The sequence below is a fragment of the Clostridium sp. AF28-12 genome (assembly GCF_003435225.1).
Classification (GTDB): Bacteria; Bacillota; Clostridia; order Lachnospirales; family Lachnospiraceae; genus Pilosibacter; species Pilosibacter fragilis.
Map to the genome: position 1 here is coordinate 1 of NZ_QWGJ01000006.1, position 115,343 is coordinate 115,343.

Annotated in this window: 96 protein-coding genes and 1 tRNA gene (1 of these 97 running past the window's edge); 78 read left to right on the plus strand and 19 right to left on the minus strand. The window is 49.5% G+C overall.

All coding sequences use genetic code 11. The features are described from left to right. Positions 1 to 272 precede the first annotated feature (272 nt). Entirely contained in the window at positions 273 to 764 is a 492-nt protein-coding gene (locus tag DWY93_RS06860; protein WP_117470740.1) for a DNA-deoxyinosine glycosylase, read from the minus strand. 207 nt (positions 765 to 971) lie between these two features. Between DWY93_RS06860 and ftsH the strand changes: the two genes are divergently transcribed. From ftsH to DWY93_RS06880, 4 genes are all read left to right on the plus strand, one after another. Then, positions 972 to 2,954 carry an ATP-dependent zinc metalloprotease FtsH gene (gene ftsH / locus DWY93_RS06865; protein ID WP_117470741.1) on the plus strand — a complete coding sequence of 661 codons (1,983 nt, stop codon included), beginning with the start codon at positions 972 to 974 and terminating at the stop codon, positions 2,952 to 2,954. 203 nt (positions 2,955 to 3,157) lie between these two features. After that, a complete protein-coding gene (locus DWY93_RS06870; protein WP_181968504.1) occupies positions 3,158 to 4,732 on the plus strand; it encodes a S8 family peptidase in 1,575 nt (524 codons plus the stop codon). Positions 4,733 to 4,782: 50 nt separating this feature from the next. Continuing rightward, a complete protein-coding gene (locus DWY93_RS06875) occupies positions 4,783 to 5,928 on the plus strand; it encodes an aldo/keto reductase (protein ID WP_117470800.1) in 1,146 nt (381 codons plus the stop codon). Positions 5,929 to 5,984: 56 nt separating this feature from the next. Then, positions 5,985 to 6,476 carry a YbaK/EbsC family protein gene (locus tag DWY93_RS06880; RefSeq protein ID WP_117470743.1) on the plus strand — a complete coding sequence of 164 codons (492 nt, stop codon included), beginning with the start codon at positions 5,985 to 5,987 and terminating at the stop codon, positions 6,474 to 6,476. Here DWY93_RS06880 and DWY93_RS06885 read toward each other — a convergent pair. Continuing rightward, positions 6,436 to 7,800: a sodium-dependent transporter gene (locus DWY93_RS06885; RefSeq protein WP_117470744.1), complete on the minus strand. Its 1,365-nt coding sequence runs from the start codon at positions 7,798 to 7,800 to the stop codon at positions 6,436 to 6,438. The two genes, DWY93_RS06880 and DWY93_RS06885, sit on opposite strands and share 41 nt — an antisense overlap. Before the next feature lie 341 nt (positions 7,801 to 8,141). On the opposite strand from DWY93_RS06885, the gene DWY93_RS06890 reads away from it, so the two are divergent. Next, positions 8,142 to 8,876 (plus strand): ATP-binding cassette domain-containing protein, encoded by a 735-nt coding sequence (locus DWY93_RS06890; RefSeq protein WP_117470745.1) that lies wholly within the window; start codon positions 8,142 to 8,144, stop codon positions 8,874 to 8,876. Next, positions 8,876 to 9,802, plus strand: coding sequence for a SufD family Fe-S cluster assembly protein (locus tag DWY93_RS06895; RefSeq protein ID WP_117470746.1), 927 nt, complete (start codon positions 8,876 to 8,878; stop codon positions 9,800 to 9,802). The genes DWY93_RS06890 and DWY93_RS06895 overlap by 1 nt, the downstream gene beginning before the upstream one ends. Positions 9,803 to 9,930: 128 nt before the next feature. Here DWY93_RS06895 and DWY93_RS06900 read toward each other — a convergent pair whose 3' ends face one another. Continuing rightward, positions 9,931 to 10,788 carry a YitT family protein gene (locus tag DWY93_RS06900; protein WP_117470747.1) on the minus strand — a complete coding sequence of 286 codons (858 nt, stop codon included), beginning with the start codon at positions 10,786 to 10,788 and terminating at the stop codon, positions 9,931 to 9,933. Positions 10,789 to 11,068: 280 nt separating this feature from the next. Between DWY93_RS06900 and DWY93_RS06905 the strand changes: the two genes are divergently transcribed. Both DWY93_RS06905 and DWY93_RS06910 read left to right on the plus strand, forming a co-directional pair. Next, a complete protein-coding gene (locus DWY93_RS06905) occupies positions 11,069 to 11,548 on the plus strand; it encodes a pyridoxamine 5'-phosphate oxidase family protein (RefSeq protein WP_015553643.1) in 480 nt (159 codons plus the stop codon). Position 11,549: 1 nt separating this feature from the next. After that, on the plus strand, positions 11,550 to 11,912 hold the full coding sequence (locus tag DWY93_RS06910) for a VOC family protein (RefSeq protein WP_117470748.1): 363 nt from the start codon (positions 11,550 to 11,552) through the stop codon (positions 11,910 to 11,912). On the opposite strand, the gene DWY93_RS06915 is transcribed toward DWY93_RS06910, so the two are convergent. The 3 genes from DWY93_RS06915 to DWY93_RS06925 all read right to left on the minus strand — a co-directional run bounded on the left by DWY93_RS06915 (position 11,867) and on the right by DWY93_RS06925 (position 14,723). After that, on the minus strand, positions 11,867 to 12,139 hold the full coding sequence (locus tag DWY93_RS06915; protein ID WP_117566762.1) for a hypothetical protein: 273 nt from the start codon (positions 12,137 to 12,139) through the stop codon (positions 11,867 to 11,869). The genes DWY93_RS06910 and DWY93_RS06915 overlap by 46 nt on opposite strands. A gap of 211 nt (positions 12,140 to 12,350) precedes the next feature. Beyond that, on the minus strand, positions 12,351 to 13,943 hold the full coding sequence (locus DWY93_RS06920) for an AAA family ATPase (protein ID WP_117470750.1): 1,593 nt from the start codon (positions 13,941 to 13,943) through the stop codon (positions 12,351 to 12,353). A 168-nt stretch (positions 13,944 to 14,111) separates the two neighbouring features. Then, on the minus strand, positions 14,112 to 14,723 hold the full coding sequence (locus tag DWY93_RS06925) for a 50S ribosomal protein L25 (protein WP_117470751.1): 612 nt from the start codon (positions 14,721 to 14,723) through the stop codon (positions 14,112 to 14,114). 564 nt (positions 14,724 to 15,287) lie between these two features. On the opposite strand from DWY93_RS06925, the gene murI reads away from it, so the two are divergent. The 5 genes from murI to DWY93_RS06950 all read left to right on the plus strand — a co-directional run bounded on the left by murI (position 15,288) and on the right by DWY93_RS06950 (position 18,500). Continuing rightward, positions 15,288 to 16,064, plus strand: coding sequence for a glutamate racemase (gene murI / locus DWY93_RS06930; protein WP_181968505.1), 777 nt, complete (start codon positions 15,288 to 15,290; stop codon positions 16,062 to 16,064). 36 nt (positions 16,065 to 16,100) lie between these two features. Further along, the gene (locus DWY93_RS06935; protein WP_015553638.1) at positions 16,101 to 16,694 is read left to right on the plus strand and encodes an NAD(P)H-dependent oxidoreductase; all 594 of its coding nucleotides are present in this window, start codon (positions 16,101 to 16,103) and stop codon (positions 16,692 to 16,694) included. Further along, complete coding sequence (locus tag DWY93_RS06940) at positions 16,687 to 16,896, plus strand: hypothetical protein (RefSeq protein ID WP_117470753.1); 210 nt, start codon at positions 16,687 to 16,689, stop codon at positions 16,894 to 16,896. Before DWY93_RS06935 ends, DWY93_RS06940 begins: the two co-directional genes overlap by 8 nt. Positions 16,897 to 17,172: 276 nt before the next feature. Next, entirely contained in the window at positions 17,173 to 17,733 is a 561-nt protein-coding gene (locus DWY93_RS06945) for an RNA polymerase sigma factor (RefSeq protein WP_117470754.1), read from the plus strand. Then, positions 17,715 to 18,500 carry a hypothetical protein gene (locus DWY93_RS06950; RefSeq protein ID WP_015553636.1) on the plus strand — a complete coding sequence of 262 codons (786 nt, stop codon included), beginning with the start codon at positions 17,715 to 17,717 and terminating at the stop codon, positions 18,498 to 18,500. Before DWY93_RS06945 ends, DWY93_RS06950 begins: the two co-directional genes overlap by 19 nt. Positions 18,501 to 18,701: 201 nt before the next feature. On the opposite strand, the gene aroE is transcribed toward DWY93_RS06950, so the two are convergent. Next, on the minus strand, positions 18,702 to 19,691 hold the full coding sequence (gene aroE, locus DWY93_RS06955) for a shikimate dehydrogenase (RefSeq protein ID WP_117470755.1): 990 nt from the start codon (positions 19,689 to 19,691) through the stop codon (positions 18,702 to 18,704). A gap of 254 nt (positions 19,692 to 19,945) precedes the next feature. Here aroE and DWY93_RS06960 point away from each other — a divergent pair, with 254 nt between their 5' ends. Continuing rightward, complete coding sequence (locus DWY93_RS06960) at positions 19,946 to 20,464, plus strand: shikimate kinase (protein WP_117470756.1); 519 nt, start codon at positions 19,946 to 19,948, stop codon at positions 20,462 to 20,464. A 552-nt stretch (positions 20,465 to 21,016) separates the two neighbouring features. On the opposite strand, the gene DWY93_RS06965 is transcribed toward DWY93_RS06960, so the two are convergent. Further along, entirely contained in the window at positions 21,017 to 23,959 is a 2,943-nt protein-coding gene (locus tag DWY93_RS06965) for a TetM/TetW/TetO/TetS family tetracycline resistance ribosomal protection protein (RefSeq protein ID WP_117470757.1), read from the minus strand. A gap of 390 nt (positions 23,960 to 24,349) precedes the next feature. Here DWY93_RS06965 and rimP point away from each other — a divergent pair, with 390 nt between their 5' ends. The 18 genes from rimP (at position 24,350) to DWY93_RS07055 (ending at position 44,231) form a co-directional block, all read left to right on the plus strand. Further along, positions 24,350 to 24,817 carry a ribosome maturation factor RimP gene (gene rimP / locus DWY93_RS06970; RefSeq protein ID WP_021904666.1) on the plus strand — a complete coding sequence of 156 codons (468 nt, stop codon included), beginning with the start codon at positions 24,350 to 24,352 and terminating at the stop codon, positions 24,815 to 24,817. A 15-nt stretch (positions 24,818 to 24,832) separates the two neighbouring features. Then, positions 24,833 to 25,999, plus strand: coding sequence for a transcription termination factor NusA (nusA, locus tag DWY93_RS06975; protein WP_021904667.1), 1,167 nt, complete (start codon positions 24,833 to 24,835; stop codon positions 25,997 to 25,999). A 71-nt stretch (positions 26,000 to 26,070) separates the two neighbouring features. Continuing rightward, a complete protein-coding gene (locus DWY93_RS06980; protein ID WP_117470801.1) occupies positions 26,071 to 26,301 on the plus strand; it encodes a YlxR family protein in 231 nt (76 codons plus the stop codon). Then, positions 26,288 to 26,599, plus strand: a complete 312-nt coding sequence (locus tag DWY93_RS06985) for a ribosomal L7Ae/L30e/S12e/Gadd45 family protein (protein WP_117470758.1) — start codon at positions 26,288 to 26,290, stop codon at positions 26,597 to 26,599. The genes DWY93_RS06980 and DWY93_RS06985 overlap by 14 nt, the downstream gene beginning before the upstream one ends. A gap of 88 nt (positions 26,600 to 26,687) precedes the next feature. Continuing rightward, positions 26,688 to 29,513 carry a translation initiation factor IF-2 gene (gene infB, locus DWY93_RS06990; protein ID WP_242990556.1) on the plus strand — a complete coding sequence of 942 codons (2,826 nt, stop codon included), beginning with the start codon at positions 26,688 to 26,690 and terminating at the stop codon, positions 29,511 to 29,513. Between the two features lie 83 nt (positions 29,514 to 29,596). Further along, positions 29,597 to 29,992, plus strand: coding sequence for a 30S ribosome-binding factor RbfA (gene rbfA, locus DWY93_RS06995; protein ID WP_117470760.1), 396 nt, complete (start codon positions 29,597 to 29,599; stop codon positions 29,990 to 29,992). A 145-nt stretch (positions 29,993 to 30,137) separates the two neighbouring features. Next, the gene (locus tag DWY93_RS07000; RefSeq protein ID WP_181968321.1) at positions 30,138 to 31,100 is read left to right on the plus strand and encodes a bifunctional oligoribonuclease/PAP phosphatase NrnA; all 963 of its coding nucleotides are present in this window, start codon (positions 30,138 to 30,140) and stop codon (positions 31,098 to 31,100) included. Positions 31,101 to 31,118: 18 nt separating this feature from the next. Further along, on the plus strand, positions 31,119 to 32,021 hold the full coding sequence (gene truB, locus DWY93_RS07005; RefSeq protein WP_117470761.1) for a tRNA pseudouridine(55) synthase TruB: 903 nt from the start codon (positions 31,119 to 31,121) through the stop codon (positions 32,019 to 32,021). A 1-nt stretch (position 32,022) separates the two neighbouring features. Further along, the gene (locus DWY93_RS07010) at positions 32,023 to 32,952 is read left to right on the plus strand and encodes a bifunctional riboflavin kinase/FAD synthetase (protein WP_117470762.1); all 930 of its coding nucleotides are present in this window, start codon (positions 32,023 to 32,025) and stop codon (positions 32,950 to 32,952) included. 145 nt (positions 32,953 to 33,097) lie between these two features. Beyond that, on the plus strand, positions 33,098 to 34,849 hold the full coding sequence (locus DWY93_RS07015) for a L,D-transpeptidase family protein (RefSeq protein ID WP_181968506.1): 1,752 nt from the start codon (positions 33,098 to 33,100) through the stop codon (positions 34,847 to 34,849). Positions 34,850 to 35,240: 391 nt separating this feature from the next. Continuing rightward, positions 35,241 to 35,507, plus strand: a complete 267-nt coding sequence (gene rpsO / locus DWY93_RS07020; RefSeq protein WP_015553623.1) for a 30S ribosomal protein S15 — start codon at positions 35,241 to 35,243, stop codon at positions 35,505 to 35,507. 203 nt (positions 35,508 to 35,710) lie between these two features. Then, positions 35,711 to 37,930, plus strand: coding sequence for a polyribonucleotide nucleotidyltransferase (locus tag DWY93_RS07025; RefSeq protein WP_117470764.1), 2,220 nt, complete (start codon positions 35,711 to 35,713; stop codon positions 37,928 to 37,930). 149 nt (positions 37,931 to 38,079) lie between these two features. After that, positions 38,080 to 38,358, plus strand: a complete 279-nt coding sequence (locus DWY93_RS07030; RefSeq protein ID WP_015553621.1) for a type II toxin-antitoxin system HicB family antitoxin — start codon at positions 38,080 to 38,082, stop codon at positions 38,356 to 38,358. 145 nt (positions 38,359 to 38,503) lie between these two features. Continuing rightward, positions 38,504 to 38,947 (plus strand): protease complex subunit PrcB family protein, encoded by a 444-nt coding sequence (locus DWY93_RS07035; RefSeq protein WP_015553620.1) that lies wholly within the window; start codon positions 38,504 to 38,506, stop codon positions 38,945 to 38,947. A 291-nt stretch (positions 38,948 to 39,238) separates the two neighbouring features. Continuing rightward, on the plus strand, positions 39,239 to 39,910 hold the full coding sequence (cysE, locus tag DWY93_RS07040) for a serine O-acetyltransferase (protein ID WP_181967987.1): 672 nt from the start codon (positions 39,239 to 39,241) through the stop codon (positions 39,908 to 39,910). 318 nt (positions 39,911 to 40,228) lie between these two features. Continuing rightward, positions 40,229 to 41,785, plus strand: a complete 1,557-nt coding sequence (locus DWY93_RS07045) for an SPOCS domain-containing protein (protein ID WP_117470765.1) — start codon at positions 40,229 to 40,231, stop codon at positions 41,783 to 41,785. A 442-nt stretch (positions 41,786 to 42,227) separates the two neighbouring features. Then, positions 42,228 to 42,491, plus strand: a complete 264-nt coding sequence (locus DWY93_RS07050) for a GIY-YIG nuclease family protein (RefSeq protein WP_015553617.1) — start codon at positions 42,228 to 42,230, stop codon at positions 42,489 to 42,491. A gap of 153 nt (positions 42,492 to 42,644) precedes the next feature. After that, complete coding sequence (locus DWY93_RS07055; RefSeq protein ID WP_117470766.1) at positions 42,645 to 44,231, plus strand: serine hydrolase; 1,587 nt, start codon at positions 42,645 to 42,647, stop codon at positions 44,229 to 44,231. A 68-nt stretch (positions 44,232 to 44,299) separates the two neighbouring features. Here DWY93_RS07055 and DWY93_RS07060 read toward each other — a convergent pair whose 3' ends face one another. Continuing rightward, complete coding sequence (locus DWY93_RS07060; protein WP_117470767.1) at positions 44,300 to 44,956, minus strand: hemolysin III family protein; 657 nt, start codon at positions 44,954 to 44,956, stop codon at positions 44,300 to 44,302. A gap of 276 nt (positions 44,957 to 45,232) precedes the next feature. On the opposite strand from DWY93_RS07060, the gene DWY93_RS07065 reads away from it, so the two are divergent. From DWY93_RS07065 to DWY93_RS07145, 17 genes are all read left to right on the plus strand, one after another. Further along, the gene (locus DWY93_RS07065; protein ID WP_117470768.1) at positions 45,233 to 46,033 is read left to right on the plus strand and encodes an RluA family pseudouridine synthase; all 801 of its coding nucleotides are present in this window, start codon (positions 45,233 to 45,235) and stop codon (positions 46,031 to 46,033) included. Positions 46,034 to 46,244: 211 nt separating this feature from the next. After that, a complete protein-coding gene (locus DWY93_RS07070; RefSeq protein WP_117470769.1) occupies positions 46,245 to 46,769 on the plus strand; it encodes a hypothetical protein in 525 nt (174 codons plus the stop codon). Positions 46,770 to 46,772: 3 nt separating this feature from the next. Then, on the plus strand, positions 46,773 to 48,368 hold the full coding sequence (locus tag DWY93_RS07075; protein WP_117470770.1) for a type I restriction-modification system subunit M: 1,596 nt from the start codon (positions 46,773 to 46,775) through the stop codon (positions 48,366 to 48,368). A gap of 2 nt (positions 48,369 to 48,370) precedes the next feature. Next, positions 48,371 to 49,588, plus strand: a complete 1,218-nt coding sequence (locus tag DWY93_RS07080; protein WP_117470771.1) for a restriction endonuclease subunit S — start codon at positions 48,371 to 48,373, stop codon at positions 49,586 to 49,588. Positions 49,589 to 49,590: 2 nt separating this feature from the next. Next, the gene (locus DWY93_RS07085) at positions 49,591 to 52,539 is read left to right on the plus strand and encodes an HsdR family type I site-specific deoxyribonuclease (protein WP_117470772.1); all 2,949 of its coding nucleotides are present in this window, start codon (positions 49,591 to 49,593) and stop codon (positions 52,537 to 52,539) included. 89 nt (positions 52,540 to 52,628) lie between these two features. After that, entirely contained in the window at positions 52,629 to 53,777 is a 1,149-nt protein-coding gene (locus tag DWY93_RS07090; RefSeq protein ID WP_181968507.1) for an AI-2E family transporter, read from the plus strand. Between the two features lie 79 nt (positions 53,778 to 53,856). After that, the gene (locus tag DWY93_RS07095; RefSeq protein WP_117470774.1) at positions 53,857 to 54,357 is read left to right on the plus strand and encodes an N-acetyltransferase; all 501 of its coding nucleotides are present in this window, start codon (positions 53,857 to 53,859) and stop codon (positions 54,355 to 54,357) included. Positions 54,358 to 54,642: 285 nt separating this feature from the next. Then, positions 54,643 to 55,191, plus strand: a complete 549-nt coding sequence (locus tag DWY93_RS07100) for a biotin transporter BioY (RefSeq protein ID WP_117470804.1) — start codon at positions 54,643 to 54,645, stop codon at positions 55,189 to 55,191. Positions 55,192 to 55,194: 3 nt separating this feature from the next. Beyond that, positions 55,195 to 55,890, plus strand: a complete 696-nt coding sequence (gene bioD, locus DWY93_RS07105; RefSeq protein ID WP_117470775.1) for a dethiobiotin synthase — start codon at positions 55,195 to 55,197, stop codon at positions 55,888 to 55,890. 124 nt (positions 55,891 to 56,014) lie between these two features. Continuing rightward, positions 56,015 to 57,214 carry an adenosylmethionine--8-amino-7-oxononanoate transaminase gene (bioA, locus tag DWY93_RS07110; RefSeq protein ID WP_117470805.1) on the plus strand — a complete coding sequence of 400 codons (1,200 nt, stop codon included), beginning with the start codon at positions 56,015 to 56,017 and terminating at the stop codon, positions 57,212 to 57,214. Between the two features lie 210 nt (positions 57,215 to 57,424). Next, positions 57,425 to 59,416 carry an excinuclease ABC subunit UvrB gene (gene uvrB, locus DWY93_RS07115; RefSeq protein ID WP_117472078.1) on the plus strand — a complete coding sequence of 664 codons (1,992 nt, stop codon included), beginning with the start codon at positions 57,425 to 57,427 and terminating at the stop codon, positions 59,414 to 59,416. A gap of 140 nt (positions 59,417 to 59,556) precedes the next feature. Beyond that, positions 59,557 to 59,787, plus strand: coding sequence for a FeoA family protein (locus DWY93_RS07120; protein WP_117470777.1), 231 nt, complete (start codon positions 59,557 to 59,559; stop codon positions 59,785 to 59,787). Further along, entirely contained in the window at positions 59,784 to 61,781 is a 1,998-nt protein-coding gene (feoB, locus tag DWY93_RS07125; protein ID WP_117472080.1) for a ferrous iron transport protein B, read from the plus strand. The genes DWY93_RS07120 and feoB overlap by 4 nt, the downstream gene beginning before the upstream one ends. Positions 61,782 to 61,904: 123 nt before the next feature. Then, positions 61,905 to 62,681: a threonine/serine exporter family protein gene (locus DWY93_RS07130; RefSeq protein ID WP_117470779.1), complete on the plus strand. Its 777-nt coding sequence runs from the start codon at positions 61,905 to 61,907 to the stop codon at positions 62,679 to 62,681. Next, positions 62,678 to 63,124, plus strand: coding sequence for a threonine/serine exporter family protein (locus DWY93_RS07135; protein WP_117470780.1), 447 nt, complete (start codon positions 62,678 to 62,680; stop codon positions 63,122 to 63,124). The genes DWY93_RS07130 and DWY93_RS07135 overlap by 4 nt, the downstream gene beginning before the upstream one ends. 168 nt (positions 63,125 to 63,292) lie before the next feature. Further along, positions 63,293 to 63,676, plus strand: coding sequence for an IS200/IS605 family transposase (gene tnpA, locus DWY93_RS07140; protein WP_117472082.1), 384 nt, complete (start codon positions 63,293 to 63,295; stop codon positions 63,674 to 63,676). Positions 63,677 to 63,685: 9 nt separating this feature from the next. Further along, positions 63,686 to 65,011, plus strand: a complete 1,326-nt coding sequence (locus DWY93_RS07145; protein WP_117472084.1) for an IS200/IS605 family accessory protein TnpB-related protein — start codon at positions 63,686 to 63,688, stop codon at positions 65,009 to 65,011. 219 nt (positions 65,012 to 65,230) lie between these two features. On the opposite strand, the gene DWY93_RS07150 is transcribed toward DWY93_RS07145, so the two are convergent. Next, the gene (locus DWY93_RS07150; protein WP_117472086.1) at positions 65,231 to 66,178 is read right to left on the minus strand and encodes a DUF5688 family protein; all 948 of its coding nucleotides are present in this window, start codon (positions 66,176 to 66,178) and stop codon (positions 65,231 to 65,233) included. 353 nt (positions 66,179 to 66,531) lie between these two features. On the opposite strand from DWY93_RS07150, the gene DWY93_RS07155 reads away from it, so the two are divergent. Then, complete coding sequence (locus DWY93_RS07155) at positions 66,532 to 66,870, plus strand: cupin domain-containing protein (RefSeq protein ID WP_117472088.1); 339 nt, start codon at positions 66,532 to 66,534, stop codon at positions 66,868 to 66,870. A gap of 195 nt (positions 66,871 to 67,065) precedes the next feature. Here DWY93_RS07155 and queA read toward each other — a convergent pair whose 3' ends face one another. Continuing rightward, positions 67,066 to 68,091 (minus strand): tRNA preQ1(34) S-adenosylmethionine ribosyltransferase-isomerase QueA, encoded by a 1,026-nt coding sequence (gene queA, locus DWY93_RS07160; protein WP_117472090.1) that lies wholly within the window; start codon positions 68,089 to 68,091, stop codon positions 67,066 to 67,068. Between the two features lie 237 nt (positions 68,092 to 68,328). Here queA and DWY93_RS07165 point away from each other — a divergent pair. The 4 genes from DWY93_RS07165 (at position 68,329) to metA (ending at position 72,440) form a co-directional block, all read left to right on the plus strand. Beyond that, positions 68,329 to 68,400, plus strand: a tRNA-Arg gene (locus DWY93_RS07165). A gap of 170 nt (positions 68,401 to 68,570) precedes the next feature. Beyond that, positions 68,571 to 69,584 (plus strand): pseudouridine synthase, encoded by a 1,014-nt coding sequence (locus tag DWY93_RS07170; RefSeq protein WP_207658692.1) that lies wholly within the window; start codon positions 68,571 to 68,573, stop codon positions 69,582 to 69,584. Beyond that, positions 69,560 to 71,530 (plus strand): NAD-dependent DNA ligase LigA, encoded by a 1,971-nt coding sequence (gene ligA / locus DWY93_RS07175; protein ID WP_117472092.1) that lies wholly within the window; start codon positions 69,560 to 69,562, stop codon positions 71,528 to 71,530. Before DWY93_RS07170 ends, ligA begins: the two co-directional genes overlap by 25 nt. Next, entirely contained in the window at positions 71,520 to 72,440 is a 921-nt protein-coding gene (gene metA / locus DWY93_RS07180) for a homoserine O-succinyltransferase (RefSeq protein WP_117470784.1), read from the plus strand. Before ligA ends, metA begins: the two co-directional genes overlap by 11 nt. 136 nt (positions 72,441 to 72,576) lie before the next feature. Here the strand turns inward: metA and DWY93_RS07185 are convergent, their stop codons facing one another. The 3 genes from DWY93_RS07185 to DWY93_RS07195 are packed head-to-tail and all read right to left on the minus strand — an operon-like array spanning position 72,577 to position 75,988. After that, positions 72,577 to 73,773 (minus strand): M20 family metallopeptidase, encoded by a 1,197-nt coding sequence (locus DWY93_RS07185; protein ID WP_117470785.1) that lies wholly within the window; start codon positions 73,771 to 73,773, stop codon positions 72,577 to 72,579. 27 nt (positions 73,774 to 73,800) lie between these two features. After that, positions 73,801 to 74,958, minus strand: a complete 1,158-nt coding sequence (locus DWY93_RS07190) for an amidohydrolase family protein (RefSeq protein WP_015553596.1) — start codon at positions 74,956 to 74,958, stop codon at positions 73,801 to 73,803. After that, positions 74,936 to 75,988 carry an amidohydrolase family protein gene (locus tag DWY93_RS07195; RefSeq protein WP_181968508.1) on the minus strand — a complete coding sequence of 351 codons (1,053 nt, stop codon included), beginning with the start codon at positions 75,986 to 75,988 and terminating at the stop codon, positions 74,936 to 74,938. The genes DWY93_RS07190 and DWY93_RS07195 overlap by 23 nt, the downstream gene beginning before the upstream one ends. A gap of 887 nt (positions 75,989 to 76,875) precedes the next feature. On the opposite strand from DWY93_RS07195, the gene DWY93_RS07205 reads away from it, so the two are divergent. The 5 genes from DWY93_RS07205 (at position 76,876) to DWY93_RS07225 (ending at position 82,941) form a co-directional block, all read left to right on the plus strand. Further along, positions 76,876 to 78,672, plus strand: coding sequence for an ABC transporter substrate-binding protein (locus DWY93_RS07205; protein ID WP_117470788.1), 1,797 nt, complete (start codon positions 76,876 to 76,878; stop codon positions 78,670 to 78,672). A 151-nt stretch (positions 78,673 to 78,823) separates the two neighbouring features. Beyond that, positions 78,824 to 79,774, plus strand: coding sequence for an ABC transporter permease (locus DWY93_RS07210; RefSeq protein WP_117470807.1), 951 nt, complete (start codon positions 78,824 to 78,826; stop codon positions 79,772 to 79,774). Continuing rightward, complete coding sequence (locus tag DWY93_RS07215; RefSeq protein WP_117470789.1) at positions 79,774 to 80,922, plus strand: ABC transporter permease; 1,149 nt, start codon at positions 79,774 to 79,776, stop codon at positions 80,920 to 80,922. Before DWY93_RS07210 ends, DWY93_RS07215 begins: the two co-directional genes overlap by 1 nt. 17 nt (positions 80,923 to 80,939) lie before the next feature. Further along, positions 80,940 to 81,977, plus strand: a complete 1,038-nt coding sequence (locus DWY93_RS07220) for an ABC transporter ATP-binding protein (RefSeq protein ID WP_117470790.1) — start codon at positions 80,940 to 80,942, stop codon at positions 81,975 to 81,977. Further along, on the plus strand, positions 81,970 to 82,941 hold the full coding sequence (locus tag DWY93_RS07225; protein ID WP_015553589.1) for an oligopeptide/dipeptide ABC transporter ATP-binding protein: 972 nt from the start codon (positions 81,970 to 81,972) through the stop codon (positions 82,939 to 82,941). The genes DWY93_RS07220 and DWY93_RS07225 overlap by 8 nt, the downstream gene beginning before the upstream one ends. A 79-nt stretch (positions 82,942 to 83,020) precedes the next feature. Here DWY93_RS07225 and DWY93_RS07230 read toward each other — a convergent pair whose 3' ends face one another. Further along, positions 83,021 to 84,034: an asparaginase gene (locus tag DWY93_RS07230; RefSeq protein WP_117470791.1), complete on the minus strand. Its 1,014-nt coding sequence runs from the start codon at positions 84,032 to 84,034 to the stop codon at positions 83,021 to 83,023. Positions 84,035 to 84,158: 124 nt separating this feature from the next. On the opposite strand from DWY93_RS07230, the gene DWY93_RS07235 reads away from it, so the two are divergent. The 12 genes from DWY93_RS07235 to DWY93_RS07290 all read left to right on the plus strand — a co-directional run bounded on the left by DWY93_RS07235 (position 84,159) and on the right by DWY93_RS07290 (position 98,195). Then, positions 84,159 to 84,338: a DUF4250 domain-containing protein gene (locus DWY93_RS07235; RefSeq protein ID WP_117470809.1), complete on the plus strand. Its 180-nt coding sequence runs from the start codon at positions 84,159 to 84,161 to the stop codon at positions 84,336 to 84,338. A 113-nt stretch (positions 84,339 to 84,451) separates the two neighbouring features. Further along, on the plus strand, positions 84,452 to 84,997 hold the full coding sequence (locus DWY93_RS07240; protein ID WP_117470792.1) for a hypothetical protein: 546 nt from the start codon (positions 84,452 to 84,454) through the stop codon (positions 84,995 to 84,997). Positions 84,998 to 85,194: 197 nt separating this feature from the next. Continuing rightward, complete coding sequence (locus DWY93_RS07245) at positions 85,195 to 85,938, plus strand: lysophospholipid acyltransferase family protein (protein WP_015553585.1); 744 nt, start codon at positions 85,195 to 85,197, stop codon at positions 85,936 to 85,938. A gap of 129 nt (positions 85,939 to 86,067) precedes the next feature. Beyond that, positions 86,068 to 87,204 (plus strand): prephenate dehydratase, encoded by a 1,137-nt coding sequence (pheA, locus tag DWY93_RS07250; protein ID WP_117470810.1) that lies wholly within the window; start codon positions 86,068 to 86,070, stop codon positions 87,202 to 87,204. Positions 87,205 to 87,324: 120 nt separating this feature from the next. Continuing rightward, positions 87,325 to 88,890 (plus strand): exopolyphosphatase, encoded by a 1,566-nt coding sequence (locus tag DWY93_RS07255; protein WP_015553583.1) that lies wholly within the window; start codon positions 87,325 to 87,327, stop codon positions 88,888 to 88,890. 46 nt (positions 88,891 to 88,936) lie between these two features. Next, the gene (locus DWY93_RS07260) at positions 88,937 to 91,141 is read left to right on the plus strand and encodes an RNA degradosome polyphosphate kinase (RefSeq protein ID WP_117470793.1); all 2,205 of its coding nucleotides are present in this window, start codon (positions 88,937 to 88,939) and stop codon (positions 91,139 to 91,141) included. 252 nt (positions 91,142 to 91,393) lie between these two features. After that, positions 91,394 to 93,400 carry a molecular chaperone HtpG gene (gene htpG / locus DWY93_RS07265; protein ID WP_117470794.1) on the plus strand — a complete coding sequence of 669 codons (2,007 nt, stop codon included), beginning with the start codon at positions 91,394 to 91,396 and terminating at the stop codon, positions 93,398 to 93,400. Beyond that, positions 93,390 to 94,355, plus strand: a complete 966-nt coding sequence (locus DWY93_RS07270; protein ID WP_117470795.1) for a CPBP family intramembrane glutamic endopeptidase — start codon at positions 93,390 to 93,392, stop codon at positions 94,353 to 94,355. The genes htpG and DWY93_RS07270 overlap by 11 nt, the downstream gene beginning before the upstream one ends. 237 nt (positions 94,356 to 94,592) lie before the next feature. Further along, positions 94,593 to 95,108: a deoxyuridine 5'-triphosphate nucleotidohydrolase gene (locus DWY93_RS07275; protein ID WP_021904848.1), complete on the plus strand. Its 516-nt coding sequence runs from the start codon at positions 94,593 to 94,595 to the stop codon at positions 95,106 to 95,108. 231 nt (positions 95,109 to 95,339) lie between these two features. Beyond that, on the plus strand, positions 95,340 to 96,026 hold the full coding sequence (locus tag DWY93_RS07280) for a tetratricopeptide repeat protein (RefSeq protein ID WP_165859948.1): 687 nt from the start codon (positions 95,340 to 95,342) through the stop codon (positions 96,024 to 96,026). Positions 96,027 to 96,034: 8 nt separating this feature from the next. Further along, complete coding sequence (hflX, locus tag DWY93_RS07285) at positions 96,035 to 97,288, plus strand: GTPase HflX (protein ID WP_117472094.1); 1,254 nt, start codon at positions 96,035 to 96,037, stop codon at positions 97,286 to 97,288. Positions 97,289 to 97,325: 37 nt separating this feature from the next. Further along, the gene (locus tag DWY93_RS07290; RefSeq protein ID WP_021904845.1) at positions 97,326 to 98,195 is read left to right on the plus strand and encodes a YitT family protein; all 870 of its coding nucleotides are present in this window, start codon (positions 97,326 to 97,328) and stop codon (positions 98,193 to 98,195) included. A gap of 233 nt (positions 98,196 to 98,428) precedes the next feature. Here the strand turns inward: DWY93_RS07290 and DWY93_RS07295 are convergent, their stop codons facing one another. Further along, the gene (locus DWY93_RS07295; RefSeq protein WP_117472096.1) at positions 98,429 to 99,379 is read right to left on the minus strand and encodes a transporter substrate-binding domain-containing protein; all 951 of its coding nucleotides are present in this window, start codon (positions 99,377 to 99,379) and stop codon (positions 98,429 to 98,431) included. A gap of 342 nt (positions 99,380 to 99,721) precedes the next feature. After that, positions 99,722 to 100,198, minus strand: a complete 477-nt coding sequence (locus tag DWY93_RS07300; RefSeq protein ID WP_117472142.1) for a hypothetical protein — start codon at positions 100,196 to 100,198, stop codon at positions 99,722 to 99,724. Between the two features lie 287 nt (positions 100,199 to 100,485). Between DWY93_RS07300 and addB the strand changes: the two genes are divergently transcribed. Together addB and addA are read left to right on the plus strand one after the other, a co-directional pair. Beyond that, positions 100,486 to 104,034, plus strand: a complete 3,549-nt coding sequence (addB, locus tag DWY93_RS07305; protein ID WP_117472098.1) for a helicase-exonuclease AddAB subunit AddB — start codon at positions 100,486 to 100,488, stop codon at positions 104,032 to 104,034. Beyond that, positions 104,034 to 107,705, plus strand: coding sequence for a helicase-exonuclease AddAB subunit AddA (gene addA / locus DWY93_RS07310; protein WP_117472100.1), 3,672 nt, complete (start codon positions 104,034 to 104,036; stop codon positions 107,703 to 107,705). The genes addB and addA overlap by 1 nt, the downstream gene beginning before the upstream one ends. A gap of 212 nt (positions 107,706 to 107,917) precedes the next feature. Here the strand turns inward: addA and DWY93_RS07315 are convergent, their stop codons facing one another. Continuing rightward, entirely contained in the window at positions 107,918 to 108,538 is a 621-nt protein-coding gene (locus DWY93_RS07315; RefSeq protein WP_117470727.1) for a hypothetical protein, read from the minus strand. A 204-nt stretch (positions 108,539 to 108,742) separates the two neighbouring features. Between DWY93_RS07315 and DWY93_RS07320 the strand changes: the two genes are divergently transcribed. The 5 genes from DWY93_RS07320 to DWY93_RS07340 all read left to right on the plus strand — a co-directional run bounded on the left by DWY93_RS07320 (position 108,743) and on the right by DWY93_RS07340 (position 114,660). Next, on the plus strand, positions 108,743 to 109,669 hold the full coding sequence (locus tag DWY93_RS07320) for an MBL fold metallo-hydrolase (RefSeq protein WP_117472102.1): 927 nt from the start codon (positions 108,743 to 108,745) through the stop codon (positions 109,667 to 109,669). Between the two features lie 127 nt (positions 109,670 to 109,796). Next, entirely contained in the window at positions 109,797 to 110,315 is a 519-nt protein-coding gene (locus tag DWY93_RS07325) for a dihydrofolate reductase (RefSeq protein WP_117472104.1), read from the plus strand. Positions 110,316 to 110,784: 469 nt separating this feature from the next. Next, positions 110,785 to 111,669 (plus strand): sulfide/dihydroorotate dehydrogenase-like FAD/NAD-binding protein, encoded by an 885-nt coding sequence (locus DWY93_RS07330; RefSeq protein WP_015553565.1) that lies wholly within the window; start codon positions 110,785 to 110,787, stop codon positions 111,667 to 111,669. A 22-nt stretch (positions 111,670 to 111,691) separates the two neighbouring features. Beyond that, entirely contained in the window at positions 111,692 to 113,086 is a 1,395-nt protein-coding gene (gene gltA / locus DWY93_RS07335; protein WP_117470725.1) for an NADPH-dependent glutamate synthase, read from the plus strand. Positions 113,087 to 113,268: 182 nt separating this feature from the next. After that, entirely contained in the window at positions 113,269 to 114,660 is a 1,392-nt protein-coding gene (locus tag DWY93_RS07340) for an MATE family efflux transporter (protein WP_117470724.1), read from the plus strand. Between the two features lie 101 nt (positions 114,661 to 114,761). Here DWY93_RS07340 and DWY93_RS07345 read toward each other — a convergent pair whose 3' ends face one another. Further along, positions 114,762 to 115,343, minus strand: the 3' portion of a protein-coding gene (locus tag DWY93_RS07345) for a GGGtGRT protein (protein ID WP_117470723.1). The gene runs 438 nt beyond the window's last position; only the last 582 of its 1,020 coding nucleotides appear in the window; its start codon lies off the right edge, out of view; it ends in the stop codon at positions 114,762 to 114,764.

Here is a 115,343-nt window from a genome sequence, read left to right on the forward strand (position 1 = left end):
TTAAACGTTTTATTTGAAATAGCACAATAGGTTAAATTATAAAAATGTCTCAAAACAGGAGAATTTAGTAATCTACCTGTGTTTTACATAACAATGACAAAGCGCTTGGGGTAGTTAAAATTAATAGTAACTGTTCAGTAGGTCTGCGCACTTGCTGCGCTGACCGTAAGAAAACATAGGCTGGAGGGCAAAAATCCCATCAGCGAAGCTGATCTGGAATGGATTTTTGCGTGTAACTATGAAGGTACTGAATAGTTACAATTAATATCTATCTATTTAAGATAATCAGTAATAATACCCCAGGCGCCCTCCAATTTCTCCAGCGTCCACGCCGCATTCGCCGGACTTGTGGATGGCAGGGAGACTGCCGGGATGCCGGTTGCGGATTCCTGATATTTTCTGTAGTAATTCCAGGATGTCTTTCCGTTGCAGAAGATCGCCCGGATGTCGGCTGTGGACAGGATCCGGGAGAGATCGTTGGGCACGACATCGTGGATGGAGCTGTCGCTGGAACCTTCGATGGAGCAGGATGCGATCACATCCCAGAGGGCAATATGATGGGAGAGGAGAAATTCCTTTTTCTCATCAATACTGCCCGGAACCGGAACCGCGAGAATTCCGGCCAGGGTCTTCCAGAAACGGTTCTGCGGGTGGTGATAGAAAAAATGTCCTTCCCTGGATTTGACGGACGGGAAGGAACCGAGGATCAGAATCCTGGAGGCGCTGTCAAAAACAGGCGGAATCGGGTGTGTGACGGTATTCATGATAAATATCCTTTCAGATATATTTTAAATGATAAAATTGCTATCCATGTTGTATTGTAGCGTTTCTGATATTTTTTGTAAACATAGAAATTTCATACTTTTTTTATTGCCTTATGGGGAAACTCAACTTATAATGATTAGGTATCACAAAATCATGGGTCAATATACCCAAATGTGATATATGCGCAAAAGAAGTGGAGAAAATCAATGGACAATAACAATCAGAACAGAAATGGCGGAAAGCGGCCAAGCGGACAGAATATCGGGGTGCTCGCCCTGATCCTAGTGATCACGCTGATCGCTGTGACCGTTATGAACAACATGGTCCGCAAAAACCAGACCCAGGAACTCGGGTATGAGGAATTTGTGGAATACTTAAAAGAGGGAGAGATCGATACGGCGAAGATCTCCAACAACAGGATCTACTTAACGCCAAAGACTTCTTCCACGAAGCTTTCCCGCTTCATCCAGTATTATACGGTAAGAATCCCGGATGTTGATCTTGCAGAGCGTCTTTTAGATGCCAACGGGGTCCATGTGGTGGCGGAAGATACGAGTACGAGCGCGAGTATTTTAAACTTTCTGATGGGATGGGTACTCCCGTCGGCGCTCATGATCGGACTTCTCTATATGATGTACAGCCGGATGGGCGGCGGAGGAATGATGGGCGTTGGAAAGAGCAACGCCAAGGTCTACGTCCAGAAGGAGACGGGAGTCACGTTTGCTGACGTAGCGGGCGAGGACGAGGCGAAGGAATCCCTTGTGGAGATCGTCGATTTCCTGCACAATCCGCAGAAATATTCAAAGATCGGTGCAAAACTGCCGAAAGGAGCGCTCCTTGTGGGACCTCCAGGAACAGGTAAGACTCTGCTTGCGAAGGCGGTAGCCGGTGAGGCACATGTTCCGTTCTATTCCCTTTCCGGTTCTGATTTCGTGGAGATGTTTGTCGGCGTGGGTGCGTCTCGTGTCCGAGACCTCTTCAAGCAGGCACAGCAGTCCGCACCGTGTATCATTTTTATTGATGAGATCGATGCCATCGGACGCAGCCGTGACAGCCGGATGGGCGGAAATGATGAGAGAGAGCAGACCTTAAACCAGCTGCTTTCCGAGATGGATGGATTTGATTCCTCTAAGGGACTTCTCGTCCTGGGCGCGACGAACCGTCCGGAGATCCTGGATCCGGCACTTTTGAGACCGGGACGTTTTGACAGACGTGTGATTGTTGACAAGCCGGACCTGAAGGGCCGTGTCAATATCTTAAAGGTACATTCCAAGGATGTGCGCCTGGATGAGACTGTCGACTTCGAGGAGATCGCCCTTGCGACTTCCGGTGCTGTGGGCGCGGATCTCGCGAACATGATGAACGAGGCGGCTATCAACGCAGTCAAGAACGGACGCCAGGCTGTCTCCCAGAAAGACCTCTTTGAGGCTGTGGAGCTTGTTCTCGTCGGAAAAGAGAAGAAAGACCGGATCTTAAGCAAAGAGGAGCGCCGGATCGTCTCCTACCATGAGGTTGGACACGCGCTTGTCACCGCGCTTCAGAAGGATGCTGAACCGGTCCAGAAGATCACGATCGTTCCGCGTACCATGGGAGCGTTAGGATATGTCATGCAGGTTCCGGAAGAGGAAAAATATTTAAATACGAAAAAAGAACTTGAGGCAATGCTTGTGGTTTCCCTTGCCGGACGTGCGGCTGAGGAACTCGTGTTTGACACGGTGACGACAGGTGCTGCGAACGATATCGAGCAGGCGACAAGGATCGCGAGAGCGATGGTCACCCAGTATGGTATGTCTGAGAAGTTCGGTCTTATGGGGCTTGCGACCCAGGAGAACCAGTATCTGACAGGACGCACCGTCTTAAACTGCGGTGACGCTACGGCGGCTGAGATCGATACGGAAGTCATGAAAATGTTAAAGAACGCCTATGCTGAGGCGAAGCGTCTTCTCTCCGAGAACCGCGAAGCGATGGATCAGATCGCCGCGTTCCTGATCGAGAAAGAGACGATCACAGGCAAGGAGTTCATGAAGATCTTCCGCCAGGTGAAGGGAATCCCGGAGCCGGAGGAAGGAAAGAAAGAAGAGAAGAGCCGTATGGGAGGCGAGTTCGCGGAGGACGCGGCGAGCCAGCCGGTACAGGCTGCTGAGGCTTTGGAGGCCCCGACGGAGCAGAATCCGGAGCAGCAGAACTAAATATGGATAAATGTGGGCAGGGTGACAAAAAGTGTCATCCTGCCCATTTTTCTATATCAGCAAATTAAAAGAAATAATTCATGAAAAAGACAAGAATAGCTGGTAAAATAAAATACAGATTTGAACACAGCTCAGAAGACAGCAGAAACGAATTGCGAATGTCCGCTTTGCAGGGCTGGAAATGGAGAGAAAAGAGAATTTTTATGGATCAGAATGATTATGGAAAGAGAAAAGCGGTCTGCAGACATGCGGCGGGATTTATGGCGGCGGTGATGCTCGCGGCAGTGGGACAGCCGTCTATGGCGTATGCGTCTGAAAAACTTCAGACGAATGACCCGTCCGCGTCAGAGCAGTGGGCGTTCTTCAACGATGGATCGTTCACATCGGAAGAGGTTACGAAGTATCCGGTCTACTCGGATCCGTTCGGTCAGCCATCGGAGAATGCGGAGCTTCTTGGAACTCTCGTGGAGGTAAAGAAGAGACAGGCGGTTTCCGGCGTGGATATCAACCTGAAACAGGCATGGGAGACATATGGGAACGGAAGCCATGATACCATCGTCGCAATGATCGATACGGGAATTGATGCTTCTCATGAAGATCTGAAGGACACTTTATGGGTCAATACCGATGAGATTCCGGGAAACGGCATCGACGATGACGGAAACGGCTACGTGGATGATTGTTATGGGTGGAATTTCTACAATAATAACAATCAGATCTTCACCGGGAATGAGGACAGCCACGGAACCCACGGGGCCGGGACGATCAGTGCCGGGACAGGAAACGGGATCGGAATCTCGGGAATCGTTCCGGGAACCCGGGTTCGGGTGATGGCGTTAAAGGCTCTTGGGGGAAATGACGGCGGCGGAAGTACGGCGGCTGTCATCAAAGCGATCAAATATGCGGAGGATAACGGTGCGGTGATCTGCAACCTGAGCCTGACGTCGACGACAGATGATAAGGCGTTATATGAGGCGATGAAGAATTCCGGTATGCTGTTTGTAGTGGCGGCGGGAAACGGAAATCCGAAGACAGGAAAAGGCGTTGATACGGACGTGATCCCGTTTTATCCGGCGGCGTATGACCTGGACAATATTATTTCCGTCGCGAATCTAAGCTTTGATGGGGCACTGTCCGCAAGCTCCAACTATGGAAAAACGACTGTGGATCTTGCGGCGCCGGGAAGTTATATCTTAAGTACGACCCCTGGAAACACCTATGGATACATGAGCGGAACGTCCATGGCGGCACCGATGGTGTCCGGGGCGGCGGCAATGATCTATTCGTATTTTGACGGGATCGGGGTTGCGGATGTGAAGGAGATCCTGATGTCCACGGTGACACCGATGGAGAGTCTCAAGGACGTGACGGTGTCCGGCGGTATGCTGAATGTGGGCGCAGCCCTTTCCTATGATATCAGCAGTCTATCGAGAAAGGGATTTCAGATCGGTGGAACGAGACCGGAGAACGGGACGGCTCCATATCTGGAAATGCAGACCTCGAACCGGAATGGCGGAATGTATCTGACGGTCCGCGTCCTCGATATTGACGGGGATCTTGATAAGCTCTTCTATGCAAAGGGCGAGCATACAGCCGGGGAGTTTGCGAACGGGACTGTGGAAGGAACGGCGTTTACGGTGAATGAGAAGGATATGGCGGCGTTCCAGATCACGGAAAAAGGAACGTATACGTTCTATGCTGTGGATAAGAATGGAAATGGAGCGGTGAAGATCGCAAAATTCGTGTCGGAGAGCGACGGACCGGGGGCATTTCAGTAGGATCCTGATGGGAGAAATGCCGGAGGCAACAGATGATCGGAGGAGAACACATGAAGACAAGACGATTGGGAAAAACAGGGCTCATGGTGAGTGAGATCGGATTTGGCGGGGAATGGCTGGAACGGCATACGGAAACTGAGGGCATTGAGCTGATCCGGTATGCGTCAGAGAAAGGGATCAATATGCTGGACTGCTGGATGGCGGATCCGAAATCGAGAAATATCATCGGCGAGGGAATGAAAGAGAACCGGGATCAGTGGTTCATTCAGGGACATATCGGGTCTACCTGGAAGGACGGACAGTATTTCCGCACGCGGGAGATGAAATATGTGCGTCCGGCCTTTGAGGACCTTTTAAAGAGACTACAGACCGACTATATCGATCTCGGAATGATCCACTATGTGGATTCTGAGGAAGAGTGGGAGAAGATCCAGCACTCTGATTATCTGGATTATGTGATGGAGCTGAAAGAAAAAGGCGTGATCCGGCACATCGGCATGAGCTCCCACAATCCGAAGGTAGCTATGAAGGCGGTTGAGTCCGGATATATAGAGATGATCCTTTTCAGTATCAACCCGGCGTTTGATATGCTGCCGGCGAGTGAGGATATCGATACGATGTTTGCGGAGGAGTTTGACGCGGGACTTGAGGGGATCGATCTGGACCGGGCGATGCTCTATAAGGCCTGTGAGGAGAACGATGTGGGGATCACGGTCATGAAGGGATTCGCGGGCGGAAGACTTTTCGATGCGAAGAGATCTCCGTTCGGTGTCTGTCTTACCCCGGTCCAGTGTATTCACTATGCGCTGACGAGACCGGCTGTCTGCTCCATCATGTGTGGATATGACACAAAGGAGCAGGTAGATGCGGCAGTGGGATATGAGACTGCCTCAGAGACGGAGAAAGACTATGCGTCTGTGATCGCGAATGCGCCGTTCCATTCCTACCGGGGCGAATGTACATACTGCGGACATTGCAAGCCGTGTGCCGCAAATCTGGATATTGCTATGATCAACAAGTTTTATGATCTGGCAACCATGCAGCCGAAGATCCCGGCGACAGTGCAGTCTCACTATGAGCTTCTGGAACATAAGGCGTCGGAGTGCATCGGATGTCATTTGTGCGAAGCACGGTGCCCGTTTGGAGTTCCGATCGCGGAGAGGATGGAGAAGACTGCGAAGTTATTTGGATGCTGATATTGCGGAGATCGAAAATCCAGTCAGCGAATTATCAACAAAGGAGAAATAGGATCATGTCACTTGAAAAAGCAAAAGCAGATCTGGAACAGAAGGGATTTCTGGATCATGTGATTGAGCTGAAAGAATCAACGGCCACAGTGGCAGAGGCTGCGGAGGCACTGGATGTGAAGCCGGGAATGATTGCGAAGACCATGTCCTTTTTACAGGGTGAAAAAGCCGTCCTGATCCTGACGGAAGGGACGGCAAAAGTCGATAACCACAAATATAAAGATACATTTCATGTAAAGGCGAAGATGATCCCGTTTGATCAGGTAGAAGCGCGGATCGGCCATGCGCCGGGTGGCGTGTGCCCCTTTGGGATCAACGAGGGGATCGAGGTCTATCTGGATGACAGCCTGAAGCAGTTCACAACGGTGTACCCGGCTGCGGGAAATGACCACAGTGCGGTAAAACTTACGATCCCGGAGCTCGAGCGGGCTGCAGGCGCAAAAGGATGGGTGGATGTTACATCGAGATCCACCCAAACGCGTTCGCCACAGAACTGATCAGAATGATCGCCGCAAAGATCGGGCAGAGATACTGGATCATAAACTGGAAGATCACTTTTCTGCGGAACGGATGGCCGCCGTCTGTGACCTCCTGTTCGATCTTTGCAACTCCGATGACTTTCGATACGAGAAGGCAGGTTGCGATCGCCGCGATCGGCATCATAACAGAGTTTGTCAGGAAATCGAAGAAGTCAAGGAACTGCATTCCGATCACGGTCACACCGGCCAGTGGACCATAGCCAAGACAGGAGAGCGTTCCGAGCAGGAGCATAATGACAGCCATAAATACCGTCGCTTTTTTCCGGCTCCAGTGCAGCTCATCCTCAAAAGTGGAGACGGCACTCTCGGTCAGGGCGATGGAACTTGTGACAGCCGCGAACAGGACCAGGACAAAAAACAGGATGCCGACTGCGGCTCCGAGTCCCATGCTTGCGAACACCTTCGGGATCGTGATGAACATCAGCGCAGGACCGGCCTGCAGGGTATCCGGGTCACCGCCGGAGAAGGCGAAGACGGCCGGGATGATCATGAGACCGGCCATGATCGCGATCGCGGTATCGAAGATCTCAACATTCTGGGTGGAATCTTCGATCGAAGTATCTTTTTTCATGTAGGAACCGAAGGTGATAAGGATTCCCATGGCGATGGACAGGGAGTAGAACATCTGTCCCATAGCGGATACCACCGTCATCCATGAGAAGTTCTCAAGGTTTGGTACCAGCAGATATTTCACACCACTCATAGCCCCCGGTCTCGATACGGAATAGCCCGCGATGAGCAGGGAAAGGACCACGAGGATCGGCATCATAAACTTCGATACACGCTCGATCCCGTTGCGTACACCTGCGTAAATGATAACAACTGTAAACAGGGTGAAGAGAATAAAGCAGATCTCCGTGGAACGACCGTTGGAAATAAACGCGGAGAAATATTCGTCTGTGGCAAGGGCCTGTCCATGTCCAAGAAGGTATTCAGCCAGATATTTGATGACCCAGCCGCCGATCACAGAATAGTACGGGACGATCAGGATCGGGATCACAGCATTGATCCAGCCGCCGAAGGACAGCCATTTTGATTTTCCAAAGGATTCATAGGCACCCACCGGACTCTTTTTTGTCATGCGGCCGAGAGCAGTTTCCGCCACGATCATTGTGTAGCCAAAGGTCAGTGCCAGAATGATATAGACGAGTAGAAAGATTCCCCCGCCATACTTTGCTGCGAGATAGGGGAAACGCCAGATGTTTCCAAGTCCTACGGACGCGCCCGCCGCCGACAGGACGAAACCGAGCTTTCCGGAGAACGAACTTCGTTTACGATTCATAATTAATTTCTCCTCATGTTTTTATCACAAATACATTTGTGCGTGTAAGGGATAGTCTATCATAGAATATGAAAAAAGGCAATTTGAACTGTCGGGGAGACTAAAATTGGAATAGAACCGATGGAAGGTATAATCAGAACGCAGAAGAATGTATAAAAAAAGGAACAACCGGAGAATCTTATAATTTGATGGCGAAATTATCGGTTTTGCGTTATAATACACTTATTCCTACCAGATAAATACAGTTTATATTTGGATACAGACGCAGGAATGGTGTCGATGTACATGGGCTTTTATCCGACAGGGTCTGAGCCCATTGATAGATACAGAGAGGTGAAATTGTGTTAAAAGCGGAAAATTTGATTCTCCATGTGGAGGATAACGGGGCGAAAAAATGTCTTCTGGATCATATTTCTTTCCAGGTGGACGATGGGGAGATGCTGGTGATTACGGGACCAAACGGCGGTGGAAAGTCCACACTGGCGAAGGTCCTGATCGGAATCGAGAAGGCGGAGAGCGGAAAGATCTTTTTAAACGGGGAAGATATCACGGATTACGATATCAACCACCGGGCTAACGCCGGGATCGGCTATGCATTCCAGCAGCCACCGAGATTTAAGGGAATGACGGTGCAGAGACTTCTTGCGCTGGCAGCAGGAAGAGAGCTGGAAGATCAGGAGTGCTGCAGGCTTTTGTCTGACGTGGGACTCTGCGCTGAGGAATATTTAGGCCGTCAGATCGACGGAACGCTTTCCGGAGGCGAGATGAAGCGGATCGAGATCGCGACGGTTCTTGCGAAGGAACATACCTTATGTATTTTTGATGAGCCGGAAGCAGGGATCGATCTCTGGAGCTTCTCGATGTTGATCCGGAAGTTTGAGGAGATCCATAAGGAGAAAAAACAGAGTCTGATCGTCATCTCCCATCAGGAGAAGATCATCAGCATGGCAGACCGGATCATGGTGATCGATGACGGGAAGATCAAGGCGGAAGGACGGAAGGAAGATGTCCTGCCGTGTTTAGAAGGTCTTGATAAATGTCATGCATGTGCAGGAAATGCGGGGGTGAGAGCGTAATGGTAGAGCTGGATCATGTAGTAGAAGAGGTACTGAAGGTCATCAATGACAACGGATTTTCCCAGAAGGGCGCTTTCAATCTGCGCCAGAACGGAACGTCCATCTGCCACGGTGACAGTGAGCATATTAAGATCAAGAAGAAGACGGACAAGCCGGGGATCGATATCTATATTGATGGCGATACAAAGGGCGAGAAAGTTTACATCCCGGTGGTCGTCAGCGTTTCCGGCATGACAGACCTTGTATACAATGATTTCTATATCGCGGACGGCGCGGACGTTACGATCGTTGCGGGCTGCGGGATCCACAACAGCGGATGCAATGAGAGCAGACATGACGGGATCCACACCTTTCATGTTGGAAAGAACGCGAACGTCTGTTATCAGGAAAAGCATTATGGAGAGGGAAATGGAACCGGCGGCCGTGTGCTGAATCCGGTGACGAATATCTATGTGGGAGAAAATTCCGTATTTACGCTGGATACGGCACAGATCAAGGGCGTTGACTCCACAGTCCGCGAGACACTTGTGGAGATGGATAAAAACTCCAGATTGTATGTGACGGAGCGCCTCATGACTGAGGGAGACCAGACGGCGGAGTCCAACATCGAGGTACGTTTAAACGGTGAGGACAGCTCAGCCCAGATCATCTCAAGATCTGTCGGAAAAGGCAATTCCGTCCAGACCTTCCACCCGAAGGCGGTCGGAAACAACAAATGTCAGGCCCATATCCAGTGTGACTCCATCATCATGGATCACGCCGAGATCGGATCCATTCCGGAGATCCGCGCGCGCGATTTAAATGCTGCGATCATCCATGAGGCGGCCATCGGAAGGATCAACGATGAGCAGTTATTAAAGCTCCGGACACTTGGACTTACCGAGGAAGAGGCGGAGAACGTCATTATTGAGAATTTCCTGAACTAAAATCAGAATTTTGTATAATATTAAGAAAAGCAGGTCTGCAGGTAACATGACATGTTGCCGCTGCAGATCTGCTTTTTTGATGTCATACACTTGAAAAAGCTGCCGCTGCCTGACGGCTTTTTCAAGTGTTAGAAGTACGTCCGTCTCTTCGGCGTATTCCAGCTTCCCACCACGCGCTTCACGTTGGAGATCGTTACGAAGGCGTTGGGGTCCTTTGCCTGGACGTAGTCCATAAACTGACCATATTCCTTTTTGGTGAGGATCGCAAGGATCTCTTCCTTCTGCGTGTCGCTGTAGCCGCCGGTTGCGGTGTAGACGGTGATTCCGCGCTGGAGTGTTTCGATGACGTAGCGCTTGAAATCATCGTTGTGCTCGGAGATCACGCAGACGCGGATCTTTCCGGTGAACTCGTCGATAAAGTAGTCCAGGACGAGGCCGCTGAAGTAGGTGGACAGGGCGCCGATGATCACGGTCTGGAGGTCGTAGGCGAAATAGGAGCTTGCGACGGTCACCATTCCGGCGATAATGATGGACTTTCCGAGATCCATGTGGAGGTACTTGTTCATGATCTTCGCGATAATGTCGAGACCGCCGGACGCGGCGTTGGCGTTAAAGAGGACTGCCTGTCCGTAGCAGATCACGACGATCATTCCCACCACGTCCAGGGCGATATTTCCTGTGGGAGAACCCGGATTTGGGAACAGGATCTCGAACACAAAGAGAAGCGCCGGCAGCAGGACGGAGATAAAGATGATCTTTGTCCCGAAGGTCTTATCCACGAAGAGGAATGCCAGGATGATGCAGATGATGTTTAAGAGCAGCGTCATGGCGGACAGGGACAGCGGGACAAAGTTTACGAGAACCACGGCGAGTCCTGAGATACTTCCGCTGATGATATGGTTCGGGTTCATGAAGAAATAGACTCCCACGGCGATGATGAAGGTGCCGAAGAAGATCGTGGAGAAATATTTTAGTTTTTCAAACATGGTGAGATTCCCTTTTTCGTATTAGTATTTGCGTGTCAATCATATGTGAAAAATGTACAGTTGTCAAACGTGCACGTTACAGTGTGAGCGCTTGTATGCGGCAAAGTGAAAAACAGATATTGATAAAATATGAAGGATGACCGGGGATGGAAAACGCGTTGGAGAAGGAAGAGGATGACGAATCCAATCGTGTGAGATATAATGGATCTGGAAGAATTTGCCGGTGTTTGGAGAAGGAAAAGATGAGGTTGGTAATATTATGAATCAGGAGTGTAGAATTATGTTTAGAGAGATTCGAAAAAAGAGAAATAAGATCGAGGATAGCGCGGCGGAGGAACTTCTGCAAAACAGCAGGAGAGGTGTTCTTGCGGTGAATGGGGATGATGGATATCCGTATGCGATCCCGCTCAATTATTTTTATGACAGGGAGAACCGGAAAATCTATTTTCATGGTGCGCGCGCGGGGCATAAGGTCGATGCACTGCGGGTATGTGATAAGGTATGTTTTACGGTTTATGGAAATGAGACGATCAGGGAGGAAGACTGGGCACCGTTTATGCAGAGTACGGTTGTGTTCGGGAGATGTCATTTGATGGAAAATGGCAGTGAGAAAGCAATGGAAATGTTAAAACGGTTTGCGATGAAATATTATCCGAATGAACAGCTGGCTGATGAGGAGATCGCGCAGGCGGGAAGGGCTGTGCAGATGTTTGAAATCGAGATCGAGCATTTGAGCGGCAAGGAGGTGCAGGAGAAGTAGAATGAGATTGAGGAATATTTTGATCGTTGTCAAGGATATTGAGAGATCGAAAAAGTTTTATCATGATCTGTTTGGACTTGATATAGTACTTGATAATGACGGAAATATAATCCTGACGGAAGGGCTTGTGCTGCAGGAGGAGAAGATATGGAAGGATTTTTTAGGGAAAACTATTATTCCGGAAAGCAATTCGTGTGAGCTTTATTTTGAGGAACAGAACATAGAGAGATTTGTTGAAAAATTGGAGCGGTTATATCCCAATATCCAGTATGTGAACCGCCTTATGACACATAGTTGGGGACAGAAGGTGGTCCGGTTTTATGATTTGGATGGCAATTTGATCGAAGTTGGGACGCCGATGTGATTTTGTGCGTCAAAGTACAGAACGTATGTGTAGAATAAATAGCTGAGGCAGAGTCCCGCCAGCACGGAGGTTGCGATGCCGCTGCCAATGATGCCCGCCTCATGGGGACGCTTTTCACCGATTTTCTGCCCCACAAGGACCGTGATGCCCATGGCGATTTTCGTGATCACCGTCATGACGCTCTGAATGATCTGGCTGCCTTCCGTGAAATCATTTGTCTTTTTCATAGTATTTTCCACCTGAAATTTCCAGTTATATAAAAAAGCCGGATAAAATACCGAACGATCCTTCGGCATCTTATCCAGCTTTGTAAATGCGTTTACAAGCCCTCCGATGAGCTGTAAGACAGTATAGCAGGGAAATACAGAATTGTCAACTCAGCGACTTTTCTGATCTTTTAAGCTGAAAGATATTGCTGATGTTCACGTGATACTATATTTATTTCTGCATAGTCTCGATCATGCATTCGTGTTTCTTCGTTGTTTTGTTATAATTAATTCCAACAAGTAATATACTACCATGATAATCTTTCAATGCATTTCCATACTGTTTTTCTCTGATCTGGTCTAAAGCTCCAGATGCGCTTTTATCCCATTTAAGTTCGATCACTACCGCAGGCTTATCTAAATGCAGTTTTCTCGGAATCAGACATATATCAGCAAAACCCTTACCTGTAGGCAGTTCACGGATTATCGTATAATATTCACGTGCAAAGTAAAATGCAAGATTTATGGTACAGCTCAGAGAATTTTCATCGTTGTACTGAAGAATCGAAATTTCATCGTGAGCCTTGTCAACTCCTGCCGCAACTGCGTCGGCGTCCATGGCCCACAATGATTCTAAAAGTTTACGGGATGATTCTACGGAGTCGATCACGCCATGCCAGTTCATGGTGCTGATTGCATTCACATATTCCTGTGAGACTTCTTTATTAGGAATGGCAACGGTACCATCTACGCTGTTGTATGTCAGGTAGCCGAGATGGATCAGTAATGTCAAGACATCATCTTTAGTGGCAAATGTGGTCATATCATTGCTGAAAGTTCCTATATTGATTTGTACTGCTTCACCTGCAAGCATTCTGACCACAGAGTCCTGCAGTCCGTCCATATCCATCTGAATGTAAATTTTTAAGGCTTCATATGTTTCCGTCTGATTCCAATAAGTTCCCAACTTGTGTCGCAGCATGGCTTCCACAACCGATTTAGGACTGTAAATAGAGTAATGTTCATCACCATTCTGGCGATGTGCGATCAGATGATATCCATCATACCATGTTTTCGCTTCCTCGAAATTCATATCGTATGTATCGCAGAGTCTGGATACTTCTTGTTCAGTGAAGCCGAAATACCCGGCCAGATCGCCTGGATCGGTCATGGAATATTCTGTAAACATATTTAATGCGGAATGGGAGCCATATTTTTTAATGGGTAATATGCCGGTCATGTAGGCCAATGCCACATAATCCTTATCCTTCAGCCATGCGCGCAAAAAATCTAAATATTTTTTCTGAGCCTCTTTATTCTGCTTGTACTCCCGGAACAGGCAGTCCCACTCATCGATCAGGATCACAAAAGGACATTTGGTATAACGGAATACGTCTTTCATGACCTGAATCAGATTCTTTTCATCACGAAACTGTATTTCGTGAAATGTCTCCTTAAAATCCAAAATCAGATAATTTTTAAGCATCTCCAGCATTTCTTCCATTGTTTCAGACATACTTAAAAATTCCTGCATATTGATTTTGATCACATCATATTGGTTCAGATTTTCCCTATACGATCTGTCTTTACTGATAGCAAGATTTTGAAATAATTCCGTTGTATCCTCGCTCCGGTCATAATATGCGGCGAGCATATTAGCGGCCATTGATTTTCCGAATCTTCTTGGACGGCTTACACAGATATATTTCTGCTCGGTACAAAGCGCTTCATTGGTTCTGGCGATCAGTTCGCTTTTGTCGACATAAATTTTAGAGCGGAGACTACCGCGGAATGAAAGATTCCCCGGATTCAGATAACTTCCCATGCAAATTCCTCCCATCAGAAAAAGCGTCTTTGATTGTTTTTATTATACTTGATTCCAGCGGGAAGTACAAGGAGTGTTCATTTCCTACGGATGTAAAAATGGCGGCGTCGCTCACCATTGAAGCGATACCGCCATTTTTATATCCATTTCTATATATGGACGCGGAGATTATTTGGTCTCTTTTTCCTCAGCAGCAGCTGCAGCAGGTGCAGTTGTAACTTCAGTTTCCGGAACAACGTTGTGAACCGGGATGACGGAGAGCACAACAGCCTCCGGATCAGTCTTTAAGTCGATGTCTTTGTTCTTTGCGATGTCAAGATCCTTGACATGTACGATGTCACCAACCTTGAGGCCTGCAGCATCCAGTGTTGTCTTCTCGACAAGTGCGGACGGGAATGCTCTGTAAGCAACTTCGCTTAAGTCTTCCTGAAGAACGCCGCCGACAACAGCCTCACGGTTCAGGATTACGATCTCAGCAGTAGAAGTAACCTTTTCATCGCTTACAAGTGCCTGAAAATCAATCTCATCGATCTTTCTTGTCATTGCATTGTAGTCAATTTCCTTGATCAGGACATCATATACCTGCCCCTCAATGTCGAGATTGATCTGGCCGCCTTTATGTTCGGTCTTTAAAAGACGTTCAGCATCTGCAGCGTTCATCTTTACCGGAATGGAGCCTTCGATGGCATGTCCGAAAACATTACCTGTAACAAATCCTTCACGTCTTAATCTCTTTGCCTTTACATCCATGCTTCTTTTTTCAGCTTTTAAAGTAGTCATTTATCTTTTCCTCCAAAAATCTGATTCCCGGCAAACGAACCAGTATTCGTTCTGCCGGATTCGCTTAGCAGCCCTCAGCTTTAGTGTATAAAGGGGTTTTGTTAAGTTTGTGACTAATAACTGTTCAATAGGTCTGCGCATTTACTGCGCTGACCGTAACATAATTTTGACCAGCAGGCAAAAATCCCATTGCCGCAGGCAATTCGGAATGGATTTTTGCGTAACTGTGAAGGTACTGAACAGTTACCGCTTCTTTCTTGTTACAGCGTAAGTATAGCAGTGTTTTGAGAAACAGATTAACCAAAAATGAAAAAAATAAAGGCCTAAATTTTAAAAAATGCACAAAAACAGAGCGGAGAAAGTCTGTGGATGTTCAAAACGGGGAAAGTGTGATAAGATATAAGAGATCATCACAAAGAATAATTCGATGAAATAACTGGTGTTGTGCAGGAAAGAGATGTGCGGTCATGGAAATGAAACATGACAGCCTGAGAACACGAGGATTCATATAATATGCTGCATGAGATCCGGCAGATTTCTGCAGCAGTCAATGAGGTGAACATTATGAATACAGACAATCGACCGATCGGTGTTTTGGATTCCGGACTCGGCGGGATCAGTGTTTTGAGAGAATTAGTGAAACTGATGCCGGGGGAGGATTTCTTATATTACGGGGACTCCGCAAATGCCCCTTACGGCATACGTACCCCGGAGGAGGTCATTGACCTCACAAAAAAGGATGTGGATTTTTTGCTGGAACGCGGGGCGAAAGCCATAGTTGTGGCCTGCAACACGGCAACCAGTGTGGCGATCCGGGAATTGAGAGAGGAGTATGAGAAGAAGGATATTCCGGTGATCGGAATCGAACCGGCGCTGAAGCCGGCGGTGCTTGCGAAAGAGCACTCAAAGGTTGTCGTTATGGCGACTCCTATGACACTCTCCCAGACAAAATTTAATTCCATGCTGCATGTCTACGAGGACGAGGCGAATATCATCAAGATGCCGTGCCCGGGACTTGTGGAGTATATCGAGGGCGGAATGTTAGAGGGACCTGTTCTGGACGAGTATCTGGAAAAACAGTTCGAGCCTTACGAGAAATCAGAGATCGACGCGGTGGTACTCGGTTGCACACATTACCCGTTAGTAAAAGATGAGATCCAGAAACATCTGCCCGGCGTGGCGATCTATGACGGTGGATTCGGAACCGCGAAGCAGACGAGAAAGCGCCTGACTGAGTGTGGACTGTTATCAGGGAAAGAGTCCGGAGGTGAGGTGAAGATCTTTAACAGTAAGAATACGGAGGATGTTCTGGAGCTTTCGAGAAGACTGTTGAATTTATAGATACATGTAATATCAAAAATATCTGGAGAGAAAGGTATGAAAAAATTATTGTACATTGACGCCTGCGTGAACCGCGATATTTCAAGAACGGAGAGACTTGCGCAGGCTTTATTAAAGGAAATGAACAAGAACGGGGAATATGAGGTCGAGACCCTGTGCCTGGAGGATGAAGATCTGAAGCTTTTTACCGGAAAAGAGAGTGCAGGACGGGAACAGCTCACGAGGGCCGGAATTTATGAGGGACCGCTGTTTGACTATGCAAAGCAGTTTGCGTCCGCAGACCGGATCCTTGTGGCGGCCCCGTACTGGGATTTTACTTTCCCGGCGAGAATGAAATGTTATCTGGAGCAGATCTGTGTGACAGGGCTGACCTTTACCTTTTCTTCCAAGGGAATCCCGGGTGGGCTGTGCCATGCCGACAGTCTCCATTATGTGACCACCAGCGGTGGCTCCATCGGGGATCTGAATCTCGGATATGAGTATGTCGAGAAACTCTGCAAGGTATATTACGGAATCAATAAGACTGTGTGCTATACCGCAGAGGGGCTTGACATCGAGGGCAATTCCGTGGAAGAGATCATGAAGGCGGCAGAGGAGGAGGCAGTCCGGACATACCGGAACTTTGCGTGATTTCCTCAGGTTCATCTCCTTTTTTACAATAAGATATATCGCGATCGACTTAAGCGGCGGGAAGAAAAAGCTTCCGATCCGCAGCATTACCGTTGTCCCGAAGAATCATATCGACCTCGCGCGGGAGGGCATGAAGGAGTATCTTCACAGCCATGGATATGAGGTGGATGTGGAGCTTTCTAGGATCAAGTTAAGGTATTAGTACGAAAAATCATATTAAGGCATCAATCGAAACAGGACAGATCATCTGCGTGGATGCGGGTGGCTGTCCTGTTTTTTGCGGCTCTATGAAAATGGCTGACGGTAGACGCGATGGAAGTCAGTGTAGATAGAAAAACAAAAATAAATATGTCTGGTGGAAAAATAAGTTATATATTTGGAAGAATAAAGAAGAAAAGAAATTTCCGATAAAAATGAACTTTCCCCCAATTGCCTGTCTCTATAAGACAGATGCATCAAAAAAGAGAGGAGGCAGGACATGGATGAAGAGAATATCGTGAGACGCATGATCAACGGGGACATGGATGCCTTCGGGGAGCTGATGGAGAAGTATGAGAGGCCGGCGCTCAGGGCGGCCTGGCTGATCTCCGGGAACGCGGCGGACAGCGAGGACATTGTCCAGGAGACATTCACCGCCTGCTATTTAAACAGAAAGAAGCTCCGGGATCCGGCAGCCTTTAAGACATGGTTTTACAGGATACTCACAAGGTCCGCGTGGAAGATCAGCAGAAAGTCACGGAAAGAACAGCCGGAGGAGGAACCTGCATCCGGGCAGGCGGACACCGGAAGGTCCGTCCTAGAAAACTGCATTATGAAGGAAGAGGAGCGGATCCTCCACGAGGCGGTGGAAAAGCTGCCGCCGAAGCAGAAGACCGTGTTGATCCTATACTATTACAATGATATGCCGATCCGCGAGATCGCAAGGGTCTGCGGAGTGTTTGAGGGAACGGTGAAATCCAGGCTGTTCCACGCGAAGGAACAGTTGAAGCAAATCCTCACACAGGAGGAAGGAGGAAAAACATGGACGATCCTATCTTAGAAAAGAGACTGAAAAACATGTTTGAGAGCCGCGCAGGCGAACTTCCGGACGAATCGGTGCGGAAGGCGCGGATCCGGAGAAATGTATATGAGAAGATAGAAAGAGAGGGAAATTATATGAAGAAAGGTTTTATGAAAAAAGCGGTAGCAGCAGTTGCAGCGATCTGTGTATTTGGAAGCATGACGGCGTTCGCGATTGGAAAGATCGCGGGAATCACATCCCGCACCGATATAAGAGATGAAGTCCACACCTATGAACAGGCGCTGGAGCTTCAGAAGGAGAATGGACCGATGGTAGATTTCCCGGAGAAATTCTCCAACGGGTACGCGTTTAAGGCTGCTGTGCCGGTAAACTATGAGACGGAAGATAAAGATGGAAATAAACTGGGAAACGGAACACAGCTTTCCGTCACATACGGAAAAGACGGCATGGAGGATGTCACGTTTTCCGCGGAAGTCGGCATGGATGGAGAACTCACCCCGGCAGAGGTGAGGACATGCGAGGATGGTACAGAACTCTGTTTCTACAAGCTGACCAACAAGTTCGTTCCGGCAGATTATGAGCTCACCGAGGAGGACAAAAAGGCCCAGGAAGACGGCAATTTTAACCTGGCTTACGGCAGCGATAAGGTCGAAGTTATGACTTCCTACACGGTAGAGTGGAACATGGACGGACAGGGCTACAGCCTCTTCAAGTTTGGTGAGGATCTCGGCGCTGAGGAGATGTTTGGAATGGCGGAAGAGATTATTGCGGGACAGAGTAAGTAGAAGATAAAACAACTGGCAGTTCATAAGATAGATGATGAAAGCCTGAAATAAAAGATTTGATTAAGGAAAACGATCTGTTTGTGGTATTGATGGTTTGCACAGACAGATCGTTTTCCTTTTTTGATGCCATGCATCCAGAGAAAACTGTCGGTGGCAGGTTCTGGAGGTCATGTGTAAATAGAAACTTTAAAAGTAGAGTATTTATTTTTCGTCAGTGATTAACTCATGTGAAATACCGTTTCCGGCGTTTAAAGCAGCAATGACACGGCGTAAGTGATCTAAGTTGCTTTTTGAATAAAAAGGATCGGAGAAAAATTCCTTCTTGATCTTCTCCACTGGCATCTCCTTTCCAGTCCAGAGACGGAAGGCCTCGGCACCCTGGTAGAGGAGCATATAGGATCCGTTGAAGAACGGGTTGCCCTGATTTTTAGCCATGGTGAGGAGCTTTGTCTCACGCGGATTGTAGATGATATCGGAGACGATGAGGTCTTTCGGAAAAGTCAGATTTTCCGGGACCGGGCAGGTATCCTCGTGGGGAGCCATGCCGACGGAGGTCCCGTTTGTGAGGATAGCGCTGTCCGCAAGTTCTTTCTTTAAGAGATTCGCGTCGGAGAAGTCACAGATCTTGATCCTGCAGTCAGTGATCTCAGTGAGCTCCTCGACGGTATGTACCAGGCGGTCGTAGAAGCGGCTGGTGGGTCTCATGAAGACGGAGATCTCTTTTAAGCCGTCGAGGGCAGCCTGTACCAGAATTGCGGTGGCAGCGCCTCCTGCGCCCAGAAGTGTCATTTTTTTGCCGATGATATCGTAACCGGCATCTTTTACGGACTGCATGTAACCGATGCCGTCGGTGTTATGGCCGACGAGACGTCCATCTTCGTTTACGACCGTGTTGACAGCACCGATGATCCGGGCAGCGGTGGAGAGTTCGTCGCAGAGGGAGACCATGAGATTTTTATCCGGCATGGTCAGGTTGAAGCCGCGGGCACCGAGAACCTTTAAACCGGCAACTGCGGTGGGAAGTGTCTCCTCATTGACATCAAATGCGAGGTAGCGGTAGTCGAGCCCAAGAGCCTCAAAGGATGCGTTGTGCATCATCGGGGAGACGCTGTGGGCGCAGGGGCTGCCGAGCAGACAGATAAGACCGGTGTGTCCGGTGATCGGTGAAGCTGCGGATGTGGTGTTTTCCATTTTATGTGTACCTCCGGGGAGTGATTTTTCTCGCTTTATTATAACAGTGCAGGAAAGAAAATGCAAAAGAAAATTTATGATTTTAAAGTGTGAAAATATGAAAACAAAAGTTCCACGGGCTTTGATTGCAGAGCAGATTAAAATCTGGTATACTTGCACTAAATGACGCATGAAAGTGGAAAAGTGTTTTGGGTGTGGGAGAAAACAGTTAGAGATTTTGAGAGACTATTAGTACGAAAAGGAGAATTTAGATTATGGCGGGATTGAAGGAACATATTTTTCTGATCGGATTTATGGGCTGCGGGAAGAGTACGAACGCGGAGTGCCTGGCGGAGATGACCGGGGCGAGGCAGGTGGAGATGGATCAGATGATCGTGGAGAATGAGGAAATGGCGATCGCGGATATTTTTAAGGAGAAGGGGGAAGCGTATTTCCGGGAGTTGGAGACAGATCTGATCAAAAGCTTTGCGGGAGTGGAGCCGGCGGTGATCTCCTGTGGGGGAGGTGCTGTTTTGAAGGAGGAGAATGTGCGGCTTATGAAGGAGTCTGGGAAGATCGTGCTTCTCACGGCAGAGCCGGGGACGATCTACGAGCGTGTGAAGGACAGTACGGAGAGACCGGTACTGAATGGGAATATGAATGTTGGGTATATTGAAGAGCTGATGGAGAAGCGCAGGCCGAAGTATGAGGCGGCGGCTGATGTGAAGGTTGCTACGGATGGGAAGACGGCAGAAGAAATCTGCGGGGAGATCCTTGAGGTTTGTGGGAAATAGATTGGCTAGAGGTACGCGCCGGTGAGTCTTCGGGCGCGAACGCAGGGGTTCGGGAGCGGTTCCTCTAAGCTTGCAGAAGAATGCTAAGGGCGGAGAACAGTCGGCACAACTCGCTGACGCTCAGACTAGTGCCGCCTGTCCTCCAACGCATTCTCCTGCGAGCCAAGAGGAAGCCAGGCTCCCTGCACAAAGCGTCCGTGCCCGAAGACTCACCGGCGCTGTGCGTTGGCGGTTTGGAAGATTGCGTATCAGCGCGGTGTGTTGACAGGAGCGAGGAGAAGTTATGTGCTTGAGTCTGAAGGTTTAAAATCGCGCTCTATTTCGAAAATTTCGAAAATTCGCTGGATTGCGTGTTGGTGGTTCAAGGGAGAGAGATTGAGGGCAGGTCGGAAAATGTAGAGAATGGCTGGAAATAGGACGGAAAAAGTGTGAGAAATGTCTGAAATGGGGTCAGAAAAAGGCACTGACGTGCCAAAGATGCGCACTCGCGCGAAGATGTAGACTGTCGCAAGCGACCGCGCGAGGCGCGAGAATGTGCCAAGGCACATTCTTTTATGGCATTTCAGGATTTTTTCCCAGTCGTACTGCCTCTAAATACTTCTGTGTCTCCGCGTCTGCATGCGCGAACAGATAATTTTTTGCATTGCCGGTGTGCTTTCCCTTTTCCTCAGAGATCAGCTTTCCGACACGTTCGATCTCCTCACGGAAATCCCTCGCGGACCAGAGGATACAGCCCTGACTTCGGATAATGAGCTGGATCACGCCGTCGGAGGTAGCGACTGTGGTGCGGTATCGTCTGCCGATGCGGATCGCGACTTTTTCGATGTACTGGTCGGCGGTCTCCGCCTCTTTTGTATACACGACGTTGATGTTGTGGTATTTCTGGACTTTCTCCACACCGCCGGGGACCTTGTAGGCGTCGAAGACGACGATGACGCAGATCTTGCGGAATCCCTGGTAGTTGCTTAGGATGTCCATGAGCTTGTAGCGGGCGGCGTCGATGCTGACTGCCGCCAGGTCGCTCAGCTCCTCCCAGGCAAAGATGATGTTGTAGCCGTCAACGAGAAGATACTCGTCCTCTGGCGCCTCTTTTTCCTTCACCGGCTTCACCGGGCTGGCGTTCTTTGCGCGGATCACGGTGCGGGAGTCGTAGTCGGAGGCAAGCTTCCGCTTCGGCTCGCCGTATGTACGGGTGAAGATGGCCTGGAGTTCCTTGTCGTCATAGAAGGAAAGGGAAGAACCTCCATTTCCGCGGCTGTCGGAGGAAGAACCGGCGGTGCCATTCGCAGAAGCTCCAGAGTCGATACCGTTACCAGAAGCGGCAGAGCCGCTCGAACCAGGTCCAGCTCCAGAGCCAGAATTTTTACTGCAAGGAAAACCAGAGCCAGCAGCGCTGCCGCCAGCTGCGCCACTCGGAACTTTCCCCGCGGCTACATCCGCCGCCATCGCCGCCAGCCGTTCATTCGCTTCCTTAAGCTCCCGTTCCTGCTGTTCCTTCGCAAGCTGCTTTGCCAGCGGACTCTCCACATGCATATACTGCTTCACCTCACTCCACGGCACCACGAAGCCTGCCCCGTGGGAGCAGAAGACGGATCCGGCAGGATCCTGAAGGTCGGAATCGAAATCGTAGCCGGAGGCCGAGATCACCTCCTCGGCGTTGTGGCACGGTTCGTAGCCGGAAAGACTCAAGGTCAGCCGCCCACGGCCTTTTGTGTAGGAGATCACATCGCGCTGATAATTTCTCATGGTGGAAACCGGAGCGGTTCCCGTAAGAAGAGCCATAGCACCATCCTGTTCCGGTGCAGAAAAATCACCTTGCATCCGGTCAAGATCCGCCATAGCACGCCCAAGGTTTTCCGATGGGACTTCCAGACGGAACGCATAGTACGGCTCTAAGAGCACACACCCCGCCTCGCAGAGTCCCTGACGGACAGCACGGTAGGTTGCCTGACGGAAATCGCCGCCCTCCGTGTGCTTCTGATGGGCACGTCCGGCGATCAGAGTGATCTTCATATCGGTGATCTCGGAACCGGTGAGGATTCCCCGGAAACGCTTTTCTTCCAGATGTGTCAGGATCAGCCTCTGCCAGTTCCGATCCAGCATATCCTCGTTGCAGTCTGCGTCAAAGACAAGTCCGCTTCCCGGTTCGCCTGGCTCCATCAAAAGATGGACTTCCGCGTAGTGGCGCAGCGGTTCGAAATGTCCGACGCCCTCAACGGTCTTAGCAATCGTTTCCTTATATACAATATTTCCTTCCCCAAAACCGATCTCCACACCGAAACGTTCCTGTACCTGACTTTTTAGGATCTCCATCTGCACATCGCCCATGACCTGGGCCTGAATCTCGCCCAGTGCCTCGTTCCAGACGATATGGAGCTGCGGATCTTCCTCCTCGAGCATGCGCATGTTTTTGAGCATGGTGTGGGAGTCTGTCCCAAATGGCAGCAGGATCCGGTAGGTGAGGACCGGCTCTAAAAGCGGAAGAGCACTCTCGGAGGCAGTTCCGAAGACCTGTCCAGGCCTCGTGTCGGAGATTCCGGTGACGGCCACCACCATGCCAGGTTCCGCTTCCTTCAATGCCTCAAACTTTGAGCCGGAGTAGAGCCGGATCTGGTTGATCTTCTCCTCAGAATCAGGGGACAGCGAATCGCGGATCTTCAAACTTCCGCCCGTGACCTTCAGATGCGTCATCCGGACGCCTGCCCCATCGCGGGAGATCTTGAACACCTTCGCGCCGAAGTCCTTCGTGTAGTCCGGACATGACGCAAACTCCCCGAGGGCGGTCAGAAATTCCCGGACGCCGGAAAGTTTTAACGCAGAGCCGAAAAAGCACGGGAAGAGTTTCCGGTCATGGATGACTTTCCGCACATCGTCTGTCTTTAAAGTACCGTCTGCGAGGTAAGCTTCCAGAAGCGCTTCATCGCAGGTGGCGATCTCCTCAGCTGCCTCTTCTGGATCTCTGCAGACCGCCGAAAACGGTTCAGCAGAGACTGAAAATGTCAACACATCCTCATTCCCGATCACCCCGCTGAAGTCCACGACTCCATGATCCAGCCGCTCCTTCAGCGATGCCAGCACCGCATCTCGATCCGTCCCTTTCTGATCCATCTTATTCACAAAGATAAACACCGGGATCCGGTATCGTCTTAAGAGTCTCCAGAGCGTCTCCGTATGTCCCTGCACCCCATCAGCCCCGCTGACGATGAGCACCGCGTAGTCCAGCACCTGCAGTGTCCGCTCCATCTCCGCCGAAAAGTCCACATGACCCGGCGTGTCGAGGAGCGTCACGGAAGCATCGCCTAACGGAAAGACCGCCTGTTTCGAAAAGATCGTGATGCCGCGGGCGCGCTCCAGTGCAAACGTATCGAGAAACGCGTCCCGGTTGTCTACGCGCCCCATTTTCTTTAATTTTCCTGTCTCATATAAAATTGCCTCGGACATGGTCGTCTTTCCAGCGTCGACATGCGCGAGGATACCGATAACAAATCGTTTCATATACAATAAGGTCTGCTTTCTGTAATATAGATATAATAAGTGACCTGCCGCCTGAAAGAAAATAAAAGGCGGCAGCGTAAACATAGTATATCAGAAAACAGAATCCCATGCAACGAGGCACCGGCACAGGATTCACCAGGATCAGCATGATTTGCGTAAATGGACAGGTCTGTCGGGCTGGTCACTGCCCCAAAATCATAGAAAACACCCGGAAAACTGCACAGAAATCCCGCAAACAGGCACTTTTCCCAGCAAACCCCTTGATTTTTCAGATGTTCTATGCTATGATTTTGATGATAACATAAGTAACCGGTCAAAAGAGTGGACGAAAAAGTCCACTCTTTCGTTTTGCATAACCGGAATATTCCGGCAGAAAGGCGGTGGAAACCCATGGCAAGAAGAGATGAATATGAATCCAGGGTCGAGAAATTTTTAATTCCGATCATGGAAGAGAATAATTTTGAACTGGTGGACGTGGAGTACGTGAAGGAAGCGGGTACCTGGTACCTGAGAGCCTATATCGACAAAGAGGGCGGCTTTACAGTGGATGACTGTGAGATGGTATCGAGACGCTTAAGCGACTGGCTCGATAAAGAAGACTTTATCGATGACAGCTATATCCTGGAAGTAAGCTCCCCGGGACTTGGCAGACCGTTAAAGAAAGAGAAGGACTTTAAGAGAAGTCTCGGCGAAGCAGTCGATATCAAGCTGTACCGCGCCATCGAGAGACAGAAAGATTTCTCCGGAATTCTCACGGCATATGACGCGGACACCGTAACGATCCGCTACGAGGACGGTTCCGAGAGCACATTTAATAGAAAAGACATTGCCTTAATCCGTCTGGCATTCGATTTTTAATAAGGAGGATAAAAAATGAACAAGGAACTGATGGAATCGATGAATATACTCGAAAAAGAGTACAACATCAGTAAGGACACATTGCTGGAGGCAATTGAGAATTCACTTCTCACAGCCTGCAAGAACCATTTCGGCAAAGCTGACAATGTGAAAGTCATCATTGATCCGGATGGCTGCGACTATTCTGTATATATGGAAAAAGAGGTCGTTGAGACTGTGGAGGACCCGATCACACAGATCAGCCTCGCCGACGCAAGAATGATCGCTCCGAGACATGTCCTTGGTGATATCGTCCAGATCCCCATTGATTCCCATGATTTCGGCAGAATCGCGACGCAGAACGCGAAGAACGTGATCTTACAGAAGATCCGCGAGGAGAGCCGTAAGTCCCAGTTGAGCGAGTGGCAGTGCAAGGAGAAAGAGGTCGTTACGGGTATTGTCCAGCGTTATATCGGCCGCAATGTCAGCGTAGATCTCGGAAAGATCGATGCGATCCTTCCGGAAGCTGAGCAGGTAAAGGGCGAAGTATTCCAGAGAACTGAGCGCATCAAGGTTTATATCCTGGAAGTTAAGGACAGCCCGAAGGGACCGAGAATCTCCGTATCCAGAACGCATCCGGACCTCGTAAGACGTCTGTTTGAGGCTGAGATCGCAGAGGTCCGCGACGGTACCGTTGAGATTCGCGCCATCGCCCGTGAGGCAGGTTCCAGAACAAAGATCGCTGTAAGCTCCACAGACCCGAACGTTGATCCGGTAGGTGCATGTGTAGGTTTAAACGGCGCGAGAGTCAACGCGATTGTCAACGAGCTCCGCGGTGAGAAGATCGATATCATCAATTGGGACGACAACCCGGCGTTCTTAATTGAAAACGCGTTGAGTCCGGCGAAGGTCATCTCCGTCGTTGCGGATGAGGACGAGAAAGAGGCACAGGTCATCGTTCCGGACTACCAGTTATCCTTAGCGATCGGTAAAGAAGGACAGAATGCAAGACTTGCCGCAAGACTTACCACCTACAAGATCGATATCAAGAGTGAGACACAGGCGAGAGAGCTTGGCCTCTTCGACGATATGGATTTCGGCGAGGAAGGCTTTGAGGGCGAGTACGAGAAAGATGTAGAGCCGGCAGAGGACGAAGCTCCGGCAGAGGAAACTTCCGAAGCACAGGCTGAGACAGAAGAATAGGAGAGAAGGGAACGACCACAGTGAGTACAGTAAAGAAGGTTCCGCAGAGACAGTGCATTGGCTGCGGTGAAATGAAAAACAAGCGGGAGCTGATCCGTGTCTTAAAAGGTACTGACGACGTGATTTCCATTGACGCGACCGGAAGAAAAAACGGACGCGGCGCATATATCTGCCCATCCATGGCATGCTTTGAAAAGGCAGTGAAGAGCCGGGGACTGGAACGCTCCTTTAAAATGGCAATTCCAAAAGAGGTTTACGAAAGTCTGAAAAAGGAGATGGAACAGATCGATGAACAGAAATAAGGTCCTGGGCCTGCTGGGCCTGGCGGAGAAAGCCGGCAAGGTAAGAAGTGGCGAGTTCTCCACAGAGAAGGCGGTAAAGTCCGGAAAAGCCGGACTGGTGGTCGTATCGGAAGAATCTTCGGACAACACAAAGAAAATGTTCCGGAACATGTGTACTTACTATAAGGTCCCGTACTTTGAGTTCGGAAGCAAGGAAGAGCTCGGACACATCCTGGGAAAGCAGATGAGAGCGTCCCTGGCCGTGATCGACGAGAATTTTTCCAATGCGTTGTTGAAGCATTTTACTGCAAAAGCGTAGTCCTGCGGACATGAGGAGCGCATGCCTGCATGCGGCGGGTCATGTACATTGGCGATGGTTTGCAGGGACTATTTTGGAGGTGGCGAGCGTGAGTGAGTTTGAAAAGGATTTAAGAAAGAAAAAAGAGGGAACAGATACATTGAATCAGAATCAGGAGAATTCCACAAAGCCGGCAGTTCCGGCTGAAGGAGAAAATAATGCGCCGGCAGCACCGGCAAAGAAGCGTATTGCGGCAGTTTACCGTCCGCAGAACAGCACACAGAAACGTCCGGCAGGAAACCGCCAGCAGGGCGGTCAGAGACCGGCAAGACAGAACAACGGTTCCGGCATGCAGGTGAGACCGACGACAAACAGCGTGCCGGCAGAACCGGCAAAGGCAGCTGAGACTTCAGCAGCACCGGCACCGGAGAAAAAGGCGGAGACAGTTAAGACAGAGGCACCGGCACAGGATCTTCGTGAGAATGTCCGTCCGCTTCCGAACCAGAGCCGTCCGGAAGGACGCCAGGGCTTCCAGTCCAGAGAGAGCCGTCCGTTCCCGGGACGCGACGGAAACCGTGAGAGCGGAAGAGATAACCGCCAGGGCGGCTATCAGGGCAGCAGAGATAATAATCGTCAGGGCGGCTACCAGGGTAACAGAGACGGAAACCGCCAGGGTGGCTATCAGGGCAACAGAGACGGAAACCGCCAGGGCGGCTATCAGGGCAACAGAGACGGAAACCGCCAGGGTGGCTACCAGGGCAACCGCGATAACAACCGTCAGGGCGGCTACCAGGGCAACAGAGACGGAAACCGCCAAGGTGGTTATCAGGGTAACAGAGATAACAATCGCCAGGGCGGCTACCAGGGCAACAGAGACGGAAACCGCCAGGGTGGCTACCAGGGCAACCGTGACAACAATCGTCAGGGCGGTTACCAGGGCAGAAACGACAACCGTCAGGGCGGAAACAGAAGCGGCATGGGCATTCCGAAGCCGTCCTTCGATACACCGCTTGCACAGAAGCAGCAGAACACAAAGCAGAGCAAGAACGCTTACAAGAAAGAGCATGACGCAAAGAAAGACCGCGATATCGAGATGAAAGGCAAGGCAGGAAAGGGCCAGAAGGGCGTAAAAGCTCCGGTTATGCCGCCGCAGCCGAAGAAGGAGGAGGCGAAGGTCGAGGAGATCAAGACCATCGTAATCCCGGAGGTTATCACGATCAAAGAACTCGCGGACAAGATGAAATTACAGCCGTCCGCAATCGTTAAGAAGCTCTTCTTACAGGGCACCATCGTTACGATCAACCAGGAGATCGACTTCGAGAAAGCCGAAGAGATCGCTATGGAGTATGATGTTCTCTGCGAGAAGGAGAAGAAGGTCAACGTCATCGAGGAACTCTTAAAAGAGGAAGAAGAGGACGAGAAGGACATGGTTCCGAGACCGCCGGTCATCTGCGTAATGGGTCATGTTGACCACGGTAAAACTTCCCTTCTCGACGCGATCCGCCAGACAAACGTAACCTCCAGAGAGGCAGGCGGTATCACACAGCACATCGGTGCCTATGTTGTTGAATACAACGGACAGAAGATCACATTCCTCGATACACCGGGTCATGAGGCGTTCACGGCAATGCGTATGCGTGGTGCCCAGGCAACAGATATCGCGATCCTCGTTGTCGCAGCGGACGACGGTGTTATGCCGCAGACTGTTGAGGCCATCAACCACGCGAAGGCAGCAGGCGTTGAGATCATCGTTGCTGTCAACAAGATCGATAAGCCGAGCGCAAACGTAGAGAGAGTAAAACAGGAGTTATCCGAGTATGAGCTGATTCCTGAGGACTGGGGCGGAAGCACCGTATTCGTACCGGTTTCCGCACATACAAAAGAGGGAATCCCGGAACTTCTCGAGATGATCCTCTTAACAGCAGAGGTAAAAGAGTTAAAGGCAAACCCGAACCGCCGCGCGAGAGGTCTCGTGATCGAGGCGCAGCTTGATAAGGGAAGAGGACCGGTGGCAACGGTACTTGTACAGAAAGGTACCTTAAAGGTCGGTGACGCTATCGCCGCTGGCTGCTGCTACGGTAAAGTCCGCGCCATGATGGACGATAAGGGCAACCGTGTCAAAGAGGCTGGCCCGTCCACTCCGGTTGAGATCCTCGGTCTCAACGATGTTCCGAACGCAGGTGAGGTATTCATCGCGCACCAGAACGAGAAAGAGGCAAGAAGCTTCGCAGAGACATTCATCGCAGAGAGCAAGAATAAGCTTATCGAAGATACAAAGGCAAAACTCTCCTTAGACGACCTGTTCTCCCAGATCAAGGCCGGAAATGTCAAGGAGCTTCCGATCATCGTAAAAGCCGATGTACAGGGTTCTGTAGAGGCTGTAAAACAGAGTCTCGTAAAGCTTTCCAACGAGGAAGTTGTTGTCAAAGTCATCCACGGCGGCGTTGGCGCGATCAACGAGTCCGACGTTACACTTGCATCCGCTTCCAATGCGATCATTATCGGTTTCAACGTTCGTCCGGACGCACAGGCGAAGTCCATCGCGGACCGCGAGAAAGTCGACATGCGTCTGTACCGCGTCATCTACCAGGCGATCGAGGATGTAGAGGCTGCCATGAAGGGTATGCTGGATCCGGTATACGAGGAGCAGGTAACCGGTCATGCAGTTGTCCGCCAGACGTTCAAGGCATCCGGAGTCGGCACCATCGCTGGTTCCTATGTGCTTGACGGTAAGATCACCCGCGGAAGCAAAGCCCGCATCACGAGAGACGGAGAGCAGATCTTCGAGGGACCGCTTGCATCCTTAAAGCGTTTCAAGGACGACGTGAAGGAAGTCAACGCAGGCTACGAGTGCGGTCTTGTATTCGAGGGCTTCAACGATCTTCAGGAAGACGATATGATCGAAGTTTATATCATGGTAGAGGTGCCGAGATAGTTGTCTGTCAGGTCTGTGCATAGCCGCGGAGAGTTTCGTTTCGCGGCTATGTCCGGGATAGTCGTAAAAAAAGAGGTAATATCATGAGAAAAAACAGTGTAAAAAATATCCGGATCAACGGCGAAGTCCAGAAAGCTCTGAGCGAAATCATCCGCTCCGAGCTCAAGGACCCGCGTGTTCATCCGATGACAAGCGTGGTCCAGGTCTCGGTCACACCGGACCTTAAGATCTGTAAGGCCTACATCAGCGTCCTTGCGGACGAGGAGCAGGAGAAAGATACGATCCGCGGCTTAAAGAGTGCGGAGGGCTTTATCAGAACCCAGCTGGCAAAAAAAGTAAATCTTCGGAACACCCCGCAGATCTTCTTCGTGCTGGACCAGTCTATCGAGTACGGCGTCCGCATGTCCAAGCTCATCGATGAGGTGACAAAGGATATGCCGGAGGAGCAGGAAGACGACGGAACTGAGAGCGAAAATTAAACGAAGGAACCGGTCTGCGTGGAAAATACGCGGACAGGAGCGTACTGAAATCATATAGAGGAATCCGGTCGGACACGCGTAACGCGGATTCTGCCGGATTTTTCTGTTTTTTATATTACAATACACATTAAGGGAGGCGGAACTTTTGGGAATTCTTGATGAGATGCTGGAAGGAAAGAAGAGCATTGTGATCCTGGGCCATGTAAATCCTGACGGGGACTGTATCGGTTCCTGTCTGGGACTCTATAATTATCTGAAGGAAAATTATGAGGGGCTTGAGGTCTCGGTGTATCTGGAGAAAATGGGAGTGAAATTTTCCTTTCTTTCCGGTTTTGAGGATGTACACACAGAATACGACGACACAAAAACATTTGACCTTTGCATCACATCGGATGCCAGCGACGTTCCACGCCTGGGCGTCTTCGCCCCGTACCGGGAGACAGCAAAAGATACATTCTGCGTTGACCACCACATCACGAACAAGGGAATGTGCAGGGTCAACGTGATCGAGAGCTGGGCAAGCTCCGCAAGTGAGGTGGTGTTCCGCCTTCTCGATAAGGGAAAGATCAGCAAAGCGGTCGCAGAGTGCCTGTATACGGGAATTGCTCATGACACCGGTATCTTCAAGTTCTCAAACACATCGAGACAGACCATGGAGATCGCCGGGTTTTTAATGGAAAAGGGCATCGATTTCCCAAAGATCATCGACGACAGCTTTTTTGCGAAGACATATGGTCAGGCGAAGATTCACGGCCGGGCTGTTCTCGAAAGTGTCCGGATTCTGGATAACCGTTGTGTATACACGGTTGTCACGACGGATGAGTTAAGGGAATATGGCTGCACCGTAAAGGCCACGGACGGAATCGTGGACCAGCTTCGGATCATTGAAGGCATCGAGATCGCGTTTCTGCTCTACCAGACGGGAAATCCTGACGAGTACAAGGTGAGCCTCAGAACGAACTCCGCAGTGGATGTGAGCCGGATCGCCCTGAGCTTCGGCGGCGGCGGACATGTGAAGGCCGCAGGCTGCACGATGACGGGGGAGCCGCAGGAGATCGTGGAGAAGATCAGCGGAAAGATCCGCGAGCAGTGGGAAGAGCTCAAGTAACGAACACCGGAGGAAAGAATGTACGACGGAATTATTAACGTATATAAAGAAAAAGGATTCACCTCCCACGATGTGGTGGCGAAAATGCGGGGGATCCTGGGTCAGAGAAAGATCGGTCATACGGGGACTCTCGATCCGGCGGCGGAAGGCGTTCTTCCGGTGTGCGCCGGAAAAGGCACAAAGCTCTGCGATATGCTGACTGACCACGACAAGACATACAGGGCTGTTCTTCTTCTGGGAACCGAGACGGACACGGAGGACACGACGGGTACGGTGCTGGAGACGAAAGAAACATCGGGCCTCACTGAAAAAGAAGTGCAGGACGCGGTCCTCTCCTTTATCGGGGATTACGCCCAGATTCCGCCGATGTACTCGGCACTCAAGGTCGATGGAAAGAAGCTCTATGAGCTTGCGAGAGAGGGGAAAAACGTGGAGCGGAAGGCGCGCCCGGTTAAGATCTTCGATATCAAGATCGAGAAGATGGAGCTCCCGGAAGTTACGATGACCGTGTCCTGTTCAAAGGGAACTTATATCCGAACCTTGTGCCATGATATCGGCGCGAAGCTCTCCGTCGGCGGCTGTATGAAGGAGCTGCTTCGGACAAAGGTGGGCCGGTTTGAACTCTCGGAGAGCCTGACACTGGACGAGCTTCAGAAGTTAAAAGAGGAAGACCGGTTGGCGGAGGTCGTACTTCCGGTGGAGGAAGTTTTCAAGGAGCTTCCGGAGATCCGCTCGGATACGGAGGAGCTCGATAAGCTCTTAAAGAACGGAAATCCGTTCCGCAGCCGCGCGGTAAAAGATATAAGGGGCGGGGACATGTTCCGGGTTTATCATTCGGATGGAACCTTTATCGGGGTGTTTAGGTACGACGAAGGGAAACACATGTACTATCCGGAAAAAATCTTTCTGGGAGGAAATTGACATGCAGTACATCGCGGAAACCAGAGAGTTTCAGATCAAAGAGAAGACAGTCGTCAGCATCGGTAAATTCGACGGTCTCCACAGGGGACACCAGAAGCTGATGCATGAGATGTTAAAATGGAAGGAACAAGGCTTTAAGATCGCCGTGTTCACCTTCGCGACGCCTCCGGGAACCCTGGTAAAGGGAAAGATGCAGACCATGATCATGACGAACCCGGAGCGTGAGATGCTTTTGGAGAAAGCCGGTGTTGACTACATCGTAGAATACCCGTTTGATGAGGAAGTATGCCATATGGCACCGGAGAAGTTCGTCTCCGACATCCTGGTGGGACACATGAACGCCGGGGTCATCGTTTCCGGTCCGGACTGCCACTTTGGATACAAGGCAGCCGGGGACTGCGCGATGCTGGAGCGCCTGTCGTCTGAGTACGGATACCGCTATTTTGTTGTTGACAAGGAGCGGGACGAGGAAGGAAAGATCATCAGCAGCACCTACATCCGTGAGATGCTGGCGGACGGAAATATCATAAAGGCAAACAAGCTTTTGGGGTATTATTACTTTGTCACCGGAACGGTGCAGCATGGAAACGCCATCGGACACACAAAATTATATCCGACGGCGAACCTGATCCCGCCGGCGGTGAAACACCTGCCGAAGTTCGGCGTCTATGTGACGAGGGTGACCGTGGACGGAAAAACTTACGGCGGACTGACAAATGTGGGGGCAAAGCCTACGATCTCCGGGGAAAATCCGGTGGGAGTGGAGACTTATCTCTATAATTTTGCGGGAGATCTCTACGGAAAAGAGATGAAAGTGGAGCTTCTCGACTTTGTGAGACCGGAGATGAAGTTTGAGTCTATCGGCGCGCTGAAGGCACAGCTGGACCATGATATCAAGGAGTGCCAGAGACGGTATCTGGAGTTTGCGTAAATATTCATAAATTTCAGAAAAGTATCATAAAAAAGAACATCATCCGTTTCCCGCAAAAGGATGGGAGACGGGCGTATCTAAAAAGAGAAGGTAACTGTCTGGAAAAGCTTTGCCCATGCAGTGCGGATCTGACGGACAGTTATACATGGAGAAGGAAGAATTGGAGTTAGAAAATAAGCCGGAAGGCGTGGGAAAAGAAAAGCAGGCGCCGGAACAGAAGCCGGCGATGACATATGCGGAATTTAAGGCCCAGAAAGGGAGAAAACGGGGGAAAAACCGTGGGACCGGAATGAATAAGGACCTGGCGGTAAAGATCGCGGCTGTGTGCGGCGGCGTGGTCGTTCTCGTTGGTGCCGTTGGCGGCGGCCTCTACTGGCATGAATCCTCAAAATACAAGACATGTTTTCTGCCCGGAACCATCGTTGACGGCATGGATGTGACGGGAAAGACGGCATCGGAAGTGGAAGACGCCATCATGGAGCAGTTAAAGGGATATACGCTGACCATCAATGGGCGCGAGGATCTCTCTGAGTCCATCACCGGGGAGAGTGTGGGACTTTACGCGGAGTTTGATGATACGTTAGATAAGGCCATCGCCTCCCAGAAGCCGATGGACTGGGGAAAATACCGGTTTGGAAAAGCGGTGAATGAGGTAAATACGGATGCCCTGCTCCGCTACAGCGACGATATGCTGAATGAGGCATTAGAAGGTCTCTCCTGCATGGACGAGGAAAATATGAGAGAGCCGGAGGACGCGAAGATCTCTGATTATGATTCCGCAACAGGCTCTTACTCGATCATAAAAGAGGATGAGGGAACGGAGCTCCAGGAGGACAAGGTGAAAGAGGCGGTCGCCACTGCGATCATGTCCCTGGCGGAGAGCGTGGACCTCGAGGAGCAGGGATGTTATCTGGCTCCTTCGGTGACCTCCGAGGACGAGGCACTTAAGACGGCCTGCGAGACCATGAACAAGTATGTGGGGGCGAAGATCACATATAAGTTTGGAGATAAAGCGGAGACGCTGAACGGAAATGAGATCCATAACTGGCTCACGGTCAACGGGACGAGCGTCAGTGTCAGCGAGTCGAAGGCGGCGGAGTATGTCAAGAACCTGGCATCCACCTGTAACACCGCGTATAAGCCGAAGACATTGAAGACATCCTACGGAAAGACGGTGACCATTACCACCGGAAATTACGGATGGAAGATCGACCAGGCGAAGGAGACGGCAGCTCTCGTGAGCCTCATCAAAAATGGGGAGCAGACATCCAGAGAGCCGGAATATTCCCAGAAGGCCGCGAGCCATTCGGGAAATGATTATGGAAATACATACGTGGAAATCAACCTGACGGCGCAGCATCTTTACTTCTATGCGAATGGAAAGCTTCTTGTGGAGTCGGATTTCGTGTCCGGAAATGCTGCGAAGGGCTGGAGTACCCCGGCGGGTGCTTATTCCATCACGTATAAGCAGAGAAATGCGACCCTGAAAGGCCAGGGATACGCGACTCCTGTTTCCTACTGGATGCCGTTTAACGGCGGAATCGGTCTGCATGACGCGAATTGGAGAAAGACATTTGGCGGAACGATCTACAAGAATGGCGGATCCCACGGCTGCGTCAACCTGCCGCCGGCAGTGGCGAAGACCATCTACGAGAACATCTCCGCGGGAGATCCAGTCCTGTGCTACCATTTAGACGGCACGGAGAGCTCCAGGACCAGCGGAACGAAGAAGGACGGAACGGCGGAGACAACGGCAGCTACGACGGCAGTGCCGACAGCCGCGGCACCTGAGACGACACCTGCAGTTACGGCGGGCGGGGACAACGAGAGCTTCGGACCGGGATTCGTGCAGGAGACGGAAGGCATGACAGAGCAGGAAGTCGGACCTGGATTTTAAAATCGGTTTAAAAGAAAAGCAGTTCAATTCCGTGACGTTTAAACACGATTTGAACTGCTTTTTTGAACTGGAAGATTCTGGGTTACAGTTCAGCCATGCGCTGGTTTGAATGAGAAAGTGTGTTGCAAGCTTGCTTGCATAAGCACTTTTTCATCCAAATCAGCATATGGTGGAACCACCAAGCTTCTTGTTTTCATGAATATGAAAACAAGAAGATGTAATGGCTGAACTGTAACGATTCTGGGGCTTTTTATGAAAAAACATATTTACTTTTAAAGACAGGTATGCTATACTGTCAGAGTATGTGAAAGCGCCGACACTCGGTCAGCGGATAACTCCAACCGGGACCTGGTGATCGGTAAGTTTAAAGAATTTTAAGGAGGAAATCACAATGATTTCAAAGGAAAAGAAAGCAGCTATTATCGCTGAGTACGGCAGAAAACCGGGCGACACAGGTTCACCGGAAGTTCAGATCGCAATTCTTACAGAGAGAATCGCAGAGCTCACAGAGCATTTAAAAGTTAACCCGAAAGATCATCACTCCAGACGTGGTCTTCTTATGATGGTAGGTCAGAGACGTGGTCTTCTTGCATACCTTAAGAAATCTGATCTTGAAGGATACCGTGCTCTTATTGAGAAGTTAGGCATCAGAAAGTAATAGCAGACTTATGGGTGGAGCGCATGATTTCGTGTACTCCACCTTTGTTGTAATTGACAGACGGAAGAAACTTCCGAGACCGCTAAAGTAGGCATGAGTGATCCGGAGCTTACGGGTTCGCGTGTTAACCAATGCGTGGATCATGTTTAGTTTAGTAGTTTCGGCTTCTTCTGTCGCAACATTTAAGAAAAGGAGACGAAGCCATGTTTAAGAGTTTTTCCATGGAACTTGCAGGACGTACCCTTACCGTTGAGGTAGGCCGTGTTGCAAAGCAGGCAAATGGTGCAGCATTCATGCACTACGGCGATACAGTTGTTCTTTCTACCGCAACTGCATCTGACAAGCCGAGAGACGGGATCGATTTCTTCCCGTTAAGCGTAGAATATGAAGAAAAATTATACTCCGTAGGAAAAATCCCGGGCGGATTCACAAAGAGAGAGGGAAAGGCATCCGAGAACGCGACCCTTACTTCCCGTGTGATCGACCGTCCGATGCGTCCATTATTCCCGAAGGACTACAGAAACGACGTAACACTTGACAACATTGTTATGTCCGTTGACCCGGAGTGCAGCCCGGAGCTCACAGCTATGCTCGGTTCCGCGATTGCTACATGCATTTCCGATATTCCGTTCGACGGTCCGTGTGCAATGACCCAGGTAGGTCTTATTGACGGCGAGTTCATTATCAACCCGACCGCTGCTCAGAAGAAAGTTTCTGACCTTGCTCTTACCGTTGCGTCCACAAGAGAGAAAGTTATCATGATTGAGGCCGGCGCGAAGGAAGTTCCGGAGCAGACCATGATCAACGCGATCTTCAAGGCACACGAAGTAAACCAGGAGATCATTAAATTCATCGACCGCATCGTTGCTGAGTGCGGTAAAGAAAAGCACACTTACGAGAGCTGCGCAATTCCGGATGAGCTGTTTGCTGCGATCAAAGAGATCGTTCCGCCAGCTGAGATGGAAGAGGCAGTATTCACAGACGAGAAGCAGAAACGTGAGGAGAACATCCGCCAGATCACAGAGCGTCTCGAAGAGGCATTTGCTGAAAACGAAGAGTGGCTTCCGCTTATCGGACAGGCTGTTTACCAGTATCAGAAGAAGACCGTAAGAAAGATGATCTTAAAAGACCACAAGCGCCCGGATGGCCGCCGCATCGACGAGATCCGTCCGTTAGCTGCTGAGATCGATATCCTTCCGCGCGTACATGGTTCCGGTATGTTCACCCGCGGACAGACCCAGATCTTAAACGCCTGCACACTTGCACCGCTTTCCGAGGCACAGCGTCTTGACGGTCTTGATGAGAATGAGACAACAAAGAGATATATGCACCACTACAACTTCCCGTCCTTCTCCGTAGGTGAGACAAAGCCGTCCAGAGGACCGGGACGCCGTGAAATCGGTCATGGCGCTCTTGCTGAGCGTGCCCTTGTACCGGTACTTCCGAGCGAGGAAGAGTTCCCGTACGCGATCCGTACTGTATCTGAGACAATGGAGTCCAACGGTTCCACATCCCAGGCCAGCATCTGTGCATCTACCCTGTCCCTTATGGCAGCAGGTGTTCCGATCAAGACTATGGTAGCCGGTATCTCCTGCGGTCTTGTAACAGGCGAGACAGACGACGATTACATCGTTCTTACCGATATCCAGGGTCTTGAGGACTTCTTCGGAGACATGGACTTCAAGGTAGGCGGTACTCACGAAGGTATCACTGCGATCCAGATGGATATCAAGATCCACGGTTTAACACGCCCGATCATCGAGGAGGCGATCAGACGCTGCCGTGAAGCAAGACTTTACATCATGGATAACATTATGGCTCCGGTTATCAGCGAGCCGAGAAAGACTCTGTCCAAGTACGCTCCGAAGATCACGCAGATCACCATCGATCCGGCTAAGATTGGCGATGTAGTCGGCAAGCAGGGTAAAGTGATCAATAAGATCATCGAGGAGACAGGCGTTAAGATCGACATCACAGACGACGGTGCTGTAAATGTATGCGGTACTGATCAGGAGATGATCGATAAGGCCATCGCTACTATCAGGAACATCGTGACAGATGTCGAGCCGGGTATGATCTACACAGGTAAGGTTGTCCGCATCATGGAATTCGGCGCATTCGTTGAGCTTGCTCCGAACAAGGATGGCATGGTTCATATTTCCAAGCTCTCCGACAAGCGCGTAGCAAAAGTTGAAGATGTCGTAAACATCGGCGATGAGGTTACCGTCAGAGTCGTTGAGGTAGACCGCATGGGCAGAATCAACCTGACCATGAGACCGGAAGATATGACAGCAGACCTTGAGAAGTTAACACGTCCGGAAAGACGCGAGAGAAGCGACCGCCCGGAGAGACGCGATGACAGAAGAGGCGGACGCCACGACGACAGACGCGAGCGTTCTGAGAAGAAGGACGATAACGAGTAAGACATGTCAGAGTCCGGTTATGTGCCAGTTTTGGTTACTGCATGACTGAACGGTGCTGCTTACGATAAATACATGGGCCGCAGCCTGCAGCGTTTGCTTTGCAGCCTGCGGCTCATGTTGATTAAAAAAAGATCGGAGAGGAGAAAACTATGACATTTACATATCCTGCCGTATTTACAGAGAAAGAAGATGGAACCGGTTATCACGCATTCTTTCCGGATCTGGAGATGTGTGAGGCGGACGGTGCCGATTTAGAGGACGCTATCGAAAACGCCAGAGATGCAGCCCAGAACTGGATCAGCGTAGAGCTGGAAGAATTCGAGGGCGACCTGCCTTTCGCGACTCATGTAGACGATATTGAGCTTGCAGAGAATCAGGTTGCGAAGCAGATCATGGTAAAGATCAAGTTTTTACCGGACAGCGACTGATGGGATTTTTGCTTTCCAGCTTAAGTTTTCTTACGGTCAGCGCAGCAAGTGGGCAGATCTGCTGAACAGTTACGAATAAGAAACTCATATAAATGGGATCCCCGGAATAGGATTGTAACAAAATCCATGATGGGGATCTTATTTTATGTTCAGACGTTTGCCAAGGCGCGCGAGAAAGGTGCTTACGGTGCTGGGAGTCCTGATGGTGATCTTGGGCGGGATTGCGGCATTTACCGGATGTCAGTCTGGAAATTCTGAGGAGAAGCAGGGAGAAGACCTGGAATTTACAGTCACCGGGGAGGCGGATATCCCGGCGGCATTAAAGGAGCTGATCGACAAAAAGCGGGAAAAACCATTCAAGCTTACATACGCGGACGGGCTGGAAATGTATATCGTCATCGGTGAGGGTCCGCAGAAAGGCGGCGGCTACAGCGTGGCGGTGAAGGAACTCTATGAGACGGATAATTCCATCGTGATCCGCACGGAACTTACGGGACCGGAGGCTGGTGAGGCGAGGGGGACAGAGAACTCGTATCCGGTGCTGATCGTGAAGACAGAATATCGGGATAAGCCGGTGGTATTTCAGTAAAGCCTGACTGTCGTGTTTTGCTTACAAATGCGTTTTCTTATATTGTGTAATCATAAATTACTTTATATAGGTAAGACAGACTCGATATTTTGCACTGATGTATTGAGTTAACGCTTTACTTTGATAATCATTTCTGCTAGAATACATGTAATCAGCCATAAATGTCCTGACGGCAGATGTGGAACGTGACCGATTGACCGAAATGATCTGATGTGAAGAAATTCGGACACACAATATGGGCAGAATACGTATGATAGACAGAGAAAATATGTCTTAAAAGATTACAACGGGATGGCAGAGGAGAGGAAAAACATGTTGTTGAAAGATATCTGGCTTGATGTAAAGGCGGTTCAGGAGAGAGATCCGGCGGCGAGAAGCGCGCTGGAGGTCCTGCTTTTATACCAGGGAGTCCATGCCCTGATCTGGCACCGGATCGCTCACTGGTTCTGGACCCACAATATGCGGTTCCTCGGCCGTCTGATCTCCCAGATCGCCAGATTTTTCACTCTGATCGAGATCCATCCGGGCGCGGTCCTGGGACATGGGATCCTCATCGATCACGGCTGCGGCATCGTCATCGGCGAGACCACGGTGGTGGGGGATAACTGCACGATCTACCAGGGCGTGACGTTGGGCGGTGTCGGAACAAAGAAGGGAAAACGCCATCCGACCATCGGAAACAATGTCCTCATCGGAGCCGGAGCGAAGATCCTCGGCGCCTTCGAGGTGGGTGACAACTGCCAGATCGCGGCGAACGCGGTCCTCTTAAAGCCCCTGGAGGAGAACAGCACCGCAGCCGGAATCCCCGCGAGACAGGTCAAAAAGGACGGCGTGCCGGTGAAAGACCCGTCAAAGAAGATCAACACGGAACACATCTGCAAGATGCAGGAGACCATCGACGAGCTGGAGCGCCGGGTGAAAGAGCTGGAGAAGGAGCTGGAAAAGGCGAAGGAGGAGCTGTAGCAGAATAGATCTAAGCAGCAGTACAACCGGAGGATCTTTAAGCAGACCTGCGGATGTGCTGCATTGAGCGAAAAGAAGCCCAGGCTGCCAGACTGAAAGTAACAACGGGCGTAACTGTTCAGTAGGTCTGCGCACTTGCTGCGCTGACCGTAAGAAAACATAGGCTGGAGGGCAAAAATCCCATCAGCGAAGCTGATCTGGAATGGATTTTTGCGTGTAACTATGAAGGTACTGAATAGTTACCAACGGGCATAAAATAATAACTGCCATCATACAATTTCCTAAAGCATGGCTTTGGAAAGGTATGGTGGCGTTTTTATGATGGAACTTTTGAAGAAACATATCCACATGAACCGTCGCAGGGGGAACGTCACGTCCCAGATGACCCTGGATGACGATTTCAATGTGCCGGATTCTATGGATGATGTGGAAGAACTGATCATGGAGAACGGGGAGGTAAAAATCGAGTCGGTGAAGAACCCCGGCGAGAAGGCGGAGATCAGTGGAAAACTGGAATTCCGGATCCTGTACCGGCGGCCCGGCGGAGAACTCACAGCTCTTGCCGGCAGCATCCCGTTTACGGAGACCGTACATATGCCGGGGCTTGCGGAGAATGACTATGTGCAGGCGGGCTGGGAGCTGGATGACCTGAATGTGAGTCTCATCAACTCGAGAAAACTGAATGTCAAGGCGTTAGTGACCCTGGAACTCAAGGCGGACGAGATCCGGGACATGGAGACGGCGTCGGACGTGAAATTCGACGGTGAGGTGGAGGTATTGAAGAAGACGCTGACCGTGGCTGCCATCGCCGTTCGGCGGCGGGACACGTTCCGGGTGCGGGAAGTCCTTACGATCCCTGGAAACGACCCGGACGCGGAGACGCTTTTGTGGCAGGATATGCGGCTTCAGGATGTGGAGACGAAGCCCCTCGACGGGAAGATCCATATCAGCGGTGATCTTCTGGTATTTGCAGTCTACTCTGCGGGCGGCGGGCAGATGCCGGTGCAGTGTTTCGAGGAGACTGTGCCGTTTTCCGGGGATGTGGAGCTCACAGAATCTGCGGAGGACATGATCCCGTTTATCACGGTGAAGTTAGTGCACCGGGATATGGAACTGCAGCCGGATTCCGACGGGGAGATGCGGGAGATATCCGTGGACGCGGTCATGGAACTGGACATCAGGCTCTACGAGGAAGAGCAGGTGGAGCTTCTCGGGGACCTCTATGCCCTGGACCGGGAGGCGGTTCCGGAGACAGGGACGGTGTGCTTTGATACGCTGGCAGTGCGGAACCAGGTGAAGACGAAGATCCAGGAGAAGGTCCAGCTCACCGGAAGGCAGCGGATCCTGCAGGTATGCCACAGCGACGGGGACGTGAAGATCGATGAGGTCCAGATCAAGGAGGACGGAATCCACATGGACGGGGTCCTGGAGATCCGGCTTTTATACCTGACGGCGGATGACCAGGCACCTGTGGGGGCAGCGTCGGAAGTGCTGCCGTTCCATCTGATGGCAGCCGCGGATGGTCTGACGCAGGATGTGGTATATGAGATTGAACCGGGAATCTCCGGGCTTACAGCTGTCATGGCAGGCGGGGACGCCGTGGAGGTGAAGGCTCAGATCACGGCGGATGTGCTGGTGTTAAAGCCTGTCTGCGAGCAGACGGTCCTGAGCGTGGCGGAGGAACCTTTGGATACGGAGCGGCTCAAAAAAATTCCGGGGATCATCGGATATGTGGTGAAGCCGGGGGACAGTCTCTGGAAGATCGCCAGGATGTTCCACACAAGCGTAGAACGGATCATGGAGCTAAACCACCTGTCAGACAGCACGATCCGGCCGGGCGACAGGCTGATTTTAGTGAAAACGGTGCAGGGATAGAGCTGGTTCCGCGTGTGACTGTTGTCCGGTGCTGCTTTTTATTGAAAAAACAAGTGCAAAATGCGGCAATGTGTGATTTTCCCCGAATGTCTGGTTGCAATTCGGGGAAAATTTTATATAATGGTATGAGTGGGATTTTCTGCTCGCAGCAAAATGACATTGGTCAGGAGCGACAGAATGTTATGGAATATGCCAGAATCGGAAACAGAAGAATGCTCCTGTAACGTTCTGAAAACTGCGGCATAAAATAACAGTACCACAGAAAATCACATCTAAGGCATCCCGATGCTTTCATATAGATTCCGCGGGCTCAGGCTTTCGGAGAACGGTGATGGATTCCATGGTCCCATTGCCGTTTACATAACATGTAAAGTGTCAGAGAGCAGGGAATGTCGGGGCAGGATACAGGCGGGTGCCGGTATCGCCGTGAAATGGAGAAAACATGAACTATACATATCTTCTGGAATGTTCGGACGGGACACTCTACTGCGGCTGGACGAATGACCTGGAAAAAAGGGTGAAGGCGCACAATTCCGGGCGCGGGGCGAAGTACACGAAGTCCAGACGGCCGGTGCGGCTTGTGTGGTATGAGACTTTCGAGACGAAGGAAGAGGCGATGAGCCGGGAAGTGAAGGTAAAACAGCTTTCCCGGAATCAGAAGGATGAACTGGTGGCCCATGGGCCGGTTGAAAGGCCGATTTCCTGAAAAGCCCCGTAAGCGTGCGGCAGAGCATTGTTTATTGCGCTGGCCGCAGGAAAACATCACATATAAGGCAGAAATGCATCGATTTTTGAAATGGATTTTTGCTAGTATCTGTGAGAAAACCGAACAGATACGGAATACAGGGAGAAAATATTTATGATTTGTACTTTTAAAAAGAAACTGGCAAAGGTGCTCTGCGGCGTGCTCGTGTTTACCCAGCTGGGAACGATGCAGGCTTTCGCGAGACCCGACTGGCCATCCGACACGGGAATCGAGGCGGAGGCGGGAGCTGTCATGGACGTGGACACCGGAACGATGCTTTTCGGACAGAACAGCCATGTGGAATACTATCCGGCGAGTATCACAAAGATCCTCACAGCCCTCGTGGTCCTGGAACATGCGGACCTCACTGACACGGTCACTTACTCGGACAAGGCCATGAACTCCGTGGAGGTGGACAGCGGAAATAAGCTGAGTCTCGTGGCGGGAGACACTATGACCGTTGAGGACTGCCTCTACGCGCTGCTTCTTGCATCCGTCAACCAGGCGGCAAACGCCCTGGCGGAACACGTGGCAGGCAGTATTCCGGACTTTGTTGACATGATGAACGCGAAGATCTCGGAGCTTGGATGCACGGAGAGCCATTTCGCGAACCCATCGGGCCTCAACAACGATGACCAAGTGGTTACAGCGTTTGATATGACGAAGATCGCGGCTGCGGCCTACAGTAACCCGAAGCTTCTGGAGATCAGTTCCGCGAAGTCATGGAAGGTGGGACCGACGACGAACAACCCGGACGGGGCCAGTGTGCGGAATGAGCACCGTCTCGTGATCACGGAGGACACTTCCAGCGAGTATTACTGCCCGGAGGCAGTGGCAGGAAAGACCGGATATCTCTTAAAAGCAGGAAACACGCTTGTTACATACGGTGAGAAGGACGGAAGACGTGTTGTATCCGTCATCTTAAAGGGAAGTCCGAGACAGTATTTCATTGATGGAAAATCGTTGCTGCAGTTTGGCCTGAACCGGTTCCAGAATGTGGATATCGCGGAGAATGAGACGAGATATGTCACAGGAGAGGACCAGGTGGATGTAAACGGGACAAGCTATGCGCCGTCCGACCTGGCGATCCAGACAGGAAAGAAGATCACACTTCCGAAGGACGCCACATTCGCGGACGCGGAATTAAGTCTCGGCGCAGTTCCGGACGGAGCGCCGGAGGGAACGGTCGGAGTGCTCAACTACATTTACAATGAGAGAAAGATCGGCTCCGCGTACCTGATGACGAAGGCGGGGGCGGAAGCACTTGCGGCTGCTGAGGCAGCAGGAGGGGCCGAGACCACTGCAGCGGAAGAAACGTCCGAGGAGAGCACAGACGCTGCGGATCCGTCAGCAGATGACGAGAGCACTGAGGCTGAGACGGAGACCATGGGCGAGGCAGATGTGACCACGGCGGCAGGTGACGCGGACAACGCATCGAATCAGGCGGGCAGCAATGATGTGAAGACCGGATTCCCTGCGAAGATCCTCCTGATCGTGATCGGAATCCTCGCGGCAGCAGCCCTGATCGGCGGTGGTATCTGGTTCATGATCCAGAACAACAGGAAAGAGGCGGAAGCAGAAGCACTTCGCCGCGAAAAGAGAAGACAGCGTCTCGTTGCCGAAGGCGGTGACGCGGAGGCCGAGTTCAACAGACTGCTTGAAGAGAAGCGGAAGAGGGACGAGGAGAGACGGAAGAGATAGAAGAGAGAAAGCGGCTGGATCAATTGTGATCAGGCCGCTTTTCTGATATACTGGAAATGAAGTTGGTTTTACGCGGCAGCCACATATCCGTACATCATCATGTAATGGCAGAAGCTTCCGCCCATGACGAAGAGATGGAAGATCTCGTGGGAGCCGAAATTTTTATGCTTCGAGTTGAAGATCGGCAGTTTCAGCGCGTAGATCACACCGCCGATGGTATAGATGATGCCGCCGGCGAGAAGCCATGTGAAAGCGGCAGGTGTGAGAGCGGCAACGATCTGGCGGATCGCCATGATGCATACCCAGCCCATCGCGATGTAGATCACGGAGGAGAACCACTTCGGGCAGTTGATCCAGAGGGCATTGATGATGATGCCTACGATGGCGATGCCCCAGACAAGGGACAGCATCCGGTAGCCGGACTTATTTCCGAGGACGATCAGGCACACCGGTGTGTAGGTTCCGGCGATCAGGATGAAGATCATCATGTGGTCGATTTTCCGAAGGATCTTATTGACATGCTCAGAAATGTCGAAGGTGTGGTAGACCGTGCTTGCGGCGTAGAGCAGGATCATGCTGACGATGAAGACGCTCAGGGCCTTTAGGTGCATGGTTCCGGGGACGGATGCGGCCTTGATTAAAAGCGGCGTCGCGGCAACCATTGCGGTCAGCATTGCGATAAAGTGAGTCAGCGCGCTTCCGGGATCTTTTATTTTCAGTTCCATAATCATTCCTCCAATCATGCGGGATAGCCTGTGTTGAACAGGGAAAATATTGGAAATCAGAATGTGCGTGACTGTATGAAATGAATTAGTCCGATATGGATCTGCGATAATAGGTTGTGGCGGACAAATTTCAGATCATTGCAGCAAATGAACGCAGGGTCTGGTTTCAAAGTTAAAGTGAATATTTAAAATACGACATGTAGTTTTAAAAACTACTTATCACGTTTGAATATACTATACCACTTACGATAAAAATATGCAAGGGGAAATATTTTGATGTTAAAAGTATTATATGAGGACGACGAGATCCTGGTGGTCATAAAGCCTGCGGGCGTGGAATCCCAGGCTGCGAAGCGGTTCGCACCGGATATGGTCAGCGAGGTGAAAAAACACCTGGTTGTCAACAAATCATGCACACCGGGGAAGGAACCTTATGTGGGAGTTATCCACAGACTGGACAAGCCTGTGTCCGGCGTGATGGTGTACGCGAAAACGAAACGGGCGGCAGCGGCTTTAAGTGAGCAGGTTCAGAGCCATAAGATGAAAAAAATCTACACAGCAGTTGTCCACGGAAGACCTTTGGATGCGGTGGATAACTATGTGGATTATCTGGTGAAAACACTGGACGGGAATTATTCACAGGTTGTGGATAAGGGGATAACCGGCGCAAAAAAGGCGGAGCTGTCCTATGAAGTATTAAAGACGATCGACGGGAAAATAGCCGGAATGCCGGAAACGGAGCTGAGCCTGGTGAGAATTTCGCTGAAGACTGGACGCCATCACCAGATCCGTGTACAGATGGCGCATCATGGGACGCCGTTGTATGGGGATATGAAATATGGAGTGCCTGTGAGAACTGCCAAACTTGATAAGAAAGAGAATGCAGACCAGGGAACCATGAAGGCAGCAGAAAATAGAAATATGCCGGGTATCAGAACAGCAGGAAATATGGGAAGTGGAAGAGAGTCGATCGCACTCTGCGCTTCATCGCTGACTTTTTTTCATCCGGTGACGAAGAAAAAAATGACGTTTGAGATAGAACCGGTCGGAGGGGCATTTCAGTTGTTTCAAGTTTGATCCTGGTTGGGCTGTTTTCGGCTGCAGGTTGTGACATTGGCAACTGTGGAAATGAGAACAAGGGAGGCCTTGTTCTAGAAATACAGTAGTGCAAAAGAGTCATGCTTTATATGACTCTTTTTGTAATTTAACTAAATTACATATTGACAAAACCCAAAAGAAATACTATTATATAATTGTAATTTAGCTAAAGTACAAAGGAAGGAGCGAGATGAAACATTTAAGACTAGAAGAATTGGTTCAATTTGCTTTGGGAAAAAATGTGACACGCTTAAAAAATTCGGGAAATGCGATTTATACTCCGGAAGATTTTGAGAAGGATTTGCACAGTATAAATCAGAGCAAAGAAGCTTCGGAGTGCATTATAAGCATGATTAAATCAAAGGCGGCTCCGGTATCAAAAGAAACAGAAAATTTGTGTATCACGTCTAATTTCTTAAAATGTTCATTTGATTCAGACACCCTGGATCCGTGGTACTTTTGCTACCAGTTTAATGAAGGACGAGAGATTGAAGAACAGGTTGTAAGGTATTATCAAGGTAATACCTTGAGTGTAAAAAAACTTACAATTCAGAGTATCGGGGGATTGACCATGCCGCTTCTGGGAATTGAGCAACAACACATTGTTGGAGAACTTTATCGAAAAGCAATTATTCAACGGGATTTAATTATACAGCAGGCAGAAAATGTAATGGATATGACGTTAGCAATGATTAGAAAATATGAGGAGAATTAAAGTATGACAACAAGTAAGGATTTACTGCAGGTTTTATGGAACGGTGCGGATGTGCTTCGCGGAAAAATGGATGCAAATGAATATAAAACATATCTTTTAGGATTGGTATTTTACAAGTATCTGTCAGATTCCTACCTGTCGAAAGCGTATGATCTGTTAATGGATGAAGTGCCGGAAAAACTGGAAGAGGCGCAGAGGGCATATGAAGAAGCATTTTCCAGTGATGATGCAGGAGATTTACTGGCGGAGTTGAAGGAATCGTTGCATTATACATTGGAACCGACAATGACGTTTACCCATATTTTAAGTGATGTAAAGAATAATTGTTTCAAGAGAGAAAAATTACAGACCGCTTTTAACCGCGTACAGGAGTCTGATCCGCTGTTTGAGGGATTATTTGCAGATGTAGATTTGTATTCTAACCGCCTTGGAACTGGAGATCAGAAACAGAGTGCAACGATAGCAGACTTGCTTCGTGTTCTGGAGGGCGCAGATCTGATCCATACGGAAGGAGATGTTCTTGGAAATGCATATGAATATCTGATCGGTCAGTTTGCTTCTGAAACAGGAAAGAAGGCGGGGGAATTTTACACTCCACATGGACCGGCGCAAATTCTTTGTCGTATTGCTATGATGGGACAGGAAGAGAAAAAAGGCCTGCAGGTATATGACCCATGTATGGGATCCGCCTCTTTAATGTTAAGTTGCAGAAACTACTCAAAGGAACCGGATTATATAAAGTATTACGGTCAGGAATTAATGCCATCTACGTATAATCTGGCTAGAATGAATATGTTTCTTCATGGAGTACATCCGGAAAATCAGCATTTGAGAAATGGAGACACACTGGATGCAGACTGGCCGACAGATGAAGAAACAGAATTTGATGTGGTAACCATGAATCCGCCGTATTCTGCAAATTGGTCTGCAGCGGAGGGATTTAAACAGGATGAACGTTTTATGGATTATGGCGGTAATCTGGCACCGAAGTCAAAAGCAGATTATGCGTTCTTACTGCATGGATTTTATCATTTAAAACAGAGCGGAACGATGGCAATCGTACTGCCGCATGGGGTATTGTTCAGGGGCGGAGCAGAAGGCAGAATTCGTGAAATTTTATTAAAGAACGGATCCATTTATGCAGTTATTGGTCTACCGTCCAATATGTTTTATAATACATCTATTCCGACCTGTATTATTGTGTTAAAAAAGCACAGGGATGGACGGGATGTGCTTTTCATTGATGCTTCGAATCTTTTTGTAAAAGAAAAGAAACAGAATGTTATGACAGAAGAACACATTGGACATGTACTGGAGCTGTATAAAAATCGTAAACCGGTAGAAAAAGAAGCGTATCTGGCTTCTTATGAGGATATTGAAAAGAATGACTTTAATTTGAATATTCCGCGCTATGTAGATACAACAGAAGAAGAGCCGGAAATCAGTTTAAAAGATCTAACCGTAAAGATCCAGGATACAGATAGAGCAATTAAAGATGGAAACAAAGAATTACTGGAAATGATGAAAAACCTGACTTTTAAAACTTCGGAAACCAAGGAAGACGTTGAAGCATTTATTCGTGTGTTTGAGGAGATGTAGACATGGGAAATACACCAAATATCCGGTTTAAGGGATATACAGACGATTGGGAACAACGCAAGCTGGGGGCGGTTGTCGAAGATTATGTCAAAAAAACGACGGTCGAAGATCAATATCCTGTTTTAACTTCATCTCAGCAAAAAGGAATCGTATTACAAGACGATTATTTTTCAGGAGATCGAGTAAGTCAAAACGGAAACGTAGGATATTTTATAATTCCGCGGGGATATTTTGCTTTTCGAAGTAGAAGTGATAATGATGTATTTGTATTTAACCGTAATGATGTTGCGGATATGGGGATAATAAGCTATTTTTACCCAGTATTTAAACCAAAGGGGGTAGATTCAGATTTCCTGCTACGCAGATTAAATTATGGTTTGGAAGATCAAATTAAAATAAATTCTGAGGGAACTGGACAGCATGTTTTGTCATTGAAAAAGTTTAAAAATATGGTTGGATTATTTCCATCATATGAAGAGCAGAAAAAAGTTGGCTCTTATTTTTCGAAAATAGACAACCTCATCAGCCGTCATCAGCAAGAGTATGATAATATGGCAGCATTAAAGAAGTATATGCTGCAAAAAATGTTTCCAGCGAACGGGGAAAAGGTTCCAGAAATTCGATTTGAAGGATTTACTGATCTTTGGGAACAGCGTAAGTTGGATGATTGGGGAACTTTTTATTATGGGAGAAGCTGCCCAAAGTGGTCAGTAACAGAAGATGCAACCATTCCGTGTATAAGGTATGGGGAACTTTATACAAAATTTGGAGCAAAAATAGATAAAGTTTATTCATACACAAATATGCCACCTGATAACCTTAGATTTAGTAAAGGTACAGAAGTATTGATTCCACGAGTAGGTGAGGATCCGATGGACTATAATCACTGTACATGGCTTTCTATGCCGAATGTAGCGATTGGTGAAATGATTTCAGTCTTTAATACCGACAACAATCCATTGTTCACGGCCACGATGTTTAATGCTACTTTGCGGAATGAATTTGCGATGAGGGTTGAGGGTGGAAGTGTAACTAATCTTTATTTTGAAAAATTGAAAAATATAGAAGTTTCGTTCCCGTCCAAAGATGAGCAAGTAAAGATAGCGACATATTTTGAAAATCTCGACCACATCATCACCCTTCATCAGCGTAAGCGTGATGAACTCTTAGAACTTAAAAAGTACATGCTGCAAAACATGTTTCCAAAGAAAGAAGGTTGAGTATGCCGGAATTAGAATCCATTATTGAGCGTAGGTTGATTGATCAACTCTGCCGGGAAGAATCCCAATGGACGTATCGCCCGGACATTAAGACGGAGGATCAGCTTTGGGAGAATTTTAAGTATATCCTGGAACAGAACAATAAAGCTAAGCTGGATAATACACCGCTTAGTGAGTCGGAATTTGCCAAGATTAAGAATGACGTTTCCCATGCATCATTTTACGATGCAGGGAAATGGCTGGTTGGAGAAAATGGACAGGTCTATATACATATTCAGAGAGGGAACGAATCTATCCACCTGCAGGTGATGAACAATGAGCATATTGCGGGCGGAACCAGTGTTTATGAGGTGATTAACCAGTATCAGGTCTTCTCGTCAGAAGGGCAGGTTGACAGCCGAAATCGTAGATTTGATGTGACACTTCTTATAAATGGAATTCCAATGATCCATATTGAGTTGAAAAATAAAGAGCATTCTTATATGGATGGATATCGTCAGATCAAAAAATATATAGCGGAAGGAAAGTTCCGTGGTTTATTTTCTAATGTACAGATGTTTGTTGTCAGCAATGCAGTAGATACAAAATATTTCGCTGCGGCAAGAGACATAGAGCTGAATAAGAAATTCATCACAGGTTGGATCGATAAAGAGAATCAGCCAGTTTGTGATTACATTGAATTTTGCAAAGCTGTTTTACGGATTCCGCAGGCGCATGAGATGGTAACAAAATATACGATTCTGGATAATGAGAAAAAGAAACTTCTGATTTTACGACCGTATCAGATTCATGCGATCTGCGCTATGCGTGAGGCATCGAAGCAGGGAAAGTCGGGCTATATTTGGCATACGACGGGGTCTGGAAAGACGATGACTTCCTATAAGGCCACCAGAAATCTATTAATGGATATTCCATCCATTGAAAAGACAATTTTTTTGATTGACCGAAAAGATCTGGACACCCAGACAACCATGGAATTCCAGTCTTATGCTGTTCAGGATACCATTGACGTAGATGATACGGAGCATGTTGGAAAGTTGATTGAGCGTTTAACGGACGGTAAGCGCCATATGATTGTAACAACCAGACAGAAACTGCAGATTATGATCGACCGCCGGTTGAAAGAAGATGACAAGAACTATCAGAAAATCCGGAATCTGCGGGTTGCCTTTGTTGTGGACGAATGTCACCGCGCAGTCACTCCGGAAACGAAGCGTTTGATTGAGCGCTTTTTCAGCCATTCTTTATGGTATGGATTTACCGGAACACCTATATTCGATGAGAATAAATATGAATTGAAGGGAGATCTGCCTCAGACAACAGAGGAAATGTATGGAGAGTGTCTGCATAGTTATACCATTAAAGAGGCGATCCATGACTCCGCAGTGCTTGGTTTTATGGTAGAAACAATGGGGGCGAAAAGTGAAGTAGATCCGGCTGCATATGAATCAGAAACACACATGAGAAAAGTGCTGGATGTTATTTTGAATCGTTCCGAGGTTAAATTTGGACTGCAGAATGGCAAGGGAAAAACTTATGAAGCGTTTCTCACGGTAGATTCGATTGAGAGAGCGCAGAAATATTATAAAATGATTTGTGATATCAAAGCAGGAAAGGATGAACTTAAGATTTCTGATGAAATTACAAAGGCTTATCCGGATTTTCCAAAAGTTGCGATCACGTATTCGATATCAGAAAATGATGAGAAATCCCACGTAAACCAGGTGGAAATGGAACAGTCTCTGGATGATTATTATCGGATGTTTGGGACAAGTTATAAACTGCAGATGATCCAGGCATATAATAAAAACTTGAATGAGCGATTAGCCAGAAAAGAAAAACGATATTTAAATCGGGATCAGCAGTTGGACCTTGTAATTGTGGTGGATCGTCTCCTGACTGGCTTTGATGCTCCATGCTTATCTACTCTGTTCATTGATCGTCCGCCTATGAAATATCAGAATCTTATCCAGGCATTCTCAAGGACCAATCGGTTACTGGATGACAAGAAAATGTATGGTCAGGTTGTTACGTTCCAGGAGCCGGAAGCATTTAAAAACGCAATCAATGCAGCGCTGACACTTTATTCCAAAGGTGGATATAGCACTGCTGTATCTGAAGACTGGGATAAAGTAAAGCAGGAGTTTTCAATATCTGTGCAGGCGATTCACGCGCTGGCAAAGACACCGAAAGACATTGCTGCGTTATCCAGAAAACAGAAAAGATCATTTATTCATATGTTCCGGTCTTTAGATCATGACTTTGCACATTTAAAGGCATTTTCAAACTACGAAGAATCCATATTAAAGGAGTATGATTTTTCGGAACAGGAATATGAAAACTATGCAGCTATGTATAAGAATGTGATGGAAGAGTTTCGAAATGAAAAAGATACTCCAGATGGAGAAGAGCCAGTTATGGATGATTATGATCTGATTGCTTATCATAAGCTGCAGGTGGATTTTGAGTATATTCTTGAATTATTGCAGGGTTTTATTGAGTCATTGGATCCTAAACAGGATAATTACAAAGAATCGAATTTCAAGGAAGATTTGAAAACTATTCGGGAATTGATCGAGGAGTTCGCTAAGACAAATCAAAAGCTCAGCGATCTGCTAGGTACGATCGTAGATGAAATTGAAGCTGATAAGAGCAAATATATTGGTCAGGATATTTCTATGATTGTTAATCAGATGAGGCAGGAAGCTATTGAACGTGAAGTGGAAACTTTTTCCAGAAAATGGTTTTTAGATCCAGAAGAAGTAAAATATGAGGTATTCAATTTCCGGGACGGTGAATTGGCAAATGAAACAAATATGAAAGAAAAGGCAGACTATGCAGCATATAAGAGCCAAACAGAAGCACCTATGTCAAAATTTAAATTCCGAAAGAGCCTGATAGAAGAGTTTAAAAATGAGCTGATGAATAATGTACAGCCCTTATTGAATTAGGTGAATATCTTTAGATTCAAAGGTCGAGGATTGTAAATGATCATGTTCTGCTAAGAACCATGGAAAAAACAGATTATGGAATCGTCCCGATGAGCGCATATCGCGGGAATTTCCGCCCATACTATGAGCAGTACAAAGGAAGTACAAATCAGAAAACGGGTGATTCCATGGTAAGTCCTGAGAAAAAACTGAAGAAATTTCTACTGATTCTGGGAATCACGGGTGCGGTATACGGAGCGTTCCGTTATTTGTTACCCCTCGTGATTCCCTTTTTATGTGCATATGGGACGGCTCTGTTTCTGCGCCCGTCGGTCCGGTTCCTCTCGAACCGCATTGCGGTGCCGTTTCGGGGGGAGATGCACCATCTGCCGGTGTCGCTTGTCGGCGGGATCGAACTTCTGGTGATGTCATGCCTTGTTTTCGGACTCTTCTACGCGGGCGGCAGCATGGCGGTGAGCCAGACGGGGCTTTTTATCCGGAGATTTCCGGACTGGCTTTCCGCCCTTGATCTGCGGCTTACGGATACCTGCCGCCTCCTGGAGCAGAAGATGGGGCTCAAGGCGGACGCGCTGGTGGAGCTTGCGGGGAGAGCAGTGAAAGAGGTCCGGCAGATGTTTAAGAACTCCACGATGCCAGTGCTCATGGACCGCTCCGTGTCTGCGCTCCGCGTGGCAGTCGCCGGGATCGTCCTTTTCTTTATCTATTTTGTCGCAGTACTCCTGACACTGCAGGAGATGGATGACATCAGGGAAAAGCGGAGCAGGTCCGCATTCCGGCGGGAATTTCTCGTAGTGGGAGAGCGGATCGCATCCGTGGTGAGCGCGTGGTTGAAGACCCAGGCGTTTATTCTGTTCCTAACAAGTGCCGTGTGTATCTTCGGACTGGCAGTGATCGGAAATCCCTATTCGTTTTTGTTTGGCTGCGGGATCGGGATCCTGGACGCACTGCCGGTATTGGGGGCCGGGACTGTGCTGATTCCGTGGGGAGTCGCGCTGCTGTTTCAGAAGGCGTGGAAAAAGGCTGCGGTGATCTTCGGCATCTATGTGGTCTGCTACTTTCTGCGTCAGATCTCAGAGGCGAGACTGATGGGGAAGCAGGTGGGGCTTTCGCCGCTGGGATCGCTGGTATCCATGTATGTGGGACTTAAATTGTTTGGATTGTCGGGGCTGATCCTGGGACCGGTGGGAGTGCTGCTGATCGGGGATCTGGTGCGGATGTATGAGGAACAGGGGAGCTGAAAAGACAGATTGTCTTGTGAAAAACACTATGATACAATGGGAACAGCAATCAGTTTACCCGTAAAAGAGGAGAACATCTATGACAGAAGATAACTTTACAGTAAGAAAAGCATCCCCAGCCGATCTCCCACGGATCCACGGGATCTACGCCGCTGCCCGCCAGTTCATGCGTGACCATGGGAACTTCAGCCAGTGGGACGGCGAGGACGCCCCGGAGCATCTGCTCCCGGGGGACATCGAGGCAGGAAATTTATATGTTCTGGAAGAAAACGGCGTGATCCATGCCGCCTTCGCCTTCATCATCGGCGCTGACCCATGCTACGCTGTGATCGAGCAGGGCGCCTGGAAGGTAGACACCCCGTACGCTGCCGTCCACCGCGTCGCAAGCGATGGTACGGTCCACAACATCCTGGGCCGGATCATGGACTTCGCCAAGTCGAAGATATCCCACATCCGGATCGACACCCACGAAAACAACAAGGTCATGCAGAGAGCGCTTGAAAAACAGGGATTTGAGAGATGCGGAATTATCTATGTCCCGGACGGAACGCCGCGGATCGCGTTTGAGTGGGGCAGGTAATCATGATGCAGAGGAAAGACACCGAATAGACCATTTGGTTTTGGAGGTGTCTTTTTTGTACAAACAATTGTTAACTATACAAGCACAATAGGTTGACAATGCGAAAATTCTATGTTATGCTCCTACAAGTCCATCTTTGCAATACCACCCGGGTTCTGAAGACGGCAGCCGCTGTTTCAGAAGGTATGGAAAGAACGGAAGAGTGATGCGCATATACAGGAAAAGGGAAATGCTTCAGATTTCTTGAGCAACCAGAAAATTCAGGAGGAAATAATTTTGAAACATATGAAAACGAAAGACCTTGTGCTGTGTGCAATGTTTGTGGCATTGATCGCGGTAGGGGCATTTATCAAAGTTCCTGTTCCGGTAGTTCCGTTTACACTTCAGTTTTTGTTTACGATGCTGGCGGGGCTGCTGCTGGGCCCTGTGAACGGGGCGCTGGCGGTCGTGGTCTATATTGTGCTGGGACTTGTGGGACTTCCAATCTTCACCCAGGGCGGCGGACCGGGCTATATCTTTCAGCCGAGCTTCGGCTACATCATCGGATTCGCTGTAGCAGCCTATGTGACAGGACAGATCGCGAATGAGAAGAGCCGTCCTGGTTACAGACGCCTGCTGGCGGCAGATTTCATCGGACTCTTTATCGTGTATGCATTTGGAATGGTTTACTATTATGTGATCAGCAATTTCGTCATAAATACGCCGATCGGTCTTTGGCCGTTGTTTTTATACTGCTTTTTACTGGCGGTTCCGGGAGATATTGCACTGTGCATTCTGGCGGCAGTCATCGGAAAACGGATGATCCCAATGATCAAAGAAGGGAGACTGGGATAGGGAATGAGCAGAAATATTTTTATTACAGGAACGGGAACGGATGTTGGAAAAACGTATGTGACGGGATTGATCGTGAAAAAACTTCGGGAGAGCGGCGCGGACGCGGCCTACTATAAGGCTGCTATGAGCGGCAATGAGAGACGGCCGGATGGCAGCCTGATCCCGGGGGACGCGCTCCAGGTAAAAAACATGTCCGGAATCCGCCAGTCCCTTGAGGAAATGTGTCCATATGTCTACGAGACAGCTGTCTCCCCGCACCTGGCATCAAGGATCGAGGGAAATCCGGTCCGGATGGAGACTGTGCTGGCGGGCTTTCAGAAGGTCTGTGAGGAGTACGAGTATGTGACGATGGAGGGAAGCGGCGGAATCCTCTGCCCGCTCTGCTTTGACGAGGCGGATATCCGCCTGCCGGAGGTAGTCAAAGCCTGCGGTCTTGGGTGTCTGATGATCGCGGACGCGGGACTCGGCACGATCAACGGTGTGGCGCTGACCGCGTACTACCTCAAAGAGCAGGGAATCCCGTTGAAGGGGATCATTTTCAATCACTATAAGCAGGGAGATGTGCTCCATGAGGACAACTGGAAAATGTGCGAGTATTATACAGGAGTTCCTGTGGTTGCCTGTGTGGCGGACGGTGACACGGAGCTTTCCATGGACGCGGAGGATTTGAAAGCGCTGTATGAGACTGCGGAAAAATGACCGTGAATATGCCGAGATTATATAGGAAGCGATAAGTGCTGACGTACTCCCGGGAATCCCACCCGCAGCAGCGGGGCAGGAAAGGGACCGGGGAGTCCATGTTAAGATGAAGGAGAAGAAAACGATGATCTGGTATCCATATGAACAGTTAAAAACAATGAAGGCGCCCTACGAGATCGTGGACGCGAACGGGGTATATCTCTATACGAAAGATCAGAAGATGATCGATTCGGTTTCATCCTGGTGGAGCGTGATCCACGGATATAAGCACCCGGTGATCAACCAGGCGATCATCTCCCAGGTGGAGAAGTTTTCCCATGTCATGCTGGGCGGGCTGACCCACGAACCGGCGAGAAAGCTGTCAGAGAAACTGGCGTCCTGGCTGCCGGGGGATCTGGATTACTGCTTCTTTTCCGATTCCGGCAGTGTGGCGGTGGAAGTGGCGTTAAAAATGGCGCTGCAGTATTATATGAACCGGGGAGATGAGAAGCGGACCATGATCCTGGCCCTGGAGCATGCCTACCACGGCGACACCTTTAAGACGATGGAAGCGGGAGACGATGAGGATTACCATTTCGTGCTGAAAGCTTACGGGGCAAGCCCGTATGTGGTCCACATTCCGACGGAGATCACGGCCCTGGAAGAGGCCTTTGAAAAGTATCATGACAGACTGAACTGTGTGCTGGTGGAACCGCTTTTACAGGGGGCGGGCGGCATGCGGATGTATGACGTTTCCTTCTTAAAGAAGGCGAGAGAGCTTTGTGACCAGTACGGTGTTCTTCTGGTCTTCGATGAGGTGGCGACTGGATTTGGCCGGACCGGCAATCGTTTCGTGGCGGATCTGGTCCTCCCGGATATTCTGGTTCTCGGAAAGGCACTGACAGGCGGATATATCGGTCATGCTGCCACCGTGGCAAACCGGAAAGTATTTGAGGGCTTCTACGATGATGTTCCGGAACATGCCCTGATGCATGGACCGACATTCATGGGAAATGCGCTGGCGTGCAGCGCGGCCCTGGCATCGATCGAACTGTTCGAGACCCAGAACTACATGGAAAAGATCAAAAGGATCGAAGCTGTGACCCGCCGTGAGATGAAGGGCTTCACAGACCCCAGGATCCGCGAAGTCCGGATCATGGGCGGCTGCGTCTGCGTCGAAGTCTACGATCCGGCCGTATTAAAAGGATATCAGGAGTATGCCTACAAGAGAGGTGTGTTCAGCCGTCCGTTCTTAAACTACCTCTACGCAATGGTGCCGTATGTGATCCAGGAGGACGAGCTGGTGCAGGTGCTTCAGTGTATGAAGGATTGGTTTGCGAGATAGGAATGCGGACAGCAAATACAGTACAGAACAAACATTCGGTTTGTTCTGTACTTTTTTTAGCTTGAATGCTATACTGGACAGGTAATATACTAAGAATGAAACGATTCCGTACATTCATAGCCTGAGGCAGAGAGACATTCCAGATCGGCTTCGCCGTTGGGATCTTTGCACTGCTTCTAATAATATCATGGATAGGTCAGGAGAAATCATATGGATCATTTTGAATTAGTATCAGAATACCAGCCCACCGGAGATCAGCCGCAGGCGATCGAGCAGCTGGTGAAGGGATTTAAAGAGGGGAATCAGTTTGAGACGCTGCTTGGCGTGACCGGATCCGGTAAGACGTTTACGATGGCGAATGTGATCCAGCAGCTCAATAAGCCGACGCTGGTGATCGCTCACAATAAGACGCTGGCGGCGCAGCTTTATTCGGAGATGAAAGAGTTTTTCCCGAACAATGCGGTGGAGTACTTTGTCTCCTATTATGATTACTATCAGCCGGAGGCGTATGTGCCGTCTACGGATACCTATATTGAGAAGGATTCCGCGATCAACGATGAGATCGATAAGCTGCGCCACTCTGCGACGGCGGCACTGTCGGAGCGGAATGATGTGATTATCGTGGCCTCCGTGTCCTGTATTTACGGCTTAGGAAGCCCGATCGATTATAAGAACATGGTGATCTCCCTGCGCCCGGGAATGGAGAAGGACAGGGATGAGGTGATCCATAAGCTGATCGACATCCAGTATACGAGAAATGAGATGGATTTCAAGCGCGGAAGCTTCCGGGTAAGAGGTGATGTGCTGGAAGTATTTCCGGCTTATTCTGGAAGCGAGGCGTACCGGATCGAGTTCTTCGGGGACGAGGTGGACAGGATCATGGAGATCGAGGCGCTGACCGGAGAGGTGAAAGCGCAGCTGGAACATGTGGCGATCTTCCCGGCGTCCCACTATGTTGTACCGAAAGAAAAGATGATGCGGGCAACGGAAAATATCCTTGCGGAAATGAAAGAACAGGTAACCTTTTTTAAGAGTGAGGACAAGCTTCTGGAGGCACAGAGAATCGCGGAACGGACAAATTTTGATGTGGAGATGATGAGAGAGACAGGCTTCTGTTCGGGAATCGAGAACTATTCCCGTCATCTTGTGGGATCTGCACCGGGACAGCCTCCGTGTACGCTGCTCGACTATTTCCCTGATGATTTCCTGATTATCGTGGACGAGTCCCATATCACGCTTCCGCAGGTCCGCGGCATGTATTTCGGTGACCGGTCGAGAAAGAAGACACTGGTGGATTATGGATTCCGCCTGCCGTCTGCCCTGGATAACCGCCCATTGAATTTTGAGGAGTTTGAGACCCATATCAATCAGATGATGTTCGTGTCCGCAACCCCGTCCACTTACGAGGCGGACCATGAACTTCTCCGCGCGGAGCAGATCATCCGTCCGACAGGACTTCTTGATCCGGAGATCTCCGTGCGACCAGTGGAGGGACAGATCGATGATCTTGTGGGCGAGATCAATAAAGAAGTAGAAAAACACAACAAGGTCCTGATCACAACGCTTACAAAGCGTATGGCGGAAGACCTTACGGATTATATCAGGGAAGCCGGGATCCGCGTAAAATATCTGCACTCGGATATCGACACATTGGAGCGCGCCGAGATCATCCGCGATATGCGTCTGGATGTCTTTGATGTTCTTGTGGGAATCAACCTCCTCAGAGAGGGACTCGATATCCCGGAGATCACACTTGTGGCGATCCTGGATGCAGATAAGGAAGGATTCCTCCGTTCGGAGACATCCTTGATCCAGACGATCGGACGTGCCGCGCGAAACGCCGAAGGCCATGTGATCATGTATGCGGATTCCATTACCGATTCCATGCGGGCCGCCATCGACGAGACGAACCGCCGACGTGAGATCCAGCAGAAGTACAATGAGGAGCACGGAATCACTCCGCAGACCATAAAGAAAGCGGTCCGTGATCTGATCGCAATCTCCAGGGCTGCCAGTGCCGGCGAAGAAGAGTTCAGGAAAGATCCGGAATCCATGGACGCAAGGGAACTGGAGAAGCTTGCAAAGGAACTCACAAAGAAGATGCGCCAGGCGGCAGCAGAACTGAATTTCGAAGAGGCCGCAAAGCTGCGTGACCGGATGAAGGAAGTGAAGCAGATGCTGCTGGAGCTGGAGAAAAATTAAGATAATTGGTAACTTCTGCCCGTACCAGGCGGACGAATGTGCCAGGATACACTTATTGACAATTATTCTCAACAAGAATACAATATTTCCAGATGACAGAGTCGGTTCTGTCAATTATGATAGTGAAGGATGGACACAGGATGAAACTATATGAAGGAAATATTGGCGCGACGTATCTGGTCAAGTCAGTCCATGTGGATGAGGCAATTAACCGGCGTTTAGAGGCGCTGGGGGTAAATGAGAATACGCCTCTTCTTGTGATGAATAAGAAAAACAGCGGAACCATGATCATCAAAGTCCGTGGAACCCGCCTTGCACTGGGAAGAAGAATTACCGGTGGAATTGAGGTAAAAGAGGAGGCGGCATCATGAGCACGGGGGAGAGACCAATTACTGTCTGCTTTGTAGGAAATCCGAACTGTGGAAAGACTACGCTGTTCAATGCATTTACGGGAGCAAAATTAAAGGTCGCAAACTGGCCCGGCGTTACAGTCGAGCGGATGGAAGGAGAGACGAGCTATAAAGGGCGGAAGATCCGTGTGATCGATACGCCGGGAATCTACAGCCTTACTTCATATACGATGGAGGAACTCGTCACAAGAAGGTGCATTGAGGAAGATGGCGTGGACGTAATTGTCAACGTTGTAGACGCATCATCGCTGGAGCGGAACCTTTATCTGACGATGCAGCTTTTAGAATTAAAGAAACCAGTTATTCTGGCTCTCAATATGATGGATATCATTGAAGAGCGTGGGATGGAGATCGACCTTCACAGACTTCCTGAGATGCTTGGCGGGATCCCTGTGGTTCCGGTCTCCGCGAGAAAGCGCACAGGACTTGACGTGCTGATGCACGCTGTGGTACATCATTATGAGGAAGGTCCCCAGGGCGTGATCGTCCGCTATGACAGGGAGATCGAGGACCGGATCCAGCGGGTAGAAGACCTTCTGCGGAAGAAGTATCCGGATCTCACAAATCTGCGCTGGCATGCGATCAAGATGCTCGAATATGACAAGGAAGTCCTGAAGGACCATCCGGTCGAACTGGAACAGATCGTGCCGAGAAGCTTCGAAAAAGAGATTATCAATGAAAAATACGATTACGTGGAATCAGTAATCAAGGAATGTCTGTTTAATAAAGAAGAAAAATCACATATGACAGATCAGGTGGATAAGATCCTGACTCATCCGATCCTGGGAATTCCAGCGTTCTTTGGAATTATGGCATTAGTCTTTTTCCTGACATTCACAGTCGGGGATTTTCTGAAAGGATACTTTGAGCAGGGACTGGAACTGCTGTCGCGCGGTGTTTTGTCCGGGCTTCATTCAGCGGGAGCTTCCGACTGGGTGATTTCCCTGGTCGTTGATGGTGCGTTGGCAGGAGTTGGAGGAATCCTGACATTTCTTCCAAACATCTTTATCCTTTTCCTTGCGCTTGCGTTCCTGGAGGACAGCGGATACATGGCAAGAGTCGCCTATGTCATGAATGAGACAATGGGGCTGGTCGGACTTTCCGGCCGTGCGTTTCTGCCGATGCTGCTGGGATTTGGCTGTACAGTTCCCGCGGTCATGGCGACCAGGGCGCTGGAGAATCAGAGAGACCGCTTGAAGACGATCCTTATCACACCGTTTATGTCCTGCTCAGCGAGACTTACGATCTATGTTTTGCTGGCGGATATGTTCTTCCCGAAATCGGCAATGTTAGTGGCATATTCCCTTTATCTGGTGGGGGTTGCCATGGCGATCCTCATCGCGCTTATTGTACATAGAATGACAGACGATAAAACTGAGAATGCTCTTCTGATCGAACTTCCGGAATATAAGATTCCGAATCTCAGAACTGTGGCGATCTATGTCTGGGAAAAAATTAAAGATTACCTGACAAAGGCGGGGACAACGATCTTCCTGGCATCGATCATCCTGTGGTTTGTCATGAATGTGGGACCGGCGGGATTTATTTCTGATGTGGCGGACAGCTTTGCGGCAAAATTCGGACAGATCCTTGTGCCGGTACTAAAGCCGGTTGGTCTTGGAAGCTGGCAGATTGCGGTAGCATTGATCTCCGGAATCTCCGCAAAGGAGGTCGTTGTCTCGAGTATGTCTGTTCTTTATGGGATCGGCAATATCAATTCGGCAGCTGGAATGGCGGAACTCTTAGGAATCCTTGGGGGAACAGGATTCACAGCAGTGAACGCTTATGCGCTCATGGTATTCTGCCTTCTCTATACACCGTGTATTGCGACGATCGCAACGATCAAGAGGGAAACACAGTCCTGGAGATGGACATTGGGGATGGTCATGTTCCAGCTTGTGCTTGCCTGGTCGGCGGCATTTCTTGTATTCCAGATCGGAAGCCGCCTGTTCTGATCAAAAAAATCTTGAAACTATAACTGCTGCCATGCCTGGCAGAAGATTTACAATAGTGGATCTTGCAGCAAATGGGTTATATAGCGGTTATAAAAATAAAAGGGGTTAAAAAAGGGGTAATAAATGAACGAAAAAACACTGCTGGAAGCTGTGGTGCTGGCGGGTGAGCTCATGCTTGTCAGCGGAGCGGAGATCTACAGGGTGGAAGACACCATGAATCATATGCTGAAACGATCGGAGTACGAACAGACGGAAACGATCGTATATGGAACGGGAATCTTTGTCACGCTGAGCGATCCAAATAAGGAACCGCTGACCCGCGTCAAGCGTGTTGCGGCCAGATGCACCAGCATCAACCGGATCTGCCTGGTAAACGATGTATCGCGCCATTTCTGTGAGGGAAAGATCACGGTGGAGGAGGCGCTAAGACAACTGCAGGAGATCCAGGCACCAACGACGGTCCAGTATGACTGGCTGACTCAGGGACTGGGATATGTTGGTGTTTCGGCGTTCTTTGCGCCTATGTTCGGCGGCTCCCTAGGAGACTTTCTGGCGGCAGCGGTAGTTGGTGTCTGTCTTGCAGTAGCCGTATGGATTGGAAAAACCTTGAAATTCAACGATTTCTGCTTTAACGCGTTTGGAGCGTTTGTGCTTGCGTTTTCAGCCATGACGATCTGCCACTCTTATCCGGGACTGAATTCAGATACGATCATCGTCAGCGCTGTCATGCCGCTTGTCCCGGGAGTAACGTTTACAACGGCGATCCGTGATACCTTAAACGGGGACTACGCAGCCGGATCCGCCAGAATTCTGGAAGCGATCGTTGTGGGACTTGCAGTTGCGTTTGGAGTTGGTGCGGGACTTCTTGTAGCCCGCAGCATGGAAGGAGGACTCTTATGATCATACAGGTATTCAGCGCGTTCTGGGCGGTCGCGATGTTCTCCATTCTGACGGAGACTCCGAAAAAGTTCCTTCCGTACGCGGCTTTTTCCGGCGGATTTGCCTGGTGGGCATATTTAATAATCAATAATCTGACTCATTCAACACTCCAGGCCGCATTCTTTTCGATCCTCGCGGTAGCGTTTCTGAGTCATATTCTTGCCAGGATCATGAAAGCACCGGTGACGGTATTCCTCATCGCAGGAATCCTTCCGTCTGTGCCTGGAGCAGGAATCTACCGTACAGTATATTACCTGATCCAGGGAGACCAGACACTTTCAACCCGTTACTTGATCTCGACGCTTCACACGGCAGGCGCGATCGCCCTGGCGATCTTTATCACAGATTCTGTTGTCAACCTTGTGCATCTTTATCATGAAGGAAGTCATGCGAGACGAAATTGAAAAACACGCACCGCATTCTCGTTACTTCAGTGATGAGTTAGGTGCGCTATTTATTTACAATAATATCGAACGTATGTTTACATGCTGAGTAACATATGGTATAATATCCATATGGAAAAAGATATATTTACTATTAAAGAAAATACTCTTTCGTAGGGTAGAGGATATGTGTACTCGCTTCAATATCATCTGGTCTGGTGCACGAAATACCGGAAGAAAGTTCTGGCCAATGGTGTAGATCAGGATTGCAAAGAAATGTTGCAGGAAATCGCGCAAAAATATCAATTTCGGATCCTTGCGATGGAAGTAATGCCGGACCATATCCACCTGTTACTGGATTGTAAACCGCAGTTCTTTATTTCGGATATGATCAAGATCATGAAAGGAAATCTTGCGAGACAGTTGTTTCTTGCACATCCGGAACTGAAAAGGGAACTGTGGGGCGGACATCTCTGGAACCCATCTTACTGCGCTGTGACCGTCAGTGACCGAAGCCGGGAACAGATCATGGCTTATATCGAAGGACAGAAAGAAAAAGAGAACAGAAAGTAGAGGAAACCTATGCAGGTCGTATCCAGCTATGGCGCGGAAATTAAAAATAAGAATATCCCGATCCGCCATACGCTGGCGCTTTACCGGGAGGCGGTCCGCTGTCTGACGGAGATATATGAGACCGTATGGACAGAGTTATCCATGATCGATCAGATAAAACGGAGATTTAACGAGGCGGAACATCTGGTACATGAAACAAAGAAGAATCATGCAAGATTTGACTTCGATGCCCGTTTTCCGAAAATGCCGTCATATCTGAGAAGAGCGGCGATCCAGCATGCGCTCAGGAGTGTTTCCTCGTACCATACAAGGCTGGAACAGTGGAAAAATGGAGCGATTTCCGGAAAACCGAAGCTTGTATATGAAAACCATGCGATGCCGGTATTTTATCAGGATGTCATGTACAAACCAGGAGAAGAGAGTGAAGACGCGGCCTGCCTGAAACTTTATGATGGTCATGACTGGAAATGGTTCCGCGCAGGTCTGCTTCATACGGATATGGAGTACCTGCGTAGGCACTGGTCCGGAAAAAAGTCTTCTGCTCCGGTTTTGGAAAAACGACGTCAGAAATATTTTCTCCGCTTTTCTTATACGGAAGAAGTTACATTATCAAAAACATCTGTAAAGGATCAGATCATCTGCAGTGTGGATCTCGGGATCAATACGGATGCAGTCTGCAGTATCATGCGGTCAGACGGAACTGTCCTGAACCGGAAATTTATCAATTTCCACAGTGAAAAAGACCGGCTGTCCCATGTACTCGGAAGGATCCGGAGATTCCAGAAGGAACACGGTTCCAGGCAGATCGGAAGCCGATGGGCGTATGCGAAACGTCTGAATACGGAACTTGCCAGAAAGACTGCCCGGTCGATCGCAGAATATGCCCGTGAGAATCATGCGGATGTGATCGTGTTTGAGTATCTGGAAATGAAGGGAAAGATTTCAGGAAAGAAACGACAGAAACTGCATCTTTGGAAAAAACGGGAGATCCAGACTATGTGTGAACACAAAGCACACCGGTATGGGATCCGTGTGTCCCGTGTCTGCGCATGGAATACCAGCCGTCTGGCGTATGATGGAAGCGGACCGGTCAGCCGAGATCCGAAGAACCACAGCCTGTGTGTTTTCCAATCTGGAAAACAGTATAACTGTGATCTGTCAGCATCCTACAATATCGGAGCGAGATACTGGATTCGGGAAATCATAAAAACCTTACCGGAAACGGAAAGGTCTTCACTGGAGGCAAAAGTACCTGCGGTGAAGCGCAGAACCTCATGCGTTTATGCTGACCTGCTCATCCTTCAGAATGAGTATGGATGTTCGAAAGCTGCATAAACACAGGCAGATATCCGGAGGACTACCTGTTATGTGGAACCCAGCCGTACCCGGCATGGAGGATGCGCATATCTGCGCAGTTCTAAGTTTCAGGCGTATCCGCCGGTATCCGGTCTTGCCGTTTAAAACGGCTGAGAAGCATGTGGCTTTAGTCATGTGAGGTTCACTGGCTGGTTGACGGCGGTAGAATGTGTGCTGTGCAGCAACGTTTGCCTGCACTTAAACACATGTAGCCGAGTCTGCGGAAGAACCACAAGGAGATTCCGTAAAGATCTGCAGCTTATCCGTTTCCCTGCGATACAGATACATGTTATCAGAGAGAAAGTCTTCCGGCTGGATCGATTCGCGGTTGACATTTTTGATCGTATTGCAGAAGACATGATAGTCATGTTCCGTAAAATTTTCTGAATCAGCGAGGATCAGAACCTCGTGGATACTGGATGGAAGGATGAGAAGATCACTTCCAAACTCGTCCGCGAGGTCTTTTAATTTATCAGGATAGAGGACGCAGGCGGCGCCGTTGTGCGCAGCATCGTTCGTGAGGACATAGAGCGTCGGAACAGGGCAGTCTTCGGACACAAAGTCGGCAGCTCCGGGGAAATATTCCTTGATCACCGTTTCAAGGCGGCGGAAACTTGCAGAAAAAATCCGAGGTGTATTTTCTTTTGCGAGAGCAAAAAGTTCTTCCGCCGTCACATTCCAGGAAGCAGATACAGTGTTCGTGATGACAGAGCTGATCTGGGTTTCACCTTCAGACTGGATGATCAGGGAGAAGATCACCGCGAGATCCAGGAAAGGGATCCAGGGAATCGTTTTTAACAGCTCCGCGTTTTTATCGCGGGAGATAAGCCGCCAGGTAACCTGGTTTCGTAATTCCTCAAAGTTGTTTAAGGAAGTGAGACTTGTCACGGAAACAGGAAGCTGTGTGTCGGTGATCGATATCATATATTCACAGAGTTCTGCCAGTGTGCGGCCTTTTTCAAATTGTTCATACAGCATCTCCAGGGAGATCACGGGGGAACAGTGTTTCTCCGATCTTAAGAGAGCCAGGGAATCAAGAACAACGCCGTTGTTTTTGAGCACATGTTCCCTGTGGATCGAGTAGCTGGTGTCCAGCCTGTTAAAAAGTTCCTCCTGCAGTGCGGCACAAAATTCTTCGTAGTTCATTGTAATACCTCCTGATGTGTTTTTAGATCGATAGATTTGTTTTCTTGATTTGAAGAATAGAAATTAGAATGTTTTTTGCAGCGGCCCGGCGGGAAGCGGATATTCATACTGCTTAGATTGGCCCGGCTAAAAATCAGGATGCCGGGCAGCCACGGGACGTAAAATGAAAGGATAGGTGTATTTTACCGAAATCCTGTTCGAAAATCAATCGTGATGATTCACAAGAATCGCCCTTTGAAATTGACATGCAGACAAAAAACAGTTGTATTTACAACATACAAAAGGGAAATATCGTGGTAAACTAAAATTACGAGACGGATCATGGGAAGATCCGGGTGGAAAGGAAAAGAAAAATGGCTTTTATTAAAAATATTGATCATGAAACGGTTTTAAATCTTGCAGACCAGATCCACGCAGAACCGGGGCAGATCGTCAGCAAGACTCTCGCCCAGAACAAGGCGGTCAGCCTGACATTATTCGCGTTCTCCAAAGGCGAGGAAATCAGCACCCACGACTCCATCGGCGATGCCATGGTACATGTGATCGAGGGCACCGGTCAGTTTACTGTGGACAATGTAGAGCATATCTGTAAAGCCGGAGATGTTCTCGTGATGCCGGCGAAAAAGCCGCATGCGGTATTCGCGAAGGAAGATTTTAAGATGCTTCTTACGGTGGTATTTCCGTTAGATTGATACTTGAGTATACAGATTAAGCGTTCTTATATGCTTTAATGAGAGATGTTACCGCCTTTTATACTGGTGACAGAAAGATAAAAAACCCCCGGTGCAGCCACACTGGGGGTTTGCTTTTTGTCACTCGAACAGAGGAGTCACATCTCTTTAGCCGATTGGCATTTTATCATATGTAAAATATAAATTCAATATACATTAGTGAATAAACATTGCATCTCCAAAACTAAAGAACCGGTACCGCTCCTTGATCGCCTCCTGATATGCATTCAGGATGTGTTCCCGTCCTGCGAGTGCGGACACGAGCATGACAAGCGTGGATTCCGGAAGGTGGAAGTTTGTGATCAGGCAATCCAGGATCTTAAACTTGTATCCCGGATAGATAAAGATCTCAGTCCAGCCGCTTCCGGCTTTCAGGATCCCGTCATCGCCGGTTGCAGATTCCAGGGTACGGCAGCTCGTGGTTCCAACGCAGATCACACGTCCGCCATTTGCCTTTGTATCGTTGATCTTCTTCGCCTCGGACTCTTCTACGATATAGAATTCAGAGTGCATGTGGTGCTCTTCGATAGTGTCAACCTTTACCGGGCGGAAGGTTCCGAGACCGACATGGAGAGTTACATGAGCGATCTTAACACCCATCTCCTCGATCTCCTGCAAAAGTTCTTTTGTGAAATGCAGTCCTGCTGTCGGAGCGGCCGCAGAACCCTCGTTCTTGGCATATACAGTCTGATAACGGTTTTTATCCTTTAACTGGTGTGTAATGTATGGCGGGAGCGGCATCTGGCCGAGCTTGTCGAGGATCTCCTCGAAGATTCCGTCATATTCAAACTGGATCAGGCGGTTTCCCTCATCGACCACATCGATAACTTTTCCCTTTAAAAGTCCGTCACCGAAGGAAACTTCTGCGCCAACTTTCATCTTCTTGCCCGGTTTTACAAGGGTCTCCCAGACATTGTCGGATTTTCTCTTTAAAAGGAGAACTTCGATTCCTGCGTCAGTTCCAATCTTATGTCCCATGAGACGTGCCGGGATAACTTTTGTGTCGTTGATAACGAGGCAGTCACCCTTTTTCAGGTACTTTAAAATATCGCGGAAATGGCGGTGTTCCATCTCGCCGGTCTTTTTATCTAATACAAGCAGCCTGGAAGCAGCGCGGTCCTCAAGCGGATCCTGCGCGATCAGTTCCGGCGGCAGTTCAAAGTTAAAATCTGTTACATTCATTTTTCTATATCTCCTGTTTGTGCGCTCTTATCAAAAAGTTCCATGCCATTGTAGCAGAATCGGAAGGAAAAATCAATGAGACAGGCTGGAATATGGAGAAAATTGGCTGCTGTTTTCACGAGGCGTGAGCAGGGACGGGGAACATTAATTTTGTATGTGTGTCCACATTCAGTTTTTGAAAAAAATAATTCCCATCCCCTTGCAAGAATCAGAAAACTATTGTATACTACTAGAGATGCATCTGTAGCTCAGTGGATAGAGCAGTGGCCTCCGGAGCCGCGTGCGTAGGTTCGATTCCTATCAGATGCATTTTCTGATGTCCTGAAATACCGGGGCAGTGAGACAGGAAAGCGTCTGCCAGATCTGGGAAATGTCCCGGACTGACAGGCGTTTTTTCTTGCATTCGCTCCCCGGAAACGATATAATGGGCGAAAGGATAAATTTTGGATCATAAATTATTGATAAAAGGGAGAAATAGTTTGGAAGGAACGATTCGTTTAAATAAATATCTGAGTGATGCCGGAGTCTGCTCAAGAAGAGAGGCAGACAGACTTGTGGAGGAAGGGAAAGTTCTTGTGGACGGCGAAATTGCCGTGATGGGAATGCAGATACGGCCGGGACAGAAGGTGGTCTGTGACGGAAAGCCGGTGGGCGAGAAGGAAAAACCGGTATTTCTGATCGTGAATAAGCCGAGGGGAATCGTCTGCACGACTTCCGACAAGGATCATGCAGAAAATATTGTGGAATTTTTAAATTACCCACAGAGGATCTACCCGGTGGGACGTCTCGATAAGGACTCCGAGGGACTTCTCCTTATGACAAATCAGGGAGACATCGTCAACAAGATCCTCCGCGGCGGAAATGCCCACGAGAAAGAATATGCGGTAGCTGTCAATCACCCGGTGACAGAAGAATTCTTAAATCAAATGTGTGAAGGCGTCCGGATCGAGGATCTGGATGTGACCACGAAGCCGTGCCGTGCCTGGAAGACCGGAAGCCATACCTTTCATATCGTCCTGACTCAGGGCTTGAACCGCCAGATCCGCCGGATGTGCCGCGCGCTTGATTACCATGTGATGAATTTAAAGCGTGTGCGTATCATGAATCTTCAGCTGGGTACATTAAAGCGGGGAGAGTACCGGGAACTGACGGAAAAAGAGCTGGGTGATCTGATGCGGATGGTGGAGGGTTCCACAAACCTTCCGGCGCGAGAAGCTGCGAAGGCCGGAAAGCTTACGGATCCAGCGAGAAGAGAAAGAAAACCGGCGAACTCCGGATATCAGGGAAAGAAGAACGACAGAAAGCCGTTTGAAAAGGGCAATGACAGAAAACCATTCGAGAAGAAAAACGGAACCGGAAAAGTATGGAAAAATGTCCGTAAGGACGGGGAAATAAAGCCGGAAAAGAAAGCCCCCGCATCTCCGGAAAGCTGGAAACCGGGTGCGCCGGAGCGCAAGGAGCATAAAATATGGACGACAAGATCAAGAGGATGAAGGAGCTGATCCCGCTTCTTTCCGAGGCCGCAAAGGCCTATTACCAGGAGAGCCGCGAGATCATGAGCAACTTTGAATATGACAGGCTTTATGATGAACTCCTGAAGCTGGAACAGGAGACAGGGACTGTGTTCGCAGGAAGTCCGACCCAGAAAGTAGGATATGAGATCTTAAGCGAACTCCCAAAGGAGCGCCATGAACGGCCGATGCTGTCATTGAATAAGACAAAGAGTGTCGATGAACTGAGAGAATGGCTTGGAAACCAGACGGGGCTTTTATCCTGGAAGATGGATGGACTTACCGTGGTCCTGACATATGAGGATGGAGTTCTCGCGAAAGCGGTTACCCGCGGAAACGGCGAGATCGGTGAGGTCATCACTCCAAATGCCAGGACCTTTATCAATATTCCGACAACGATTCCCTACAAAGGACAGCTGATCCTGCGCGGTGAGGCGGTGATCAGCTATTCGGATTTCGAAAAATTAAATGATTCCATCGCTGATGTGGATGCGAAGTATAAGAATCCGAGAAACCTCTGCAGCGGTTCCGTGCGCCAGCTGAACAGCAGGATCACAGCCTCAAGAAATGTCCGGTTTATGGCCTTTGCACTGGTCCGTGCGGACGGTGTGGACTTTAAAAATTCCAGAAAAGAGCAGTTTTTGTGGCTTTCCGGCCTTGGATTTGAGACCGTGGAATTTGTGGAAGTGACCGCGGAGACACTTTCCGGGGCAGTCCGCAGATTCGCTGAAAAGATCGAGCACTACGATATCCCGTCAGATGGTCTTGTGCTGTTATATGATGACATCGCATACGGACAGTCCTTGGGGCGGACTGCAAAATTTCCGAGAGATTCCATCGCTTTTAAATGGGCGGATGAGATTCAGGAGACGACGCTTTCCTACATTGAATGGAGCGCTTCGCGGACAGGACTGATCAATCCGGTTGCCGTGTTTGAGCCTGTGGAGCTGGAAGGAACCACAGTAAGCCGCGCCAGTGTCCACAACATCAGCATCATGGAAGGGCTGGAGCTCGGTGCAGGAGACAGGATCACGGTCTACAAGGCGAACATGATCATTCCGCAAATCGCGGATAACCTGACAAGAAGCGGTGTCCGTGATATCCCGGCGACCTGTCCGGTATGCGGCGGAAAGACGGAGATCCGCAATCTGAACGATGTGAAGTCCCTCTACTGTACGAATCCGGATTGTCAGGCGAAAAAGATCAAGAGCTTTGATCTGTTTGTGAGCAGGGACGCGTTGAATATCGACGGTCTCTCCGAGATGACGCTGGAGAAGTTTATCGCAGCGGGATTCATCCATGAATTTGATGATATTTTCCATCTGGACCGCCATCGTGACGCTATCGTGACGATGGAAGGTTTCGGTGAAAAGTCTTATGAGAATCTCATAGCGGCTGCAAAGAACGCGTCCCACACCACACTTCCGAGGCTGATCTTTGGTCTCGGAATCGCGGGGATCGGTCTCGCCAACGCGAAGGTGATCTGCCGGCATTTCGATTTCAATCTGGATGCCATGCGGAAGGCTGGCGCGGAAGAGCTGTGCTCTATTGATGGAATCGGCGGCGTGCTTGCGGATGCGTGGGTGACGTACTTTAAGAATGACAGGAACAACGAGACACTGGATCATTTGCTGGCAGACCTTACGTTCGAAAAGGAAGTCAGGAACGAGGAGCAGACATTAGCCGGGAAGACCTTTGTGATCACCGGTTCCGTGGAGCGTTTCGCGAACAGGAAGGAGCTTCAGGAAAAAATAGAAGCTCTGGGCGGAAAGGCTGCCGGTTCCGTATCAGCAAAGACCAGTTATCTGATCAACAATGATGTGACATCCAATTCGTCAAAGAATAAGAAGGCAAGAGAACTTGGCATTCCGATCCTTTCCGAAGCGGATTTTCTGAAGATGATAGGAGAAGAAGAAAATGCCGATTAAAATACAGAATGGATTGCCGGCAAGAGCGATCCTTGAGAGCGAAAATGTATTCATTATGGATGAAGACCGCGCGGAGAGCCAGGATATCCGTCCGTTAGAGATCCTGATCTTAAATCTCATGCCGTTGAAGGAGGACACGGAGACCCAGCTTTTAAGAGCCCTTTCCAATACACCTCTCCAGGTGGAGTGTACTTACATGACCATGTCCACCCATGAGTCCACCCACACCTCCGCCAGCCACTTAAATAAGTTTTATGTGACATTCCCGGAGATCAAGAAGAAACATTTCGACGGAATGATCATCACCGGCGCACCGGTGGAGCTGATGGAGTTTGAGGAGGTCAATTACTGGGAGGAGCTGACCCGGATCATGGAATGGAGCAAGACCCATGTGACATCCACCATGCATCTGTGCTGGGGAGCCCAGGCCGGACTTTACTATCATTACGGAATCCCGAAACACTTACGGAAAGAAAAACTTTCCGGTGTGTATACACAGAAAGCGCTGGATAAGCGTGTTCCGTTACTCCGAAGTTTTGACGATTACTTTAAGTGCCCGCATTCCCGCTATACAGAAGTGTGGGAGGAGGATATTTTAAAGCACCCGGAACTCCGGATCCTCGCTAAATCCGATGAGGCAGGCGTCTTCCTTGTCATGAACCAGGACGGAAGCCAGATCTTCGTCCAGGGCCACCCGGAGTACGACCGTATGACCTTAAACAACGAGTATCACCGCGACCTCAATAAAGGCTTAAATCCGGCACTCCCGGTCCACTACTATGAGCATGATGACCCGTTCTCTGTTCCACCGCTTATGTGGAGAAATATGGCGAATACGCTGTATACGAACTGGCTGAACTACTACGTATATCAGGTTACTCCGTATACGCTGGAGGAGGACACGGAGTAGAAGGTTCGAAATCCCTTATTTTATGCGGGATTTAGGATCTTAAAGTTTCAATAAGTCCCCTATTCACGGAGAAATCCGCAGATAGAGGACTTATTTTGCCTTTCTGTCTTTCTTTCAATTACTGGGATGGGATTCGTTACTTTTCATGATATCGTTCCGGCACCTGTGCATCATGGTAAGCGTTGATCTCATCACGGAATTTGCTGTCTTCCAGAATATCCAGGGCAGTCATGGCCAGACCCTTGGCTCCCTTCAGGCAGATTTCATCGGCTTGCGGTGAGGCGGCTGCGTCTGCATAAGCTTTTGAGTGACTTTGAATCGTTTTATCATCAGTGATCGACAGATAATCGTGGATTGCCGGAATTTTAATCGAAACATTTCCGATATCGGAAGAACCGTACAGTTTTCCCGGTGTTGGCCAGGTCATGTGAATTCCGAGAGACTCCATATTATTTTTGAAAGCTTCGCACATAGGCTTATTCGGGTAGCGTTCCGCGTAGATCGGTTCTACAACCACCTCTGCCTTGGCTCCGGTCAGGGATTCTGCCCGTTCAATGCTGGATTTCACGAGATCAATAAGAAACTCAATTCGTATCATGGTTTCCGCTCGGAGATTAAATTCACACCGGACGAGTGCAGGAATGACATTGGCAGCTGTTCCACCTTCTAAAATAACACCGTTGATATTATCCTGAATCTGGAATGTGGGACGCATCAGATCAATCTGGTTGAATACATGGATTGCAGCACTGAGCGCGTTAATCCCGTTCGAAGGTGCAGAAGAGTGGGCTGCTTTTCCGTGGAAAACGACGCGGATGGTTGTGGCAGCGCGTCCCCCTCTTCCTACAAGATTCGATCCGCCTCCTGACGGATGCATCATAAGCGCATAATCGGTATCATGAAAACCGCCGCGCTCTAAAAGAATCACTTTACCGGCACCGCCTTCCTCCGCAGGGGTGCCAATAATGGAGATTTCCCCATCATAGTTGTCCATGAGAGCGGCAAGACCGGAAAATGCACCGACAGCACAGGTCGCAATAATATTGTGACCGCAACCGTGGCCGATTCCGCGAAGGGCATCATATTCTGCGAGAAACGCGATTCTCGGTCCTGCATGCTTTCCTTTTTTTACTGCTTTAAAAGATGTGTCAAGTCCGCAATAAGGGGTTTCAACCTCGAACCCATGGACTTCTAAAAATGTGCGGATAAATCCTACAGCCTGATGTTCCTGGAATCCCAGTTCCGGATGATCATGGATCTGATGGGAAAGTGTCAGAAGTTCATTTTGCATCTTGTCAATGGTCTCAATAATTTTTAACTTATTCTGATTCATAGGGAAATACCTCCTGCAGGGTAAGAGCTATTTTTGGTATACGACTTTTCCTTCGATCAGAACCGTAGAGGCGGAGGAATAGTAGTCTAGCGGATAGCCGTCCCAGATGACGATATCGGCATCTTTTCCAGGTTCCAGACTGCCGACTCTCTGGTCAAGTCCACAGAAACGGGCTGCGTTGATGGTGGCAGATTCCAGAGCTGCCATAGCAGTAAGCCCTTTTTTGTACATGAGTGTCAGATGAATCGCAGCCAGCTCAATATTCATTCGCGGATGAGCGGTGGATGAGGCAAAGGTAATGCCGTGTTCCTCAAGTACAGAACCAACGATAGGGTCACGGTAGCGGCTTTCATTACTTTTTTGTCCATAAGATGGGCCGACCACGCAGTTCACCTGATGTTTTTTTAGAATATCCGGAATCAGCCAGCTTTCGGTACAGTCTTCCAAGATATAATTGAGTTCGAATTCCTCGGCAATGCGAATGGCGGTGGTCATATCATGGCTTCTCTTTGCGGTGATCTTGACAGGCATCCCATCAAACACGCGCATGAGGGAATGAAGCTTCATGTCGAATTTCGGCGGTTTCCTGGATGGATCCGCTTCGGACAGTTTCCAGAGCGTGTGGTAATTTTTTGCTTTCATCAATGCTTCACGGATCAGAGCGGCACTGGCAAGCCTTGTTTTTGGGGCACGTTTGCTGGAATAGGTCGTTCTGACATCATCCGTTAGGCACATGTGAAAAGCAAGCTCAGGCACCATCGTCATTTCGGAGACTGTTTTACCGGAGGTCTTGATAGCGGCACATGTTCCGCCGATGAGATTTGCATCTCCGGGGCAGGTGACTGCCGTGGTGACTCCGCCGGCAAGTGCCATTTGAAAGCCCTCATCGGCAGGATTGATGGCGTCTAACGCACGGAGCTGCGGAAGAATTGGATCCGTGGACTCATCGGAATCATCTCCCTCAAAACGAAAGACCTGTTCGCGCACTCCTAACTGACAGTGAGGTTCTACAAACCCCGGAGTCACATAGTGTCCGCAGGCATCGATACTGACATGTCCTACATTATATTTGCTCACGGCGTTATCACAGATATCGAGAATCTTTCCATTCTCCACAACCAGATCTTTTTTTTCTTCGTAGATTCCGGCCATATTGATCAGATTACAGTTTCTGATAATCAACATTGCTTTCACCTGCCTTTCTCCTGTATGCAATCTGACCGTCGATGATAACGATACCGGCCTGACTCAGAGTTGCCAATGGTTCTACGTCCCAGATCACGACATCCGCATCTTTTCCAGGTTCCAGACTGCCGACACGGGAGTCAACGTCGGTAATGATGGCGTTATTGATGGTGAGACATTTTAAAGCCATTTCCCGGGAAAGTCCGTTTTTGACATAGAGAGCAGCCTGCAGAAGCTGACCTTCAATCGGAACGAAAGGCGCATCAGTGATCAAGCCGAACGTGATTCCGGCGTTCTCCAGAATCTGCCCTGCTTCAAAAGTTTTATTTCTGGCTTCGATTTTTCCTTTTCCTCCTACGGTAGGACCGAGAAGGCATTGAACATGATTTCTCACAAGTTCATCGACGATCAGATAGCCGTCGGTGCAGTGTTCAATGGAAAAACGAAGATGGAATTCATTGGCGATCCGGATCGCAGTTTGGATATCATCCGCCTGGTGTGCATGGATCTTGACACGCATACCGTCGAAGACCCGCATTAAAGAATGCATATGAAAATCGAATGGAAAATCAGGGTCCTCTCCGTGTTCCTGATAGTTTCTATAGTATTCCTTCGCTCGGAAGAGTTGTTCCCTCATAATGGCAGCACTCATCATCCTCGTTTTTGGTGCCATGTTCCTCCTGCCGTAATTGACTTTTGGGTTTTCACCGAGGGCCATCTTCATGCAGATTTCCTGACAGATGACGCGGGAGTCGGGATTTTTTCCGGCGGTTTTTCCGGCTGTGAACGTTCCTCCTATAATATTGGAACTTCCGGGGCCGGTAACGACCGTAGTAACGCCGTGACGAACTGCAACGTCGAAGGTGGCGTCATTCCATTTCAGAGCGTCAATTCCGCGGAGTCCGGGAAGAGCTGGACTGGTATTTTCATTTCCGTCCATTTCCGCGGAACTGGCGGTTCCCCAGAGTCCGATATGGCAGTGGGCGTCCACGAGGCCTGGAGTCACCACTCTTCCGGCAGCATCGATCACTTCGCAGTCCGCGGGAACAGGACCTACGTTTCCTACCCGGGATATTTTTCCGTTTTCGATTAAAAAAGAGCTGCACAGCGAACATCGGGCTGGCAAAGAACGCAGATTTCGATTAGGTTGATTTACAGAAAAAAAAACGGGTGAATCAACCTAATCGATTTTTTTGTGCCGGAAAATAGAAATGAGACTTCGGAAATGCGGAAATTACCTTGTCAGCAATATTCTGAAAAGTTATAATGAATGCAGAAATGAATTCAAAACAATAATAATACGCATGAATTGTTTGATAATTCATTAAAACACAAAAATATGCAAAGTTTTCTACAAGGTACAGAGTGTCAAAAACAGCGACAGAATGAGATATAAGCTGCCGGCCAGAACCGGTCCCGCACAGGATGGAAATACGTTCCTGGAATTGCGGTATTCGTAGTAGGATCCGAGTTCAGGTGTGGAAGCCGGGGCAATCTTCTCATTTTCTTCTTCAAATTTTTCATGGTGTTTCCCGTACTTCCAGAGTTTTCGATGGCTGTAAATAAACAGGTCAAAGGTTCCGAGATTTTTAACAAATCGGAGACCTCCAAAGATAAGGGGAAAGAAACTGGCAAGAAACAAGGAGTTGATGAGTCGGTTCATAAAAAAAGAACTGTGACTGAAAATAAAATAGAGAATTCCAATGACTCCTCCAATTAGAAGATGAGTCAGAAAACTTTTCCGGAACGATGATGACATAAGGGACCATCCTTTCGCTGAATTGATGTCGTGCATATGGAATTTATTATAATGAGATTCATATAAATGTCAACAGCTGGGAGAAATTCCAATGGAATGAAAATGGGCGAGATGGAAGGCCTGTTTGGAGGTCCTGAAATAAAAAAGGAGGAAACGATATGAAGAGAAGGACAATTGCAGCATTGTTAGCATGCACGATGGTGATCGGAACCCTTGCAGGGTGCAGCAGCGAACCGAAGAACCCGGGAGACTCCGATACAACGGTTACTGAGACAACGGCGGCAGAGACAACGGCAGCTGCACAGACAGGACCGAAAGTATTTAACGACTATATGACGACGGATATTGATACATTAAACAGCCATATCTACACGTTAAGTGCAAGTTCGGATGTGATCAACCCAACAACACTTCTGCTGTATCGTCAGTATCCGACCGCGGACGGAAAATCATTTGAGTATATTCCGGAGTTGGCAGAAAGTGAACCAGAGCAGGTAGATGCGGATGGAAAAATCTGGCAGATTAAGATCCGTGAAAATGCGAAATGGGAGAATGGAGATTCAATCAATGTGGATGATGTGATCTATTCCTTCCAGATGTGTCTGGATCCCCTTATGGTAAATAACCGTGCATCCCAGCTTGCAAGTGATTATATTACGATCACAAAGGCTACAGATTATTATCTTCAGGGGACAGAAAACAAAGTCTCCTGGGACGAAGTGGGAATCAAGAGAAATGGCGATTATATGCTTGGCCTCGAGTTAGATGCTCCAGTTACAGCAGCCGATATCAAGAGTCATTTCAACTATGTATGGACCAACCTGGTACATAAACCGACGTATGAGGCCGGTATGAATGAAGACCGGACGAAGACTTCATATGGTTCCACGGGAGACACTTATAAGAGCTGCGGAGCTTATATTTTGACAGAATGGGTACCGGGTTCCGTTTTCAAAATGAAGAAAAATCCGGATTATGTTCTTGCAGACCATATCAAATTGGATGAATATGTTTATAAAGTTGTAGCAGACAGAAATACAGCGCTTGAGCTTTACTTAAACGGAGAACTGGACGAAGTCGCATTAAGCCCGGAGGCGATTGAACAGTATGTGGATGATCCGAGCATCAAGGTAGCACCGGCAACCTCCATCCAGACCATTACGATTAACCACGGAAATACTAATAACAATGGAATCCTTGGAAATCTGAACTTCAGAAAAGCGTTGTTCTATGCAGTGGACCGTCAGAGCATTGCAAAAATGACAAATGGAATTCCGGCTAATTATCTCGTTGCGAGCAAGTGCCTTGGTCTTGACGGCAAGACATTCCGGGAAATGCCTGAATCACAGGAATATCTGACCGAAAATCTCGGGTATGATCCGAAACTTGCCAAGGAGTATTACGACAAGGCGATGGAAGAATGTGGACTTACCAGTCTGACCCTGACCCTGCAGTACAATGAGACGAGTGCCAACAATAAGGCGGCATCTGAGTTCTTACATAAATCTTTCCCGGAGATCTTTGGCGACAGCTTTACTCTGGAGCTGATGGCAGCTCCGAGCGGTGTCTTAAACTCCTACATCAAGGGATGGAAAGATGGAGATCCGAACAGCTTTGAACTTCAGTGGAGAGGATGGAATACCAGTACACCGGCACCGTGGAACGGACTTAAAGTTTACACCGGCATGTATTCGAACAAGAACGAACCATATTACAATGATGAAGTGGATGCACTTTGGGAAAAAGCCAATTATGATCTGGAAGCAAAAATGGATTCGGCATACCGTCTGGAACTGACAAGGGAAATCGAAAAGATCGTGCTTGATGAAGTAGCAGCCTGCCCGGTATACGAGGCACCGAGCTACTATCTGATCAATCCGAAAGTCATTCTCCCATCGGATGGATACATTCCGGGTTACGGATTTGGTTTCACGATCAGTGATAAAGAAGTATAACCGATGACGGAAACTGAATGAACCTGCAAACATCTGCCTGCCGGATACTGCGAGCCGGCAGGCGGATTTTATGCTGACGGAAGTGATCGGGCGGCGAAAAGTAACCGATGGGCTTTACAGGAAGCGCAAAAAGAAACTCGGAGGGAATGATATGGCAAAATACATTATGCAGCGAATTCTGGCAATGTTAGTAACTCTGTTTATTATCATTACCATCGGCTTCATGGTGATCCGCCTGATGCCGGGCGGAATCTTCGATGATGCCGTAGATATGACATATGAGCAGAGGACAGCTCTGGAAGCAAAATATAATCTCGATAAGCCGATCCCGATCCAGTATGCAATGTTCTTAAAGGGACTTGTTCTGGAAGGCGACTGGGGAACATCTCTGAAGATGTATGTCAATGTTCCGGTGTGGGATGTGATCAAGACAAAGATTCCGGTCACACTCTATATTAACTTTTTTTCACTGATCATATCGCTTCCATTGGGGATTATCCTCGGAATTGTGGCGGCAATCCGGAAAAATACGATGACAGACTATCTGATATCGTTTCTGGTCGTCATATTTATCTCAGTTCCATCCTTTATCTTCGCCACCCTGCTTCAGTATTTTGTGGCATTTAAAGCGGGATTATTTCCGATCATTTACGATGCTACGGCATCCGGTTGGGATAAATTTTATTGCCTGTTTCTTCCGATCATGGCCCTGTCTCTAGGACCGATCGCCCGTGTGACAAGATATCTGAGAGCGGAACTGGCAGAGACCATCAACTCAGATTTTATGCTTTTGGCAAAGACGAAGGGACTCACGGAACGTCAGGCAACGATCAACCATGGAATCCGAAACTCCATGCTTCCTCTTATGAATATCATTGTGCCGATGTTCACAAGCATTATGGGCGGAAGTCTTGTAATCGAGACCATTTTCTCGATTCCCGGTATGGGCGGTATTATGGTAAAGTCCATCAATGCGCCGGACTATACGGTAACGCTGGCGGCCCTGATCTTTTATTCTGTGGTATCTCTTGTGACTGTACTCATCGTGGATCTTTCTTACGGGATTGTTGATCCGCGTGTAAGGATGGGAGGGAAGAAATAATGGCAAAATTTTACTCTTCCGCTGTACCGGAATATCAGGCTGACAAAGAACAATTTGAATTTGTCCAGATGAAGGATGACATTGCAGATGTGACATTCCAGGATAAGCCGATTGGCTTTTTTAAGGATGCAATGCTGCGTTTCTGCCGGAGCAAGGTCTCCATTGTAGCGTTTGTAGGAATCGTGATCATCCTGTTCATGGCAATCTTTATGCCAATGATGAGCCGCTGGCACTACAATGACCAGGATCTGAACCGAATCAATCTTCCGCCCAAAATGCCAGTTCTCGAGAATGTTGGAATTCTGGATGGAACCCGATGGCTGACGAATCGACGTGTGGACAGCCTGGAAGATACAACACGTTATCCGGAAGGCAGCATTCTGAAAGTCATCAACTACCGGAAGGTCCAGGGCGTGGATATGTGTGATATCAAAGTGGATTACTACAAGTACTGCGGTCTTGAGGATGGAACATATTTCTGGATGGGGACGGATTATCTCGGCCGTGATCTGTGGGTACGAATGTGGCGAGGTGCCCGTGTTTCCCTGGTAATTGCGTTCATCTCGGTAATCTGCAATGTTTTTATCGGTATTGTCTATGGCTCCATTGCGGGATATTACGGCGGAAAGATCGATATGGTTATGATGCGCATTACCGAGATTATCGGTGCATTCCCGGAGATTGTAGTGGTAACATTATTTATCCTCTTTTTCGGAACCGGCATGCTGTCAATTATTCTTTGCCTTGTCGTACAGAACTGGATTGGCACAGCCCGAATGATTCGCTCCCAGTTTTACCGTTATAAAGGCAGCGAATATGTGCTTGCGGCCAGAACACTCGGCGTGAAAGATATGGCACTGATCTTCCGGCATATTCTGCCGAATTCCATTGGGCCAATCATTACACGTGCCATGATTGCAATTCCGGGTGCTATTTTTACCGAGTCTTTCCTGGCATATATCGGACTTGGCATCCGTGCACCGGAAAGCTCGATCGGTGTCCTTTTATCCCAGGGACAGAAGATCATGCAGCAGTATCCGAACCAGGTGTTTTTCCCGGCAGTTGTGATTTCTCTGCTGATGATCGCATTCAACATGCTGTCAAATGGTCTGCGTGACGCATTTGATCCAACCCAGCGCGGTGTATGAGGAAAGGAGCGAATGGTATGGAACCTATTTTAAGTGTAAAAGATCTTTCTGTTTCCTTTCAGGCGTTCGCAGGTACGGTTCATGCGGTTCGTGATGTCAACTTTGACTTGATGAAAGGTGAGACACTGGCGATTGTAGGAGAATCCGGTTCCGGAAAATCGGTTACGATCAAAGCAATTCTTGGAATTCTTGCAAAGAACGGCCATATCGACAGCGGCTCGATTCTGTATCAGGGCGAAGATATGGCGAAATATAAGGAAAAAGACTTTTATAAGATCAGAGGAAAACGGATCTCACTGGTGTTCCAGGATCCTCTGTCAGCACTGAATCCGATCATGAAAATAGGAAAACAGATCTCAGAGGCGCTGATCTTAAGCGGATCCATTGAAAAGTCAAAGGCGAAGCAGAGGGCCATCGAATTGATGGAAGCCGTTGGAATTCCGAACGCGGCAGAGCGGTATGAGGCATATCCGTTCCAGTTCTCTGGCGGTATGAGGCAGCGCATTGTCATTGCAATTGCCCTTGCATGCAATCCGGAGATCCTGATCTGCGATGAGCCGACGACAGCTCTCGATGTGACGATTCAGGCGAGAATCCTGGAGCTGATCAATGATATGAAAAGAGAGCACGATCTGTCGGTAATTTTCATCACTCATGACCTCGGCGTGGTTGCCAATATTGCAGATCGTGTATGCGTTATGTATGCCGGACGGATCGTGGAAGTGGGAACCTGTGAAGATATTTTCTACCATCCGGCGCATCCGTATACCTGGGCACTGTTGTCTGCAATGCCGGATCTGCACACGGAAGAGACCCTATATGCAATTCCGGGTGCTCCGCCTAATATGCTTCATCCGCCGAAAGGGGATGCATTTGCAGCGAGAAATAAATACGCGATGAAGATTGATTTTGAAAAAGAACCGCCGTATTTTAAAATTTCCGACACCCACTATGCTGCTACATGGCTTTTACATCCGGATGCGCCAAATGTAGAGATGCCGGAGATTTTGCAGCACCGCATCGCCAGGATGAAGGAGGAGGCGGAACATGGATAATAAAAAGATGAATTCGACAGGTGTTGAGGATCATATTCTGGATGTGGAACACCTCAGCATGTATTTTACAACAAAAAACAGAGGAAAAAAGTCTACAGTGAAAGCGGTGGATGATGTATCCTTTTATGTGAAACGCGGGGAGACGTTCGGACTGGTTGGTGAGTCCGGCTGCGGAAAAACAACGACAGGCCGCACGATTATTCGGCTGTATGATCCCACCTGGGGAACTGTGAAATTTAACGGCATAGAAATCTCCGGAAAAATGGACAGGGAGCTTCATAAATATATTACCGATCATATTGCCATGATTTTCCAAGATCCGATCGCATCTTTAAATCCGAGAATGACAGTACAGGAGATTATAGCGGAAGGATTGAAAATTCGAGGGGTGAAAGACCCGGAAGAACTGCAGAAAAGGGTGATCGCGATGCTGGAACATGTGGGGCTTCAGGCAGAACATGCATCCCGATACCCCCATGAATTTTCAGGAGGACAGCGCCAGCGCATCGGAATTGCAAGGGCGCTGATCGTGGAACCGCAGCTGGTGATCGCAGATGAGCCGGTTTCAGCTCTCGATGTCTCTGTGCAGGCACAGGTGATCAATCTGCTAAATAAGCTGAAACAGGAAATGGGACTGACAATCCTGTTTATTGCGCATAATCTTTCCGTCGTCAAATATTTTTCCGACCGAATCGGTGTGATGTATTTCGGAAAGCTGGTTGAGATGGCGGATTCCAATGAGCTATTTAAGAATCCGCTTCATCCGTACACCAAGGCACTGCTTTCTGCCATTCCGGAGCCGGATCCGCTCAATGAGAAAAAACGCGTAAAAATCCATTACGATCCGGAGATTCATCATTACGGTGAAGGAAAACAGCCGTCCTATCACGAAGTAAGTCCGGGACATACGATCTATTGTTCGGACGAAGAGTTTGAAGAGTATAAAAAAGAGTGGAAAGCATAATTCCGGACGTTATTTAAGAAGCCAAAAAGACTGCATATCCGTTTGTTGGTATGCAGTCTTTTAAAATGTTTCAATCGTATTACCGTCTTCCCGTGTTCCACAAAATATCATGATTGATGGTCTCATAGAACATCTCCCGCACCTTATCATGATCCCTCGTCTGCCCGAGGATCCACATGAGTTTGGTGACGGTGGCCTCCAGGGTCATATCGTAGGATTCGATGAGACCGAAGGCGTTTTTGATTTTCTGGCCGACCTCGTAGACGGACATGTTGCTGCCTTCCTGAGTGACCTGGGTGGTCATGACAACAACTTTTCCCATAGAGATCCATTTTTCGATGGAGCTATAGAAATCGCCGGATTCATAGGACGGAAGACCGCCGACACCGAAGGATTCGATGACGACTGCGTCGTAATGCTCTGCCATATAGTCGAGGAGGCTGGAGTCCATGGACGGGATCAGCTTTAAGAGGCTGACCTGGCTGTCCATCTCGTGGTAGAAGCGGACACTCTCGCGGTCCTGCCACTTGTCGTCGATGTAGTATAAAATATGCTCGTCCTGGATCACGGCGAGGTACGGGAAGTTGATGCTGGAGAAGGCGTTGTAGCTCTTGCTGCGCTCCTTTTTTCCACGTGTTCCCGCGATGACTTTTCCGTCAAATACGATGGTCACGCCGTGGGCACGTTCGGAGGCGGCAAAACGCAGGCTGTCCAGAAGGTTTGTTCTCGCGTCCGTCACGTCAAGGTCGATGGGCTTCTGGGCACCGGTGATGACGATGGGCTTGCTGGAGTGCTGGACGAGATAGGACATGGCAGCAGCGGTGTAGGCCATCGTATCGGTGCCGTGGCAGATCACGAAGCCGTCATAATCGTCATAATTCTCCTCCAGGACCTGGGCGAGCTTCAGCCAGTGCTTCGGGTGCATATTCGTGCTGTCGATGTTTAAGACCTGCACCGTCTCCACCTCGCAGAATTTTTTCGCATCCGGTACATAAGATAACAGTTCATCGCCGGTGAGGAGCGGTGTCAGACCGTTTTCACCTCTCTTGCAGGCGATCGTTCCTCCCGTTCCAAGCAGCAGAAGGTGTTTCATGGTTTTTAAATCCCCTTTCGTTTGCAATCATCTCATATATGGTTTATAGTATAACACAGGAGGATTCAGAAAGTAAAGGCGGCGGATGGTTTGGAGAGAAAGAATCATCCGGGAAAGGAGAGAGATGACGAAGATACCGAAAGATCCGGTCATGCTGTTAAGCTATATCAACACACAACTGCGGGACAATTACCCGGATATGGACGAGTTGTGCAGGTCGCTTTGTCTAGACAGGAAAGACGTGGATGAGAAACTCGCGTCGATCGATTATGAGTACGATCCGGAAAAAAATCAGTATGTATAGAGTAAGCGGCCGATCCTGGCTTTCCAGGGCATGAGCCGCAGAAAAATCAAAGTGGAAAAAAGCACCGTGGAAAAGGCTGCATAGCGGATCGGAGAATCACAGATACTGGTTTCATGAACAGATGGAAGCAGAAAAACAGAAATCAGAAAATTGCAGTAAAAAAAAGCTCCGGCGGCGGATGGAGACAATGGGTCAGGAATTTTATGCTCTGCGGTCTGACGGGATGGGGACTTGAGATCCTTTTGACTTCCGTGGAAGGCTTTGCGGCTGGAGATATGAAATTCATGGGAAAGACATCAATATACATGTTCCCGATATATGGAATGGGAATCCTTTTGGGGCCCATCGGGAAATGGGTGGACAGTTGGATCGGAGACCGGGGACAGATCGCGGTAAAGGACAGGATCTTCCGACATGGGATCCTGGACATGGTCCTGATCTTTTTCGCAGAATACCTCACGGGAACATTCTTGAAAAGCCTTGGGATATGTCCGTGGGATTACACCGGGCGGATGCTGAGCGTTGACGGCGTGATCCGGCTGGATTTTGCTCCGTTCTGGTTCATGACAGGACTTCTCTTTGAATATCTGACAGGAGGAAAAGAGGAAATCCTTTCCAGAGATCCGGAAACGGAAAAGCCAATATATAGACAGATTTGAGCTGGATTTTAGATGGATTCGAGGTGCATTTGAGTTGCAAATAAGAGGTTTATTTAATATAATATAACTTATGAACCTCATTGCTGTAACTCTTTAAAGTGTATGAAAGGCAATTGTTCAATAGGTGGGCACACCTGCTGTGCTGACCGTAAGAGAGCACCGTTACTGTTAAAGAAAATATGGGAGGTTTGTTACTTATGATAAGATTATTACTTGTCCTGTTCACACTGGTGGGATTTTTGATCTTCAGCTATCCGTTCCTTGTGGCACAGGTATCGCTTGGAAAGAAAGATCCCCACGCGCGGGATCTGGAGACGATCAAGGTCGTCCGGTCCGTGTTCAAGGTACTCTTAAAGCTGGCGGGGGTGACCGTGACGGTGAAGGGCGCGGAAAATATACCGGAAGACACAGCGGTCCTCTATGTTGGAAACCACAGAAGCTATTTTGATATTCTTGCGGGCTACACGACAGTTCCGACACTGCTCGGTTTCGTCGCAAAAAAGGAGATGGAAAAGATCCCACTCTTACGCACCTGGATGGTGAACGTGAACTGCCTGTTCTTAGACAGAAAGAACATCAAAGAAGGCTTAAAGATGATCCTTCAGGGAATCGAGAAGGTAAAAAACGGCGTTTCCATCTGGATTTTCCCGGAGGGAACGAGAAATCCGAACGAAGATATCACGGAGCTCCTTCCGTTTAAAGAGGGGAGCTTAAAGATTGCGGAGAAATCCGGCTGTCCGGTGGTCCCGGTGGCGATGACAGGAACGGCGGAGGTGCTGGAAAAACACTTCCCGTTTATCACCCCGTCCCATATTACGATCTACTACGGAAAACCGTTCTATGTAAAAGAATTGGAAGCCGAAGATCGGAAACATCCGGGTGCTTACACTAGAAATGTATTGATCAGAATGCTGAAAGAAATGCAGGAAGAAAAACAATAAGGTTTCAGGCGGATAAAATGGCTTGAAATGATATGACAGGACAAGGTTTCGGAGATATCTGCTGAAAAAGCAAAAGAAATTTTGGGAAATACCTGGGGAGAAATGACAGAAAGCAGAGGCATAAAATATATGAAAAATCTTGACTTAAAAGAATGCAGGGACAAGCTGGACGTGATCGATAAAGAGATCGTCCGTCTGTTTGAGGAGCGCATGTCCGTATGCGGAGATGTGGCGGAATATAAGATCGGAACAGGAAAAGCCGTTTACGATGCGGCGAGAGAGGCACAGAAGATCGCAGCGGTTCAGGAGCTGGCCCACAGTGAGTTCAATAAAGAGGCGGTAAAGGAGATCTTTTCCCAGTTAATGTCCGTCAGCCGCAGATACCAGTACAGCCTGTTATCCGCTCACGGTATGGGAATGGACACCGGATTTACGGAAGTGGAGACCATCGGGAAGAAGAATAAAAAGATCGTCTTCCAGGGCGTCGAGGGCGCTTACAGCCATGCCGCCGCGAAGTTATATTTCGGCGAAGATGCGGATCTTTACCATGTTCCGGAGTTCGAGGACACGATGCGCGAGGTGGAAGAGGGACGCGCTGATTATGCGGTACTTCCCATCGAGAATTCCACAGCCGGTTTCGTGATCAACAACTACGACCTGCTCTTAAAGTACAAGAATTACATAGTCGGCGAGGTCTATGTCCCGGTTGCCCATATGCTGCTCGGCGTTCCGGGAGCGGAGCTCTCCGATATCAGGACCGTTTACTCCCATGCCCAGGCTCTGGCCCAGAGCTCTGATTTCCTGTCCGTCCATAAAGACTGGAAACAGATCGCTGTCTTAAACACGGCTGTGGCTGCAAAGAAGGTCATGGAGGAGAAGGATCCGTCCCAGGCGGCTGTCGCAAGCCGTACAGCGGGAGAACTCTATGGAATGGAGATCCTCGCGGAGGAGATCAACAATGTAAAGGGAAATACGACGAGATTTCTGATCCTTGGAAAAGAGCCGGTGTACGCAAAGACCGCCGGAAAGATCAGCGTGGCTTTCGAGATCGCCCATAAGAGCGGTTCCCTATACAACATCCTTGGAAACTTCATTTTCAACAATGTCAACATGACGATGATCGAATCCAGACCGATTCCGGAAAAGAGCTTCGAGTACCGGTTCTTCGTGGATTTCGAAGGAAACTTAAGCGATGCGGGAGTGAGAAACGCGCTGACCGGTCTTGCTGCGGAAGCTTCCGTCATGAGAATTTTAGGTAATTATTAGAGAGATACGGTCCGGGAAAATCCGGACCGATTCTTATATCAACAGATATTTGATGCAGACGATATGACGGACACAAAACGGGTCCGGTGATCGTCACGCACAGAGCAAGGAGGAAAAAACATGGCAGCCCTTACATTTGCAGCCATCGATGTGGGATCCTTTGAGGTGGAGATGGGGATCTATGAGATCTCAAACCGCAACAAGATCCGAAAACTGGATCAGATCCGCCACGTCACTGCGCTGGGAAAAGATACCTACAATAACGGAAAGATCAGCTATGAGATGGTGGAGGAGCTTTGCGATGTGCTTGCGGATTTTGCAAGGATCATGAAATCCTATAAAGTCACGGAATACCGTGCCTACGCCACAAGTGCGATGCGCGAGGCGAGAAACAACCGGATCGTTCTGGATCAGATCCGTGTCCGCACCGGGATCCAGGTACGGATTATCAGCAACTCGGAACAGCGATTTCTGGGCTACAAGGCCATCGCGGTGTCCGATGACGAGTTTGATGAGAATATCCAGCAGGGAACCGCTATCGTGGACGTGGGATTCGGCAGCATGCAGATATCCATGTTTGATAAAAACCTTCTGGTGAATACGGAAAATCTGCCGTTAGGTGTTCTGAGGATCCGCGGTACTCTGGAAGAGGTCGATACGACGATGGAACAGTACCGGGAGCTTATTGATGAGATGGTGGACAATGAACTCCAGAACTATAAAAAAATGTATTTAAAGGAGCGGAAGATCAAGCATCTGATCGGGATCGGTGAGAACATCCTGTATCTGTTTCGGTACGAGGAAGACGGAAAGCCGCTTTCGAGGATCACGAGAGAGCAGTTTGAAGAGTTTTACACCCGCCTGAGTACGATGAATGAAGAGCAGATGGAGGAACATTTCGGGGTGAACCGGGAATACGCTTCCTTACTTATGCCATGCGCGGTGATCTATAAGAAGTTTCTTGAGATGACAGGGGCAGAAATGATCTGGATCCCCGGGGTACGGCTCTGTGACGGGATCGCGGCGGAGTTCGCGGCGGACAAGAAGCTTATAAAATTCAGGCACAATTTTGATAACGATATTATCAGCACTTCCCGTTCCATGGCAAAACGCTACCAGTGCTTAAGCCGCCACACGGAGACTGTCGAGAAATATGTGCTCCAGATCTTCGATACAATGCGGAAATACCACGGAATGGGGCAGAGAGAGCGCCTGCTTTTGCAGATCGCGGTGCTGATCCATGCCTGCGGAAAGTTTATCAGCGTCCGGAATTCCAATGAGTGCGCTTACAACATCATCATGTCCACGGAGATCATCGGTATCTCCCATTTGGAGCGGGAGATCATCGCAAATGTGGTCCGCTATAATATCCGGGATTTCGATTACAATATGGTCCGGATGGAGACAGAATTAGATGAAGTGACGGACAGCTTCAGCGGGCAGAACGAGGTCATGCTTCTGATCGCAAAGCTCACAGCAATGCTGCGTCTGGCGAATTCCATGGACCGCGGACACAGTGCGAAGCTCGCGGACTGCCGGATGACCGTGAAGGATCAGAACCTGATCATCACGACAGATTATCACGGCGATATTACGCTGGAGTCTGTTTCCTTTGAACAGAAGGCGGCGTTCTTCGAGGAGATTTTTGGAATTCGGCCGGTGCTTCGCCATAAAAAGTATGTATAGTCAGGTCTGACCGGAACCAACGCATTCAGGGAGGCGGTAAAGAAAGATGAAAAAAGAAGAAAAAAAAGACAATACACAGAAGGCCAGAAAAGGAAAAGAACAGGGAATTGAGTATTTTCAGGATCCGAAAAATTATGTAAACCGAGAGTTGAGCTGGCTGGAGTTTGACTGCCGTGTACTGGAGGAAGCCAGAGATAAGACCAACCCACTCTTTGACCGTCTGAAATTCTTAAGCATCACGGCATCAAATCTGGACGAGTTTTTCATGGTCCGCGTGGCCTCCTTAAAGGACATGGTCCATGCCGGATATAAAAAACCGGATATTGCCGGAATGACGGCTCAGGAACAGTTGGATAAGATCAGCGTCCGGACCCATGAGCTGGTGGTGCAGCAGTATAATACCTACAACCGGTCCCTGCTTCCGGCACTCAGAAATAACGGATTAAATCTGATCGAGTGCCATGAGGACCTGACACCGGAACAGGGAGAGTTTGTGGACCGGTATTTCAGGGAGGAGGTTTACCCAGTACTCACCCCGATGGCGGTGGACTCCTCGAGACCGTTCCCCCTTGTCCGGAATAAATCTTTAAATATCGCGGCACTGCTGAAGAAAAAAGACGGCGATGAGGAACTGGAATTTGCCATGGTACAGGTTCCGGCGGTGCTTCCGCGGATCATAAGCCTCCCGGTGACCACCGATGAGGACCACAACGAGACGCGGAATGTGATCTTTCTGGAGGAGATCATCGAGCGGAACATGCAGCAGCTGTTCTTAAACTACGATATCGTGACATCCCACCCGTTCCGAATCATGAGAAACGCCGATTTCTCCCTTGACGAGGAGGAAGCTGTGGATCTTCTCGAGGAGATCGAGAAGCAGTTAAAGCGCAGGCAGTGGGGCGAGGTCATCCGTCTGGAGATCGAGGATAAGGCGGACCAGAGACTCCTCAAGGTATTAAAACGGGAGCTGGAAGTCAACGAGGAAGACATCTTCGAGATTCCGGGCGCTCTGGATCTGACGGTCCTTATGAAGATGTACGGCCTTGACGGATACGACCATTTAAAGACACCGAAATATACGCCGCAGCCGGTTCCGGCACTGATGAATGATGATGATATCTTCACGAATATCCGGAAAGGTGATATTCTCCTGATGCATCCTTACGAGACCTTTGATCCGGTTGTGGATTTTGTGAGAAGCGCGGCAAGAGATCCGGAGGTGCTGGCGATCAAGCAGACCCTCTACCGTGTCAGCGGAAATTCCCCGATCATCGCGGCTCTGGCGGCAGCGGCGGAGAACGGAAAACAGGTATCGGTACTTGTGGAGCTGAAAGCCAGATTTGATGAGGAGAACAACATCATCTGGGCGAAGAAACTTGAGAAAGCAGGCTGCCATGTGATCTATGGCCTTGTGGGCTTAAAGACCCACTCGAAAATCACCCTCGTGGTCCGGAGAGAGGAGGATGGCATCCGCAGATATGTTCACCTCGGAACCGGTAACTACAACGATTCCACCGCAAAGCTCTATACGGACTGCGGAATCATGACATGTCATCCGCTGATCGGTGAGGATGCCACAGCAGTCTTCAACATGCTTTCCGGTTATTCGGAACCCTTGAACTGGAATATGCTCTCCGTGGCACCGCTGTGGCTGAGAACAAAATTCCTGCGTCTCATTGAGCGTGAGACGAAGAATGCCCGGGCAGGAAAGCCGGCTTCCATTATTGCAAAGATGAACTCTCTCTGTGATAAAGAGATCATCGCGGCCTTATATGAGGCGTCCTGCGCTGGTGTTAAGATCCATCTGGTGGTCCGTGGAATCTGCTGTCTGAAGGCAGGAATTCCGGGACTTTCCGAGAATATTGAAGTCCGCTCCATCGTCGGGGAATTTCTGGAACACGCGCGGATCTTTATCTTCGAGAATGACGGAAGCGAAGAGATCTACATGGGAAGCGCCGACTGGATGCCGAGAAATCTGGACCGCCGCGTGGAGATCCTGTTCCCGGTACTGAGGGAAGAGTTGAAAGACAGGATCCGGAAGTACATGGAGCTGGAGCTTGAGGACAACTTAAAAGCCCATGTCTTACAGCCGGACGGAACATACGAGAAGCCGGACCGCCGCGGAAAACTCCCAGTGGGATCCCAGATGGCACTCTGCGAGATGGCTGTGGCTGCGGCGAAGAACGAGCGGAAGAAACATGAGCAGGAGGAGACTGCAAGAGTGTTTATTCCGATCGAGAGCGAGAATTAAGTGAGATCATTAATTGACTGACCCACCCATAGCAAAGGCGAAAGAGAAAAAAGTTTATAAAAATTTTATTAGCACTCATTAAAAATGAGTGCTAATTTTATTGACATTTTGATTTTCTGGTATTAAAATATGTCATGTTAAACAGAACAGCTGTTATAAAGACAGCTGGAAAATGATAAATGAAAATCGGCGGTCCGAGGGAATTATGAGAAGTTCCTGCGCCGCAGGAATTGAAATAAGGAGTGGTTTAATATGGCAAAGAGTGGAAGTCTTTCAATCAACAGTGAGAATATATTCCCGATCATCAAAAAATGGCTTTATTCCGATCACGATATTTTCTACCGTGAGTTAGTCAGCAACGGCTGCGACGCCATCACAAAATTAAAGAAACTGGCCCTGATGGGTGAGTATGAGACACCGGATGATGAGACCTATAAAGTTCAGGTTACTGTAAACCCGAAGGAGAAGACGATACGGATCGAAGATAACGGTCTCGGAATGACAGAGGACGAGGTTGACGAGTATATCAACCAGATCGCTTTTTCCGGTGCGCAGGATTTCTTAAACAAGTACAAAGATAAAGCAAACGAGGACCAGATCATCGGTCACTTCGGACTTGGCTTTTACTCCGCGTTCATGGTAGCCGACAAAGTAACGATCGATACCTTATCCTACAAGCAGGACGCAAAGCCGGTCCACTGGGAGTCTGAGGGCGGTACCGAGTTCGACATGAAAGAGGGCACAAAGGAAGGACACGGAACCGTGATCACCCTGTACCTGAATGAGGACAGCGCTGAGTTCGCAAACGAGTACCGTGCAAGAGAGATCCTCGATAAATACTGCGCGTTCATGCCGGTTGAGATCTACTTAAACGATGAGACTGCAGAGCCGCAGTATGACACGATCGAAAAGGATGAGCTCACCGATAAAGATACAATTATCGAGACGATCGTAGAGCCTGCAAAAACAGAGGAGAAAGAAAAAGAGGACGGAACAAAGGAGACAGTTGAGGTTTCTCCTGCAAAAGAAAAATATAAGATCGCAAGACGTCCGGTTCCGGTAAATGATACAAATCCGCTCTGGAACAAACATCCGAACGAGTGCACAGACGAAGAGTACAAGGAGTTCTACCGTAAGGTATTTCAGGACTTCAAGGAGCCGTTATTCTGGATCCATCTGAACATGGATTATCCGTTTAACTTAAAGGGTATCCTCTACTTCCCGAAGATCAATATGGAGTACGAGAGCATCGAAGGCAAGATCAAGCTCTACAATAATCAGGTATTCATTGCCGATAATATCAAGGAAGTCATTCCGGAATTCCTGATGCTGTTAAAGGGCGTGATCGACTGCCCGGATCTTCCGTTAAATGTATCCAGAAGTGCTCTCCAGAATGATGGGTTCGTTAAGAAGATCTCCGACTATATCACAAAGAAGGTTGCGGACAAGCTGTCCGGCATGTGCAAGACAGACCGCGAGAATTACGAGAAATACTGGGACGACATTAATCCGTTCATCAAATTCGGCTGTTTAAAGGATGAAAAGTTCGACGAGAAGATGAAGGACTATATCCTCTACAAGAATCTGGATGGCAAGTACCTGACTCTCGCTGACTGCCTGGAGGAGAACAGGGAGAAACACGAGAATAAGATCTTCTATGTGACGGACGAGAAAGAGCAGAGCCAGTACATCAACATGTTCAGGGAAGCAGGAATCGACGCTGTGATCCTTCCGAATCCGATCGATTCCCCGTTTATGCAGCATGTGGAGCAGAAGAATGAGGGCTTGAAGTTCCTGCGCATCGACGCGGATGTCAACGAGACCTTCAAAGATGCCGAGGAGACAGATGAGGCCGCAAAGGAGCAGGAGAAGAAGGATGCCGAGACTCTTGCGGAGGTCTTCAAGAAGGCCATCGGAAATGACAAACTGAACGTCAAGGTCGAGAAGCTGAAAAACGAGGGCCTCGCGTCCATGATCACTGTGTCCGAGGAGAGCCGCAGAATGCAGGATATGATGAAGATGTACAGCATGTACGGCGGCGGTTCCGATCTGTTCCCGGCGGAGGAGACACTTGTCCTCAACGCAAACAATGGCCTTGTAAAGTATGTGTTAAACAACAGGGACGGCGAGAAGACACCGATGCTCTGCGAACAGCTCTATGACCTTGCAAAGCTCGCTCACGGAAGTCTTTCCCCGGAGCGTATGACAAAGTTCATTGCGAGAAGCAGTGAGATCATGAAGGAAGAATATGGTGCATAAACGAAGAGATTTTCTGATTACGTTTACAATTTTATGCCTTGCCATGTGCGCCTGCTCAGGGTTCCAGTACCTGGGCAGCGCTTTCTATGGCCTGGTATGGCACCGGATCCATGGCCTGGGAAGCGGCGGAGCGCGTCTGCTTTCCGGGCTTTTTGATTCTCCGTGGACGGGAGTCCTGGTGCAGTATATCTTTTCTATCGGAGTTCCGTTCCTTCTGGTGGTTCCGATGACATGTTTTGTGAGATCGGACCGGAGACCGGCTCATACACTTCCGGCGGAGGTCTGGATGTCGGCGCTTTTCATGTGCCTGGGACTTGGGTACATCTTTAATTTCCTCGGCGTGTTTCTGGACGTGTTTTTTTCTATATTTACGGGAGTTCCGGCGACGGATATGAACCCGGTGATGGACGCCCTCGATGAGCTGACGCCTGGAATGGTGATCTATACCTGCCTGATCGCCCCGTTTATGGAGGAGTTTATCTTCCGGGGAGTTCTCTTAAAGAAGGCGAGACGGTTCGGGGACCGGACAGCGGTGGTCTTCTGTGCGGTCATGTTCGGGCTGATGCACGGAAATTTAAACCAATGCCTGTACGCGGTGGTGATCGGACTGATCCTCGGCTATGTGGCGGTGCGGACGAACCGGATCTTTTATAATGTGCTGCTTCACATGGCAGTGAATTCCTTTTCCATGATGTTAGTGCTGGTGGAAAATGGATTGAACGCACTGGGGATGGGCGCAATGGCAGCGGCGTTTTCTGTGGGAAACTTCATTATGATCCTGCTTCTCATCGCAGCCGGGATCTACTTTTTCTTCCGGGACGGACGCCGCTACTGGTGGCAGATGGGACGCCAGAACGGGTGGCCGACACCGTACAGGAAGTATGTGTACCTGAATCCGGGATTTATTTTATATATGATCATTTTCGGGATTGAGATGATATCGTATATTTTATAGAAAAAGTTTTCGGGAAAACAGCAGCCTGGAGAGAATATCCGGGAGTGTCGCGGCTGCTTGGAAAACCACATAGAAATGTACGTGAGAGACGGAAGCATCCGGCAGAATATACTGTGGGCAGTGGACACATTGCCGTAATAACGCAGTGCATTCTGCCGGATTTTCTGTCTGAAACGCTTGAAAAGGGGGCGGGGTCTTGGTATAGTAGTGGGAGACCATTTACGAAGAGGAGACATCATGCAGAGAATCGCAAAATTTGAAAAAGTAAGCTTTGAGCAGTTTAAAAAAGACTGGCAGGGGGAACACCCGCAGGATACAGAAGAAGTGATTAGGGAAATCTACGATGGGATCAGACTTCCGAAGCGTGCCACAGCAGGCTCTGCCGGATATGATTTCTTCGCACCGGCAGCGTTCACGCTGAAACCGGGTGAGATGACAAAGATCCTCACAGGAATCCGGGCGCGGATCGATGACGGCTGGGTATTAAAGCTCTATCCGAGAAGCGGACTTGGATTTAAGTTCCGTCTTCAGTTAAACAATACCGTCGGGATCATCGACAGCGACTACTACGGATCTGACAATGAGGGCCATATCCAGGTGAAGCTCACCAATGACAGCCGCGAGGGAAAGACCGTGGAAGTGGAGGCAGGAACAGGTTTCTCCCAGGGGATTTTCGTGGAGTACGGAATTACGGTGGATGATGAGGCCGATGAGGTGAGAAATGGTGGATTCGGAAGCACGACGCGTGCGTAAAATGTGGAGAAAAGGGAAAGAATTCCCGAGGCCAGAGCGTGCTGAAGCTGAAGGTTCATGAAAAGACTTTACAAAGCATATAAAGAAACGAAATAAAACGTAAAATTTAAAATGTATAAACAGTATAAGAAAACAAGAAAAATAAGCAAAATAAAAAAGAGCATTGTATCAGCGTTATTTCTATCCGGTATGCTGCTCCTCCTCACCGGTTGCAGCCATGTGACCAGTGAGATGAAGGAGAGCAGGGAGAACGGCATCGCCCTCATGGAAAGCGGTGATTACGAGGGGGCTGTCGCGGAGTTTGACAGCCTGATCGACCAGACAACGCGGGTGACCTCTTTTGAGATCGATGTATTAAAGTACCGCGGTGAGGCAGAATTTATGCTGGGGGACTATGGTGCCGCGGCGTATACTTATGATACCCTGGCGAAGGTGGATAAGCCGAGAGCCGAGTATTACTACCTCGGCGCGGTGAGCCTCGCGAATTCCGGGGATCAGGATGGTGCTGAGAACCGCCTGGAGTCCGGTAAGAGCGCGGATGCGAAACATGAGGTTACAGGCTACGCAGAGGCGATGGAAGCCCTGGGGGCGGCATATATGACTGCCGGAGACGAGGAGAAGGCGGATGAGCTCTACCAGACTCTCGTGGATGAGGGCTTTTCCAGCACGGAAGTTTACAACCGCTGGATGATGGCTGCGATGGAAAAAGGCAATTATGAGGAAGCGCTGCAGCACGCGGAGGCGGGACTTGCCCTCTCTGATGACCGGGCAAAGAAAGAGATCGCCTTCAACCAGGCCGTGTGTTATGAGTACCTGGGCCAGTATGAGAAGGCGCTGGAGCTGTTCCGAAGCTACGAGGAGCAGTATGGACAGGACGAGAAGGCAGATCATGAGATCGCGTTTCTCGTGACAAGATAGGAGAAAGAATGGCAGAATTGATAGAGATCGGTGAGCAGCAGGAGCGGGTCATCCTGTTTGCTGCCAGCACGAACGCCTCCGATGACACGGAGGAGTCCGTGGAGGAGCTTCGGGAGCTTGTAAAGACCGCGGGAGCTGAGACCGTGGGAGTCGTGATCCAGAACCGGGAAAATGTCCATCCGGGAACATACCTCGGAAAAGGTAAGATCCAGGAATTGAAGGAGATGGTCTGGGAGTCCGGCGCTACCGGCGTTGTCTGCGACGATGAGCTCTCCCCGGCACAGTTAAAAAACCTGGAGGACGCCCTGGACACAAAGGTCATGGACCGTACGATGATCATTCTCGATATCTTTGCCGCCCGTGCAAAGACAAGAGAGGGGAAGATCCAGGTAGAACTTGCGCAGTTAAGATACCGCGCCGTCCGCCTTGTGGGTCTCAGGAATTCCCTGTCGAGACTTGGCGGCGGAATCGGTACGAGGGGACCCGGCGAGACGAAACTTGAGGTGGACAGAAGACGGATTCACGAGAGGATCAGCCAGTTAAAATCGGAGCTCCAGGATGTGGAGCGCCACAGGGATGTGGTGCGGAAACAGAGAGAGCAGAGCGGAACGCTGACGGCGGCCATTGTGGGTTACACGAACGCCGGAAAATCTACGCTCTTAAATAAGCTCACAGGAGCCGGGATCCTGGCGGAAGATAAGCTCTTCGCGACCCTGGATCCGACGACGAGGGCATTGACGCTTCCGGGAGGGGAAAAGGTTCTCCTGACGGATACCGTAGGATTTATCCGAAAACTTCCGCATCATCTGGTTGAGGCCTTTAAGAGTACCCTGGAGGAGGCGCGCTACTGCGATGTGATCCTCCATGTGGTGGACTGTTCGAACCCGCAGATGGACATGCAGATGCATGTGGTCTATGAGACTCTGCGCCGATTGGACATCAAGGACAAGGAGATCATCACGGTATTCAACAAGGTGGACCGCCCGGACGCAGATACCGCCTGCAGGGATATGTCCGCGGATTATAAAGTGAAATTATCGGCAAAGACAGGAGAGGGCATTGAGGAACTGCTGGATCTGTTTGCCATAATTTTGAGAAACCGCAGGATCTATTTTGAGAAGATATTCGCCTACAGGGATGCCGGACGGATCCAGACGATCCGGAAGAGCGGACAGCTTCTTTCGGAGGAGTATCAGGATGACGGGATCCATGTGAAGGCGTATGTGCCGGTGGAACTATTTGAAGAATTATATCGGGATTAAATGAATTCAGACTGGCAGATATAAGGGGGATAATCTTATGGAAAAGATGAGGGAAAAAGAGCTTGCTCTGGATCTTCTGGCAGATGTGGCGGGCGGTTTTGTACAGGCCGTCGCACTCCACTGCTTTATCAACAATATCGATATCGCGCCGGGAGGTGCCAGCGGTATGGCGATCCTGTTAAACCGTCTGACGAATCTCCCAATCGGTACCCTGACATTTCTGATCAATATTCCGCTTCTGATCGCGTCCTGGATCTATCTGGGAAAGGAGAAGACGATCAAAACACTGAAGACAGTTGCGATCATGACCGTGATTCTGGATGGTCTGGTGACACCGTATTTTCCGGTGTATTCCGGCGATAAGATGGTATCCTGCCTTTTCGGCGGAGTGCTGATCGGAATCAGTCTTGCCGTTATATTCATGCGCGGCTCTACCACAGGCGGAGGCGATATCGCCGCAAAGCTTTTACAAAAGTATTGTCCGCACATGCAGACCGGAAAAGCGGTCATGGCGACGGACCTTGTGATCATCCTGCTTTCCATGGTGGTATTCCGGAATATCGAATCCGGTCTTTATGGACTCATTAACATGGTGGTGGGAACATATGTGATCGATGTGATCCTTTATGGTATGAATAAGAGCACCATGATAACGGTCATTACAGAAAAACCGAAGGAGATCGCTGATGAGCTGATGGATGAGCTGGAGCGCGGCTGTACCTTTTTAAAGAGCGAAGGAGCTTATCGGAAAGAAGATGGAAAGACCGTGATCTGTGTTCTGGACAGAAAGCAGTTCTACAAGGCGAAGAAGATCGTCTATGATATCGATCCCAGAGCGTTTATGATCGTCTCTGAGGCTCAGGAAGTCTACGGGGAAGGTTTTCTGGATTCTGACTGGGAAGTGTAGGAAGAAACAAATGAATGCGGCAGGACAGACCGGATCACCAGATCCCGCGGGTGTGTCTGCGGCAGATAAGACGGAACAAAAAAGACGAACCGCCAGGTAATTGCGGATCGTCTTTTTTGTCATGAGATATTATGGGGAGAACCTCCCATGACCAAGGGGTTCCGGCACCTGGGGAAGGTACCGGTGAAGGGGTGCGGCCTGACCGCGGCCGCTGGGGATATCAAAGGATCGAATTATTCGATAATGCCAAGGCTCTTCGCGTACTCCGTATACTCGTCGTACCACTGATTGTAAAGATCTTTCTCAACGACTTCGTCGATGATCTCGTTGATCCGGTCTGTGAGGGCATCCTCACCCTTCGGGATACCGATTCTTGTTCCCTGTGTTTCAGGATCAACTTTGAAATACAGGTTCGGGACGATCACAAGATTGCTGTCCGGGTTGGATTCCAGATATAATCTTGCCATTCTGAGGGCTGCGACTATCACATCACTCTTTCCGGTCTCGACCATCAGGAAACCATCGTTTGTGGAGGAAACACGGTTGTATTTTTTGTAAGCCGGGATCTGCTCCTGTACGAACTGCTCCTGAAGGGAACCATTCTGGGCAACGACCACCTTGTCTGCAAGATCGTTGAAGGATTTGATACTGTCAACATCTTCCTTGCGGACCAGAATGCCGTATGCTGTCTGCGGATCTTCGTCTCCGAAATAGTAACCCTTGGAGAGGTTCATGGTCTCAGCTCTTGCCGGTGTGTAGGCTAAGGCGGAGATCGCGAGATCATATTTTCCGGTCGTGATGCTTCCGAGAACGCTTGTGAAGTCCATCGGTTTTAAGCGGACCTCAACACCGAGTGCCTCACCGATGTACTTTGCAAGTTCGACATCAGAACCTGTGTAGGCCTCCTCGCCGCTCTTTGTGGGATCGATGAATTCGTTCGGAGCGAAGTACGGCTCAGTTGCGATCTCGATGTATCCGCGCTCTAAGATCTCGTTCAGGCGGTTGTTGGAACCGGTGGTCTCAGATGCGATGATTCCTGCGTCTGTCTGAGGAGTTGCTGTCTCTCCGGAAGTTGTCTGCGGGATCGTAGCGCCCATTGCGGAGGAACCGGAACATCCGGTGAGTGCCGCAGCGGATAATAAAAGTGTTGTACCTAAGATGAGAAGCTGATTTAATTTCTTCATGGATTGGTTCCTCCTTGTATGCTGATTGATTTATCGTGTTAACAAGATTCTGATTTAGCGTGGTAAATTGTTATCATGGTGAAGAGTATACAGGAGGAAAATCGATTTGTCAAGTAGGTTATTAAAAAAATATGAAAAAATGTTACAGTTCAGTCATTACATCTTCTTGTTTCCATATTCATGAAAACAAGAAGCTTGGTGGTTCCACCATATGCTGATTTGGATGAAAAAGTGCTTATGCAAGCAAGCTTGCAACACACTTTCTCATTCAAACCAGCGCATGGCTGAACTGTAACAAAAAATACCCGGTGGTCTCAGAATAGAAATCACCGGGATTCAATATTACTGTTCAACTGCTTTGGAAAGCGCCGTCCGCACCGCCGACACCAGCGCCATGGAGGTATACTGGGATCCGGACGGATACTCCAGCCCCTCAAGACTCTGGTTTTCCAGGATCTGCGCCGCAATGGAATCCATGGAGGGTGCCATCAGGGGATACATAGTCTCAACGGAGTCACTCAAAGGCACGAGAGATACGGAGCGGATCCCTGTACGGTCCACTGTGACCTCCACATTGGCGTTCTCGCTGCCTAAAACGATGGGGGACGAATAAAGTCCCGGAACGTATGTAGCGGAGGCAGGAGTGGACGATGAGGCGTTCTCGGCGGTCTGGTCTGCCGTGCTCCCGGAGATGTTGTCCTTCTTTGGGCGGAACATAAAGAGAAAGAGCATGATGAGGACGATGGCAAAACCGATAAAAAGTGCGGTGTAGATGATCTCCTTCATTCTGAGGACGATGATCTTTGTTTTTGAACTCATGGAATAGATCCTTTTCACGAAATATTTTGTATATTCTATGAGAACTGCAGGAAAAAGATTCATGATCCCGGAGCCGATAGGAGAGACGTAGGAGAAAGATCCGACTCCGGTAGCTGCGCGATAAAGAACTTGACAATTCCCTTCGGAGCATATACGGTTGAGAGAGAATGATATGTTCCGAGTGTCCGGATGCGCATACCGCGCGAAGGCGCAGACGGTCACAGAAGAGCGTGCACGGTGTGGAAACGTGCCAAGGCACATTCTTTTTCATATAGCAGGAGGATAACATGGGATTATGCATCATCGCCGGCGGTTCCGGTGCCGGAAAAACAGAATATATATACAGGAAGATCATCGAGCTGTCCGCGAAGGAACCGGAGGGCAGGTTTTTTGTGGTGACGCCGGAGCAGGCGACGATGCAGGCCCAGAAGGAGATCGTGAGACTCCACCCGAACCACGGGACGCTGAACATCGACATCGTGAGCTTTGAGCGCCTGGCCTACCGGATCTTCTCGGAGCTCTCCCTGCCGCAGCCGGAGGTGCTGGACGATACGGGCAAAAATATGGTCCTCAGAAAGCTTGCCGGGGAAAAGATGGACGAGCTCACCATGTTTTCCTCCCACTTAAACCGCCCGGGATTTATCAGTGAGATCAAGTCCATGCTTTCGGAGCTCTACCAGTACGGGGCGACTCCGGAGGATTTAAAGGCGCAGACAGCCGGGGAACATGTGGGACAGATTCTGGCTGCGAAGCTCTCGGATATGGAAGTGATCTTTGAGGCGTTCCGGGAGTTCACGAAGGAGAAATATATCACGCTGGAGGAACTTCTTGATGTGCTCTGCCGGGTGGCGGACCAGTCTGCCCTTTTGAAGGACAGCACCATGGTTTTAGACGGATACACGGGCTTTACGCCGATCCAGTACCGGCTTATCGGGATTTTACTGAAACTTTGCCGGAATGTCTTTGTGACGGTGTCCGCAACGATGGAGCCGGGAATGGATCTTACGGCAGAGTCGGATGAGACGGATCTCTTTGATATGAGCCGGAAAATGACAGGAAAATTGAAACAGCTGGCGGAGGAAAACGGGGCGAAAATTTACCAGGACCTCGTCTTTTCCAAACGCCCGCTTGTGCGGTTCCGGAACAGCCCGGCTCTTGACCACCTGGAGAGGACGTTTTTCCGCTATCCGTATACCCGGTACTACGGCGGAGAGAGGGAGATCATGCTGGTTCAGGCAAAGGACCCGGCGGATGAGATTGACTTTATCACGAACCGGATCGAGGAGCTGGTGAAAAAGGACGGGTACCGCTACCGGGATATCGCCCTGGTCTGCGGGGATCTTCCGGGATATGGCCGGGAGATCACGAGAAGCTTTGAAGAGAATAGGATCCCGCTGTTCTTAGATGAAAACCGGGATGTTTCGGGAAATCCGCTGATCCGGCTGATCCAGAGCGCCCTGGATATTTTGCAGAAGGGCTTTGACTATGAGAGCATGTTCCGGTATCTGAGGACCGGGCTCGTGACAGAGGAGACGGAGGCCGTGGACCGGCTGGAGATCTATGTGCGGGCCATGGGGATCCGGGGATTTGCGAAGTGGGACGCGGCGTGGGAGAAGACCTTTGAGGGCGGAGAAAATTTAAATCTTGTGGAGATGAATGCGTTCCGGGAGAAGATCATGGAACCGCTCCGTGTTTTAAGGGAGCGCTGCGCCGGACGGGGAGTTCCGGTGGCGGTAGTGACGGATGCCTTAAAAGAGCTCCTGGAGACCCTGGGAGCCGAGGAAAAGCTGGAACAGTTTTCGGAGAGGTTCGCGGATTCCGGCATGGACCGGGAGGCGAGGGAGTACGAGGAGATCTATGGTCTTGTCATCGAGCTTTTCGAGAAGTTTAAGAGCCTGTTGGGCGATGAGTGCGTGTCAAGGAGAGAGTACGCGGAGATCCTTTCCGCGGGCTTTTCGGAGCTCTCTGTGGGAATGATCCCCGCGGGGGCGGACCGGGTGGTCTGTGGTGACCTGAAGAGAACGAGACTCGATAAGATCAAGGTCCTCTTTTTCCTCGGTGTGAGCCAGGGCGTGGTTCCGGCGGACCACTCGAAAGGCGGTCTTTTTACGGACAATGAGAGGGAGATCCTAAAGAAGAATTCTATGGAGCTAGCACCAACGGCCAGGGAAGAGGGCTTTATGGAACGATTTTACCTCTATCTCATGATGACGAAGCCGTCGGATCAGCTGATCTTATCTTACCCGACGGTGACGGCGGAGGGAAAACAGACACGGCCGTCCGGAATTATCGGGGAGATGAAAAAACGGTTCCCGGACCTCTTTATCCGGGAGACGGAAGCGGAAAAACGACCGGATATTTCTGTGACGGCGGCGGGAAGAGCCATACTTTCCTGGCTTCAGGAGCCGGACCGGCTGATGGATCCGGAGAATGAGAAGGCGCGGGAGCTTTACAGTTTCCTGTCTTCCGATGAGGCGAAAGCGAAGGAGATGGAAGATCTCGCGAAAGCCGTGGCCTATTCTTATAAGAAAGGCGGCATTGGCCGGGCGGCGGCGAGAGAGCTCTACGGAACACTTTTAAGGGGCAGTGTGACGAGAATGGAAGGTTACGCTGGATGCGCCTACTCCCACTTCCTGAATCATGGACTTGGGCTCCGGGCGGGAAGAGAGTATGAGCTGGACCTCTCCGACATGGGAAATCTGTTCCACCAGTCCCTGGACACCTTTTTCCGCAATGTGCGTGACCATGGAAAGGATTTCCGGACCATCACGGACGCGGAGCGGCGAGCTCTCGTGAAGCGGGCGGTGGAGGAAGTCTCCGCGAAGTACCGGAACACGATCATGAAGAGTTCCGCGAGAAACGCCTACCTGGAAAAAAAGGTGGAGCGGATTACGGACCGGACGGTGCGTGCGCTGATCTACCAGATCCGGAAGGGCGATTTTGAGCCGGAGGCGTTCGAGGTGGATGTGAGCACGCGGATCCCGCTGAAGGATGGGGAAGCCGTGAACCTTCGCGGGCGGATCGACCGCATGGACGTGTTTGAGGATGAGGACAAGATCTATGTGAAGATCATGGACTATAAGTCGGGAAGCACGTCCTTTGACCTGGCGCTTTTGTACCATGGGCTGCAGCTCCAGCTTGTGGTCTACATGGACGCGGCGTTAAAGCTCCAGGAGAGCCGGCATCCGGGGAAACAGGCGGTTCCGGCGGGAATCTTCTATTACCATATCGATGATCCTGTGATCGACCGGGAGGACGGAATGACGGACGAGGAGATCGAGGCGGGAATCTTAAGGAAGCTCCGCATGAATGGTCTCGTGAACAGCAGTCTCGACGTGATCCGGCATATGGACCGGGAGATCGAGAAGGAATCAGATGTGATCCCGGTGGCACTGAAGGACGGGTATGTGCAGGAGTTAAAGTCCTCTGTGGCTGGAGGAAAACGGTTTGCCCATTTGACAGATTATGTAAATCAGAAGCTCAGGGAGATGGGCGAGGAGATCCTGGATGGAAATGTGGCAGTGGATCCCTACAAGCAGGGGAACCGGACGGCGTGCGATTACTGTCCGTACCACAGTGTGTGTGGGTTTGATCTGAAAACTGATGGGTATGGATTCCGGAGATTTAAGCCTATGAAGGCGCAGGAGATCTGGAAGGAGATCGACCAGGAAGAAGATGGGGAAGAGATGGATTCCGGTGCAGTGGAAGAGGCTGCAGATAAGGTCGATCCTGTACAGCTGGATCCCGGTAAAACGAAGAAGAAAACTTTAGAGGTCATAGAAAGCGGGAAAAGGAAATCGCCTGGAAAAGAAAATGACGGAAAGGAGATTCTGTAATGGCGACAAAGTGGACAGACGAGCAGAAAAAAGTCATTGAGACGAGACACCGGAATCTCCTTGTCTCGGCGGCAGCAGGAAGCGGAAAGACGGCGGTCCTCGTTGAGCGGATCATCCGCATGATCACGGACCCGGAACACCCGGTGGATATCGATAAGCTGTTGGTCATGACCTTCACGAACGCGGCGGCGGCGGAGATGCGGGAGCGTGTGGAGACAGCTCTCGGAAAGCTTCTGGACGAGGATCCGGGGAATAAGAATCTGGAGCGCCAGAACACGCTGATCCACCACGCGAAGATCACTACCATCGACAGCTTCTGCTTAAACCTTCTGCGGGAACATTTCCACGAGCTGGACCTGGATCCTGGATTCCGGGTGGCGGACGAAGGCGAGCTGATGCTCTTAAAAGCCGATGTGATGAAGGAACTTCTGGAGGAATATTACGGAAGGGAAGATGAGCGGTTCATAAAGTTTGTGGATACCTACGCCACAGGGCGGACAGACGGTGGATTGGAAGAGTATATTTTAAAGGTATGGGAGTTCTCCCAGAGCAATCCGTGGCCGGGGGAGTGGATCGCGGCCTGCAGGAAGGAACTCTGGGCTGGCGGAACCGGTGAAGATGGGGATCCTATGGAGGAGACCGCATGGATGAAGTATCTGATCCAGGATGTGAAACGCCAGGCGGAAGAATTCTTAGACGGACTTTACGAGGCAGCGGATCTCGCGGCTGAGGAAGACGGTCCCCAGGCATACGCACCGATGTTAGCGGAAGACATCCGGGGAATGGAAGAACTCAGGGAAGCCGGGACTTACCAGGAGATTGCGGAGTGCCTTGAGGAGCTGAAGTTTGGAAGGCTGGCGGCTGTCCGGGGAAAAAATGTGGACCCGGAGAAGAAAGAACAGGCAGCGGCCTACAGGAACCTCGCAAAGGACGGCATCAAGAAGATGAAGGCATTGTACCTTCCAGGAGATATCGATGAGGTGTTCGCGGATCTCGACGCCTGCCGGGAGCCGATCCTGATGCTTTTGGAGCTTGCGGAGGAGTTTTCTGCGAAATTCCAGGAGGCGAAGGAGGAGAAAAACCTGGTGGACTTTAATGACCTGGAACATTTTGCGCTGGAAGTCCTCACCGGAGGCAGCCTGGATCATAAGCCGGGACTGGTGGCGGATGAACTCTCGGAGATCTACGAGGAGATCCTTGTGGACGAATACCAGGACAGCAACGAGGTCCAGGAGACGCTGATCCGCTGTGTTTCCAGGGAGCGGTTCGGGACGCCGAATGTGTTTATGGTGGGTGATGTGAAGCAGAGCATCTATAAGTTCCGTCTCGCGAAACCAGAGCTGTTTCTGGAAAAGTATGAGTCCTACGGGAAAGAGGACGGGCTGTACCAGAAGATTGAGCTCCACAAGAACTTCCGAAGCCGGCCGGAGGTGCTTTCCAGCATCAATGACGTGTTCTACCGGATCATGACGAAGCAGCTTGGCAATATTAAGTACACGGATGACGCGGCGTTGTATCCGGGGGCGGAATTTCCGGCACTGCCGGTGGACGGGCAGGCGAAGACGGAGGTCCTGCTTTTAAATACCGGGGATCCGCTGTTTGACGGCATGGACGAGGAGAAGGCGGATTATACCGCGAAGGAGGCGGAGGCGAGACTTATCGCCGGGGAGATCAAAAAACTCACGGATCCGGAACAAGGGATGAAGATCTTTAACGGGAAGACCGGGGAGTATGAGCCGTTAAAGAAGAAGGACATCGTGATCCTGCTCCGCAGTCTCTCCGGGTGGTCCGAGGAATTTTTAAGTGTCCTTGGGGCAGCAGGGATCCCCGCCTACGCGGATTCCAGGACCGGATATTTCACGGCGGTGGAAGTGGAGACCGTGCTCAACATGCTGGCACTCATCGACAATCCGATGCAGGATATTCCGTTAGCTGGTGTGTTAAAGTCGCCCATCGGCGGCATGAAGGACCGGGAGCTGGCCATCGTGATGGCGGAATTCAAGAAAAATCCGGACCGCGGGGAAGACGTTGGATTTTATGGGGCGGTGAAAAGATATTTGGAGAAACACGGGGAATCGGAGGAAGATGCGGTTATCTATCGCAAGTTGGCAGCATTCCAAAATCTCCTGACGACGCTGAGAGAAGAATCTATGTACCTCCCAGTCTCCCGCCTGATCTACCGGATCTTCGACCTCACCGGGTACGACAAGTACGCCGCCGCCATGCCGGCAGGAAAGACGAGGCAGGCGAACCTAGCCATGCTGGTGCAGAAAGCGGAAGATTACGAGAAGACCAGTTATCAGGGACTTTTCGACTTTATCCGGTACATCGAGAAGTTAAAAAAATACAACACCGACTTCGGTGAGGCTTCCCGCTCCGGGGAACATGACGACGCGGTGCGGATTATGAGCATCCACAAGAGCAAAGGTCTGGAGTTCCCGGTGGTGTTCTTAGCCGGATGCGGGAAGAAATTCAACAGACAGGACGCGAGAGGACGGATCCTGATCGACGAGGAGCTTGGAATCGCAGCGGATTTCTTCGACCCGGAGAAGAAGGTCAAGGCACCGACGTTAAAGAAAAATGTCCTGGCGAGACGGTCAAATCTGGAAAACATGGGCGAGGAGCTTCGTATCCTCTATGTTGCCATGACCCGTGCGAAGGAAAAACTGATCATCACCGCAGGCGACAAGTATATGGACAACAAGCTGGAAAAATGGGGTGGGATCCCGGCTGGCGGCTCGCTGCCGTTTACGATCTTAAGCGCGGCATCCTCCTATCTGGACTGGATCCTGATGGCGTCAAACGGGGCGAAAAACACCCTCGATGTGAAGAATGTTCCGGTGAAGGACCTTCTCGTGGAGGAGGCGAAGAACCAGGAGGAGAAGGCAAAGATCTATCTGGAACTGGAACAGCTGCGGAAAGCGCAGCCGGAGAAAATTCCGGGGCTCATCGGGGTAAAATATCCTTACGCGGCGGACCTTGCGCTGCACGCAAAGATGTCAGTTTCGGAGCTTAAGGAACAGGGGCAGTTTGTGGATGACGCGGAGAGTGCGTTTTTGATTAAGAACGTCAGGGAAAAAGAAGATTCAGAAATTATTGATAAAATGTCTGATACAGCGGCCGAAGAAAAAGCCAGAATAAAGCGTGCCTCCGACCGCGGTACCGCTTACCACCGTGCCCTGGAGCTGATCCACTTCGCGGAAATTTCCGGTTACGATGATATCGTGAAAGAACTCGACCGGATCCGTGAGGAAAAGCGGATGCAGGAGACCGCCATCGATATGGTCTATCCGGGCGTTTTGACGAAGTTTTTCCATTCAGATATTGCAGCCCGCATGAAACAGGCGGACCGGAACGGAAAATTGCGGAAAGAGAGCCAGTTTGTGGTGGGTATCCCTGCACGGGAGATGAACAAGGCGGATTCCGATGCGCTGATCCTGTTACAGGGTATCATCGACGCCTGGTTCGAGGAGGATGACGGTCTCGTACTTGTGGATTACAAGACAGACCGGGTAAAAGAAGGCGGAGAGAATATACTTCTGGACCGCTACCAGATCCAGCTCTTCTACTACGCAAAGGCACTTGCCCAGATCACCGGGAAAAAGGTGAAGGAAGCCGTGATCTACTCTCTGGCGCTGCAGAAAGAGATTCCGGTCCCGATCAATTTATGATAAGATATGATCAAAAACTGCCCGGCACCATAACTAAGGTGCCGGGCAGCGGTTTTTTATGTAACAGGAAATTCAGAGGAATTCCCTGTTACATAAAAAGGCACAAAGATGCGTACTCGCGCGAAGACGTAGATTGTCGCAAGTGACCGCGCGAGGCGCGAGAATGTGCCAAGGTACATTCTTTTTCAAGTTATGAAGTTATCACAAAAAAATTAGTCCGCAATGATCAGCTCTTTTGCATACGGCAGAGTCCCGATCCAGTCACAGAAGGTATGCCACTCCACAAGCTTGTGAGCCTTTCTCGCATGATAAATATTGACGAGTGTCTCATAGTTCATCGTGCAGGTGCGCATCTGGTTGTAGCTGGACGGGAGAAGCTGGATCATGTCGTACCAGTCCTCCTTATTTTTTCCCTCGTTCATGTATTTCAGACGGATCTGCTCAAGGCGGTCTACAACGGTCTGCATGTAAGCGAGAGTGTCCGGAGTCATATGGTCATGGCTGAAATCATCGATGTCGAACGGCTTGGAGTGGATTTTATGCATGGTGCTTGTGGAGTTTGCAACAGTCGCCACTTTGTAGGTGTCATATTCCTTCCACCAGTAGAGCGGAGCCGTAATATCCACGGATACAAAGATCTGGCGGATAAACTTTCTGTGGTCGCTTCCAGCCATGCGGAGACGCTTCGCAAGATCGAGATCGTTCGGTCCAAAGACAAAATCTCCGTCCTCATTATAGCTGCTGTCCATACGTCCCCAGCTGTTCATCGGGTTTCTTGCGCCGCGCATGGCATTTTCAAAGTTCATGACGCTTGTGCGTTCAAATTTTATCATAATGTGTTCTCTCCTTGGTTAAAGTCTGGCGAAAAGCAGTCCGGTGCTTCCGAGCACCGTCCACACCGCCGGATGCATTCCCATTATAACGGCTTTTTTTTGTATACACAAGATGAAAACTTGCCAATCACAGAGAAATTCATTATAATAGGGATTCGAAAAAAAGAATGGACTTCGGCGTGTGCCGGTTGAACGGAGGACAAAATGAAAAACGACTATATCGTCTGCGTCTGCGGAGACGCGAGCCGGGCGGCTTACCTCATAAAGGGAGAAAAAAACGTGCTCTTTGACGCCGGAATGGCATATTCTGCGGACAAAATGATCGAAAATATAAAACGGGAACTGGGAGACAGGCCATTAGACGCGGTTCTCCTGTCCCATTCCCATTATGACCATATTTCCGGTGTCCCGTTTCTCAGAAAGGAATGGCCGGATCTTGTGGTCTATGGAAGTGCTTACGCAAAGAAGATCCTGGAAAAACCGTCAGCAAAAAAGACGATGCGTGAACTCTCCGACGCGGCAGCGCAGGGGGCCGGACTTACAAAAGCCCCGGACTACCGGGATGAAGATCTTGTGGTAGACAAGGTCGTAAAAGAGGGAGATATCCTGGATTTCGGTGATCATAAGATCACGGTATTCGAGACACCGGGACACACGAAATGTTCCCTGTCCTACATGGTAGACCATGATGTGATCTTTGCGAGTGAGACTGTGGGTGTGACCACCAGCGAGGTTTACATGCCATGCTATCTTGTAGGGTATCAGATGTCTCTGGACGCGGTGGAAAAGCTGCGCCATGCGGGAGCAAAAAGGATATTCATCACCCATGTGGGGATCCTGACACCGGAGGACGCAGGGACAGCGCTGCTTCCGGGATTAAAGAAGGAAGAATTTTCCGCGGACCGGGTATGGGATTATCTGGAAGCGGGATTAAAACGGACAAAAGATGAGATCGTTGAGATCATCAGGAAATACCCCACAGAGGAAGAGCAGCTGAAAATCATGCTCGCAACATACCATAAAGGCGTAAAGCAGGAAGAACAGCCGGATTTTGCGTTTCTCTTAAACGCGGCGGCGACATTGAAGGTCATCCGGCGGGAATGCATGAATGACGCGGATCCAGAACGATAAAATGTTAAACAATGTAATAAACAGCGTAACTGCTGCCGGGGACCAGGAAAAAAACTGTCGGTGCAGGTTCAGCAGGCGAAGGTACGGAACAGTTACGAAACGGCAGGATATAAAGGAGGAAACAGCCATGAATATCATTGCGGCAGTAGATAAACACTGGGCCATTGGAAACAGAGGGAAACTCCTGGTGACGATCCCGGATGACCAGAAGCTTTTCCGTGAGGAGACAAAGGGAAAAGTGATCGTCATGGGAAGAAAGACACTGGAAAGTCTTCCGGCAGGACAGCCATTGGCAGGACGAAAAAATGTGGTCCTCACGAGAGATGAGGCGTACAAAGTAAAAGGATGCGAGATCTTTCATAATTTAAAGGATGCCATGGAATTCTTAAAGCAGTTCAAGTCGGAGGACATCTACATCATTGGCGGCGCTGAAATTTACGAGGCATTCCTCCCGTACTGCGACACAGCCCACATCACATGGATCGATTACGAGTACATGGCGGACACCTGGCTTCCGAACCTGGATAAAGACCCGGACTGGGAAGTTACAGCGGACAGCGATGAGCAGACATATTTTGATCTCTGCTATGAATTCCGCAGATATGAGCGGATTGGAAAAAAAGCGCTGGAACTGGGAGAAGTCTAGAAATTGTCAGGTACAGCTGCAGAAAAGAAGTGGGCTTGTGAAAATAATCGTAACGATTCCGTACCTTCATAGTTACGTGCAAAAATCCATTCCAGATCAGCTTCGCTGATGGGATTTTTGTCTTCCAGCCTATGTTTTCTTACGGTCAGCGCAGCAAGTGCGCAGAACTACTGAACAGTTACAAATAATCACTGCGTTACAGGAAAGTGATACAGAAGTACAGAAAAATAAAGGAAACTATGTTGCGCATCCAGGCAAAAGATGATAAAATATCTCTAATATTGCCGTATTGCTGTAAGAACAGCGGGCAATAAGTGTGTGTGAATGGTCTGATATCCGAAAACACATCGGAGTCAGATCTGCAATCAGTGTGTGATGGATGAGAAAGCAGCCATTGTGCTGCAATCGTATGATTTCTGTGCCGAAAATCTCAGGTGCAGAAAGACTCAGGAAACAGGAGGTATGGGATATGTATCCTATTTTAGAGGCAAAAAAGCTTGCAGATAAGATCTATCTGATGGTCGTAAAAGCCCCGAGAATTTCCGCGAACTGCAAACCGGGTGAGTTTGTGATCGTGAAGATGGATGAGAAGGGCGAGCGCATTCCGCTTACGATCTGTGATTATGACCGTGAGAAGGAGACGATCACCATCGTATTCCAGACAGTGGGCGCGTCCACAGAGCGTATGTCCGCGTTACAGGCCGGAGATTCCTTCCGCGACGTTGTCGGGCCGCTTGGAAATCCGTCTGATTTCGTAAAAGAAGATATCGAAGAATTAAAGAAGAAAAAATATCTGTTCGTTGCGGGCGGTGTCGGAACCGCTCCGGTATACCCGCAGGTAAAATGGTTAAAGGAACATGGGATCGATGTTGATGTCATCATGGGATCCAAGACAAAGGATCTGCTGATCCTTGAGGAGGAGATGAAGGCTGTTGCCGGAAATCTCTATGTGACAACAGATGACGGCTCTTACGGACACAAGGGAATGGTTACCGAGGTCATCAAGGATCTTGTAAACAATCAGGGTAAGAAATACGATGTCTGTGTTGCAATCGGACCGATGATTATGATGAAATTCGTATGTCTTCTCACAAAAGAACTTGAGATTCCGACAGTCGTAAGCTTAAACCCGATCATGGTAGACGGAACCGGTATGTGCGGTGCCTGTCGTGTGACCGTAGACGGCAAGGTGAAATTCGCCTGCGTAGACGGACCGGAATTTGACGGACATGCCGTAAACTTCGACGAAGCAATGAAACGTCAGCAGATGTATAAGACTGAGGAAGGCCGTGCACTTTTAAAACTCCGTGAGGGCGATACCCACCACGGCGGATGCGGTAACTGCAGCGAATGATCGGTGATATGGAGGAAATGACATGGATGGAATGAAAAAAGTCCCGGTAAGAGAGCAGGAGCCGAAGGTTCGCGCAACGAACTTTGAGGAAGTCTGCTATGGATATAATGAAGAAGAGGCAGTCGCAGAGGCGTCCAGATGCTTAAACTGCAAAAACGCGAGATGTGTACAGGGATGTCCGGTTAAGATCGATATCCCGGCATTCGTAAAAGAAGTAAAAGAAGGAAATTACGCAGAGGCTGCAAAGGTCATCGGCAGATCCTCCGCGCTTCCGGCTGTCTGCGGACGTGTCTGCCCGCAGGAGAGCCAGTGCGAGGGCCAGTGTGTCCGCGGCATCAAGGGCGAGGCTGTCTCCATCGGTAAGCTCGAGCGTTTCGTAGCTGACTGGTCCAGAGAGAACGGTGTTGTTCCGGAGAAGCCGGAGAAGACAAACGGCATCAAGGTCGCTGTCATCGGTTCTGGTCCGTCCGGTCTTACCTGTGCAGGTGATCTCGCGAAATTTGGATATGAGGTAACGATCTTTGAGGCACTTCACGAGCCGGGCGGAGTTTTAACCTACGGTATCCCGGAGTTCCGTCTCCCGAAACAGGGTGTCGTACAGCCGGAGATCGAGAACGTGAAGAAGCTCGGTGTTGATATTGAGACAAACGTAATTATCGGTAAGTCTGTAACGGTCGACGAGCTGATGGACGAGGAGGGCTACAAGGCAGTCTTCATCGGTTCCGGTGCCGGACTTCCGAGATTCATGGGAATCCCGGGTGAGAACGCGAACGGCGTATTCTCCGCGAACGAGTACCTCACAAGAAGCAACCTGATGAAGGCGTTCCGCGATGACTACGATACTCCGATCGCAGCAGGAAAGAAGGTTGCTGTTGTCGGCGGTGGAAACGTTGCGATGGATGCAGCGAGAACCGCTCTCCGTCTCGGTGCGGAGGTTCATATCGTATACAGAAGAAGTGAGGCTGAGCTTCCGGCAAGAGCGGAGGAAGTTCACCACGCAAAGGAAGAGGGAATCATCTTCAACCTCTTAACGAACCCGACGGAGATCCTGACCGATGAAAAGGGCTGGGTCAAGGGCATGACCGTAAGAAAGATGGAGCTTGGCGAGCCGGATGCATCCGGAAGACGCCGTCCGGTAGAGATCGAAGGTTCCGACTACACCATCGATGTTGATACCGTCATTATGGCTCTCGGCACTTCCCCGAATCCGCTGATCTCCGCCACAACAGGCGGACTTGAGATCAACAAGCACAGATGCATCGTTGCAGATGAGGCGAATGGTCAGACATCCCGCGAGGGTGTATTCGCAGGTGGAGATGCCGTAACCGGCGCCGCTACCGTAATTCTCGCCATGGAGGCAGGAAAAGCAGGAGCGCGCGGAATCCATGAGTATCTGAGCGGTAAGAAAGCAGAATAATAAAAAGCAGGCCGTATACCGGGTCCGCTGACGTGGTCCGGCTGCGGGTGCGTAAATCATAATTATATAGAGAGCTGCCGTTGGAAGGGGATTCTTCCGCTGGCGGCTCTTTATGCTTATACGTGGGAGCACGTAGTGCGGAGCAATTCGGTATAGGAAATAGAGGAAACGGAGGAAAAAATATGAGCAGTCCCATGACCCAGGAACAGCGCTACATAAAAATGACAGAGACACCGATTTCACGGCTGATCCCGAGCCTTGCGATACCAACGATCATCAGCATGCTGGTGACATCCATCTACAACATGGCGGACACCTTTTTCGTGAGCCAGATCAGCACCAGCGCATCGGCCGCTGTGGGTGTCAGCTATTCCCTTATGGCCATGATCCAGGCCCTGGGATTTACCCTCGGAATGGGAAGCGGAAACTATCTATCGAGAGTCCTCGGAAGCCGGGATACGGAAAAAGCGGAGCGGATTGCCTCCACGGGATTTTACTCCGCAATTTTTGTGGGACTTCTGTTTGCGCTGATCTGCCTGCCGAATCTTGACCGGGTGGTGCGGCTTTTAGGAGCTACCGATACCATCGCGCCATATGCGAAGGATTATGCCAGATACATTTTGATCGCGGCTCCGGTGATGACGGGAGCATTATCCATGAATAACCTTTTAAGATTTCAGGGACTGGCGGTTTACTCCATGATCGGGATCACCACCGGAGGAATCTTAAATATGATTTTAGACCCGATCTTTATTTTCGGTCTGGACCTCGGAATTTCCGGCGCGGCGCTGGCAACAGCGATAAGCCAGTGCATCAGCTTCGGGATCCTGTTTTTCCAGAGCTTATTAAGAAAAGATTGTGTCCATTTAAAGCCGGGAAAGATCACACTCTCCCTTTCACTCTACGGAGAGATCCTCCACGGAGGAATCCCATCCCTCTGCCGTCAGGGCGTTGCAAGTATTGCCACTGCGGCATTAAACCTTGCGGCAAACCCCTTCGGGGACGCGGCAATCGCGGCACTTTCGATCGTGAGCCGCTACATGATGTTTATCGGCTCCGCCATGATCGGATTCGGGCAGGGCTTCCAGCCGGTGTGCGGATTCAACTTCGGAGCGAAGCGGTATGACCGTGTGCTGGAGTCCTTCTGGTTCTGTGTGAAGGTTTCAGCTGTATTTCTGATGACACTGGCGGTTGTAAGCTTTATCGGCGCGCCGCAGATCATGCGGGTGTTCCGGAAGGAGGATCTTGACGTGATCGAGATTGGAACCTGGGCGATGCGGTTCCAGTGCCTTACCCTGCCGCTTTCCGCCTGGATCATCATGTCCAACATGCTGACCCAGACCATCGGATACGGATTCCGGGCGTCCTTTGTCGCTGCAGGCCGTCAGGGACTGTTCCTGATCCCGGCCCTGTTCGTTCTTCCGGTCCGGTTTGGAATCCGTGGGCTGCAGTGGTGCCAGCCGGTGGCGGATGCTCTGACGTTTGTGCTGGGAGCGGTGATCGTACTTGGGATTTTGAAGGAGCTGAAAGGAAAAGCAGCGGAAGCGGATAAAGAACCGCGGAATGTGGCCTGAATATAGATTTTTGAGTGAAAATATGTATGAAGAAAGGGAGAGCAGCGATGCTCTCCCTAAATATTATATTTAAGCTAAAAGTCTCATAAAATAAGGATTTTTTAGAACTTTCCTTCATCAGCAGCCTGCTGTATGGAAACAGCAACAGCAACTGTCGCACCAACCATCGGGTTGTTGCCCATACCGATCAGACCCATCATCTCAACGTGAGCCGGAACGGAGGAGGAACCTGCGAACTGGGCGTCAGAGTGCATACGGCCCATGGTATCTGTCATACCGTAGGAAGCCGGACCTGCTGCCATGTTATCAGGGTGAAGGGTACGGCCTGTGCCGCCGCCGGATGCTACGGAGAAGTACTTCTTGCCTTTTTCTACGCATTCCTTTTTGTATGTACCTGCAACCGGATGCTGGAAACGTGTCGGGTTTGTGGAGTTACCGGTGATGGAAACGTCTACGCCCTCTTTCCACATGATTGCAACGCCCTCTGTTACGTCGTTAGCACCGTAGCAGTTTACCTTTGCACGCGGGCTCTCCGGATCTGTGGAGTAGCATTTGCGGAATACTTCCTCAACCTCGCCGGTATAGTAGTTCATTTTTGTCTCAACATATGTGAAGCCGTTGATACGGGAGATGATCTGTGCCGCATCTTTTCCAAGACCGTTTAAGATAACGCGGAGCGGTTT

What these genes read in the sequence shown, in the direction of transcription:
- DWY93_RS06860 (WP_117470740.1), bottom strand. Translation starts at nt 764, where the DNA reads ATGAATACCGTCACACACCCGATTCCGCCTGTTTTTGACAGCGCCTCC.
- ftsH (WP_117470741.1), top strand. Translation starts at nt 972, where the DNA reads ATGGACAATAACAATCAGAACAGAAATGGCGGAAAGCGGCCAAGCGGA.
- DWY93_RS06870 (WP_181968504.1), top strand. Translation starts at nt 3,158, where the DNA reads ATGGATCAGAATGATTATGGAAAGAGAAAAGCGGTCTGCAGACATGCG.
- DWY93_RS06875 (WP_117470800.1), top strand. Translation starts at nt 4,783, where the DNA reads ATGAAGACAAGACGATTGGGAAAAACAGGGCTCATGGTGAGTGAGATC.
- DWY93_RS06880 (WP_117470743.1), top strand. Translation starts at nt 5,985, where the DNA reads ATGTCACTTGAAAAAGCAAAAGCAGATCTGGAACAGAAGGGATTTCTG.
- DWY93_RS06885 (WP_117470744.1), bottom strand. Translation starts at nt 7,800, where the DNA reads ATGAATCGTAAACGAAGTTCGTTCTCCGGAAAGCTCGGTTTCGTCCTG.
- DWY93_RS06895 (WP_117470746.1), top strand. Translation starts at nt 8,876, where the DNA reads ATGGTAGAGCTGGATCATGTAGTAGAAGAGGTACTGAAGGTCATCAAT.
- DWY93_RS06900 (WP_117470747.1), bottom strand. Translation starts at nt 10,788, where the DNA reads ATGTTTGAAAAACTAAAATATTTCTCCACGATCTTCTTCGGCACCTTC.
- DWY93_RS06905 (WP_015553643.1), top strand. Translation starts at nt 11,069, where the DNA reads ATGTTTAGAGAGATTCGAAAAAAGAGAAATAAGATCGAGGATAGCGCG.
- DWY93_RS06910 (WP_117470748.1), top strand. Translation starts at nt 11,550, where the DNA reads ATGAGATTGAGGAATATTTTGATCGTTGTCAAGGATATTGAGAGATCG.
- DWY93_RS06915 (WP_117566762.1), bottom strand. Translation starts at nt 12,139, where the DNA reads ATGAAAAAGACAAATGATTTCACGGAAGGCAGCCAGATCATTCAGAGC.
- DWY93_RS06920 (WP_117470750.1), bottom strand. Translation starts at nt 13,943, where the DNA reads ATGGGAAGTTATCTGAATCCGGGGAATCTTTCATTCCGCGGTAGTCTC.
- DWY93_RS06925 (WP_117470751.1), bottom strand. Translation starts at nt 14,723, where the DNA reads ATGACTACTTTAAAAGCTGAAAAAAGAAGCATGGATGTAAAGGCAAAG.
- murI (WP_181968505.1), top strand. Translation starts at nt 15,288, where the DNA reads ATGAATACAGACAATCGACCGATCGGTGTTTTGGATTCCGGACTCGGC.
- DWY93_RS06935 (WP_015553638.1), top strand. Translation starts at nt 16,101, where the DNA reads ATGAAAAAATTATTGTACATTGACGCCTGCGTGAACCGCGATATTTCA.
- DWY93_RS06945 (WP_117470754.1), top strand. Translation starts at nt 17,173, where the DNA reads ATGGATGAAGAGAATATCGTGAGACGCATGATCAACGGGGACATGGAT.
- DWY93_RS06950 (WP_015553636.1), top strand. Translation starts at nt 17,715, where the DNA reads ATGGACGATCCTATCTTAGAAAAGAGACTGAAAAACATGTTTGAGAGC.
- aroE (WP_117470755.1), bottom strand. Translation starts at nt 19,691, where the DNA reads ATGGAAAACACCACATCCGCAGCTTCACCGATCACCGGACACACCGGT.
- DWY93_RS06960 (WP_117470756.1), top strand. Translation starts at nt 19,946, where the DNA reads ATGGCGGGATTGAAGGAACATATTTTTCTGATCGGATTTATGGGCTGC.
- DWY93_RS06965 (WP_117470757.1), bottom strand. Translation starts at nt 23,959, where the DNA reads ATGAAACGATTTGTTATCGGTATCCTCGCGCATGTCGACGCTGGAAAG.
- rimP (WP_021904666.1), top strand. Translation starts at nt 24,350, where the DNA reads ATGGCAAGAAGAGATGAATATGAATCCAGGGTCGAGAAATTTTTAATT.
- nusA (WP_021904667.1), top strand. Translation starts at nt 24,833, where the DNA reads ATGAACAAGGAACTGATGGAATCGATGAATATACTCGAAAAAGAGTAC.
- DWY93_RS06980 (WP_117470801.1), top strand. Translation starts at nt 26,071, where the DNA reads ATGAAAAACAAGCGGGAGCTGATCCGTGTCTTAAAAGGTACTGACGAC.
- DWY93_RS06985 (WP_117470758.1), top strand. Translation starts at nt 26,288, where the DNA reads ATGAACAGAAATAAGGTCCTGGGCCTGCTGGGCCTGGCGGAGAAAGCC.
- rbfA (WP_117470760.1), top strand. Translation starts at nt 29,597, where the DNA reads ATGAGAAAAAACAGTGTAAAAAATATCCGGATCAACGGCGAAGTCCAG.
- truB (WP_117470761.1), top strand. Translation starts at nt 31,119, where the DNA reads ATGTACGACGGAATTATTAACGTATATAAAGAAAAAGGATTCACCTCC.
- DWY93_RS07010 (WP_117470762.1), top strand. Translation starts at nt 32,023, where the DNA reads ATGCAGTACATCGCGGAAACCAGAGAGTTTCAGATCAAAGAGAAGACA.
- DWY93_RS07015 (WP_181968506.1), top strand. Translation starts at nt 33,098, where the DNA reads ATGGAGAAGGAAGAATTGGAGTTAGAAAATAAGCCGGAAGGCGTGGGA.
- rpsO (WP_015553623.1), top strand. Translation starts at nt 35,241, where the DNA reads ATGATTTCAAAGGAAAAGAAAGCAGCTATTATCGCTGAGTACGGCAGA.
- DWY93_RS07025 (WP_117470764.1), top strand. Translation starts at nt 35,711, where the DNA reads ATGTTTAAGAGTTTTTCCATGGAACTTGCAGGACGTACCCTTACCGTT.
- DWY93_RS07030 (WP_015553621.1), top strand. Translation starts at nt 38,080, where the DNA reads ATGACATTTACATATCCTGCCGTATTTACAGAGAAAGAAGATGGAACC.
- DWY93_RS07035 (WP_015553620.1), top strand. Translation starts at nt 38,504, where the DNA reads ATGTTCAGACGTTTGCCAAGGCGCGCGAGAAAGGTGCTTACGGTGCTG.
- cysE (WP_181967987.1), top strand. Translation starts at nt 39,239, where the DNA reads ATGGCAGAGGAGAGGAAAAACATGTTGTTGAAAGATATCTGGCTTGAT.
- DWY93_RS07045 (WP_117470765.1), top strand. Translation starts at nt 40,229, where the DNA reads ATGATGGAACTTTTGAAGAAACATATCCACATGAACCGTCGCAGGGGG.
- DWY93_RS07050 (WP_015553617.1), top strand. Translation starts at nt 42,228, where the DNA reads ATGAACTATACATATCTTCTGGAATGTTCGGACGGGACACTCTACTGC.
- DWY93_RS07055 (WP_117470766.1), top strand. Translation starts at nt 42,645, where the DNA reads ATGATTTGTACTTTTAAAAAGAAACTGGCAAAGGTGCTCTGCGGCGTG.
- DWY93_RS07060 (WP_117470767.1), bottom strand. Translation starts at nt 44,956, where the DNA reads ATGGAACTGAAAATAAAAGATCCCGGAAGCGCGCTGACTCACTTTATC.
- DWY93_RS07065 (WP_117470768.1), top strand. Translation starts at nt 45,233, where the DNA reads ATGTTAAAAGTATTATATGAGGACGACGAGATCCTGGTGGTCATAAAG.
- DWY93_RS07070 (WP_117470769.1), top strand. Translation starts at nt 46,245, where the DNA reads ATGAAACATTTAAGACTAGAAGAATTGGTTCAATTTGCTTTGGGAAAA.
- DWY93_RS07075 (WP_117470770.1), top strand. Translation starts at nt 46,773, where the DNA reads ATGACAACAAGTAAGGATTTACTGCAGGTTTTATGGAACGGTGCGGAT.
- DWY93_RS07080 (WP_117470771.1), top strand. Translation starts at nt 48,371, where the DNA reads ATGGGAAATACACCAAATATCCGGTTTAAGGGATATACAGACGATTGG.
- DWY93_RS07085 (WP_117470772.1), top strand. Translation starts at nt 49,591, where the DNA reads ATGCCGGAATTAGAATCCATTATTGAGCGTAGGTTGATTGATCAACTC.
- DWY93_RS07090 (WP_181968507.1), top strand. Translation starts at nt 52,629, where the DNA reads ATGAGCGCATATCGCGGGAATTTCCGCCCATACTATGAGCAGTACAAA.
- DWY93_RS07095 (WP_117470774.1), top strand. Translation starts at nt 53,857, where the DNA reads ATGACAGAAGATAACTTTACAGTAAGAAAAGCATCCCCAGCCGATCTC.
- DWY93_RS07100 (WP_117470804.1), top strand. Translation starts at nt 54,643, where the DNA reads ATGAAAACGAAAGACCTTGTGCTGTGTGCAATGTTTGTGGCATTGATC.
- bioD (WP_117470775.1), top strand. Translation starts at nt 55,195, where the DNA reads ATGAGCAGAAATATTTTTATTACAGGAACGGGAACGGATGTTGGAAAA.
- bioA (WP_117470805.1), top strand. Translation starts at nt 56,015, where the DNA reads ATGATCTGGTATCCATATGAACAGTTAAAAACAATGAAGGCGCCCTAC.
- uvrB (WP_117472078.1), top strand. Translation starts at nt 57,425, where the DNA reads ATGGATCATTTTGAATTAGTATCAGAATACCAGCCCACCGGAGATCAG.
- DWY93_RS07120 (WP_117470777.1), top strand. Translation starts at nt 59,557, where the DNA reads ATGAAACTATATGAAGGAAATATTGGCGCGACGTATCTGGTCAAGTCA.
- feoB (WP_117472080.1), top strand. Translation starts at nt 59,784, where the DNA reads ATGAGCACGGGGGAGAGACCAATTACTGTCTGCTTTGTAGGAAATCCG.
- DWY93_RS07130 (WP_117470779.1), top strand. Translation starts at nt 61,905, where the DNA reads ATGAACGAAAAAACACTGCTGGAAGCTGTGGTGCTGGCGGGTGAGCTC.
- DWY93_RS07135 (WP_117470780.1), top strand. Translation starts at nt 62,678, where the DNA reads ATGATCATACAGGTATTCAGCGCGTTCTGGGCGGTCGCGATGTTCTCC.
- DWY93_RS07145 (WP_117472084.1), top strand. Translation starts at nt 63,686, where the DNA reads ATGCAGGTCGTATCCAGCTATGGCGCGGAAATTAAAAATAAGAATATC.
- DWY93_RS07150 (WP_117472086.1), bottom strand. Translation starts at nt 66,178, where the DNA reads ATGAACTACGAAGAATTTTGTGCCGCACTGCAGGAGGAACTTTTTAAC.
- DWY93_RS07155 (WP_117472088.1), top strand. Translation starts at nt 66,532, where the DNA reads ATGGCTTTTATTAAAAATATTGATCATGAAACGGTTTTAAATCTTGCA.
- queA (WP_117472090.1), bottom strand. Translation starts at nt 68,091, where the DNA reads ATGAATGTAACAGATTTTAACTTTGAACTGCCGCCGGAACTGATCGCG.
- ligA (WP_117472092.1), top strand. Translation starts at nt 69,560, where the DNA reads ATGGACGACAAGATCAAGAGGATGAAGGAGCTGATCCCGCTTCTTTCC.
- metA (WP_117470784.1), top strand. Translation starts at nt 71,520, where the DNA reads ATGCCGATTAAAATACAGAATGGATTGCCGGCAAGAGCGATCCTTGAG.
- DWY93_RS07185 (WP_117470785.1), bottom strand. Translation starts at nt 73,773, where the DNA reads ATGAATCAGAATAAGTTAAAAATTATTGAGACCATTGACAAGATGCAA.
- DWY93_RS07190 (WP_015553596.1), bottom strand. Translation starts at nt 74,958, where the DNA reads ATGTTGATTATCAGAAACTGTAATCTGATCAATATGGCCGGAATCTAC.
- DWY93_RS07205 (WP_117470788.1), top strand. Translation starts at nt 76,876, where the DNA reads ATGAAGAGAAGGACAATTGCAGCATTGTTAGCATGCACGATGGTGATC.
- DWY93_RS07210 (WP_117470807.1), top strand. Translation starts at nt 78,824, where the DNA reads ATGGCAAAATACATTATGCAGCGAATTCTGGCAATGTTAGTAACTCTG.
- DWY93_RS07215 (WP_117470789.1), top strand. Translation starts at nt 79,774, where the DNA reads ATGGCAAAATTTTACTCTTCCGCTGTACCGGAATATCAGGCTGACAAA.
- DWY93_RS07220 (WP_117470790.1), top strand. Translation starts at nt 80,940, where the DNA reads ATGGAACCTATTTTAAGTGTAAAAGATCTTTCTGTTTCCTTTCAGGCG.
- DWY93_RS07225 (WP_015553589.1), top strand. Translation starts at nt 81,970, where the DNA reads ATGGATAATAAAAAGATGAATTCGACAGGTGTTGAGGATCATATTCTG.
- DWY93_RS07230 (WP_117470791.1), bottom strand. Translation starts at nt 84,034, where the DNA reads ATGAAACACCTTCTGCTGCTTGGAACGGGAGGAACGATCGCCTGCAAG.
- DWY93_RS07235 (WP_117470809.1), top strand. Translation starts at nt 84,159, where the DNA reads ATGACGAAGATACCGAAAGATCCGGTCATGCTGTTAAGCTATATCAAC.
- DWY93_RS07240 (WP_117470792.1), top strand. Translation starts at nt 84,452, where the DNA reads ATGAACAGATGGAAGCAGAAAAACAGAAATCAGAAAATTGCAGTAAAA.
- DWY93_RS07245 (WP_015553585.1), top strand. Translation starts at nt 85,195, where the DNA reads ATGATAAGATTATTACTTGTCCTGTTCACACTGGTGGGATTTTTGATC.
- pheA (WP_117470810.1), top strand. Translation starts at nt 86,068, where the DNA reads ATGAAAAATCTTGACTTAAAAGAATGCAGGGACAAGCTGGACGTGATC.
- DWY93_RS07255 (WP_015553583.1), top strand. Translation starts at nt 87,325, where the DNA reads ATGGCAGCCCTTACATTTGCAGCCATCGATGTGGGATCCTTTGAGGTG.
- DWY93_RS07260 (WP_117470793.1), top strand. Translation starts at nt 88,937, where the DNA reads ATGAAAAAAGAAGAAAAAAAAGACAATACACAGAAGGCCAGAAAAGGA.
- htpG (WP_117470794.1), top strand. Translation starts at nt 91,394, where the DNA reads ATGGCAAAGAGTGGAAGTCTTTCAATCAACAGTGAGAATATATTCCCG.
- DWY93_RS07270 (WP_117470795.1), top strand. Translation starts at nt 93,390, where the DNA reads ATGGTGCATAAACGAAGAGATTTTCTGATTACGTTTACAATTTTATGC.
- DWY93_RS07275 (WP_021904848.1), top strand. Translation starts at nt 94,593, where the DNA reads ATGCAGAGAATCGCAAAATTTGAAAAAGTAAGCTTTGAGCAGTTTAAA.
- DWY93_RS07280 (WP_165859948.1), top strand. Translation starts at nt 95,340, where the DNA reads ATGAAGGAGAGCAGGGAGAACGGCATCGCCCTCATGGAAAGCGGTGAT.
- hflX (WP_117472094.1), top strand. Translation starts at nt 96,035, where the DNA reads ATGGCAGAATTGATAGAGATCGGTGAGCAGCAGGAGCGGGTCATCCTG.
- DWY93_RS07290 (WP_021904845.1), top strand. Translation starts at nt 97,326, where the DNA reads ATGGAAAAGATGAGGGAAAAAGAGCTTGCTCTGGATCTTCTGGCAGAT.
- DWY93_RS07295 (WP_117472096.1), bottom strand. Translation starts at nt 99,379, where the DNA reads ATGAAGAAATTAAATCAGCTTCTCATCTTAGGTACAACACTTTTATTA.
- DWY93_RS07300 (WP_117472142.1), bottom strand. Translation starts at nt 100,198, where the DNA reads ATGAGTTCAAAAACAAAGATCATCGTCCTCAGAATGAAGGAGATCATC.
- addB (WP_117472098.1), top strand. Translation starts at nt 100,486, where the DNA reads ATGGGATTATGCATCATCGCCGGCGGTTCCGGTGCCGGAAAAACAGAA.
- addA (WP_117472100.1), top strand. Translation starts at nt 104,034, where the DNA reads ATGGCGACAAAGTGGACAGACGAGCAGAAAAAAGTCATTGAGACGAGA.
- DWY93_RS07315 (WP_117470727.1), bottom strand. Translation starts at nt 108,538, where the DNA reads ATGATAAAATTTGAACGCACAAGCGTCATGAACTTTGAAAATGCCATG.
- DWY93_RS07320 (WP_117472102.1), top strand. Translation starts at nt 108,743, where the DNA reads ATGAAAAACGACTATATCGTCTGCGTCTGCGGAGACGCGAGCCGGGCG.
- DWY93_RS07325 (WP_117472104.1), top strand. Translation starts at nt 109,797, where the DNA reads ATGAATATCATTGCGGCAGTAGATAAACACTGGGCCATTGGAAACAGA.
- DWY93_RS07330 (WP_015553565.1), top strand. Translation starts at nt 110,785, where the DNA reads ATGTATCCTATTTTAGAGGCAAAAAAGCTTGCAGATAAGATCTATCTG.
- gltA (WP_117470725.1), top strand. Translation starts at nt 111,692, where the DNA reads ATGGATGGAATGAAAAAAGTCCCGGTAAGAGAGCAGGAGCCGAAGGTT.
- DWY93_RS07340 (WP_117470724.1), top strand. Translation starts at nt 113,269, where the DNA reads ATGAGCAGTCCCATGACCCAGGAACAGCGCTACATAAAAATGACAGAG.